This window comes from Acidovorax sp. Leaf191 (assembly GCF_001424425.1).
Classification (GTDB): Bacteria; Pseudomonadota; Gammaproteobacteria; order Burkholderiales; family Burkholderiaceae_C; genus Acidovorax.
This window is the reverse complement of record NZ_LMPT01000012.1, coordinates 56985-172327: the sequence shown is the minus strand read 5'-3', so window position 1 is coordinate 172327 and position 115343 is coordinate 56985. Positions and strand designations below refer to the sequence as shown.

The following is a 115343-nucleotide window of genomic DNA, read 5'->3' as shown; positions in this document are numbered from 1 at the left end:
CGCCATCGGCATGGAGCCGCCCATCAACTCCAGCGCCAACGCGATCCGCGACGAGAAGCTCAAGGTGCTGCAGTCGCTCAAGCCCTGGAGCATGGAAACCATCGGCCAGCACGTGATCCGCGGCCAGTACGCCGCAGGCAAGACACACGGGCACAACGTGCCGGGCTACCTGCAGGAAAAGGGCGTGGCCGGCAGCAGCACCACCGAGACCTTCGTCGCGCTGCGCACCGAGATCTCCAACTGGCGCTGGGCGGGCGTGCCGTTCTACATCCGCACCGGCAAGCGGCTGGCGGGGCGCGACGCGCACATCGTCGTCAACTTCCGCCCCGTGCCGCACCCCATCTTCAAGATGCCCACCGGCGCGGTGAACCGCCTGGTGATCAACCTGCAGCCCAAGGACGGCCTGGAGCTGCACCTGCTGGCCCAGGGTGCCCCCCAGAACCAGACCGAGCCCGCGCTGTCGCAGGTGGCGCTGAACCTGGACTTCGACCAGCGCTTCGGCACCGAGCGCGTGGGTGCCTACGAGCGCCTGCTGCTCGACGTGATCGCAGGGCGCCTGAACCTCTTCGTGCGCAGCGACGAGCAGGAAGAAGCCTGGCGCTGGGTGGAGCCCATCCTGCAGCACTGGAGGAACGACCCCGCCGGCCCGCGCCCGTACGCACCGGGCAGCTGGGGCCCCAGCGCTGCCAGCGCGATGATCGCGCGCGATGGGCATTGCTGGAGTGAGGAGATGTAGAGCCGCAGGGTCCTCCTATAGTCCACATTCGCCTTCAACATAGCTGCACGATGCCCGCGAAGCAAAAGACCTTTTTTGCCTTGATTTCAATCGCCCTGCTGGGGCTCATGGCCTTCTTCGCCCCACTAGCTCCGGCAGGGTGGAAGTCCGCTTGCGCCTGTATACCGCGAGATCTGGACTTCATGCACTTCCTGTCTCTCAACATTGACCAAGCATCGTATCCAGAGCCGCTCGATCTCGACAAGCTGGGCGGACAGGCCGTAGCTGCAGGCTTTTTGCAGAAGATTCCGATTGGCTCAAGTTTGGAAAAAGTCAAGGAGGTCAGCGGTAGCCTGCAGTCCAATTGCCAAAGGATGGATATCCGTGCGTATCAGTGCGACTACTGGTTGCAATCCAACCGAACATCTGAGCGCGGCTACACCGTGACTTTTCACCTGTCGCAGCATCAAAACTTACAGTCCGTTGATGCACGGCTTGTCACCAGAGAGCACTCCTCAAAATACTGGTTTTGACCCGCCTTCTCCGGCAACGGGCATATAGACAGCCGGCCCCACCAGTTCGATCGGCAACCCATCCGGGTCCGCAATGAAGGTGAACAGTGCCCCCGTGAAAGGATCGGTGCGCACCGGCTCCACGGCCACACCGTGCAAGGCCAGCACCTTAAGGCTGGCATCGAGGTCCGCTACCCGCAGCGCCAGATGGCGCAAACCGCAGGCTTCGGGGTACGAGGGACGTGCTGGCGGGTTTGGAAACGAGAACAGCTCGACTTGCGTTCCGTCGGGCAGCTGCAGGTCGAGCTTGTGCGACTGGCGCTCGGCGCGGAACACCTCGTTCACCACCCGCAGACCCAGCACCTCAGTGTAGAAGCGGCGCGAGCGCGCATGGTCGCTCGCGATGATCGCCACGTGGTGGATGCCGCCCAGCTGCAGTGCAGGCAGCGCAGCCTGCGAGGGTGGCGCAGGCGGATCACTGCCGCCCACCGTCACCCTTCGGAGCCCGCGATATCGAGTGCGCGCGATGCGCCGTACAGCGCGGGCGTGGCGCTGGGGTCGATGATCCAGCAGGGGATGTCTGCGAGGTAGGACTTGAAGCGCCCCTTGGCCTCGAAGCGTGCGCGGAACGAGGATTGGTCGAACCACTCGCCCAGGCGCGGCACCATGCCGCCGCCCAGGTACACGCCGCCGCGGGCGCCCAGCGTCAGGGCCAGGTTGCCGGCCACGCTGCCCAGAAAGCCGCAGAACAGATCCAGCGCCTCGAGCGCCAGGGCATCCTGGGACTGCAGCGCCAGTTCCGTCACCTGCGCGGCGGAGCTCACCTCTTTGCCGCCGCGCTGCGCGAGGCGGCGCACCGCGTGGTACAGGTCCACCAGACCCGCGCCGCACACGGCGCGCTCGGCGGACACGTGGCCGTAGCGCTCCTGCAGGATGGCCAGCACGTCGAATTCACGCTGCGTCTGCGCGGCCAGCGTGACGTGCCCGCCCTCGCCCGACAGCGGTACGCCCGCGCTGGAGCCTGGCGGGAAGACCAGGCCGGACACCCCGAGCCCCGTGCCGGGCCCGACGAGCGCAATGGCACTGCCGGGCACCGCCTGGCCGCCGCCGACCTGGCGCAGCAGGTCGGGCGTGAGCAGCGGCAGCGCCAGCGCCAACGCCGTGAAGTCGTTGATGACCACCAGCCGCTCGAAGCCGAACGCCTCGCGCACCGCGCGCTGCGAGAAGCTCCAGCTGTGGTTGGTCATGCGGATGGCGTCGCCCGTCACCGGGTTGGCAATGCCGAAGGCGGCCTCGCGCGGCGTGGGCACGCCCACTTCATTCAGGTATGCCGACAGCGCGGCATCGACGGTGGGGAACTGCGCGCAGGGCAGCACGCGGGTGTCGTTGAGCGGGCCGGTGGGCGAGTCCTGCCAGGCCAGGCGGATGTTGGTGCCGCCGATGTCGGCGAGAAGGCGCTGCGGGTGCGTGGAGTGCATGGGCTTGAAGAAAAATGTTCTGCAGCTATGAAAAATATAGCTGCTTGCGCTTGATGGACGAGCGGTACAGGCAGTTTTTACCTGAAATACAAAGCCCCGCAAAGACCTAAGTCTCCGTCCGAAACATCTTGGACGTTTTGATGCGCGCAGCGAGCGCGGTCGTGGAACCGGTGCCGGCCGGGCATCGGGTGCACCCCCTACCCTCGTCGGAAGAGGTCGCGAGAGCGAGGCTACAGCAGCGCCGCCAATCCCAGGGCGCTGTCGCTACACCTCAGCCCAGCCGCTCTTCGGTCTTCGCGTCGAACCAGTGCGCGTTGGCCGGCGCCACGGTCAGGCCCACATGGTCGCCGGGCTGCACGCGCGTTTGTGCATCGGTGCGCAGCGTGACGTTGCCAGCGGCGGTATCGACCATCACATAGGTGTCCGGCCCGGTGGGCTCGACCACGCTCACCTGGCCACGCCAGGGCGCGTCGTCCTGCATCTGCAGGTGCTCGGGGCGCACGCCCAGCAGCATCTCGGGCACGCACCGGGGCGGTGCCAGGCTCAGCGACGCGCCCTCGATGCCGAACTGCCCGGCCGGCTGCACGCCGCCGCGCAGCAGGTTCATGGTGGGCGAGCCGATGAAGGTCGCCACGTACGTGTTGGCCGGGCGGTTGTAGATCTCGTCGGGGGTGCCCAGCTGCTGCACCACGCCGCCCTTCATCACCGCGATGCGCGAGCCCAGGGTCATGGCCTCGACCTGGTCGTGCGTCACGTACACGCTGGTGATGCCGCTGGCCTGGTGCAGGCGCTTGATCTCGGCGCGCATCTCCACGCGCAGCTTGGCGTCCAGGTTGGACAGCGGCTCGTCGAACAAGAAGAGCTGCGGCTGGCGCGCCAGCGCCCGGCCCATGGCCACGCGCTGGCGCTGGCCGCCCGACAGCTGGCTGGGCCGGCGGTCGAGCAGGTGGGTGATCTGCAGCATGGCGGCGACTTCGTCGATGCGCTTTTGGCGCTCGGGCTTGGGCATCTTGCGCATCTCCAGCGCAAAGCCGATGTTGTCGGCCACCGACAGCGTGGGGTAGAGCGCGTAGCTCTGGAACACCATGGCGATGTCGCGGTCGCGCGGGGGCATGCCCACCACGTTCTTGTCGGCGATGCGGATCTCGCCCTCGGTGGGCTCGTCCAGGCCCGCAATGATGTTGAGCAGCGTGGACTTGCCGCAGCCCGAGGGGCCGACCAGGATCAAAAATTCGCCCGGTGCCACGTGGATGTCCACCTTGCGCAGCACCTCCACGCTTTTGTCGCCCTTGCCAAAGCGCTTGTTGATGCCTGCGATGTCGAGTGATGACGCCATTTTCTTGATTACCCTTAACCCTTGACTGCGCCGGCCGTCAGGCCGCGCACGAAGAACTTGCCTGCGAGAACGTAGATCACCATGGTGGGCAGGCCCGCGATGATGGCGGCCGCCATGTCCACGTTGTAGGCCTTCACGCTGCTGCTGGTGTTGGCCAGGTTGTTCAGGCCCACGGTCACCGGCTTTGAGTCGGTGCCCGAGAACACCACGCCGAACAGAAAGTCGTTCCAGATATTGGTGAACTGCCAGATCAGCGTGACCATCACGATGGGCGTGGACAGCGGCAGCACGATGCGCCAGAAGATCTGGAAGAAGCTCGCGCCATCCATGCGCGCCGCGTTCACCAGCTCTTTCGGGATGGCCGCGTAATAGTTGCGAAAGAACAGCGTGGTGCCCGCCAGGCCCGCCAAGCAGTGCACCATCACCAGGCCGGTGATGGAGCTGGACAGCCCCAGCCAGCCGAGTACCTGGCTCATGGGCAGCAGCACCACCTGGAAGGGCATGAACACGCCGAACAGCAGCAGGCCGAACAGCGTGTCGCTGCCGCGAAACTTCCACAGGCTGAGCACATAGCCATTGAGCGCACCCCACACGGTCGATATCAGCACCGCCGGCACGGCCATGGCCACCGAGTTCATGAAAAACGGGCGCAGTCCGTTGCAGTCCACGCCCGTGCAGGCGCTGGACCACGCGGTGCCCCAGGCCGACCAGTTCAGCGCGGCGGGCAGGGCCAGCAACGAGGTGCTGCGGATCTCCTCGGCGTCCTTGAACGAGGTGACGAGCATCGCGTACAGCGGCAGCAGGAAGAAGGCGGTGGCCAAGGCCAGCACCGCGTAGACCAGAAAGCGGCCCACGGACGGGAGCAGAGAGGGCTTAGCGGTCATGGGGCTTTGTCCGCAGTTCGCTGTAGAGATAGGGGATGACCAGGGCTGCCACGGTGGCGAGCATCATGGTCGCGCTGGCTGCGCCCAGGCCGATCTGGCCGCGCGAGAACGACATGGTGTACATGAAGGTCGCGGGCACGTCGGTGGCAAAGCCCGGCCCGCCGGCCGTGAGCGCCATCACCAGGTCGAAGCTCTTGATCGCCAGGTGCGACAGCACCATGAGCGTGGAGAAGAACACGGGCCGCAGGGCCGGCAGCACGATGCGCCAGTAGATGCGCGGCAGCGATGCACCGTCGACCTGCGCGGCCTTGATGATGCTGTCGTCGATGCCGCGCAGCCCGGCCAAAAAGAGCGCCATCGCAAAGCCCGCGCTCTGCCAGATGCCGGCGATCACCACGCAGTAGATGGCCATGTCGGTGTCGACCAGCCAGCCGAATTCGAAGTTGGGAAAGCCCCAGTCGCGCACCATTTTTTCGATGCCCAGGCCCGGGTTCAGCAGCCACTTCCAGGCCGTGCCCGTGACCACGAACGACAGTGCCATGGGGTACAGGTAAATGGTGCGCAGCGCGCCTTCGGCACGGATCTTCTGGTCCAGCAGCACGGCCAGCACCACGCCGATGGCGAGCGACCCGCCGACGTAACCCACGCCGAAGATGCCCAGATTTTTGAGGGCCACCCACCAACGGTCCATCTCCCACAGGCGCTCGTACTGCGCCAGGCCCGCCCAGTCGTAGTTGGGCAGCATGCGGGACACGGTCAGGCTCAATACGCCGTTCCACAGCATCAGGCCGTAGATGAACGCGAATCCCAACACAAAAGCCGGTGTCACGACCAGCTTGGGCAACCATGTCTCCAACGAATTCTTGGTCATCGCCGGGCCACCCCCGAATGAAAAGCCACGGCCTTGCGATCAGCGGCCCGCGCAGGGGCAAAGGCGAGGTGAAAGGCAAAGCGTGGGAGCCATCTTGGACGGCTGCGAAAAATGTGTGGCATGTGCCTGCAATATGAAAAAAGGGGGGCACGCACAGAGTGCCCCCCAACCGAACAAAGTAACCTCTGACTAACTCGCTAACTCACTCACTTCACCATTCCATGCCCGGGCCGCCGGGCGGCGCCGCCAAGGCGCAAACCTTGGCAGCACGCCCTGCGGCCCGGTGTGGAATTGCTTACCACCAGACCTCGTACTGCACGCCCACCAGCGTACGCGAGGTCTTGCCGTTGGCGCCGAACGTGGCGGCATTCGCCACGGCCGCTGCCTGGTTCCAGTTGGCCTTGGTCACATACAGGCGCAGTTCAGGGCGTGACCAGAAGTCTTCCGACAGCGCCAGGGCGCCGGCCAGCGTGACCTTGGACAGCCGCTGGTCAGGGCCCGTGTTGCCCTTACGGGTCGTGGTCGACAGCTCGGCCAGCATCTTGAAATTCTGCGTGAAGGCGTACGAACCCCGGCCGCCCAGCGAGAAGTCCTTGGTCTCGACACCGGTCAGGTCAGCCTTGTTGGTCTGGTAGCCGATGAGGGCCTGGCCTCCGAAGGGGCCGCTTTGCCAGTTGATGGAGTCGGCGATCCGCGTGGAGCGGCGGCCGGCGCGGGTGCCGTCGATGGACTCAAACTCACCATCAATGCGGGCATGGCCGCGGGACGTCTGCAGGTACAGCGTATTGCTGATGCTGGGCAACAGGAATTCCTTTTGCGTATGCATCAGCGACACGCCCGAGCCCGAGCCGCCGCCGACCTGGTTCTTGCCGCCCACGGCCGTGAGCAGCACGCGCAGCTTGCCGCCAGGGTTGGTGTTGATCTCGGACAGGTCGGCGTTGATGCGGTGCGCCTTCACGTCGTTGGGCAGGTTGCCGTCGAACTTGTCGCCCGAGAACACGCCCACGCCCAGCTTCATGCCGCCGATCGGCACGTCGGTCACGCCGGCGCCGACGTTGTCACCGTAGTTGAGCAGGAAGTAGTCGACGATGTGCACGTCCTGGATACGCAGGCGGCGCTGGCCGGCCCAGAACTTGGCTTCGGGGGAGAACGAGAAGCCGCTCATTTCCACGAAGGCCTGCTCGGTGCTGATGTCGCCGCTGCCCCACTTGGCGGGCATGTAGTTGATCTTCCACTTGATGCCGTTGGTCTCGAAACCCTTGGCGAAGTTGACTTCGATGCCGTTGTCGCCTTCGTTGCCCAGGCGGTATTTCTGCAGCTCGCCGCCGAGCGTCAGGTTGCCCTTGACGCCGTCGGAGTGGTTGAACACCGGGCCGCCCCGCGAGTAACCGTTGAACTCGAAGCCGGCAACATCCATTGCCATGGCACTACTCATCGCGCATGCGGCGGCCAAAGCCACCGCCGTCAGGCGGTTTCTTTTCATCATGATGGGATCCCTCTGGGGTTTGGTTTACTTCGGACTTACTTGGTCTTCGCGGCGGCCGCGATCTTCTTCACCGCATCGGCAACGCTCACCTTGTCGTCGTTCCAGAATTGGCTGACGACGTCCTTGATGGCACCTTCGGTCGCGGGCGCGATCGCCATGCCGTGCGCCACGCTGGGCAGCAGGCTGCCGCTCTTGGCGGTGTCGATGAAGTCCTTGGCCGAGGCCTTGGCGCAGTCGTCGAACTTGTCCATCTTCTGGCCGGCGCGCACCGGGATGGAACCCTTGTTCAGGTTGAACACTTCCTGGAACTCGGGGCTCATGATGGAGCTGGCCAGGTCGCTCTGCGCCTTCTGGGCGGCGGCGTCCTTGAGCTTGAACAGGATGAAGGAGTCCACGTTGAAGGTGTAGGCCGTGGTGGTGCCCGGTGCGGCGGCGCACAGGAAGTCCTTGCCCGGCACCTTGTTGGCCGCCAGGAACTCGCCCTTGGCCCAGTCACCCATCAGCTGGAAGCCCGCCTTGCCCTGGATCAGCATGGCCGTGGCCAGGTTCCAGTCGCGGCCGGGGGCGCCGGCGTCGGTGTACGACTTGATGCGGCGGAAGGTCTCGAGCGACTTCTTCATCGTGTCGCTGTTGATGGCCTTGTCGTCGAGCTTGACCAGGGCGTCCTGGTAGAACTTGGCGCCACCCACACCCAGCACCACCGATTCGAAGGTGGTGAAGTCCTGCCAGTTCTGGCCGCCGTGGGCCACGGGCACGAGGCCTGCGGCCTTGAGCTTGTCGGCGGCGGCGAAGAACTCGTCCCAGGTCTTGGGCATGGCGGCCACGCCGGCCTTCTTCAGGGCTTCGGAGCTGCCCCACATCCAGTTGACGCGGTGCACGTTGACCGGGGCGGCCACGTAGGCGCCCTTGTACTTCATGACGTCGGCGACCACCTTGGGCAGCAGCTCATCCCACTTCTCGGCCTTGGCCAGCGCGTCCATGTTGGCCAGCACGCCTTCGGATGCCCACTCCTGGATCGCCGGGCCCTTGGTCTGCGCGGCAGACGGCGGGTTGCCCGAGATCACCCGGCTCTTGAGCACGGTCATGGCGCTGTCGCCACCGCCACCGGCCACGGCAAAGTCGCGCCACGTGTGGCCCTTGGCCTGCATGATCTTCTTGAGTTCGGCGACCGACTTGGCCTCACCGCCCGAAGTCCAGTAATGCAGAACCTCGACCTCCCCCGCGCTGGCAGACATCGCTGCCGCCAGGCCCACCGCCACTGCGGCGATCTTCGTCATCTTCCACATACCCTTGTCTCCTCGATGTTTGAATCCGTTTACGCGCCACATACCGGTGACGTTCAGCGCAGTCGGTACTTTAATTACAATAATTAATGAACATATCAGGGCTTTCCCGGGTTGTTGGTTACATGCCAGTCTCCTAGCCCGGTTATCGAATTACAGCGTCGGCTGGGCTCAGCCATGGGCTGGGTGCAGGCTCTGCATCCACCGCAGGCGGGATGCTTTGCTATGCTCACAGACCATGCCCACCCTACTGATCGTTGAAGACGATGCCCTGCTGCTCGACGCCCTCACCGGGCAGCTCAAACAGCTTGAATACGATGTCTGCACGGCGTGCAGTGTGGCGCAGGCCACCGCGCTTTTGCAGACCCAGGCGGTGGACGGGATCATCCTGGACCTGGGCCTGCCCGGCGCCGACGGCATGGAGCTGCTGACCTGGGTCCGCGGCCACATCGCCGGCCTGCCGGTGCTGATTCTCACCGCCCGCGACGGCATCGACGACCGGGTGGCGGGCCTCAACGCAGGGGCCGACGACTACATCACCAAGCCCTTCAACATGCAGGAGCTGCAGGCCCGCCTGCAGGCCATGCTGCGCCGCGCGCGGCAGCCCGCGTTCACGCAGCCCAGCAGCGCCTCGGGCGGGCCCAGCACCACCATCGGCGCGCTGCTGCTGGACCATGCCAGCCAGGCGGCCACGCTCGACGGCACGCCGCTGGAACTCACGCAGCGCGAGTGGGAACTGCTGGAACTGCTGGTCAACCGCTGCGGCGAAGTCGTCACGCGCGACGACGTGCTGGCCGCCTGGCGCGCAGGCCCGCCGGAGCCCGGCCAGTCGGCACCGCCACTGGCCTCCAACGCGCTGGAGGTGTATGTGCACCGCCTGCGCAAGAAGCTCGACGACACCAGCCTGACCATCCGCAACATCCGCGGCCTGGGCTACATGCTCGAAAAGCCATGACTTCTTCCTTGGGCGGCTGCACCGCCCCCTGCCGAACGGCGGAGCGCTGACATGCGGCCCATCCACGGCGTTTCACTGCAGCGCAAGCTGCTGCTGTGGCTGCTGCTGCCGCAGCTGGTGCTGTGGCTGTCGGGCGGCTTTCTGGCGTGGCGCGTGGCGCTGCAAAACGGCGAGAAGGGCATCGACCAGACGCTGACGCAGTCGGTGCGGGCGCTGGCGCGGCAGATCAAGCCCATCGGCGACGGGCTGCTGGTGGACTTCCCGAAGGCCGCGCAGGACATCCTGGAGCAGGACCCGGCCGACCGCATCACCTACATGGTCTCGTCCCCGCCCGGGCGCTTTCTGCTGGGCAATGCGCAGCTGCCCTCGCCGCCGCCCGTGGACGTGCGCGTGGGCGAACCGTACCTGTACCAGGCCCGCGTGGACGACAAGCCCGTGCGCGTGGCCCTGCTGGACGTGGACTACGGCACGCCCCAGACCCGCCAGACCCTGCGCGTGCAGGTGGCGCAGAGCCTGACGGTGCGCGAGCGCATCGCGCAGGAGCTGCTCGAACAAATGCTGCTGCCCATGGGCCTGATGGGCCTGGCGCTGAGCGCCGTGGTCTACGCCGGCGTGCTGCGCGGGCTGCAGCCGTTAAAGCGCCTGGAGGCGCAGATCGAGAAAGCCGGCGCGCGCAAGCACAACACGGCCGACCCGCTGCCGCCCATCGAGCTCACGTCCGCGCCGCAAGAAGTGCACTCCCTGGCCAGCACCATCAACGGCCTGCTGGAGACGGTAGCGCGCGGGCAGCGCAAGGAAAAGCGCTTCTTGAACGACGCCGCGCACCAGCTGCGCACGCCCCTGGCCGGCCTGATCGGCCAGACCGAGCTGGCCCTGCACGAAAGCCACGAGCCCGCCGTGCAGGAGCGGCTGCAGAAGGTGCTGGCCGCCGCCCAGCGCAGCGCCCACCTGGTGCACCAGCTGCTGCAGCTGGCGCGCTCCGAATCGAACGTGGAGATGCAGGCGGTGGACATCGCCGCGCTGGCCCGCGAGGTGGCGCGTGAATGGGCCGCGCGCGCGCTGGCGCAGGGCATGGACCTGGGCTACGAGGGCGACGACTACCTAACCGTACAGGGCCACCCGCTGCTGCTGCGCGAGGCGCTGAACAACCTGATCGACAACGCGCTGCACTACGCCGGCGCGGGCGCCACGGTCACCGTGCGCGTGAATGCAACGCCGGACCGCTGGGCCACGCTGCTGGTGGAAGACGACGGCCCGGGCGTACCGGCGGGCAACCTGCCGGACCTGTTCGCACGCTTTTGGCGCGGCTCGGACAAGCCCGGCGGCTGCGGCCTGGGGCTGTCCATCGTGGAAGAAATTGCGCTGCGCCACGGCGGCCAGGCCGTGGCCGAGAACGTGGCGCCGCACGGGTTGCGCGTGGGATTGCGGCTGCGGGCGGGCTGAGCGTTGGCGCGTCGGCGCCTTCGCACGTCGACGGGCGCCTGCGTCGGGCCGCGGCGGATCAGCGGTGCACAGTCTTCACACGCCACCTGAATTCGCTCAAATCCACATAAAAAAAGCTGCTACCGCTTGATGGAAAAGCGCTAGCAGCTATGTTTTTTATAGCAATCTGCTTGAGCAGCCTCTCACGCAGCCTGAATGAGCTTGTCCAGCTTGACCGCGTCCGCCGCGAACGCGCGGATGCCTTCCGCCAGCTTTTCGGTGGCCATGGCGTCTTCGTTCAGCGCAAAGCGGAAGCCCGCTTCGTCGTAGCTCACCGCAGCCAGGTCCAGCGTCTTGGCGGCCTGGGCGTCCAGCGCGGGCTGCAGCGGCGCGTCGCTGGCGGCCAGTTGCGCCAGCAGCTCGGGGGCGATGGTCAGCAGGTCGCAGCCGGCCAGCGCCGTGATCTGGCCCACGTTGCGAAAGCTCGCGCCCATGACCTCGGTCGCAATGCCAAAGCGCTTGTAGTGGTTGTAGATCTGCGTGACGGACTGCACGCCCGGGTCGTTGGCACCGGCGCGTGCGGCTTCGTCCCACTGGGCGCCGGCCTGCTTCTTGTACCAGTCGTAGATGCGGCCGACAAACGGCGAGATCAGCTGCACCTTGGCCTCGCCGCAGGCCACGGCCTGCGCGAACGAGAACAGCAGCGTGAGGTTGGTGTGGATGCCCTTGCGCTCCAGCTGCTCGGCGGCCTTGATGCCTTCCCAGGTGGCGGCGATCTTGATGAGCACGCGGTCGATGTGGATGCCTTCGGCCTGGTACAGCTCGATGATGCGTTCGGCGCGGGTGACGGTGGCGCTGGTGTCGAAGCTCAGGCGGGCATCCACTTCGGTGGACACGCGCCCGGGGATGGTCGCGAGGATCTCGCGGCCAAAGCGCACCAGCAGGCGGTCGATGATCTCGTCCATGGCGCGGCCGCGGAACTGGGCCACGGTGTCCTGCAGCAGCGGCGCGTACTCGGGCTTTTGCACGGCCTTGAGGATCAGCGACGGGTTGGTGGTGGCATCCTGGGGCTGGAACTGCGCCAGTTGCTTGAAGTCGCCGGTGTCGGCAACCACGGTGGTGAACTGTTTGAGGGCGTCGAGTTGGTTCATGGCGTCATTATTGAACATCAGCGTCCGCTCAGTCGGTACTACCAACCACCGATACCCCGTGCACGCCCAGGCCGAGCCGCACGTCCTCGCCCGGCGTGAGCACGTCGCTCAGGTCCGACGACACGACGAAGATCGGCCCAAGCTCTGTGGCAAAGGTGTATTCGTGCACCGCGCCCAGGTACGCGGCCTTCTCCAGCCGCGCGGGCATCAGCCCCTCGCCCTGGCGCTCGATGCGCCATGCCTCGGGCCGCACCGCGACCTTGACCGCGCCCTGCTGCTGGCAGGCCCGCGGGCGGATCGTGAGCGGCCCCACGGTCACCGTGCCATCGGCGCGGGCCGTGGCGGGGAACAGCATGGCCTCGCCCATGAAGCCGGCGACGAACTCGCTGCCGGGGGTTTCGTACAGCGCGCGGGGCGATCCCTGCTGGGCGATCAGGCCCTGGTTCATCACGATGATCTGGTCGCTGACGGCCATGGCCTCGCTCTGGTCGTGCGTGACGTAGGCCACGGTGAGCGACAGGCGCTGCTGCAGCGCGCGGATCTCCTCGCGCATCTCGCGGCGCAGGCGGGCGTCCAGGTTGGACAGCGGCTCGTCGAACAGCAGCACCTCGGGCTCCAGCACCAGCGCGCGGGCCAGCGCCACGCGCTGCTGCTGGCCGCCAGACAGCTCGCTCGGCAGGCGGTCGTCATAGCCCACCAGGCCCACGCCGCGCAGTGCCTCGACCGCCTTGGCGCGCGCCACCTCGTCACGCTGGCCGGACATGCGCAGGCCGTACATCACGTTCTCTGCCACGTTCATGTGCGGAAACAGCGCGTAGCTCTGGAACATCATGCTCACGTTGCGCTGCGCCGGGCCGAGCGTGGTCACGTCCTTGCCGCCGATGAAGATCTCGCCCGAGGTGGGCGACTCCAGCCCCGCGATCATGCGCAAGGTGGTGGTCTTGCCGCAGCCCGACGGGCCCAGGATGGTGGCCAGCGTGCCGCGCGGCACCTCGAAGCTGATGCCCTTGACGGCCAGGCCCGACGAGGCGTCGCGGCCATAGCGCTTGGTGATGTTGCGGAACACGATGCCCGCATCTTCGATGTTGTTCATGGTTGTCTTTTCAATGGACGATGACGCGAATTAACAGGCGTGGCGCATGCGCGGGACGCCGAGCAAGGGCCGCCCCGCAGCGAGGGCGTCGTCCCCCTTGAGGGGGAAGGCGCCGAAGGCGACTCAGGGGGTGCTTCCTCGTCGGCCCAGCTTGCGCTCACCCACCAGCAGCTGGATCAGGCCGATGGAGGCGGACATCAGCACGATGAGCACCGTGCAGTACGCCAGCGCCACGCCGTAGTCGCCGTTGCCCACGCGGCCGATGATGTAGGTGGTGGCCAGCTCGTTCTCGGCGGTGACAAGGAAGATCACCGCACTCACCGTGGTGATGGCCCGCACGAAGCTGTAGACCAGCGCAGCCACCAGCGCCGGCTTGAGCAGCGGCAGCACCACGTGGCGCAGCGTCTGCACGCTGCCGGCCCGCAGCATGACCGAGGCCTCGTCCAGCGACCGGTCGAGCTGCTTGAACGCCGCCGTGCCTGCGCGCACCCCCACCGGCAGATTGCGGAACATGAAGCACAGCACGATGATGAGCGCGGTGCCCGTGAGCTCGAACGGCGGCACGTTGAACGCCAGGATGTAGCTCACGCCCAGCACCGTTCCGGGGATGGCAAAGGCCAGCAGGGCGGCGAACTCGAAGGCGCCCTGCCCCCGGAATTCGGTGCGCGCCAGCAGCCAGGCGATGCCGATGCCCAGCGTGGCCGTGAGCGGCGCCGAGATGGCCGCGAGCTTGAGCGTGGTGAACAGCGAGCTCCAGGCGGTGCCGGCCCACACGATGCCGAACTCGCCCCACTCCATGCTGAACGCGGTGCGAAAGTGCGCCAGCGTGATGGTGTAGTCGCGGCCCCAGGTCTGCACGAAGCCGCCGGCCAGCGCAAACAGGTACACGATGAGCGTGAATGCCATCCACGGCAGCGCGATGGAATGCACCACGCGGCGCACGCCGGTGGGCAGCGGCATGGCGATGCCCGCGTCGCCCTTGCCCGACACCGTGGTGAAGTTCTGCTTGCCCAGCAGCCCGCGCTGGATGGCGAACACCGTGAGGGCAAAGAACGTGAGGATCCACGCCAGCGACGCGGCGCGCCCCTGGTCGTACTGCGCACCCACGATGGCGAAGAAGATCTCGGTGGACAGCACCGAGAACTGCCCGCCCACCACGATGGGGTTGCCGAAGTCGGCCATGCTCTCGATGAAACCCACCAGGAACGCGTTGGCCAGGCCCGGCTTGAGCAGCGGCAGCGTCACGCTCATGAAGGTCTTGTGGGGGCTGGCGCGCAGCGTCTGCGCGGCTTCCTCCAGGCTGGGCGCCACGCCCTGCACCACGCCGCGCATGATCATGAAGGCGATGGGCGTGAACGCAAATGTCTGCGCCACCCACACGCCGAACCAGCCGTAGAACCAGCGCGAGGGCGTGATGCCGAACGCGTATTCCAGGAACTGGTTGAACACGCCCGCACGGCCGAACAGCAGGATCAGGCCCAGGCCCACCACGAAAGGCGGCGTGATGATGGGCAGCAGCGCCACGATGTTCAGCGGGCGTGCATAGCGGCGCGAGGCGCGCTCGGCCATCAGCGCCATGAAGGTGCCCAGCAGCGTGGTGCTGGTGGCGGTCATCAGCCCGAGGAACAGCGTGTTCCATGCCACGCCGCAACGCTGGCCGCCGCTGACACACGACAGGCCGAAGTTGCGCTCGTGCGCAATGCGCTCCCACAGAACGCCCAGCGAGAACGGGCCGTCTTCCAGGAAGAACGCCGCCGACAGCGCCTTGAGCACCGGGAACACGATGAACAGTGCCAGCAGGCTGCCGCACGCCAGCACGGCGGCTGCGACGAACAGATCGCCCTTGAAGAAACCGCGCCGCGCCACGCCGAAGGCCGTCAGCACCAGCAGCGCCGAGAGCACCACGAACCCGCCCCAGCCGATGCCCGGCTGCCGCGCGCCCAACTCGCCCAGCATCTGGTTCAACCAGTCGAAGGCCCAGCCCCGCCCGCCGATGGCAAAGCCGCTGAGCAGCAGCGCCAGCAGGCCCACCGCCCCGCCGACTGCCAGCACCGCGCCCTGCCGCCGGCCTGCAGGCAGGACGGCGCCTGCGGCAGCGATGGCCAGCCCCACCAGGCCCAGCCACAGCCAGGGGCGCCCCAGCAGCGCGGCCTGCATGAGCCCGTTGCCCGCCTGCTCGCTGCTGAAGACCTGGCCGATGGCCAGGAGGCCGTTGGAGTCCTGCTGGGCGTACCAGGGGAAGGCCAGGTAGCCCAGCACGCCGATGGCCAGCCACACCCACAGGGGGCGGTTGACCGAGGCGCGGGTTGCAGGAGATCGTGAAATTGCGCTGTTCGCCGCCGCGGTCACCGACACCACCAGTCCTTAGCGCGCAGCGTTCTGCACGTCCTTTTCCCAGCGCGCGATCAGGCGGCGGCGCTCGGTGCTGGCGCCGTACTTGGCGTAGTCGTAGTTGATGAGCTTCATCTTGGCCGGGTCCGTCATGCGCGGGTCCTTGGGCACCTGGGTGTTGCTGGGCAGCTGGAACTGCTTGGCCGCCAGGCCGAACTGCTGGCCGCCGGGCGTGAGCGCCCATTCATAGAACTTCTTGGCCGCCTCGGCGTTGGGGCTGTTCTTGACGATGCTCATGGAGCCGACCTCGGCACCGGTGCCTTCGGACGGCGTGATGGACGCCACGGGAAATCCGTTGACGGCCTCGGTGGTCACGTCGTGCACGAAGCTCACCGAGATGGTGGTCTCGCCGCGCGCCGCCGCCTTGACCGGGGCCGTGCCCGAACGCGTGTAGGTGCTGACGTTGGGGTGCAGCGCCTTCAGGTATTCGAACGCCTTTTCCTCGCCCATGATCTGCACCAGCGTGGCGATCATGGTGTAGGCCGTGCCGCTTGATGCGGGGTTGGCCATCTGCACTTCGCCCTTGAACTCGGGCTTGAGCAGGTCGGCCCACGACTGCGGCGGGTTGAGCTTGCGCTTGGCCAGCAGCTCCTTGTTGTAGCCGAAGCCCAGCGGGCCCAGGTACACGCCCACGGTGCGGTACTTGGAGTCGGCGGCCTGCTTTTGCGCCCAGGGGTAGAGCTGCGCGAGCTGTGGCGACTTGTACTCGAGCGTGAGGCCCTGCTCCGCGGCCTGCAGGTGCGGGTCGCCCGTGCCGCCGAACCAGATGTCGGTCTTGGGGTTGGCCTTCTCGGCGTTGAGCTGGGCCAGCGCTTCGCCCGAGCCCTTGGCCGTCATGTTGACCTTGGTGCCGGTGGTCTTGGCGTACACGGTGGACATCAGGTTGCACCACTCGGCCTGCACGGAACAGATGATGTTGACCTGGCCCTGGGCCCAGCTGCCGCAGGCGGCGGTCGTCAGAGCCGCACCGGCCAGTAGTTTCAGCAGAGGTTTGCGCATGGAAGGCTCCTTGGTATCGGAATTACAGAATGAAAGGATGCTATCGCCCGTCCCCCACAGGGGCCAGGGGGGAAGCCCGCAACCCCGCTGCAAGCATGATGAAAGGGAGGAATCACCCGGGTCCGGAATGTTGGGAACCAAGTTACATTAGGCGAACAACGCCCCCGCGCCGCCCGCCAGCGCGGCGCACACCGAGCCCCCATGACAGCCCTGCCCCGCCCATCGTCGATGCACCGTGAGCCGCCCGGCGCCGGCCTGGGCTGACACACACCTACCGACATGCTCGAACGCATCACCGCATCCCTCCCCTCGTTGGCGCCCGCCGAACAGCGCGTGGGCCGGCTGGTGCTGACCGACCCCCGCACGTTTGCGCGGCTGCCGGTGCGCGAGCTGGCCGAGCGGGCCCACGTGAGCAAGCCCACCGTGGTGCGGTTTTGCCGCAGCATGGGCTATGACGGGCTGGCGGATTTCAAGCTCAAGCTCGCAGGCAGCGTGAGCGAGGGCGTGCCCTTCATCCACCGCAGCGTGGATGCGGACGACAAGACCGGCGACGTGCTGGTGAAGGTGGTGGACAACGCCGTGGCCGCCTTTTTGCAGTACCGCAATGCGGCCAGCACCGTGGCCCTGGAGCGCGCTGCCGAAGCCATTGCCGCGACCTGGAAGACCGGCAAGCGCATCGAGTTCTACGGCGTGGGCAACTCCGGCATCGTGGCGCAGGACGCGCAGCACAAGTTCTTTCGCCTGGGCGTGACGTCGATTGCCACGAGCGACGGCCACATGCAGGTGATGAGTGCCACCCTGCTCGGGCCCGGCGACTGCGCGGTGATCATCTCCAACTCGGGCCGCACGCGCGACCTGATGGACGCGGCCGATATCGCGCGCCGCAACGGCGCCACCACCATCGTCATCACCGCCAGCGGCTCTCCGCTGGCCAGCACCTGCCAGATCCACCTGGCGGCCGACCACCCCGAGGGCTACGACCGCTACAGCCCCATGGTGTCGCGGCTCATGCACCTGCTCATCATCGACGTGCTGGCCACCTGCGTGGCCCTGCGCATCGGCAGCCCGCTGCAGCCCATCCTGCAGCAGATGAAAGACAACCTGCGGGCCAAGCGGTACGCCTGATCCCTGATCCGCGCGCGGCGCAGGCCGTGCCTGGACCCGGGGCCCCTGCCTCAGGCGCGCAGGAAGCCGCCCATCGGCACGCCCATCATCGCGCCGGGGGCCGGGCCTGCGCCCGCCGGCGACGCCGAGGGTCCGGCGCTGGCACCCGACAGCAGCAGCTTCTTCCAGTCCTCGGCCGCCGCCACGAAGCGCTCCACCAGCCGCACGAATGCGGGTCCGCCGGTCTCCTGGACATCGACGGTACGGCACAGCACGACCTCCCGTGTCTGGCCGTCCACGGCCAGCGTGGCGCCGGCGGTTGCGGAGCCAAACAGGTTGGCCTCCAGCAATCGCTGGTACAGCGCCTCGCGCCCCTCGGCCGGCAGCGGCCCGAGCACGCTGTAGACCTGCAGCACGCCGGCGTCATCGTCGCGCTCGAAGTCGATGGCCAGGCGGGTGTCGAACACAAGGCGGGCGCAGCCCTGCGCATCGAAACGCAGGGGTTGCGACAGACCTGCGGTCTGGCCCAGGTCGAGAAGAAGTTGGTCGGCGGTGGACATGGAGGGATCGATTCAACAAAAGGATGGGGGAAACAGCCGGGGGAGCGGCGCCGGTCACACCGCCGCGGGGGCTGCGGTGTCGTAGGTGAAACGCACCGGCTCCTGCACGCTCACGGCCAGGTCGGCGCCGACGTGCAGCGCAAACTGGAACTGCCCGCCGCTGCGCGCAGCATCGAGCTGCACGGGGATGCCCACGCCTTCGTGGGCGTTGCGCGGCGCCGGCAGGAACACGTCAGCGCCTTCGACCGCGTAGTTCACCTGCAGCACGATGCCGCCTTCGCCGTCGCTCGACAGCGCGTATTCGATGCGCTCCGGCCCCATCAGCCGGCCGGGGGTGCCGTCGGGCAGGCGCAGCGGGCTCTGCTGCGACATGAGCACCTGCTGCACGCCGGCCAGCACGTTCTGGTTGGCCAGGCGCGACACCTTGAGCGCCAGCGCCTCGTTGCCCCCCGCCAGCTCGCGCAGCTGCGCGGCCGCTGAGCGCACGCTGGCGGCCTTGTCGGGATGGTCCTTGTCGATCATGGGGCGCACAGCGCCGCTCGCATCGGCCACGGTGTAACTCGCGCGCGTCAGGTCTTTGACGAAGCCTTCGCTCACACCGCCCACCTCGTGCTCCCGGTCGTTGCCGGGCGCAGCCAGCATGGCGTCGAGGTTGTCCTGCACGGCACCCTGCACGGCCGGGCCGCCGGTGCCCGAGCGCACGACCACGGCGCTGCCGCCCACGCGCACGGCGCTGAAGACGTCGCGCACCACATCCGCCGCGGGCGGAGCGCCGTCCCAGGCGGGCGCGGGCACCGTGGCCCCCAGCTCGCCCAGCCGCTGGTCGACGCAGTGCTTGAGCATGCCCAGGTCGGTGGCCCGGTCGAACATCTGCCGGCCCAGGCCGCTGTCGTAGGCCTCCATCGCATCCGAGCCGCCCAGCAGCGGCATGGCCGCCGACGCGAGTTCGTCGGACAGCGCTTCGGCGGCCGGGCTGCCCAGCCGGGCGGACAGCGCCTGCAGGGCTGCGGTGTCCAGGTCATTGATGGCGTGGCCCACCAGCTTTTCGCGGAAGGCCATCACTTCGTCCGCGCCCTCGACCTTCATGCCCAGGCGGATGTGCACGTCGAGGGCCGCATTGGCCGCGGGCTGGGCCATGCCCAGGCCGCGCAGCAAACCTGCGGTGTCGCCCTGCGCGAGCGCCTGCAGCGCGGGCTGCATCGCGAGCGCGCCTGCGTCCATCGCTTCGGAGCGGCGGCGCGTGCCATCGGCCGCGATCTCCGCCTGGCCTGTCTGCACACCCAGGCCGCGCAGGCCATCGCCCAGGCTGTGCAGCTGCCCTGCGCTCAGCTCGGGCAACTGCGACAGGTGGGTCGGGTTCAGGTAGGCCTGCAGATGCCCTTGCAGCTGCGCGACGGGCGCCTCCAGCGCAGCCGGGAAGTGCATGCCGTGGATGTCGCAGTGCGCGCGCAGCTCTGCCAGCGCACTGCCGGTGGCGGCGATGTCGCGCGCCACGGCCTGCGGCGCATGGAGCATGCCGCTCGGGTCGTCTTCGGACGGCAGGCGGCGCGCCAGCAGCGCGGCCGTGCCGTCGGCCACGGCCTTTTCGAGCTTTTCGGCGCGCACGCCGATCGCGCCGCTCACCACGAAGCGCGCGGCCGTCGGGTCTTCGGGGCCGATCTGCGCGGTCGTGTGCATCAGCGCATGCAGCTCCTTGCTGGGCAGCAGGTTGATGACCTGGGCCATGGGCACGACCTGGGCAGGGTCGCCATCACCCACACGGGCCTCCACGGCCTGCAGCACCAGGGCGCGCTGCATTTCCTTGAATTCCTTGTCGGGCAGGTGGCCGAAGCCCTGGTCGCGCAGCACCTCGCGTGCGGTGTCGTAGACCTGCTGGAAGGCCCGGCCCGTGATGCCGGTGTCCTGCGCCTCCTTGGCGGTCATCGCGATGGCCAAGTCCAGGTCGCCCTGCAGCGCGGCCATGCCCTGGTCGATGGCATGCTGCTCCATGGCCGAGCGCACGGCGGCGAGCACGGGGTCGCCCTTCAAGGCACTGTTCTCCGCCATGACGAGGCCCTTGTGCAGGGCCTGGCGCTCATCCGGGGTCATCTGCTGGAGCTGGGCGGTGGTGCGTTCGCGCACGACGGTGTCCAGGCTGGCGCCGCGGCTGGTCACCGGGGCGGCCACGTCCCGCAGGCCGCCCAGGAGCTTCTGCGCGGCCGCACCGTCGGCCTGGTGCGTCGATGAATGCGAGATGGCGCCCAGCAGCTGGCCCATGTGCGCGCTGGTGGCCTCCAGGCCCGCGCGGAATTTGGACTCGGTGCGCACGCCATGGGGCGTGACCGCATTGAGCACCCGCGACGCGATGTTCTGTATGCCCCGCCCGATGTCGGAGAGCACGTGGCCCAGGCTGCGCGGCGCCTGGGCAGGTGCCTGCTGCACACTGCGGCCGCCCAGGCTGCCGACCGGGCCTTGCTGAAAATTGTGCTGCAGCGAGATGCCGTGCAGCTGTGCGCCGGCGTTGACGGGGGATGACATGGCGGGAGATGTCCTTTCACGCCATGAGTAACCAGACCCCGGCGGGCGTTCCATCCCGCGCCATAAATTTCACCGCCTGACAACGGCCGTGCGCCACGCAAGGACGGACATGCGCGCCGTGCAGCGCCTGGTGCGACGCCCTCCCCGCCGCTCCACGAAAAAAGGGCTCCCTGAGGAGCCCTTGCCATCATCGCAGCGCGGTAGCGCAGGCTAGATGCGCCCTTCTTCCACCGCGTGGCACGCGATGCGGATGCCGCCGATGTTCAGCAGCGCAGGGCGCTCGGCCCGGCAGCGCTCGTTCACATGCGGGCAGCGTGGGTTGAAGGCGCAACCCGGTGGGGGGTTCAGCGGGTTGGGCACTTCGCCCTGCACCGGTGTGCGCGCCTTGCCGGTGTCGTGCATCTTGGGGATGGCATCGAGCAGCATGCGCGTGTAGGGGTGTCGCGGCGTGTCGAACAGCGTGTGCTTGTCGGCCAGCTCCACCAGGCGGCCCAGGTACATCACGCCGACCTGGTCGCTCACGTGGCGCACCACGGCCAGGTTGTGGCTGATGAACAGGTACGTGAGCTGCCGCTCGCGCTGCAGGTCCTTCATGATGTTGAGCACCTGCGCTTGCACCGACACGTCGAGCGCCGAGGTGGGCTCGTCGCACACCAGGAACTCGGGTTCGGTGGCCAGGGCGCGGGCAATGGAGATGCGCTGGCGCTGGCCGCCGGAGAACTGGTGCGGGTACTTGACCATGTCCAGCGGCGACAGGCCCACGGACTTGAGCAGTTCGCCCACGCGTTGCTTGAGCTCCGCCTTGTCGGTGATGAGCCCGTGCTCCTTGAGCGGCTCGCCGATGATGTCTTCGACCAGCCAGCGAGGGTTCAGGCTCGCGTATGGGTCCTGGAAGATCATCTGGATGCGGCGGCGCATGGCGCGGGCATCGTTGCCCTTGAACGCGGCGTGCGCATCCTGCTTGTCGAACGTGAGGCCGCCGCGCGTGGGCTCGTACAGGCCCACCAGCAGGCGGGCCACGGTGCTCTTGCCGCAGCCGGACTCGCCCACCAGCGCCAGGGTCTTGCCCTTCTCGATCTCGAAGCTCACACCGTCCACCGCATGCAGCAGCGTGCGGGGCTTGCGTTCGATCACGCGGTTGAGCCAGGGTGCCGACACGTCGAAGGTCTTGGCGAGGTCGTGCGCCTGCACGAGGGCGGTGCTTTTCGCCGGTGTGGACGCCGCGGCGGCGGGGGTCGTGGTGGTGGCGGCGCTCATGCGGTCACTCCGGCGGAGGCGGCAGCGGTCGTCGCGGATGCACCGGCGTGCAGCCAGCAGGCAGCGCGGGTGGAGCCTGCCGGCATCAGGTCAGGGCGTTCGGTCATGCAGCGGTCAAAGGTCTTGGGGCAGCGGGGGTTGTAGGCACAGCCCTTGGGGATGGCGTTCAGGCGGGGCATGGCACCGTCGATCTGGTTGAGGCGTTCGCGGTCCTGCTCCATGTCGGGGATGGAGGCCATGAGCCCGCTGGTGTAGGGGTGCGACGGCTTGTTGATCACATCGTGCACCGGACCGATCTCGGCCACGCGGCCGGCATACAGCACGGCCACGCGGTCGCAGGTCTCGGCGATCACGCCCATGTCGTGGGTGATCAGCATCACGGCGGCGCCGCGCGATTTGCAGATGTTTTTCAGCAGCGTGATGATCTGCGCCTGGATGGACACATCGAGCGCGGTGGTGGGCTCGTCCGCGACGATCAGCTTGGGCTCGGCCGCCAGCGCCAGGGCGATCACCACGCGCTGGCGCATGCCGCCGGAGAACTGGTGCGGGTAGTGGTCGATGCGCTCTGCCGCAGCCGGAATGCCGGTGTCCTGCAGCAGCGCAATGGCGCGCTGGCGGGCCTCGGCGGGCGTCACAGGCAGGTGGGCCAGGATGGTTTCGGTGAGCTGGCGGCCCACGGTGTACAGCGGGTTCAGCGAGGTCAGCGGGTCCTGGAAGATCGCACCGATGCGGCGTCCGCGGATGTGGCGCATCTCTTCATTGCTGAGGTTGTCGATGCGCTGGCCTTCCAGCAGGATCTGGCCCGAGGCGACGCGGCCTGGCGGCTCCAGCAGGCCGATGATGGCCGCGCCCGTGAGCGATTTGCCGGCGCCGGACTCTCCCACCACGCCCAGGATCTCGCCGGGCGCGATGGAAAAGGAGATGTCGTCCAGGGCGCGCAGGGTACCGCGGCGGCCCGGAAATTCGACAACGAGGTTTTTGACTTCGAGAAGACTCATGGGTGTACCGTTTTTATCTTTGGAGGCACGAGGCAATGGTTTCGCCGCCGGGCCGCCCCAAGGCGAAACGCGCCTCCTTGGGGGGCAGCGACGACACGACAGTGCGGAGCGTGGGGGCCATATGCTCAGCGCAGGCGTGGGTTCAAGGCGTCGCGCAGCCAGTCGCCGAGCAGGTTCACCGACAGGGCGATCAGCACCAGCATCGCGCCGGGGAATACGGTGATCCACCATTCGCCCGAGAACAGGTAGTCGTTGCCGATGCGGATCAGCGTGCCCAGCGAGGGCGAGGTGGGCGGCGCGCCCACGCCCAGGAAGGACAGCGTGGCCTCGGTGATGATGGCCGTGGCGACCTGGATGGTGGCCAGCACCAGCACCGGGCCCATCACGTTGGGCAGCACGTGCTTGCGCATGATGCGCAGCGGCGACACGCCCGTCACGCGGGCGGCCTGCACGTATTCCTTGTTGCGCTCGACCAGCGTGGAGCCGCGCACCGTGCGCGCGTACTGCACCCAGCCGGTCAGCGAGATGGAGATGATCAGCACGCCGAAGGCGAGCGACTCGTGCGCATTGGGAAACAGGGCACGGCCCACGCCGGCGATCAGCAGCGCCACCAGGATGGCGGGGAAGGACAGCATCACGTCGCACAGGCGCATGAGCACCGCATCGATCCAGCCACCGCGAAAACCCGCCAGCAGGCCGAAGGCCACGCCCACGACCACCGACAGCACGACGGACGCCAGGCCCACGACGAGCGAGATGCGCGCGCCGTAGATCAGTGCAGACAGGATGTCGCGCCCCTGGTCATCGGTGCCCAGGGGGTATTTCATGGAGCCTTCGGCGCTCCAGGCAGGTGGCAGGCGGGCGTCGCTGAGCTCGAGCGTGGCCAGGTCGAAGGGGTTGTGCGGCGCGACCCATCCGGCAAAGACCGAACAGAACACGCAGATCAGTGCAATCGCGGCAGCCACCATCGCCACCGGCGAGGTGCGAAAGCTGTAGCCGACATCGCTGTCAAACCATCGGGCAAGGGTTGTTTTCATTGTGGGAACCAGTAAACAGGCACCACCGCTGGGCCCGGGTAGCGGCTTCGCGGTGGTGTGGATGGTCAAGAGAACCGGTTGCCGTTCTCTCGATGTTTCGTTCTACGGACGGTCTTTTTTACCAAGCGCTTACTTGTTGATGCTCATCCACTTGAAGTACATGAAGTTGTCGGCCATCTGCACGAGCTTCACGTTCTTGTTCACACCCCAGGCCAGTGCCTGCTGGTGCAGCGGCAGGTGGCCGATGTCGGCGCTGTGCAGGTCGAACGCTTCCTTGATCATGGCGTCGCGCTTGGCCTTGTCGGTCTCGACCAGCACCTTCTTGGTCAACTCGTCGAGCTTGGGGTTGCAGTAGGCGCCCAGGTTGAACTGGCCCGCACCGCCCTTTTCGTCCGGACAGATCATGAGCGCGTTGAGCGCGTTGTGCGAGTCATAGGTCGTGGGCGTCCAGCCCAGCATGTAGAAGCTGGTGTCGCGGCGCAGCACCTTGGGGAAGTAGGTGCCCTTGGTCTCGGCCTGCAGGTTGATCTTGACGTTGATGCGCGACAGGTTGGCGGCCACGGTCTGGCAGATGCGGCCGTCGTTCACATAGCGGTCGTTGGGGCAGTTCATGGACACTTCGAACCCGTTGGGGTAGCCCGCCTCGACCATCAGCTTCTTGGCGGCTTCGACGTCGTACGGCAGGCGCTTGGTGTCGGGCTGGAAGCCGTTGATGCCAGGGCCCACCATCAGTGCGGAGGGGTTGGACGCGCCGCGCATCACGGTCTTCTTGATGCCTTCGATGTCGATGGCCTGGTAGAAGGCCTGGCGCACGCGCTTGTCCTTGAAGGGGTTCTTGCCCTTGACGTTGGAGTACAGCAGCTCGTCGCGCTTTTGGTCCATGCCCAGGAAGATGGTGCGCAGCTCGGGGCCGGTCACGGCACGCGTGTTGGCGCCGCTGTTGACGCGGTCGATGTCCTGCACCGGCACGGGCTCCATCACGTCCACTTCGCCCGACAGCAGTGCCGCCACGCGGGTGGCATCGTTGGAGATGGGGGTGAACACCACTTCGCTCACGTTGCCTTCGATCTTGCCCCAGTAGGAGCCGTTGCGTACGAACACCGAACGCACATTGGGCTGGCGCTCGCGCAGGCGGAAGGGGCCGGTGCCGTTGGCGCGGAACGAGGCTGCGTTCTCGATGCCCTTGCGGCGGTCCACGGGCATCACGGCCTGGTTGGTCTCGCACCACTTCTTGCTCATGATGAACGAGGTCGTGATCACGTCGGGCAGGATGGGCTGCGGCGCGACGGTTTCGATCTCGACGGTGTGGTCGTCGATCTTGCGCACCTGCTTGATGTCGCTGTTGGTGGCCTTCATGTCGGAGCCTTCGCCCTTCATGCGGCCGAAGCTGAACACCACGTCGTCGGCGGTGAAAGGCGTGCCGTCATGGAACAGCACGCCCTTGCGCAGCTCGAAGCGCCACACGGTGGGCGCGGTCTGCTTCCAGGCCGTGGCCAGTGCGGGCGCGACGCTCAGGTCCTTGTTGCGGCCGACCAGCGGCTCGTACACGTTGCTGGTCACGCTCAGTTGCAGCGATTCGTTGAGCGAGTGCGGATCCATGGACAGCGCGTCACCCTGGTTGGCGATCCGGATGGTCTGCGCGCCGGCAACCATGCTGCCTGCAGCCATCGCAACAAACAATGCAGCCAGGGTGGCTTTCTTCTGGAATTTCATGGAAATCTCCTCGTAGTGGAAAAGGATGCGTAAGGGGTGTACATCCAGGGGGATGGGTTCTGGCGCGGCGCGAAGCGGGTGCTGTCAGGGCGTTGCCAAGGGCATCGACTGCTCGATCAGGCTCGCATGCAATGCGGAGCCCAGCGGCAGGATGTCGTCGTTGAAGTCGTAGCGGCTGTTGTGCAGGGCGCTGCCGCTCGCGCCCGTGCCCTGGCCGATGCGCAGGTAGGCGCCAGGCCGGGTCTGCAGCATGAAGGCGAAGTCCTCTGCGCCCATGCTGGGCTCCAGGTCGCGCACCACATGGTCCGCACCCAGCAGGGATTCGGCCACGTCGCCGGCGAAGACGGCCTCGCTCTCGCTGTTGATGGTGGCGGGGTAGATGCGTTCGTAGTGCACGGTGGCGGTGGCGCCAAAGCCCAGGGCAATGGCGTTGCACAGCTCCTTGAGGCGTTTTTCCACCATCTCCTGCACGACGGGGTCGAAGGTGCGCACGGTGCCCACGAGCGTGGCGGAGCCGGGCAGCACGCTGAAGGCGCCCAGGTCGCCCGCCTGCGCAGCGCAGATGCTGACCACGGCGCTTTCGATGGGGCGCACATTGCGCGAGACGATGCTTTGCGCCGCCGTGATGATGTGGGCCGCCACCAGCAGCACGTCCACCGTCTGGTAGGCATGGGCGCCGTGGCCGCCGCGCCCCGTGATCTCGATGGTGAAGCGGTCGGCCGCGGCCATCATGGGACCGGAGTTGATGCCCACCGTGCCGGGCTTCATCGCCGGCCAGTTGTGCATGGCGTAGATCGACTGCACCGGGAAGCGGTCGAACAGGCCGTCCTCCATCATCACGCGGGCGCCGGCAAAGCCCTCTTCGCCGGGCTGGAACACGAGCACGGCCGTGCCGTCGAAGTTGCGGGTCTCGGCGAGGTAGCGCGCAGCGCCGACCAGCATGGCCGTGTGGCCGTCATGGCCGCAGCCGTGCATCAGGCCCGGCTTGCACGACTTCCAGGAGAAGTCGTTGTGCTCGGCCAGCGGCAACGCATCCATGTCGGCCCGCAGGCCGACCATGCTGCCGCTGGAGATGCTGCGGCCGCGGATCAGGGCGACGATGCCGGTGCGGCCGATGCCATCGTGGATCTCGTCCACGCCGCACACCTTGAGGGCTTCCTTCACCCGCTGGCCGGTGTAGACCTCTTCAAAACCCAGCTCGGGGTGCGCGTGCAGGTCGCGGCGCAGAGCGGTCAGCTCGGGATGGAACTGCGCGATGTGCGCAAACGCCCGGCCTCCAGCCTTGTATTTCAGCGACTGCATTTCAAGCGTCCAGGACGTTCGTGCAACACCCACAGCCGGCGAAACCGGCGCGGCCCAGGCCAGCACTCCCGCGCAAGCGCCGCCCCGCCGCGCAGGCGGCGTGTCCAGCCGTTGCGGTGGGAGCATCCCCTCTCAGGGAGGATGGCGCGAAGCGACTCAGGGGGGAGTTCATCAGTGCCCCCCTGCCTTGCCCACGCGCAGGCGCGGGTCCACGGCAAAGTACAGCAGGTCGACCACGAGGTTGATCACCACGAAGATGAGTGCGATCAGGCACAGGTAGGCGGCCATCACGGGGATGTCGGCGAAGGTCACGGCCTGGATGAACAGCAGGCCCATGCCGGGCCACTGGAACACGGTCTCGGTGATGATGGCAAACGCGATCAGGCCGCCCAGTTGCAGGCCGGTGATGGTCATCACGGGCACCAGGGTGTTCTTGAGCGCGTGGCCGAAGTGGATGGCCCGGTTGGACAGGCCGCGGGCACGTGCGAACTTGATGTAGTCGGTGCGCAGCACTTCCAGCATCTCGGCGCGTACCAGCCGCATGATCAGCGTGAGCTGGAAGATCGCCAGCGTGATGGCGGGCAGCGTGATGTGGTGCCAGCCCTTGGCCTTGAGCAGGCCCGTGCTCCACCACCCCAGCTGCACCACCTCGCCGCGGCCGAAGCTCGGGAACCAGCCCAGCGTGACCGCGAACACCAGGATCAGCAGGATGCCGATGAGAAAGGTCGGCAGCGAGACGCCCAGCAGGGACAGGGTCATGAACAGCTGGCTGGTGAACGTGCCGCGCTTGAGCGCCGCATACACACCCATCGGAACGCCGAGGGCGAGCGCCAGGACCGCAGCCACCAGCGCCAGCTCCAGCGTGGCCGGGAAGCGCTCTGCAATGAGGCGGGACACCTTGGCGCCCTGGCGCAGGCTCAGGCCGAACTCGCCCTGCGCCGCGTTCACCAGGAAGTGCCAGAACTGCACGAAGAAGGGCTTGTCCAGGCCCAGGGACGCGCGCAACTCCCGGATCTGGTCAGCGGTGGCATCCTGGCCCAACAGGAACACCACGGGGTCCCCGACATACTGGAACAGCATGAAGGAGATGAAGGCCACCGTGACCATGACAATCACAGCCTGTATCAGGCGGCGCAATATAAAGGCAAGCATCGGGAAGTCGAGTGAGTGTTCGATAGGGACGCCGCAGCCACTTTTGATGGCTGGGGCGCCGGTGGGCAATACGTCGTCAAACTAAACCAAAGAGAGCAAGGGCCTTGGGGCCCTTGCTCTCAGTGTGTCGAGAATAAATCAGTTCACCTTGACCGTACGCATATCCACGCGGTTATCGGCGCGATGGACGAGCTCCACGTTCTTCTTCATGGCCCATGGGATCACCTGGTCATGCAGGGGCAGATGGGACACTGTGTCGTTGGACAGTTGCAGCGCTTCGGTCAGCATGCGGGTGCGCACGGGCGCGTCCGTCTCGGCCTTGATGCGGTCGACCAGATAGTCCATGCGCTGATTGCTGTAGCGGCCCACGTTGTAGTTGCCGTCGCCGCCCTGCCCCACCGAGCGCGTGAGCGACTGCAGGCTGTACAGCGCGTCGAATGTCGGCACGCCCCAGCCCAGCATGTAGATGCTGGCTTCGTAGCGCTGGATCATCGGGAAGTAGTTCACCAGCGGCAAGGTGCGCAGCTTGGCCTTCACGCCCACGCGCGACCACATCGCGGTCACGGCCTGGCAGATGGCTTCGTCGTTGATGTAGCGGTTGTTCGGGCAGGCGAAGTCCACTTCGAAGCCATCAGGGTAGCCGGCTTCGGCCAGCAGCTTCTTGGAAGCCTCCACGCTGTACGGGAAGCGCTTGCCCACGGCTTCGGTATAGCCTGCCACCTGGGGCGCCACGATGGTGCCCGTGGGCTTGCCCAGGCCGCGCATGATGTTGCGCGAGATGGTGTCCGCGTCGATGGCCTGGTACAGGGCCTTGCGCACGCGCACATCCTTGAGCGGGTTCTTGCCCTTGATGTTGGAGCCCGGCAGTTCTTCGCGGAACTGGTCCATGCCCAGGAAGATCGTGCGGTTCTCGACGCCGTCGATCACCTTGAGGTCGGGGCTGGCGCGCAGGCGTCCCAGATCCTGCGGCGTGGGGTCGAGCACCAGGTCGACTTCACCCGAGATCAGTGCGGCGATCCGCGTCGCATTCGACTTGATCGGCGTGTAGGTGATCTCGGTCACGTTGCCGTCCATCTTGCCCCACCAGTTGGGGTTGCGCTTGAACACCATCTTCACGTCGGGCTGCCACGATTCCAGGGTGTAGGGACCGGTGCCCATGGCATTGCGGTGGGCAAAGTTCTCGTCCGAGCCCTTGATGTCCTTGGGTTCGACCGACTTGTTCTTTTCAGCCCAGGCCTTGCTCATGATGCGCAACTCGGTCATCTGGCGCAGCAGCACGGGGTTGGGTGCCGACAGGATCACGTCGAAGGTCTGTGCGTCGACCTTGGCGACCTTGCTGATGCCCTGCACGTAGGGCGTGAAGTTGGAGGTCTTGGCCATCGCACGCTGGATGGAGTAGACCGCGTCGTCGGTGGTCAGGGCCGAGCCATCATGGAACTTGACGCCCTGGCGCAGGGTAAAACGCACCTGCGTGGGGCTCACTTCCTTCCAGGAGGTGGCCAGGATGGGCTCCACTTCAAACGTCTTGCTGTTGTAGTAAACCAGGGTCTCGTACACGTTCGCGTGAATGCCGTTTTGCAGCGCATTGTTCTGGGAATGGATATCCCACGTCGCGATTTCTCCCTGGCTTGCCCATTTGAACGGCTTGGCTTGCAAGGCTGGCGACGCCAGCACGGCTGCAGCTGCGGCCATCGACAAAAGACTGTATTTGAGTTTCATGGAACCCTCTGTATTTAAAAGTTTTACTATGCAGTAAAGGTTGCTCTATAGCCAACGGGAAATCCCTGAATCCCGGGTGTCCCGAAGGGCCTATGGAAGCCGTTTTGAACCTGTAGTGCATGCAAAGTTGGTGCCAGCGAGCGCTCAACACGCCGAGGTGACGATGTGATCGCTGCGAATCCCTCCGATCGGGACCCACCAGCGACAGAAAGCGCTGTACTGGCAACCTTCGACCGCCTCGGATGTGCACGGAGTTACCACCGATATGCCACCGAAAAACATCCGGCTACCCGGATTCTGAGTGAGGCCTCACGCGCCCGACATCGGGCGCAGTGAACCAGCACGGTAGACGCCACGCGACCTGCGCCAGCGCCCCATTCGGGGGATTCAGTGCACCCCTTCACCCCATTTCTTCAACCCACCCCTGCCAAGACGATGCACATCGAATAATGAACCGTCGTCCGAACGATTCGAACGGACAAAAAAAAGCCACCCGAAGGTGGCTTTTTCTTTGCTTTGATATCTCCACTGGCCATAAGCCAGCGTTGATATTAGAAGCTGTGACGGATACCGAAGTCGTAACCGCTGGAGTTACGACCAGCTGCGGTCACTGCGTTGTTCAGAGCGATGGCGGAGCCATTCTTGTTCTTCACAGCAGCAACGGTAGCGTACACGGCAGTGCGCTTCGACAGGTTGTGGACATAACCCAGAGCGAACTTGTTCGCACGTGGATCTGCACCGGGGACTTCGATTTCGTACGTGGAGTACGACAGGCGGATTTCGCCGGCGCCAACAGGAACCAGACCACCGATCAGGAAGCCCTTACCTTCAGGTCCGTTCTTCACGTCGTCTTGGTTGTAGTGAGCCATGATCTTGGCCATGCCCAGATCGTACTGACCACCCAGGTTCCAGCTCTTGATGTCTGCATTCAGGAACTTGGTTTGCGAGAGAGCCAGGGCCACATTGATGGGGCCGTTAGCGTAACCAACGCGAGCTGCCAGGCCGTTGCCGTCCTTCTTGTTGGCAGCGTTGCTCAGGTTTTCACCCATGTAGTACTGTGCTTGGCCGTAGAAGCCGCCCAGGTTGCCTGGCAGGAAGTAGCCGATGGCGTTCGAAGCGCGGGTGTTGGTTGGGCCACCCAGGTTAGCCGTTTGGGTCACGGTCGTGCCAACGCCGTTCGTGCCGAACGGATCGAACACGGTCAGGTTCCAGAATTGGGGAGTGTAGTCACGACCCAGACGCAGTTCACCGAAGCCGCCGTTCAGGCTGACCGTCGAACGACGGTTGAAGGTCAGGCCGCCGCCAGTGCTGGTAGCTGCTTGGTTGTTGGTGTTGGTAACGCCGCCGGTGCCGTTGTCGTTGTTCACGCCAGCTTCCAGCCAGAAGGAAGCAGACAGACCGCCACCCAGATCTTCAACGCCACGGAAACCCAGACGGCTGCTGTTGTAGCCGGAGTTCGTCAGTTGCGAACGGTTAGCGACGCTGCCGTTACCGTAAGCGTAGGTTGCATCAACCACGCCGAACAGGGTCACGGAAGATTGAGCCATTGCAGCGCCGGAAGCAGCCAGCACAGCCAGGGCAATCAGGGATTTTTTCATTGCGAGTTACTCCAAGGTTAAACATAGGGCGCCGGTACGGGGGGTCTATGGTGAATGCACACCTGCACAGTCCCGCCGGTTCCCCGGGCCAACCTCCTGGTGGGGAAGTTGCTCTTATTGCACCAGACCCGGCCGGGTTTCGCAAAGGAATTCACCCACAATCGGCCCGAAAGGGGAAATCCGTTGCAGTGTTGCAACATTTAAGTGTGGAGCGGCAAAATGGCCTCTTCGCCTTGCGCCAAGTCCAAAAACAAGGGCCTGCACATGTATCCATATGCAACTTGTGTTTCCATACCCTTGTCAATCCGAAAGCAACCATGGATTCTTTGCTAACCGCTGCGGACCACGCGCTCCGCACGCTTTTTGCCAAACCCCGCGCCAGCGCGCCCACGCCAGCGCAAGGCATGGCCGAGCCCTCGCTGGACCCTGCACAGAAACGGCTGGCAGGCGCCCTGATGCGCGTCAACCATGTGGGGGAGGTGTGCGCCCAGGCTTTGTACACGGCCCAGGCGGCGGTGACGCGCGACGCCGGTCTGCGCGCGCACCTGCTCGAAGCCGCCCGGGAAGAGACGGACCATCTGGCATGGACGCAGCAGCGCCTGGATGCGCTGGGCTCCCGGCCCAGCCTGCTCAACCCCCTGTGGTTCACGGGGGCATTCGCGCTCGGTCTGGTGGCGGCCAAGATCAGCGACCGGGCCAGCCTGGGGTTCGTTGCGGAAACAGAAAAACAGGTGTCCGCGCATCTGGCGGGCCATTTGAAGCGGCTGCCGGAGCAAGACCTGCCCTCGCGCGCCGTGGTAGCGCGGATGAAGGACGATGAGGAGCGCCATGCCGCCCAGGCCCGGGCCTCGGGCGCGATGGACCTGCCGCTGCCGGCCCGCGCAGCGATGAGGGTGGCGGCCAAGGTCATGACGACCACCGCACATTACATCTGAGCAGGTCCGGGGCCGGGGCCGCCCCCAGCGCGCATCTGCCACGTGGCCCAGTTGGCAATCGGATAGGACAGAAAGGAACGGGCCTCCAACCCTGGCTGCGTCATCCGCATCGCGGGCGACGCTTCCGTGGCTTCGGTGCCATCAGGCCTCGATCACCTCGAAACCGGTGGTGATCTCCGCCGTCTTGCCCAGCATGATGCTGGCCGAGCAATATTTGTCGTGGCTCATGGCGATGGCCCGCTCCACGGCGGGTGCCGGGATGCCCTTGCCCGTCACCGTGAAATGCATGTGGATCTTGGTGAACACCTTGGGATCGGTCTGTGCGCGCTCGGTGGTCAGCTTGACGCTGCAGCCACGCACGTCGTGGCGGCCGCGCTTCAGGATCAGCACCACGTCGTAGGCCGTGCAGCCGCCCGTGCCCGCCAGCACGGTCTCCATGGGCCGGGGCGCCAGGTTCTGGCCGCCGTTGGCAGGGTTGGCGGCATCGGGCGCGCCGTCCATGGTGAGGACGTGGCCGCTGCCGGTCTCGGCCACGAAGCCCATGCCCGAGCGCGTTCCTGCGCCACCGGTCCAGCTGACTGTGCATTCCATTGATGTTTCTCCTTGATGACGTGGTTTTTTTCGCACGGATTGACCGCGCGGCGGGAATTTGCTGCAGATTTTGCTGCATCGCAACAAGTCTCGCGGTAAACTTCTGGACATGCGCTGCTTTTTTCAGTGATTGCTGAAGATGCAGACGGCACGGCCTGAAGTGCTCCGCTTTCACGGCCTGCCACGCACCGATTGTCTCCTCCATCTCCTCAAAGGATGGATTCAGCCCCTGGCCTCACGGCCCGGGGCTTTTTTTTGCCCTGCTGCTTGTGGCCACGGGCGGCACGCAGCCCAGGTTCCGCCCCCAAAAGCCCACCCTCTATGATGTGGGCCCCGCCAACCGGCGGCGCTCCACTGCCTGCCTGCCCGCCATGACCCAGCACCTGACTCCCGCCGACTACCTCAAGAAGATCCTGACCGCCCGCGTGTACGACGTGGCCGTCGAGTCGGCGCTGGAGCCCGCCAACAACCTGAGCCGGCGCCTTCACAACAAGGTGCTTTTGAAGCGCGAAGACCAGCAGCCGGTGTTCAGCTTCAAGCTGCGCGGTGCCTACAACAAGATGGCGCACCTCACGCCCGAGCAGCTGCAGCGCGGCGTGATCTGCGCGTCGGCTGGCAACCATGCCCAGGGCGTGGCCATGAGCGCCCACAAGCTGGGCACGCGCGCGGTGATCGTCATGCCCACCACGACACCGCAGCTCAAGATCGATGCGGTCCGCACTCTGGGCGGCGATGTGGTGCTGCACGGCGAGAGCTACTCCGACGCCTACGAACACGCGGCCCGCCTGCAGCAGGAGCAGGGCCTCACGTTCGTGCACCCCTTCGACGATCCGGATGTGATCGCAGGCCAGGGCACCATTGCGATGGAAATCCTGCGCCAGCTGCAAAGCCTGGGCAGCAACCAGCTCGACGCCGTGTTCGTGGCCATCGGCGGCGGCGGGCTGGTCTCGGGCGTGGCCAACTACATCAAGGCCGTGCGGCCCGAGATCAAGGTGATCGGCGTGCAGATGAACGACTCGGACGCGATGATCCAGTCCGTCAACGCCCACCAGCGCGTCACGCTGCCCGACGTCGGCCTGTTCTCGGACGGCACGGCCGTCAAGCTCGTGGGTGAAGAGACCTTCCGGGTCGCCAGCGGCCTGGTGGACGAGTTCATCACCGTGGACACCGACGCCGTCTGCGCAGCCATCAAGGACATCTTCGTGGACACGCGCAGCATCGTCGAGCCCGCCGGCGCACTGGCCGTGGCGGCGATCAAGCAGTACGTGGCCGAGCACAAGACCACGGGCGAGACCTACGCCGCCATCCTGTGCGGCGCCAACATGAACTTCGACCGCCTGCGCTTCGTGGCCGAGCGCGCCGAAGTGGGGGAAGAGCGCGAAGCCCTGTTCGCCGTCACCATCCCCGAGGAGCGCGGCAGCTTCCGCCGCTTTTGCGAAGTGGTGGGCGGCCTGCCCGGCGGCCCGCGCAACGTGACCGAGTTCATCTACCGCATCAGCGACGAGTCCCGTGCGCATGTGTTCGTGGGCCTGACCACCAACGGCCGGGGAGAGTCGACGGAGATTGCCGGCAACTTCGGCCGCCACGGCTTCGAGGCGCTGGACCTCACCCACGACGAGCTGGCCAAGGAGCATTTGCGCCATCTGGTGGGCGGCCATTCGGCACTGGCGCAGGACGAGCGGCTGATGCGCTTCACCTTCCCCGAGCGCCCCGGCGCGCTGCTCAAGTTCCTGAGCCTGATGCAGCCCACCTGGAACATCAGCCTGTTCCACTACCGCAACCAGGGCGCCGACTATGGCCGCATCCTCGTGGGCATGCAGGTGCCCGCCGAGGACAAGGCCGCGTTCGACGCCTTCCTGGCCACGCTGGGCTACCCGTATGTGGAAGAGACGCTGAACCCGGCCTACCGCCTGTTCCTGCGCTCCAAATAATGCACAAAAATGGCCTCTACCGCTTGATAGACAAGCGCTAGAAGCTATAAAAATTGTAGCAAACCCCCACCGCACTCCAGGTCACGCACGCCATGCAAGCCCTGCGCCACTACCTGCTGGCCGTGCAGTTCTTCACCCGCATTCCGGTCACCGGCCGGCTGGCCGACTGGGTGGGCTTCAGCCCCGCCATGTTGCGCGCCAGCGCGGCGCACTTTCCGGGCATCGGCTGGCTGGCGGCGCTGCTGTCGATGGCCGTCTATGCGGCCCTGCACTGGGCGCTGGCTCCCAGCCCGTGGGCCCCCGCCGTGGCGGCGGTGCTGTGCACGGTGGCCACCGTGCTGATGACGGGCGGCTTCCATGAAGACGGGCTGGCCGATGTGGCCGACGGCCTGGGCGGCAGTGCCGACCGGGAGCGCGCGCTCGACATCATGAAAGACTCGCGCATCGGGGCCTACGGTGCCATGGCGCTGGTGCTGGCCCTGCTCGCCAAGCTCAGCCTGCTGGCGCTGCTGGGCGCCCACGGCCTGCTGGCCGCCACGTCGGCCCTGGTGGGCGCGCATGTGCTGTCGCGCCTGTGGCCGCTGTTCATCGTGCGCAGCCTGCCGCATGTGGGCCACACGGCCCGCTCCAAGAGCAAGCCGCTGGCCGACCAGATCTCGGGTGGCGCACTGGCCGCTGCCTTAGCCTGGTGCCTGGTGCCGTTGGCGCTGGTGGCGTATGCCCAGCCAGCGGTCTATCTGACGGCCTCCATCGCATTGAGTGGCGTGTCGGCGGCCTGGATGGCGCGCTGGTTTGCGCGCCGGCTGCAGGGCTTTACCGGCGACTGCCTGGGCGCCACGCAGCAGGTCAGCGAGATCGGCTTTTACCTGGGCGCAGCGCTGGCCCTGCGCTGGATGTGAAACATCCACAGACCGGCACGGCCGCCGTACGCGGCCCCCGCCTCTGGCTGGTGCGCCACGCCCAGCCGCTGGTGGCACCCGGCACCTGCTACGGGGCGCTGGATGTACCTGCCGACGCCGCAGCGACACACGCCGCGGCAGCACGCCTGGCGGCCGCCCTGCCCGGCCAGGCGCGTGTGCACCACTCCACGCTACAAAGATGTGAGCAGCTGGCGCGCAGCCTGCAAGCGCTGCGACCCGATCTCACATCAAAACCCGACGCACGGCTGGTCGAAATGGATTTTGGCGCCTGGGAAGGCCAGGCCTGGGACGCCATCGCCCGTGCGGAGATCGATGCGTGGACCGCCGACTTCGCCCGCTACCGCCCGGGCGGCGGCGACAACCTGGCCTCCGTGCTGCAGCGCGTGGCCGCGGCGCTGGGCGCCGACGGCAGCCCTGCCGCCAGCCATGTGGACCACGTCCATGTCCCATCCGCGAGCGGCACCGTGTCGGATGTGGTGTGGATCACGCACGCCGGGGTGATCCGCTGCGTGGCCTGGCTGCGCGCCCACGGCAGTGCACTACCGCGGTCAGACGAATGGCCCGTGGCAGCGCCCGGCTGGGGGGAATGGGAGACTTTGGGATTGACCTGAGCGGCTGCACCCAGGTGCTCGAGGGGAAAGCAGCACACTGGAACGCTTTTACGCGTTCTTGCACCCGCGTCAATTCTTGAGCGGCATGTCCAGCGTGAGCGTGGCCGGGCCATCCATCGAGCCGCCCAACTGCGCCTGGCGCGGGCCCAGCGCCTGCAGCACCAGCCCTTCGTCCACCGCGGCCCCCACCCGGAAGGGCTTGGCGGGCTTGCCATCCACCACGATCAGCGCCGCGCCGCCGCCGCTGGCGCGGCCCGACAGAACGCCGATCAGCGAGAACCGGCTGGCCAGTGTGGCTACCGGCGCAGCGGGCGCGGCCCCCGCCGCCGAAGGCATGGCGCCCAGCAGGCGGGCCAGCGCCTGCGCGTCGGGCGCGACGGCGGCCGGGAGCACCACGGGCGCCGCCGTACCCGCGGCCGGTGCCGACAGGCGCATGCCCCAGAACACCACGCTGGCGCCCGCCGCCGCCCAAAGCGCCAGAGTCCCCAGGCGCACGCCCCATTTGCTGTGTGAATTGGTCACCATGCGGGGATTATGATTCACGCGATCCGACCATCCGAGAGACCGCCAGCAGTGAACACTTCCTTTCCTCTCCTCTTGCGCTCCGCCCGCCGCAGTGTGGCCCGGGGCTTCACCCTCATCGAGCTGATGGTGGTGCTCGTCATCATCGGCGTGCTGGCCGCCCTCATCGTGCCCAATGTGCTCGAACGCGCCGACGATGCGCGTGTCACCGCCGCGCGCACCGACATCACCAACATCATGCAGGCGCTCAAGCTGTACCGCCTGGACAACCAGCGCTACCCTACGGCCGAACAGGGACTGCAGTCGCTGATCATCAAGCCCTCGGCCGGCCCCGTGCCCAACAACTGGAAGCTCTATCTGGAGAAGCTGCCCAACGACCCCTGGGGCCGCCCTTACCAGTACCTGAATCCCGGCATCAAGGGCGAGATCGACGTGATGTCGTTCGGCGCGGACGGCCAGTCCGGCGGCGAAGGCAAGGACGCGGACATCGGCAGCTGGCAGTGAAGATATGGCCCCCACGGTCGCGCACTTGCGTGTCGCTCCCTGCCCCCCGAGGGGGCCCAGCCCGCCTTCGGGCGGCCGGGCGGCGGGCTGATATGGCCCCCACGGTCGCGCACTGCGTGTCGCTCCCTGCCCCCAAGGGGGCCGCGTTCCGCCTTGGGGCGGCCCGGCGGCCCTCCCACCGAGCCGATGTTTCCGGCCCCGCGGCGTGATGTGCATCGCTAGGCCCTGACTCCATGTCTTCTCGCTCGCGCGGCTTCACGCTGCTGGAACTGCTGGTCGTCATCAGCATCATCGCCCTGGCCACGGCCGGGGTGGGCATCGCCATGCGCGACAGCGGCCAGACGCTGGTCGAGCGCGAGGCGGCGCGGCTGGCCGCGCTGCTGGAGTCGGCCCGCGCCCAGTCCCGCGGGGGCGGCATACCGGTGGTGTGGCGTGCCAACCCGCGCGGCTTCCAGTTCGAAGGCCTGCCGCCCAGTGCACAGGCCGCCCTGCCCACCCAGTGGCTGGACGCCGGCACCGCCGTGCGCGGCCCTGGCGTGTTGGTGCTGGGTCCGGAGCCGCTGATCGGCCGGCAGCAGGTGCTGATCACGCACCAGGCATTTCCGGACCGCACGCTGAGCGTCGCCACTGACGGCGTGCGGCCCTTCACCGTCGAGACCGTGCAGTGAGTGGCGATCCAAGGCAGGTTGCACGGCGCCCGCAGCCAAAGCAACACCAGCAGGGCTTCACGCTGGTCGAGGTGCTCGTCGCGCTGAGCATCGTGGCCATCGCCCTCATGGCCGGCCTGCAGGCCACCACGGCGCTCACGCGCAACGCGCTGCGCCAGTCGGACATCGTGCTGGCCCAGTTGTGCGCCGAGAACGAGCTGGTCAAGGCCCGGCTGTCGCGCCAGATGCCCAGCGTGGGCGACAGCACGCTCACCTGCGAGCAGGCGGGCCGGCAGCTTACCGTGGCCGTGATCGTGCGGCCCACGCCCAACCCGAGCTTTCGGCGGGTGGATGCGCAGGTGCTGGATGGGGAGAACTCCATCCTGCGGGTCTCGACCATCATCGGAAGGTATTGATGCTCCCCCTGAGCCGCTTCGCGTCATCCCCCAAGGGGGACGCACCCCGTGGCCTGGCAGAGCCAGTTCCACGGGTGCCCTCGCCTTGCGCCGCGCCGGTTGAGACGGTCGCGCGTGGATTCACAGCGGCAGGACTCCCGCCTTACACCGGTGGTGGGGACGAACCCGACGGGATGGCAGAACCATCTTCACGGGTGCACCTGCATCACGCCGCGCCTGCTCCGTGCGGCCTCGCGTGCCATCCACCCCAACCGTTCGGGCTGAGCTTGTCGAAGCCTCGCGCGGCGCTTCGGCCAGTTCGTCGGAAATGGCTCTGTATTTTTCAACGCAGCTCAGCCTCGAAGGCCGCACGCGGCTTCACGCTGGTCGAGCTGCTGCTCGCGATTGCGGTGATGAGCCTGCTGGCCATCCTCAGCTGGCGCGGGCTCGATGGCATGGTGCGGGCGCAGGAGATCACGCGGCAGCGGGCCGATGAGATGCTGGTGCTGCAGTCGTCCCTGGGCCAGTGGGGCACGGACCTCGATGCACTGATGCCGATTGCCAACACCACCCCGCTCGACTGGGACGGCCAGGTGCTGCGCCTGACGCGCCGCACCAGTGCCGTGCCCGACGAGGGCGCGCTGGTGGTGGCCTGGACGCTGCGCGGCGCGCAGGGCGCGGGCCAATGGGTGCGCTGGCAATCGCCCCCGGTGCGCACGCGCGCCCAGTGGCAGGAAGCCTGGGCGCTGGCCGCCCAGTGGGCGCGCACCCCTGCCGACGCGGAGCGGCGCTACGAGATGGCGCTGCTGCCGCTGCAGGACTGGCAGATCTTCTACTACCGCGGCGGTGCCTGGTCCAACGCGCAATCGAGCAGCGGCACGACCACCGCCGAGAGCACCACGGCCGCCATCCCTGACGGCGTGCGCCTGCAGATCACCCTGCCCCCGGGCCAGGCGCTGGTCGGGCAGCTCACGCGCGACTGGGTGAACCCCCTGCTGGGCGGAGGCCGGACATGACCGCCCGCCCGCACATCCCCACCGACCTGCCGACCGGACGCGCAAGCCCTGCCGCAGCCAGACCCCGGCCGGCGCCGCGGCGTGCGGCAGGAGCGCGCCGGCTGCACCAGGCGCGCGGCGCGGCGCTGCTGCTGGCCATGCTCACCGTCACCCTCGTGGCCACGTTCGCCGCGTCGGCCATGTGGCAGCAGTGGCGGGCGGTGGAGGTCGAGACGGCCGAGCGCGCGCGCGTGCAGTCGGCATGGATCCTCATCGGCTCGCTCGACTTCTCGCGCCTGATCCTGCGCGAGGACGGCCGCTCGGGCGGCGCGGACCACCTGGCCGAGCCCTGGGCCGTGCCGCTGCAGGAGGCCCGCCTGTCCACCTTTCTGGCGGCCGACAAGAACGTGAGCCAGGTCGACGATGCCAGCACCGACACCACAGAGGCGTTCCTCTCGGGCCAGATCACCGACGCGCAGGGGCGGCTGAACCTGTCCAACCTGGTGGTCAACGGCAAGGTGCAGGACGTGGGCCAGCGGCAATTCATGCGGCTGTTCGAGCGGCTGGGCCTGCCGCAGCAGGAACTGAGCGCACTGGTGGACGGCATGCAGCGCGCCCAGGCTGCAGGCAGCGGAGACAGCGGCAATGCCCCGCTGATGCCGCCATCCATCACGCAGTTAGGCTGGCTGGGCCTGTCGCAAAGCACCGTCCTCGCGCTCACGCCCCATGTGTCGTTGTTGCCTCCCAACACTCCCGTCAACATCAACACGGCCGGCATCGACGTGCTGCTGGCGGCCATCGCCGGCCTCGACATGGCCAGCGCCCAGAAGATCCTGCAGGTCCGCGAGTCGCGCCACTTCCGCACGCTGTCCGAGGTGCGCGAACTGCTGGGAGCCACCATCGACATCCCCGAAAGCACGCTGGCCGTGGCCTCGTCGTACTTCGAGGTGCGCGGCCGGCTGCGGCTGGGCGATGCCATGGTGGACGAGCGCTCGCTGGTCCGCAAACAGGGCATCGAGGTCACCACCCTGTGGCGCGAACGCGGGGCCTTCGACCGTGAATCCGGCCCCGGCACGGCCCAGGTGCTGCGATAGAACCGGCGCCCAGACGCAGCGGATTGGAGACACCTGGGCGGCGTTGGCCCGACAGTGTCAAGTCCGCCCTCTAAAATGGCCCGCAAAACCCCTCCATGAGCACCCTCATCCTTTTCCTGCCGCCGGCCCGTCCGGGCCCCGCCACCGAGTACAGCTACACGCTGACGGCGGACGGCCACACTGCCATCCGACACGCCACCGCCCCGGCGGCCCTGCTGCCTGAACCCACGCGCCCCGGCGGCGAGGTGGTGGCCGTGGTGCCCGCGCGCGCGCTGTCGTGGCAACGCGTGCAACTGCCGCCGGGCATCGCGCTCGGTGCCGGCCAGCAGACGCCGCGCCTGCGCTCGGTGCTCGACGGCCTGCTGGAAGACCGCCTTCTGGACGACGCCAGCCAGCTGCATTTCGCGCTGCAGCCCGGCGCGCAGGCGGGCGAGCCTTTGTGGGTGGCCGTGTGCGACCGCGCCTGGCTGCGCGAAAACCTGCAGGCCCTGGAGGCCGCGGGCCGCCGCGTGGCGCGCGTGGTGCCTGAATTCGCGCCCGGCCCCACTGCCAGCGGCCGCCCCGAACTGTGCGCACTGGGCACCCCCGAAGACGCGTGCGTGGTGCTCACCGGCCAGGGCCCCAGCCAAGGCGTGGCCGTGCTGCCCCTGTCGAACATGGCCCTGGCGCTGGCCCGCGCCGGCGCCCCCGGCACACCCCCTGCGCCCGGCGACGAGGACGACGCCCTGGTGGTGCGTGCCGAGCCCGCCGTGGCAGCGCTGGCCGAGCGCACCCTGGGGCAGCGCGTGGCACTGCACACCGCCAGCCAGCGCGCGCTGGATGCCGCGCGCAGCGACTGGGACCTGGCCCAATTCGACCTGGCCAGCACCGGCCGCACACGCGCCCTGCGCAAGGCGGGCAGCCTGGCCAGCGCGCTGCTGCATGCGCCGCAATGGCGCGCCGCACGCTGGGGCGCCGCGCTGCTGGTGGTGGCGCATCTGGTGGGCCTCAATGCCTGGGCCTGGCAGGAGCGCCAGGCCATGGTGGCCAAGCAGGCCGCCGTGCGCTCCACGCTGACGCAGACCTTCCCCAAGGTGCAGGTGGTGGTCGACGCACCGGTTCAGATGGAGCGCGAACTGGCGCAGCTGCGGCAAGCCGCCGGCAGCGTGTCGACCCGCGACCTGGAGCCCCTCTTGGCCGCCGCGGGCGCAGCACTGCCCGCCGGACGCCAGCCCACCGCCATCGAATACACCCCGGGCGAGCTGCGCCTGCGCGGCGTGACCCTGGGCCCGGACGAAGAAACCGCGCTGTCTGCCAGCCTGCAGGCCGCGGGCTACCAGGCCCGGGTGGACGACGGCAGCCTGCTGCTGCGCGCCGCCGAAGGCCGTTTGCCACCGACTGCGAAAGGCGCACCATGAGCACCCGCCCGTCGTCCAGCGCCGCGCTGCGCGCCCGCTGGCAAACCCTGGCCCCACGCGAGCAGACCCTGGTGCTGGCCGCTGGCGGTCTCGTGGCGTTCGCGCTGCTGTGGTGGGTGGCCGTGGCACCGGCCCTGGCCACGCTGCGCGCCGCCCCTGCGCGCCATGCAGAACTCGACGCCCAGCTTCAGCAGATGCAAAGCCTGCGCGCAGAAGCGCAGCAGCTGCAGTCCGCCCCCCGCAACACGCGCGGCGACTCGGTGGGTGCGCTGCGTGCCGCACTGGCGCAGCGCCTGGGCAACACGGCACAGATCAATGTCATCGGCGACCGCGCCACCGTCACGCTCAAGGGCGCCCCCGCCGACGCGCTGGGCCAGTGGCTGGCCCAGGCCCGCAGCAATGCGCGCGCAGCGCCCATCGAGGCGCGCCTGGCACGCAGCGCCGCGGCCGCACCCGCAACCCCCAACGGGGCGGCAGCACCCGTGGTGCTGGGCAGCGCCCGCGCCATGCCGCGCTGGGATGGCACGCTGGTGCTGGCCCTGCCGCCAGCCCAGCCCTGAACGCAACGAGACCCGTGGCCACTTCCTCCCGACACCGCCCACCCGTGACCCGCACGCCCCGCTCTGCCTGGGGCTGGGCGCTGGCGGGCGCCCTGGCCGGCATGCTGCCCGCCGTGGTGGTGTTTGCACCCGCGCACTGGCTGGCCGACAACGTGGCCAACGCCTCCGGCGGGCAGGTGCAGTTGCTGCAGGCGCGCGGAACGGTATGGACCGGCTCGGCACAACTGGTGCTGACCGGCGGCAGCGCCAGCCAGGACCGCGCCGCCCTGCCGGGGCGGCTGGACTGGCGCATACGCCCCAGCTGGGGCGGACTGCATGTGCAGATCCATGCCGACTGCTGCACACCCCAGCCGCTGCAGCTGCAGGCCAGCGCGGGCTTGTCCGGCGCACGGCTGACCGTGATCGACGGCGAAAGCCTGTGGCCCGCGTCCGTGTTGACCGGCCTGGGCACCCCCTGGAACACACTGCAGCCGCAGGGGCAGCTGGTGCTGCAGACCCGCGGCCTGGCGGCGCGCTGGAGCGCTGGCCGCATGACCCTGGCAGGCCAGGCGCAGCTCGATGCGCGGGCCATGTCCTCGCGACTGTCCACCCTGCGCCCCATGGGCAGCTACAGGCTGGCGGTGCAGGGCGGCGAAGTGCCCACGCTCACGCTGAGCACGCTCGACGGCCACCTGCAACTGAGCGGCTCGGGCCAATGGGTGGGCCAGCGCCTGCGCTTCACGGGCGAGGCCAGTGCCGCGCCCGAGCGCGAGGCGGCCCTGGCCAATCTTCTGAACATCATTGGACGGCGCAGCGGCGCGCGCTCCATCATCACCGTGGGTTGACCCTATGACTTCCTTGTTCTCACCCCGCCTTGATTTTGCTCTTAAAGCGATAGCTGCCAGCGTCCTGCTGGCTTGCGCCAGCGGCCAGATCAATGCACAAACCGCCATCGACACCCGCACCGGCAGCGTGCGATCGGGCGAGCCGGTCACGCTGAACTTCGCCAACGCCGAGATCGAAGCCGTGGCGCGCACCATGGCCACCATCACCGGCCGCAACGTGGTCGTGGACCCGCGCGTGAAGGGCCAGCTCAACCTCGTCACCGAGCGCGCCGTGACCCCGGCGGCGGCCTTCCAGCAGTTCCTGGCCGCGCTGCGCCTGCAGGGCTTCACCGTGGTCGAAGCGGCGGGCCTGTACAAGGTGGTGCCCGAGGCCGACGCCAAGCTGCAGGGCGGCAGCGTGAGCGTGGTGCAGGGCAGCTCCGGCAGCGCGCCGGGCGGCGGGCAGATCGTCACGCAGATCTTCAAGCTCAACTTCGAAAACGCGGCCAACCTGGTGCCCGTGCTGCGCCCGCTGATCAGCCCCAACAACACGATCAACGTGAACCCCGGCAACAACTCGCTGGTGATCACCGACTACGCCGACAACCTGCAGCGCCTGGCACGCATCGTGGCGGCCATGGATGTCTCCAACGCCAGCGACGTGGAAGTGATCCCGCTGCGCAACGCCGTGGCCACCGACCTGGCGCCGCTGGTGGCGCGCCTCATCGACGGCGGCAGTGCCGCCGTGGGCGTGCCGGCCGCTGGCCAGGGGCAGTCGGACACGTCGTTCAAGACCACGCTGATCGCCGAGCCGCGCAGCAACTCGCTGATCCTGCGCGCCGCCAACCCGGCCCGCGTGGCCCAGGTGCGCGCGCTGGTGGACCGGCTGGACCAGGCCCCCGTGCCCGGCAGCAGCGCGTCCACCGGCAACATCCACGTGGTCTACCTCAAGAATGCCGACGCCACCAAGCTTGCGACCACCCTGCGCGCTGCCATGGCGGCGATGGGCACGGGCAACAGTGCGGGGGGTGCCGCAGGCGGCGGCGGTGTCAGCAGCCCCGCCGCGCCCAGCGGCAGCCTGAGCGGCGGCAACAACAGCGGCAGCATGCTGTCCACCGGCACGGGGCTGTCCAACAGCAGTTCGGGCGGACTGGGTGCGGGCAGCAGCGCCATGGGCACCAGCAGCACCAACAACAACCAGCCATCCACCGGTGGCCAGATCCAGGCGGACCCGACGACCAACTCGCTCATCATCACGGCGCCGGAGCCGCTGTACCGCCAGCTGCGCACGGTCATCGACCAGTTGGACGGGCGGCGTGCGCAGGTGCTGGTGGAAAGCCTGATCGTGGAAATCTCGGCCAACAAGCTGGCCGAGTTCGGCATCCAGTGGCAGGGCATTCTGGGCAAGCAAGGCGACGGTACCGTGGGCGTGATCGGCACCAACTCCGGGCAGGCCGGGGCCAACATCCTGGGCATCACCGCGGCCCTGGCATCGGGCAACGCTGCGAGCATCGCCTCGGCCGCGGGCACCCTCGGTCAGGGACTGAACGTGGCGCTGGCGCCGCGCATCAACGGCCAGTACTACCTGGGGGCACTGGCCAACTTCCTGCAGAACAGCGGGGACGCGAATGTGCTCTCCACCCCCAACCTGATGACGCTGGACAACGAAGAGGCGCGCATCATCATCGGCAACAACGTGCCCTTCGTCACGGGTTCGTACGCCAACACCACGGGCAGCAGCACGGTCAACCCGTTCCAGACCGTCGAGCGCAAGGACGTGGGCCTGATGCTCAAGGTGCGCCCGCAGATCAGCGAAAACGGCACGGTGAAGATGGCGATCTACCAGGAGGTTTCCAAGATCGACACGTCGACCCTCAGCAACGCCAACGGTCCGAGCACCAGCAAACGCTCCATCGAATCGAACGTGGTGGTGGACGACGGCAGCATCATCGTGATCGGCGGCCTGCTGGAAGACAGCTATCAGCAAGGCCAGGACAAGGTGCCGGTGATGGGCGATCTGCCGGTGGTGGGCAACCTGTTCCGCAGCGAAACCCGCTCGCGCAACAAGACCAACCTCATGGTCTTCCTGCGTCCCATCGTGGTGCGCGACAACGCCACCAGCGACGCTTTGATGGTGGACCGCTATGAAGCCATCCGCGCGCTGCAGCAGGCCACGCAGCCCGCTCCAAGCCTGCCCATGAAGACGGTGTCGGGCGCACCCATACTGCCTCCGCTGCCGGAGCGATTCACCGCCCCTGCCCCTGCGCAACCGGCGACCGCTGTGCCCGTGCCCGTCCCCATGCAGCAACTCACCCCCGTGGTGCCGCTGCCTCCGCCAGCACCCACCGGCGCACCGATCAGCATTGCGCCTGCGCAACCTGCTGCAGCACCGCCAGCGACCCCCCAGGCCGCGGTGTCGCTGTACTACGTCAACATCGGCACCTTCGGCGATGACGCGCAATCCAAGGCCTCGATGGCCCGCCTGCGAAATTCGGCGCTGCCGCTGGCGCTGCAGTCCGTGGAGACCAACCGCGGCACGGCCACCCGCGTGCGGGTGGGCCCCTACGCGACCGAAGAGGCTGCCCAGGCCGCCGCAGCCACCGTGCGTGGCAAGCTGGCGCTGAACGCCACGGTGGCGGCGCAGCCGCTCTGAGCACCACCGCCGACAGGTACGGATGTGTTGCCACGGTGTGGAGGGCTAGCAACCCATCAGCGCAGCGCCGACGCCACCTGCGCCGGTCTGCATCAGCATGACCCTATTGGGCGGGACGTTGGAATCAGACGACTTTCTATCGCTCTACCCAAAAATATTCCCATTCAATCTAACCATGTTTGAACGCCATACCCCTTCACGTGCTCCAGTGCACGTCGCATCCTCTCACCTGGATAGCGTGTTACACACAGGCGTTGCTCCGAGTCCATCAAGTGTTCGCAATCGCGACTCAGACACTTTTTCAAGTCATGCGAGCTGGATACAGGCAATGAACAAGTCCGCGCCCGCTCACATCGACACCGACGTAGAGCAAAACTCCAAGCAAATCGATCCCATAGAAAATATCGTCCGCCCTAGCGATGCTGCGGTAGCCCACTGGATAGGCTTGGCCTTGGGACCGGGCAAGGGTGAATCCTTTCTCATGACCAAGAGACTGGAATGGTCGAAAAGCAACCCGATCCCGAACATCAACCTTGTCGCCGCTGAACGATTCATGGGTGGCTACGAAGGGTTGTTTAACGAGGCAAGTTTAGGGTTGCAATATTTCGGAAAGCACTTCCGAGACAGTGCGCTTGCAAGTGCCGTACGCGAAAGAGCTCCGCAAAGCGCTTGGAGCAATCAACACTTTGTCATGCTGTTTGGCAGAAATGGCTCACCAGCAAACACGGTCGATTTCACTACGCGCTGGGCCCTATCCGGCATAGGACATCGATACATGAATATCAAGCCTGGCTCTGGATTATCCCCAGTCAAATGCAAAACCAATTCAAGAATTCAGTAAAATTAGCAGCAGTGACACTGCTGCTAATAATTTTCTGCTTGGTCGACGCTCATCTCATCAGAAGCCCTGTATTCGGTTTGGTTGCAATCTTTCTTTGCGCACCTGTTTTTCTGTTCAAAGGCATTTTTCACCTCATCAAGAAAGACCTAAATTCAGCCAAAGAATATGGCATTAAAATCGTTTTTTGCGTAGCTCTTTTTGTGGCGTCCATCGTCTATGGGATCCATCACTTTGATCAAGTCGAACGTGATGTGAAACGCATAGGCGGACAGATACGAGAAGCGGCAGCGAATCAAGGATATTTTTCAGCATCACTGCATGAATTTGATGGCTTGGCGACAGACTTGAACCTGAAAAATCAAAAAACCTTCATAGTTAGAGGCGTACCGGTTACCTACAGAGTAGATTCCAAAAATAGCAATGCATTTCTGCATTATTGGTATTATGGTTCGCTTGGCCAAATGAGTTTTGATATCAAAAACAACAAGTTCAGCACCGCAGTGCCTGACTGATATTCGTAGAATTCTCAACGTCCAGTATCCATCTGCACCTAGAATTTTCTGATCGATTTTTTGGATTTCCTTCGCTGAGCCCATTCCATCCTTCGCGCCCCGGCAATCGAACTGGCCCGCGGCAGGGATGAACAGACTGTTTTCAAAAAGACACACCATGCGCCACCCCCTGCCCTACGCCTTTGCCCGCACCGCCCAGTTGCTGCTGGAGGATGACGGCCACCAACTGGTGCTGTGGCACGGCCCGGCCCCCGACGCGGGTGCGCTGTCTGAAGTGCTGCGCAAGCACGCGGTGCAGCAGCTTCTGCCGCTGGACGCGCCGGGCCTGGCGCAGCGCATCAGCGCCGCGTACTCGCACAGCGAATCGAGCGCCGCCACGGTGGTGAGCGAGGTCGAGAGCGACGCCGACCTCTCGCGCATGATGCAGGAGCTGCCCGCGGTGGAAGACCTGCTGGAATCCGCCGGCGACGCGCCCATCATCCGCATGCTCAACGCCCTGCTCACGCAGGCCGCGCGCGACGGCGCGAGCGACATCCACATCGAGCCGTACGAGCGGCATTCGAGCGTGCGTTTTCGGGTGGACGGCACGCTGCGCGAGGTGGTGCAGCCCAACCGCGCGCTGCACGCCGCGCTGATCTCGCGCCTGAAGATCATGGCGGACCTCGACATCTCCGAGAAGCGCCTGCCGCAGGACGGCCGCATCAGCCTGCGCCTGGGCACGCGGGCCATCGACGTGCGTGTGTCCACCCTGCCCAGCGCCCATGGCGAGCGCGCCGTGCTGCGCCTGTTGGACAAGAGCGAAAGCAAGCTGAGCCTGGAGGCAGTGGGCATGCAGGGCGACACGCTGCACCGCTTCGAAGGCCTGATCTCGCAGCCGCACGGCATCATCCTCGTGACCGGACCCACGGGCTCGGGCAAGACGACCACGCTGTACGCGGGCCTGGGGCGCCTGGACGCCACGCGCAACAACATCATGACGGTGGAAGACCCCATCGAGTACGAGCTGCCGGGCGTGGGCCAGACTCAGGTCAACAGCAAGATCGAGCTGACCTTTGCCAAGGCCCTGCGCGCCATCCTGCGGCAGGACCCGGACATCATCATGATCGGTGAAATCCGCGACTTCGAGACCGCGCAGATCGCCATCCAGGCCTCGCTGACGGGCCACCTGGTGCTGGCCACGCTGCACACCAACGACGCAGCCAGCGCGGTGACGCGCCTGACCGACATGGGCGTGGAGCCCTTCCTGCTGTCGTCGTCGCTGCTGGGCGTGCTGGCGCAGCGGCTGGTGCGCAAGTACTGCAGCCACTGCCACGGCAGCGGCTGCGAGCACTGCGGCCAGACGGGCTACACGGGCCGCACCGGTGTGTTCGAGCTGCTGGTGACCAACGACGCGATCCGCGCGCAGATCCACAACCAGGCGTCGGAGGCCGACATCCGCGCCGCGGCGATGGCCGACGGCATGGCGCTGATGCGCGACGATGGCGAACGCCTGATCGCCGCGGGCATCACCAGCCGGGAAGAAGTGCTGCGCGTCACGCGCGACTGAGCGTCCGGCAGACCCGCACCGCCGGGGGTACGGCCGGGCGCGGTGCGGGCGAGGGCTTGCGCGATGCAGCGCATTGCGCCCTCGCCCCGGGTTACTCCCACCACGAAACGCTATAATTTTTGTAGCTGCCAGCGCTTTCTCATAGCGCGGTAGCGGCCAAAACCTTCCGCATCTTCCCCTACGGATCGCCCGGCGCTGCTGTCAGCCCAGTCTGACAGGGCCACTGGCCCGTGACCGCTGGAAGCCGGGCAGGCAGCCGCCCAGAATGGAAAGCCTGCAACCCGGCGAGGCGCGGCCTGCGCCCGCCGCGGTATCCGCCCCGCCCCCATTCCCATTGGCCCGCCGATCGCGCCCGTACCCATTCCCATGCACCCACCACCGACCCCGCCCCACCCATGGCAATTCTTCCGCGCCGGGGGCGTGGACCAGGTGATCATCCGATCCGGCGAGGACATCGCCCGGTTGCCGGAGCTGGACCAGAAGCTCTGGGTGGCCTTGGCCTGCCCCACGCGCGGCATCGAGTTCGACGAGCGCACGCTGGATCTGATCGACACCGACCACGACGGCCGCATCCGCCCCCCGGAACTGCTGGCCGCCTGTGCCTGGGCCTGCGCGCAGCTGCGCGACCCTGCCGAGCTGACAAGGCCCGGCGATACGCTGGACATCGCAGCCATCGACGACAGCACCGACCCGGGTGCGGCGCTGGCAGGCGCAGCGCGTCGCATCCTCGCCATGGCGGGGAGCCCTGATGCCACCGCCATCTCGCTGGCCGAGGTGGTGGCGCGCAGCGAGCAACTGAGTACCCTGCGGTTCAACGGCGACGGCATCATCACCGTGGAGACGGCGCAGGGCGATGCGCTCGCCCGCACCGCGATCGAGCACATCCTGAAGACCCAGGGCAGCACCCCGCCCGTGGGCGACCCGCCGCTGCCGGGCATCGACCGCGCCCGCGCCGAAGCGTTCTTTGCCGACCTGGACAAGATCGCCGCCTGGGCTGCCAAGGCCCGTGACGCCACCACGGCACTGGCCCTGGGCGAACACACGCTCAGGGCGACCGAGGCCATGAACGCGGTGGCCCACAAGGTGGAAGACTTCTTCGCCCGCAGCCGCCTGGCGGCCTACGACCTGCGCGCGGCCACGGCGCTGAACCCGTCGCTGGAGGAATACACCGCCATGGCGCGCCAGGAGCTCGACCTGTCATCCAGCGCCATCGCCACCCTGCCGCTGGCACCCATCACGCCGCGCGGCCTGCTGCCGCTGACCGAGGGGGTCAACCCCGCCTGGGCGGCCGCGCTGCACGCCTTTCGCGACCATGCCGTGGTGCCGCTGCTCGGGCACGACGTGGACACGCTGACGCAGGAGGGCTGGCACACCATCGCGCAGGCGCTGGCGCCCTGCCAGCAATGGCTGAAAGACCGGCCCGCCACCGCGGTGGACACGCTGGGCGACGAGGTGCTGACCGCCCTGCACGCCACGGACGCGCGCCAGCGCGTGATAGACCTGATCGCCGACGACGAGGCCGAGCAGACGCACAACGCGCACACCAAAGACCTGGAAAAGCTGCTGCGCTTCAAGCGCGACCTGCTGGAGCTGCTGAACAACTTCGTGTCGTTCTCCGCGTTCTACCAGCGCCGCGGCGCGATCTTCCAGGCCGGCACGCTGTACCTGGATGCGCGCAGCTGCGACCTCACGGTGCAGGTGGCTGATGCCGCGCAGCACGCCAAGCTGGCGGGCCTGGCCAAGACCTACCTCGCCTACTGCCAATGCACGCGCAAGGGCCAGAAGATGGGCATCGTGGCAGCGTTCACCGCGGGCGATGTGGACTTCCTCTTCGTGGGCCGCAACGGCGTGTTCTACGACCGCAAGGGCCAGGACTGGGATGCCACCATCACCCGCATCGTCGAGAACCCCACCAGCATCGGCCAGGCCTTCCTGTCGCCCTACAAGAAGTTCGTGCGCCTCATCGAAGAGCAGGTGGCCAAACGGGCGGCAGCCGGCGAGGCACGGGCGCAGAAGTCCCTGGGCGCCACGGCCAGCTCGCTGGCCAACACGCCCCTGAAGGCTGCGGGCACGGCGCCTGCGGACGCCGTCACGGCCACCGTGCCCCGCCGTACCGACGTGGGCACGGTGGCCGCCATCGGCGTCGCGCTGGGCAGCATCAGCGCAGTGCTGGTCGGCGTGTTCGCCAAGTTCGTGGACCTGGGGGTGTGGATACCGCTGGCGCTGGCGGGCATCGTGCTGGCCATCTCGGGGCCCAGCATGCTGATCGCCTGGCTCAAGCTGCGCCAGCGCAGCCTGGGGCCGCTGCTGGATGCCAGCGGCTGGGCCATCAACGGGCGCATGCGCATCAACACGCGGCTGGGCAGCTCGCTGTCGCAGACGGCCAAAGTGCCTGCCACTGCGCGCCGCACGCTGCAGGACCCGTTTGCGGAGTCGAAGGCACCGCTGTGGTGGAGCGCGGCGGCGCTCGTGGTGGTGGTGGCGCTGGGGGTGGCTGCGTGGCGCCTGCAGTGGTTCGACCGGTGGACCACTGCGCCTGCGCGGGCTCCGGCAGCGACAGCGCCTGCGCCGGCTTCAGCGGCTTCGTCTGCGGCCACCGCGCCGCCAGCCACGGGCAGCGCTGCCCCCGTGAACCCCGCCACCGCCCTGCCGGCCGCCACCGGTGCGGCTGCGGCGTCCAGCGCCCGCTGATTCTCCTGAGCGACAGGGCCTGAGCAAAAAGCAAAAGGCCGGTCGCCCGGCCTTTTGCGTGTGGGCTGTGCCCTGTGCAGGGTCAGCGAATCTGCAGCGCGGGCCGGCGCGGTGCCTGGGCCACCGCCGGTGCCGAGGGCTCGCCAGACGCACCGAACGCCGGCGAAGACCCCGCGGCGCCTTCCTGCAGCCGGAACTGCCGCACGGCGCTGGTCAGGTGCACGGCCTGCTCGCGCAGGGATTCCGACGCGGCGGTGGACTGCTCCACCAGCGCGGCGTTCTGCTGCGTCATCTGGTCGAGCTGGGTGACGGACTGGCTGATCTGGCCGATGTTGTCGCTCTGCTCGGCCGACGACGCGGTGATCTCCGCAATGATGTCGGACACGCGGCGCACGCTGCTCACGATCTCGGTCATCGTCGCGCCGGCCTGGCTCACCAGGCGCGAGCCGTCTTCCACGCGCTCCACCGACGAGCCGATCAGGCCCTTGATCTCCTTGGCCGCCGCCGCACTGCGCTGGGCCAGGCTGCGCACTTCGCTGGCCACCACGGCAAAGCCGCGGCCCTGCTCGCCCGCCCGGGCGGCCTCGACCGCAGCGTTCAGCGCCAGGATGTTGGTCTGGAACGCGATGGAGTCGATCACGCCCGTGATGTCGGCGATCTTGCGCGAGCTGGTGGTGATCTGGTCCATGGTGGTGACCACCTGCGACACCACGGCGCCGCCGCGTGCGGCCACCTCGGCGGCAGACGATGCGAAGTCGCTGGCCTGGCGCGACGACTGCGCGCTTTGCTGCACGGTGCTGGTCAGCATTTCCATCGACGATGCGGTCTCTTCCAGGTTGGCCGCCGTCTGCTCGGTGCGGTGGCTCAGGTCGTGGTTGCCGCTGGCGATCTCGGAGCTGGCGGTGGAGATGTTGCCGGCCGAGTCCTGCACCTGGCGCACCAGGCCGCGCAGCGCGTCCTGCATGCGGCCCATGGACACCACCAGCTGGCCCACTTCGTCGTGGTTCATCACCACCACGTCGCGCGACAGGTCGCCGCCGGCGATGCGCTCGGCCAGCTCCTGCGCCTGGCCCAGGGACTTGGTGATGGAGCGCACGCTGAAGAACGTGAGCGGAATCAGCACCGCCAGGCCCAGCAGCAGGCCGATGCCGATCAGCGCCGACATGGCCTTGGCGCGTGACTCCACGCCCGCGCGGGCCTCGTCCATCTGGGTGCGGGCCGACGTGGCCAGGCTGGAGAACAGCTTGTCGGTGGCCTCCATGTGCACCTTGAAACGGTCGGCGTAGGCGCCACCGCCCGCACCGTCGAGTTGCGCGCGTTCGATCTGCTCGAAGATGGGGGAGATGCCGGTTTCGTACTGCTTGATCTCGGCCAGCGACTTGTCGATGGACTCGACAAACGCTGCATCGCCGGACTGCACCTGGCGCACATCGGCCAGGCTCTTGCGCAGGGCGGCGAGGGTCTTGGCCCAGGTCTCGCGCAGTGCGGAGACTTCGACCGAGTTGTTGAAATTGATGATGATGTCTTTTTCGGTGCGGCGCAGATCACCCAGTGTGGTGCGCAGCTCGGACATGTCGGTCAGCGTCTGCACCCGCTCCGAGAACAGCACCTGCAGCGTGCCGCGCGTGCGGTCCAGTGCCACATAGCCCATGGCGCCAATGACGACCAGCAATATCAGCGAAAAAACGGTTCCGAAGTACAGGCGGGTGCGGATCGAAAAACGGCCCAGAGCATTCATGGCTCTTCCTTACATTTTTTAACAGACAACCCAGCATAGCAAATTTGGTGCCACGCCACCACCCGTCCTTCTGGGCCGGGCGTGGGCGCGACTATATGCTGTGCGGGCCTGTCAAAAGCACAGGGTAAGCCCCGGCTTCCCAGGCGCAGCAGGGAAACCCTGGAGCCAGTAGCCGGGCTAATGGGAATGCGATCTACGGGAACACCCCTACTGATACGACAACCCCAAAAAAAGGACGCACGCGGCGTCCTTTCGCTTGGTGTCCAGGGGCCTGGGTCGTCAGGCCTTGCCCTGCCCTGGCGCCGCGCCTTCGGCCACGATGGGCACGTACAGCTGACCGCCCTGGCGCTGGAACTCCACCGCCTTGGTCTCCATGCCGCGGGCCAGCGCTTCCGACTCGGCCATGCCCTTCTGGGTGGCGAATTCACGCACCTCCCGCGTGATCTTCATGGAGCAGAACTTGGGGCCGCACATGGAGCAGAAATGCGCCACCTTGGCGCTGTCTTTCGGCAGCGTCTCGTCGTGGTATTCCTTGGCCGTGTCGGGGTCCAGGCCCAGGTTGAACTGGTCCTGCCAGCGGAAGTCGAACCGCGCTTGGCTCAGCGCATCGTCGCGCGCCCGGGCGCCCGGGTGGCCCTTGGCCACATCGGCCGCATGCGCCGCGATCTTGTACGCGATGATCCCTTGCTTGACGTCATCGCGGTCGGGCAGCCCCAGGTGCTCCTTGGGCGTCACGTAGCACAGCATGGCCGTGCCCATCCAGCCGATCATGGCCGCGCCGATGGCCGATGCGATGTGGTCGTAGCCCGGTGCGATGTCGATGGTCAGCGGGCCCAGGGTGTAGAACGGCGCCTCGTGGCAGGTCTTGAGCTGCTCGGTCATGTTGGCCTGGATCATGTGCATGGGCACGTGGCCGGGGCCTTCGATCATGGTCTGCACGTCGTGCTTCCAGGCCACCTGGGTCAGCTCGCCCAGCGTGTGCAGCTCGGCGAACTGGGCCTCGTCGTTGGCGTCCGATGCGCAGCCGGGGCGCAGGCCGTCGCCCAGGCTGAACGACACGTCGTACGCCTTCATGATGTCGCAGATGTCCTCGAAGTGCTCGTACAGGAAGCTCTCGCGGTGGTGTGCCATGCACCACTTGGCCATGATGGAGCCGCCGCGCGAGACGATGCCCGTGCGCCGCTGCGCGGTGAGGTGGATGTAGGCCAGCCGCACGCCCGCGTGGATGGTGAAGTAGTCCACGCCCTGCTCGGCCTGCTCGATCAGCGTGTCGCGGAAGATCGCCCAGGTCAGGTCCTCGGCCACGCCGCCCACCTTCTCCAGCGCCTGGTAGATGGGCACCGTGCCGATGGGCACGGGCGAGTTGCGCACGATCCAGTCGCGCGTGGTGTGGATGTTCTTGCCGGTGGACAGGTCCATCACGTTGTCGGCGCCCCAGCGGATCGCCCACACCAGCTTTTCAACCTCTTCCTCGATGCTGGAGGTGACGGCCGAGTTGCCGATGTTGGCGTTGATCTTGACCTTGAAGTTGCGCCCGATGGCCATGGGCTCGACCTCGGGGTGGTTGATGTTGGCGGGGATGATGGCGCGGCCCCGGGCTACTTCATCGCGCACGAATTCGGGGGTGATGATCTTGGGGATGCTCGCGCCCATGGGGTTGCCCATCAGGCGCTGCTCGCGGCCCGCGTCCTGCATGTACTGGGCCATCCACTCGCGCTTGCCGTTCTCGCGCAGGGCCACGTATTCCATCTCGGGCGTGACGATGCCTTTCCTGGCGTAGTGCATCTGGGTCACGTTGGCGCCGCTCTTGGCACGCAGCGGTGCGCGCTGCAGCGCGGCCGCTTCGGTGCGCAGCTGGGCCAGGCGCGCGGCGTCTTCGCTCTTGCTGCCGTCGTCCAGCGCCACACGCTGGCGGCCGTCGTACAGCTCGGTGTCGCCGCGCGCGGCGATCCAGCCACCGCGCACGCTGGCCAGGCCCTGGCGCACGTCGATGGTCGCCGTCGGGTCGGTGTAAGGGCCGGAGGTGTCGTACACGCTGACCTGCTCGCCATTGGTGAGCGCAATGTCGCGCACGGGCACGCGGACATCGGGGCGGCTGCCGGTCAGGTAGCTCTTGGTGGAAGCGGGGAAGGGTTCGCGGGTGAGCGCGAGCAGGTGGGCGAACTTGTCGGGGGCATTCATGGCGGGCACATTCCTATCGGTGGGATGGATCTGTGCTCCGCAATAGGCCGGCATGGACCGCACGCACCCTGGCGGGTGCCCGGGCGCACCGCCAAGGCCCGACAGGCCCCCGCTGTGCGCACGTTGCGCGCCAACGCTGCCCGGTGGGCGGGGTGTTGGTACGCAGGTGCGGAAAATTCCGACTGCAGCTCTTCTTACGCTGGTACTAACCAGATCAAGTTCGCGGTTCCGGCGGTAAGGTCCGCCGTCTCAGCACGCCCAGCAGCCTGTTCGACGTTGTCGAAGCAGGCCCCTACGTGCACCCCGGAGCAGGCGCGAGTATAGGCCACTGTGCGGGCCGGGGGAAACCGCGGCGGTACAGGGCAGGAGCTGTCAGGTCACGCGGTCGATCAGCACGACTGCGAAAAACACCACGGCGGCGATCACTGTCCACTTCAGGATGGCCAGCCCGATGCGCTTGTAGTGCGCCTGGCCTGTGCCCACGTAGAAACCGAAAGAGACAGCCGCTGCCAGAAGCAAGAAGATGGCGAGCCAGCGAACGATGATCATGGCGGGACGTGCCTTTCAGCAGTGCGCAACAGGGCCGGTCCGCCGGCCAGCGAGACCCGCGGTCACCAGGCTCGCGCCGGCTGCGCAAAGCCGCCAGGGGCCTGGCGCTCGTCCTCGAAGGTCACCACCTCCCAGGCATCGCGCTGCGCCAGCAACTCGCGCAGCAGCAGGTTGTTCATGCCGTGGCCCGAGCGGAACGCGCTGTACGCCGCCAGCAGCGGCTTGCCGATGAGGTACAAGTCGCCCATGGCATCAAGGATCTTGTGTTTGACGAACTCGTCGTCGTAGCGCAGCCCGTCGCTGTTGAGCACCTTGTAGTCGTCCATCACGATGGCGTTGTCAAGACCGCCACCGAGTGCCAGGCCGTTGGACCGCATCATCTCCACGTCGCGCGTGAAGCCGAAAGTACGCGCGCGGGCGATGTCGCGGCTGTAGTTGCCGGCGCCCATGTCGAACTCCACGCGCTGGCCGGTGGAGTCCACGGCCGGATGGTCGAAGTCGATCTCGAAGCTGAGCTTGTAGCCGTGGTAAGGCGCGAGGCGCGCCCACTTGGTGTTGGCGCCCTCGCCCTCGCGCACCTCCACCGGGCGGGTCACGCGGATGAAGCGCTTGGGGGCGTTCTGCAGTTCCACGCCCGCGCTCTGCAGCAGGAACACGAACGATGCCGACGACCCGTCGAGGATGGGCACCTCTTCGGCCGTGATGTCCACGTACAGGTTGTCGATGCCCAGCCCCGCGCAGGCCGACATCAGATGCTCCACCGTGTGCACCTTGGCACTGCCCACCGCGATGGTGGACGCCAGCCGGGTGTCGGTCACGGCCTCGGCGCGGATCGGAATGTCCACCGGCTGCGGCAGGTCCACCCGCCGGAACACGATCCCGGTGTCCGGCTGCGCAGGCCGCAAGGTCAGCTCGACCCTCTGACCACTGTGCAGGCCCACGCCCACGGCGCGGGTGATCGTCTTGAGGGTGCGTTGCTGGAGCATCCGAGGATTTTAGTGGGGCGACCCCGCGAAAACCATCCGCAGCTTCCTATGACCTTGATAGGAAACGGATTGGTTCAATTCAGTTAGTGAGAGCAAGTTGAGTCACTGCGCAATTGGACGTTTAACAGCTACGCCTCTGAACGCTGTGCTTGAGGTGCCTGACGAAAGGACCGCTCAATCGGACAACGGCGGACCAAAACTGGCGCGACCCAGGCCAGAGACACCGCGCAAGGGCCGCCCCGCCGCGCTGGTGTCGTCCCCCCCTCCCGCGCAGCGAGAGAGGGGGTGAAGCGGCGTAGCCGCTCAGGGGGGAGTACCGAATCAATCTGCTTGTTTACGCAGGAAAGCCGGGATTTCCAGATCGTCCATGCCACCCGACGACAGCGCGTCCACCCGGGCTGCCGCCTGCGTGCGGTTGGTGCGCCACACGCTGGGCACCGACATGCTGCCGTAGTCGGCCTGGGTGCTGCCGGCATGGCCGCCCTGCACGCCCACGGCCGAGCCGATCACGCCGGCGCCGGTCAGCGGCATCTGGTAGGCCACGTTGTCCGTGCCGGTGCGCAGGCCGCCCTGCACCACCGAGATCGGCTGGSGGCGCGCGTTGGGGCGCGACAGGCCGGTGGCGACCACGGTCACGCGGATCTCGTCGCCCAGGCTGTCGTCGTAGGCGGCGCCGTAGATCACGTGCGCGTCGGGCGAAGCGTAGGCATTGATGGTGCTCATGGCCAGGCGCGATTCGGACAGCTTGAGGCTGCCCTTCGCGGCCGTCACCAGCACCAGCACGCCCTTGGCGCCCGACAGGTCGATGCCTTCGAGCAGCGGGCAGGCCACGGCCTGTTCGGCAGCGATGCGGGCGCGGTCCGGGCCGCTGGCGGTGGCCGTGCCCATCATGGCCTTGCCGGGCTCGCCCATCACGGTGCGCACGTCTTCAAAGTCGACGTTCACATGGCCGTATTCGTTGATGATTTCGGCAATGCCGCCCACGGCGTTCTTGAGCACGTCGTTGGCATGGGCAAAGGCTTCGTCCTGGGTGATGTCATCGCCCAGCACTTCCAGCAGCTTCTCGTTGAGCACGACGATCAACGAGTCGACGTTGGCTTCGAGCTCGGCCAGGCCGTTGTCGGCGTTGGTCATGCGGCGGCCACCTTCCCAGTCGAACGGCTTGGTGACCACGCCCACGGTCAGGATGCCCATTTCCTTGGCCACGCGGGCAATCACGGGTGCAGCACCCGTGCCCGTGCCGCCACCCATGCCGGCGGTGATGAACAGCATGTGTGCGCCATCGATGGCCAGGCGGATGTCGTCCACCGCGGCTTCGGCGGCTTCACGGCCCTTGTCAGGCTTGCTGCCGGCGCCCAGGCCGCTGCCGCCCAGCTGGATGTGGCGGTGGGCCGAGCTGCGGGTCAATGCCTGCGCGTCGGTGTTGGCGCAGACAAACTCCACGCCCTGCACGCTGCGGGCAATCATGTGCTCGACGGCGTTGCTGCCGCCGCCGCCCACGCCGATCACCTTGATCTGGGTGCCCTGGTTGAATTCTTCGGCTTCGATCATTTCGATGGTCATGTTGGAGCTCCTGTTTCTTTCACTGAATTCGTTTGCAATCTCGTGTGCGACTGCCAATGGGTTGTTCGGTATGTCATCGTGCGCAGAGGGGGCGGCGGTCCGGTACATCGTCGCCATCGCCCACGCGGTATTCGGTGCGGGCTGCCTCGCGCCAGCCAGAGAGGAAATTTCATGGTCAGAAATTCCCCACGATGAAGTCCTTGAAGCGGCCAAAGGCCGTCTTCATGGAACCGCTTTTCTGTGCCACCTTGAAGCCGCGCAGGCGTGCCAGACGCGCCTCTTCCAGAAGGCCCATGACGGTAGCAGCTCTGGGCTGTGCCACCATGTCAGACAAAGCGCTGGAATACTTCGGAATGCCACGCCGAACGGGCTTCAAGAAGATGTCTTCACCCAGCTCGATCATCCCGGGCATGACCGAGCTGCCGCCCGTGAGCACGATGCCCGACGACAGCACTTCTTCGTACCCCGACTCGCGCACCACCTGCTGCACGAGCGAGAAGATCTCTTCCACCCGCGGCTCGATCACGCCGGCCAGCGCCTGCTTGCTCAGCATGCGGGGGCTGCGGTCGCCCAGGCCCGGCACTTCCACCTGCGCCTCGGGGTCGGCCAGCAACTGCTTGGCGTAGCCGCTTTCGACCTTGATGTCCTCGGCGTCCTTCGTGGGCGTGCGCAGCGCCATGGCGATGTCGCTGGTGATGAGGTCGCCCGCGATCGGGATCACCGCCGTGTGGCGGATCGCGCCGCCGGTGAAGATCGCCACGTCGGTCGTGCCCGCGCCGATGTCGACCACCACCACGCCCAGCTCGCGCTCGTCGTCGGTCAGCACCGCCTGGCTGCTGGCCAGCGGGTTGAGCATGAGCTGCTCGACCTCCAGGCCGCAGCGGCGCACGCACTTGATGATGTTCTCGGCCGCGCTCTGGGCGCCGGTCACGATGTGGATCTTGGCTTCGAGGCGGATGCCGCTCATGCCGATGGGCTCCTTCACATCCTGCCCGTCGATCACGAACTCCTGCGGCTCCACCAGCAGCAGGCGCTGGTCGCTGCTGATGTTGATGGCCTTGGCCGTCTCCACCACGCGCGCCACATCGGCCGAGGTGACTTCCTTGTCCTTGACGGCCACCATGCCGCTGGAGTTGAGGCCGCGGATATGGCTGCCGGTGATGCCGGTGTACACACGCTGGATCTTGCAGTCGGCCATCAGCTCGGCCTCTTTCAAGGCCTGCTGGATGCTCTGCACGGTGGCGTCGATGTTGACCACCACGCCGCGCTTGAGGCCATTGCTCGGAGCCACCCCCAGGCCTGCCAGCTTGAGCTCTCCATTGGGCAGCACCTCGGCGACCACGGCCATGACCTTGGCCGTGCCGATATCGAGCCCCACCACAACGTCTTTGTATTCTCTTGCCATATCAGTCTCTGCCCTTCTCTGTTCTGCCTGGCCGCCCCTCGGTCGGCACCACACCCTGGCCCGTACGCTTGCGCGCCTCGATCTGTTGCTGCATGCCGTCACCTCCTGCGCACCGCGGCGGGTGCACCCGTACCATCCGCCGCCACCGTGGTCACGCCGCGCATGCGCAGCGCGTACCCGCCGGTGTGCCGCAGGTCCGCGGACTCCAGCGCATCCACACGGCGGTGGTACTGCGCCGCCACCTGGGTGAGCGTGCGCGTGAACCGCTGGGTGCGCTGCACCACCTCCGCGGGCGTGCCGCCACCGAGCTCGACCACTGCGCCGCTATCGAGCGTCACGCGCCAGCCGCCGCGGCCGGTCAGCTCCAGCGTCTCGACCTCCATCCCCAGCGGCGTGAAGACCGGCGCCAGCAAGCCATGCATCTGCAGCACCTCGGCGGAGCTGCCCGCCGGGCCCAGCAGTCGCGGCAGGCCTTCCTGCTCCACGTCGCCCACGTTGGCCTCGAACACCTCGCCCTGCGTGTTGACCAGCGCCGAGCCGCTCTCGGGCCCCCAGTACGCCACCGCGTCGTGCTCCTGCAGCTGCACATGCAGGCTGCCGGGGTACACGCGCTGCACCTCGGCGCGGCGCACCCAGGGCACTTGCTCGAACGCCTCGCGGGCCGCGCGCAGGTCCACCGTGAAAAAGTTGCCGGCCAGGTGCGGCGCCACATTGGCCCGCAGCGTGACCGCGTTGTTGTGCACCAAGTCGCCCTGCACCACGATGCGCGACACCGCAAAGCCGGGGTAGCGCAGCACCCACCACGTCCCCGCCACCAGCACGCCCGCAGCCAGGCACACGAACAGGGCCGAGGCGGTCCAGTTCATGAGCTTGACGTCCAGCGGTGCCGGCAGGGTGGAGGTCATGGGTGGGCGGCTCCTTGTGCGGCGCGCGCGGGCGTATCCAGCGCCGCGTCGGCCAGGATGCGCAGGCACAGCGCTTCATAGCTGATGCCCGCAGCACGCGCAGACATCGGGACCAGCGAGTGCCCCGTCATGCCGGGCGACGTGTTCATCTCCAGCAGGAAGGGCTTGCGGTCGCTCGCGCGGATCATCAGGTCGGCGCGGCCCCAGCCCCGGCAGCCGAGCGTGCGGTAGGCCTCCAGCACGATGCGCTGGATCTCGCGCTCCTCGGCCTCGGGCAGGCCACTCGGGCACTGGTACTTCACGTCGTCGGTGAAGTATTTGTTCTGGTAGTCGTAGGCGCCATCCGGGGCCGCGATGCGGATCACGGGCAGCACCACGGCATCGGCACCCTGGCCCAGCACGGGGCAGGTCACCTCTTCGCCGTCGATGAATTCTTCGCAGAGCACATCGGGGTCGTAGCGGGCCGACAGCAGCACGGCCTCCTGCATGTCCGAGTAGCCACGCACCTTGGTCACGCCGATCGACGATCCCTCGCGCGGCGGCTTCACGATCAGCGGCAGGCCCAGCTCGTCGGGCACCGTGCGCACCACCTCGCGCTGCTGGCGGTCCGGTGCCAGCCACACGTAGCGCGGCGTGGGCAGGCCCTCGGCCGTCCACACGCGCTTGGTCATGACCTTGTCCATCGCAATGGCCGAGGCCATCACACCCGGCCCGGTGTACGGAATGCCGAGCAGCTCCAGCGCGCCCTGCACCGTGCCGTCCTCGCCGTGGCGGCCATGCAGGGCAATGAAACAGCGGGCGTAGCCGTCGCGCTTGAGATCGCTCAACTGGTTCTGCGCCGGGTCGAACGCATGCGCGTCCACGCCGCTGGAACGCAGCGCCTGCAGCACGCCGCTGCCGGACATGAGGGACACCTCGCGCTCTGCGGAGTCGCCGCCCATCAGCACGGCGACCTTGCCCAGGGGCTTCACATCGATATTGAGTTCAGAAACAGTCATACCGCGCTCCCCTCCAGCGCCTTCAGCTCATTTTTTTGTAGCAAATCGACCACCTTGCCCGGCACGGCCCCGATAGAGCCTGCGCCCATGCACATCACCACATCGCCCGCCCGGGCGTTGTCGGCAATGGCCTGCGGCAGGTCGGACACGTTGTCGACGAACACCGGCTCCACCCGGCCGGCCACCCGCAGCGCACGGGCCAGGGAGCGGCCGTCGGCCGCGACCACGGGTGCCTCGCCGGCGGCGTACACCTCGGTCAGCAGCACGGCGTCGGCGTTGCCGATCACCTTCACGAAATCTTCGAAGCAGTCGCGCGTGCGGCTGTAGCGGTGCGGCTGGAAGGCCAGCACCAGGCGCCGCCCGGGGAACGCGCCGCGCGCGGCCGCCAGCGTGGCGGCCATCTCCACCGGGTGGTGGCCGTAGTCGTCGATCACGGTGAACGTGCCGCCGCCCTTGGCGGGCATGTCGCCGTAGTGCTGAAAGCGCCGGCCCACGCCCTTGAAGCCCGCCAGCGCGCGCTGCACGGCTTCGTCGGGGATGTTGAGCTCCACCGCGATCGCGATGGCCGACAGCGCGTTGAGCACGTTGTGCTCGCCCGCGAGGTTGAGCACCACCTCCAGGTCGGGCAGCGTGACGCCGTTGCGCCGCTGCACGGTAAAGCGCATCTGCCCGGCCTCGGCGCGCACATCGATGGCGCGCACCTGGGCGTCGTCCGAAAAGCCGTAGCTGGTGATCGGGCAGGTCACGCTGGGCATGATCTCGCGCACCGCGGGGCTGTCCACGCACAGCACCGCCGTGCCGTAGAACGGCATGCGGTGCAGGAAGTCGACGAACGCGCCCTTGAGCCGGCCGAAGTCATGCCCGTAGGTCTCCATGTGGTCGGCGTCGATGTTGGTCACCACGGCCATCACCGGCAGCAGGTTCAGGAACGACGCATCGGACTCGTCGGCCTCCACCACGATGTAGTCGCCGCTGCCCAGCTTGGCATTGGCGCCCGCGCTGTTGAGCTTGCCGCCGATGACGAAGGTCGGGTCGAGCCCCGCCTCGGCCAGTACGCTGGTCACGAGGCTGGTGGTCGTCGTCTTGCCGTGCGTGCCCGCGATGGCGATGCCTTGCTTCAAACGCATCAGCTCGGCCAGCATGAGGGCGCGCGGCACGACCGGGATCTTCTTCTCGCGGGCGGCCAGCACCTCGGGGTTGTCGGGCGTCACGGCCGTGGACGTGACCACCGCATCGGCACCGTCGATGTGCGCCGCGGCATGGCCCAGGCAGGTCTTGATGCCCAGGCCCTCCAGGCGCCGCAGCGTGGCGCTGTCGGCCAGGTCGGAGCCCGAGATGCGGTAGCCCAGGTTGAACAGCACCTCGGCGATGCCGCTCATGCCGGCGCCGCCCAGGCCGACGAAGTGGATGTGGCGAATGGCGTGCTTCATGCCAACTCCTCGCAGGCGGTCACCACTTCGCGGGTGGCATTGATTTTTTGCATGTTTTTGGCTTTCACCGCTGTATCTACCAGCGTGGAGCGCTCCATATTCAATAGCATCTGCGACAGGCCTTCGGGCGTCAGGTCGCGCTGCTGGGTGAGCCACCCGCCGCCTGCATTCACGAGGAACTGGGCGTTGGTGGTCTGGTGGTCGTCCACCGCCGAGGGGAAGGGCACGAACAGTGCGGCTGCCCCCACGGCCGCGATCTCGGTCACGGTGCTCGCGCCCGCGCGGCAGACGATGATGTCGGCGTCGGCAAAGGCGCTGGCGGTGTCGTCGATGAACGGCGTGCATTCGGCCGCGACACCTGCCGCGGCATAGTTGGCGCGCAGCGCGTCGATCTGCGTCGCGCCGCTCTGGTGGATGACCACCGGGCGCTGGTCCGCAGGCATCAGCGCCACGGCCTGCGGCACGATCTCGTTGAGCGCACGGGCGCCCAGGCTGCCGCCCACCACCAGCAGGCGCAAAGGCCCGGTGCGCCCGGCAAAGCGTTCGGCGGGTGCGGGCTTGCTGGTGAAGGCGGTGCGCAGCGGGTTGCCCACCCACTGGCCCTTGGGGAACACATTGGGGAAGGCGGTGAACACACGGTCTGCCACACCCGCCAGCACCTTGTTGGCCATGCCGGCCACCGAGTTCTGCTCGTGCAGCACCAGCGGCTTGCCAGCCAGCACGCCCATCATCCCGCCCGGAAAGGTGATGTAGCCGCCCAGGCCCACCACCACGTCGGGCTTGACGCGGCGCACCACCGCCAGTGCCTGGCCGAATGCGCGCAACAGGCGCAGCGGCAGCAATGCCAGCGTGACGATGCCCTTGCCGCGCACGCCCGAAAAATCGATGAGTTCGAGTGCAAAGCCGTGCGTGGGCACGATGCGCGACTCCATGCTGCCCGGCGCGCCCAGCCAGTGCACGCGCCAGCCGCGCGCACGCAGTTCTTCCGCCACGGCCAGGCCCGGAAAGATGTGGCCGCCGGTACCGCCGGCCATGATGAGGGCGGTCTTCTGCGTCATACGCGCCCCCCTCTCATGAGGAGTTTGTTCTCGTAGTCCACCCGCATCACCACCGCCAGCGCCACGAGGTTCATCAAGATCGCCGACCCGCCAAAACTCATCAGCGGCAGCGTGAGCCCCTTGGTGGGCAGTGCGCCCAGGTTCACGCCCATGTTGATGAAGGCCTGGAAGCCGATCCAGATCGCCACGCCCTGCGCGACGAGGCCGGAGAACACGCGGTCGAGGGCGATGGCCTGGCGGCCGATGTGCATGATGCGGCGCGTCATCCACAGAAACAGCACGATGAGGATGACCACGCCCACCAGGCCGAACTCTTCGCCGATCACGGCGAGCAGGAAGTCGGTGTGGGCTTCGGGCAGCCAATGCAGCTTCTCGACGCTGCCGCCCAGGCCCACGCCGAAGATCTCGCCGCGCCCGATGGCGATCAGCGAGTGCGAGAGCTGGTAGCCCTTGCCCAATGCGTGCTCTTCGCTGAACGGGTCGAGGTAGGCGAACACGCGCTCGCGACGCCAGGGCGAGCTGGCGATCATCACGCCGAAGGCCGACACCAGCACGCCCGCGATCAGGAAGAACATGCGGGCGTTCACGCCGCCCAGGAACAGGATGCCCATGGCGATCACGGCGACCACCATGAAGGCGCCCATGTCGGGCTCGGCCAGCAGCAGCACGCCCACGATGGCCACGGCGGCGCCCATGGGCAGCACGGCGCGAAAGAACCGCTCCTTCACCTCCATCTTGCGGACCATGTAGTCGGCCGCGTAGATGAGGACGGCGAACTTGGCCACCTCCGACGGCTGAAAGCCGATGGGACCGAGCGACAGCCAGCGCCGCGCACCGTTGACCACCTTGCCCACACCCGGGATCAGCACCGCCACCAGCAGCAGCAACGCTGCCACGAAGAGCCAGGGTGCCACGCGCTCCCACAGCGCCATCGGGATCTGGAACGCCAGCAGCGCGGCGACAAAGCCCACCACCAGGTACATCACGTGGCGGGTCAGGAAATGGGTGGAGGCGTAGTTGGCAAAGCGCGGGTTGTCCGGCATGGCGATGGAGGCCGAATACACCATCACCAGCCCCCATGCGAGCAGCGCCACCACCACCCACAGCAGGGCCTGGTCGAAGCCGAGCACGCTCGCGGGCGTGCTGGTGGTGCGGGGGCGGTAGTCGGTGCCGCCCACGCGCACGGGCAGCACGTCCACGGCCTTGCCAGGCAGGCCGCCGAACCAGCCGGTCACGCGCTGCAAAAGGCTGCTGGCGGGTGCGCTCATGCCACACCTCCCATCGCGTCATCGGCCAGCGCGCGCACGGTGTCGCAGAACACCTGTGCCCGGTGCTCGTAGCCGCGGAACATGTCAAAGCTGGCGCAGGCGGGCGACATCAGCACGGCGTCGCCTGCGTGTGCGCGCTGCGCGGCCAGTTCCACGGCCTGGGGCAATGTCTCTGCATCGACCAGGGCCACGCCGCTGTCGGCCAGCGCGGCGCGGATCAGCGGCGCGTCGCGCCCGATCAGCACCACGGCGCGCGCGTAGCGCGACACGGGCGCTGCCAGCGGCGAGAAGTCCTGCCCCTTGCCGTCGCCGCCCAGGATGACGACGATGCGGCGCTCCGCACCCAGGCCGGTCAACGCAGCGACGGTGGCGCCCACGTTCGTGCCCTTGCTGTCGTCAAAGTATTCGACGTCGCGGATGATGGCCACCGGCTCCACGCGGTGCGGCTCTCCGCGGTACTCGCGCAGCCCGTACAGCAGGGGCGCGAGCGTGCAGCCCGCGGCCGATGCCAGCGCCAGCGCGGCCAGCGCGTTCACCGCGTTGTGGCGGCCCCGGATGCGCAGCGCGTCGGCGGGCATCAGGCGCTGGATGTGCAGGTCTTCGGCGGCCTCGTTGCGGCCGCGCTTGCGGGTCTCGTCGGCGTCCATGGCGCGCACCAGCCAGGGCATGCCGCTCACGACCTCGATGCCGAAGTCGCCGGGGCGCTGGGGCATGTCGGCGCCGAAGGTGATGTGCTCGCGCACCTGGGGCTTTTGCAGCTTGACCTTGATGGGTGGCGGCAGCATCTGCATCACCGCCGCGTCCTCGCGGTTCAGGATCATCAGGCCCTTCTCGCCGAAGATGCGGGCCTTGGCGGCGGCATACGCGGCCATGTCGCCATGCCAGTCCAGGTGGTCCTGCGTGACGTTGAGCACAGCCGCCGCAGTCGGCTCGAAACCGGTGACGCCATCGAGCTGGAAGCTCGACAGCTCCAGCACCCACACGTCGGGCAGCGTGACCGCGTCGATGTGGCCCGCCAGCGTGTCGAGCAGCGTGGGGCCGATGTTGCCGGCCACGGCCACGGTCTTGTCCGAGCGCTCCACGAGCTGGCCGGTGAGCGACGTGACGGTGGTCTTGCCGTTGGTGCCGGTGATGGCCAGCACGGCCGGCGCGTAGCCGTGGGACGCCCGCAGCGTGGCCAGGGCCATGGCATACAGGCTCAATTCGCCCCCCACCGGCAGTCCGATGGCGCGAGCAGCTACAAAAACAGGAGCAACCGTATCGGGGCTCAGGCCGGGCGACCGGTAGACCGCGTGCAGGCCTTGGCCCTCCACCAGGGCCGCGTCGAAGGCGCCGGCCACAAAACGCACCTGGGGCAGCTCGTGCTGCAGCGTGGCGAGTTGCGGGGGCGCTTCGCGCGTGTCGGCCACGGTGACGTCGGCGCCGCAGCGCACGCACCAGCGCGCCATGGCCAGGCCGGAGGCACCCAGGCCCAGGATGAGGATGTTCTGGCCCTGCAGCGGCGCCATGCCCTGGCCGGGCGGGCCCAAGGGTTCGGTGGGCGCATCGACCGGTTCGGCATCGTCTTGCAGCGCTGCAGGCTCCGGCTGCGCAGGCGCGTCGGCAGCGGCCACGTCGGCAAAGATCTGTGCGACGAAGTCGGCAGCGGCCTTGGCGGCGGACACGGCCGGGGGCTTTTCGGGGTCCCAGGCTGCGGCGGCGGCGGCCGCCGCGCGGGCGCCGGTAGCGGTGGCAGGGGTCTCTGCCTCGGGCTGGGGTTCGATGGACTCTGGCGATGTCCCTGGGTCGGCCACGGACTGCACAGGCGCACTGCCGGGTGTGCCGGATGTACCGGACGCGTCGGGCACCGTCGATGCGCCGTCCGACGGATCGGCAGGCACGGCCCCGCCTGCATCCGTGTCGGGAGGCAGCTTCACCGCAGAAGGGGCGGTGGTCGCGGGGATGAGGGGATCGTCCGGGTTCATCGCAGTTTCAGGGTCGACAGGCCGACAAGGCACAGCAGCATGGTGATGATCCAGAAGCGCACGACCACCTGCGTTTCCTTCCAGCCGCTCTTTTCGAAGTGGTGGTGCAGCGGCGCCATCTTCAGCAGGCGACGGCCTTCGCCGTAGCGGCGCTTGGTGTACTTGAACCAGGTCACCTGCAGCATCACCGACAGCGCCTCGACCACGAAGATGCCGCCCATGATGGCCAGCACGATTTCCTGCCGCACGATGATGGCGATGGTGCCCAGGGCGCCGCCCAGCGCCAGCGCGCCCACGTCGCCCATGAAGACCTGGGCCGGGTGTGCGTTGAACCACAGGAAGGCCAGGCCCGCACCCGCCATGGCGGCGCAGAAGATCAGCAACTCGCCCGAGCCGGGGATGTGCGGGAAGAACAGGTACTTGGAATACACCGAGCTGCCGGTGACGTACGCGAACACGCCCAGGGCCGAGCCCACCATCACCACGGGCATGATCGCCAGGCCGTCCAGGCCGTCGGTCAGGTTCACTGCGTTGCTGGAACCCACGATGACCAGGTAGGTCAGGATCACGAAGCCCAGCACGCCCAGCGGGTAGCTCACTTCCTTGAAGAACGGCAGCTGCAGGCCCGCCTTGGGCGGCAGGTCGAGCGAGAAGCCCGACTGCACCCAGCCGACGAACAGCTCCCACACCTTGGCGTTGGAGCTCTCGGAAATGCTGAACACCAGGTACAGCGCGGCCGTGAGGCCGATCACCGACTGCCAGAGGTACTTCTCGCGCGAGCGCATGCCCTCGGGGTCCTTGTTGACCACCTTGCGCCAGTCATCCACCCAGCCGATGGCGCCAAAGCCCAGCGTGACGATGAGCACGATCCAGACGAAGCGGTTGGACAGGTCGAACCACAGCAGGGTCGAGATCGCGATCGACAGCAGGATCAGCACGCCGCCCATGGTGGGCGTGCCGCTCTTGGACAGGTGCGACTGCATGGCGTAGCCGCGGATGGGCTGGCCGATCTTGAGCGAGGTCAGCACGCGGATCACCTTGGGCCCCGCCACCAGGCCGATGAGCAGCGCCGTCATGGCCGCCATCACCGCTCGGAAGGTGAGGTACTGGAACACGCGGAAGAAGCCGAATTCGGGCGACAGGCCCTGCAGCCATTGGGACAGCACTAGCAGCATGCGGCACCTCCCGCGGGTTGCTGCACCACGCGGATGCTGGGGGCGGCCTTGAAAGCCCGCACGTTCTTACTGCGTTGCACCATGGTGTCCCTCCAGTACCTGCGCGGGCGGTTGTCGCTCTTGTTGTTGTGGGTCGTCCTGCACTTGTGCGGCAGAGGCGATTGCCTCCACCACCTGTTCCATCTTCATGAATCGAGATCCCTTGACCAGCACACTGCCCACCGTGGGCAGGGCCTGGCGCACTGCATCAAGCAGCGCGCCCCTATCGTTGAAATGACGCGCCTCGCCGCCTTCGCCGTTGCCATGGCCGTACGACGCGGTGGCATGCACCGATTGATCGCCCAGCGCGAACAGGCGGGGGATGCCGGCCGTGCGCGCGTGCGCGCCGGCCTCGGCGTGGAACTGCGGCCCCTGGTCGCCCACCTCGCCCATGTCGCCCAGCACCAGCAGTTGCGGGCCGGGCAGCTCGGCCAGCACGTCGATGGCGGCACGCATGGAGTCGGGGTTGGCGTTGTAGGTGTCGTCCACCACGGTGACTTCGCGGCCCGCGATGCGCACGCTGAAGGCGCGCGAGCGACCCTTGACCGGCGTGAAGCTGGCCAGCCCCTGCGCGATGGCGGCCAGGGGCGCGCCTGCCGACAGGGTGCAGGCGGCGGCGGCCAGGGCGTTGCTCACGTTGTGGCGCCCGGCGATGTGCAGCTGCGTGGCGACTTCGCCTTGCGGCGTGGCCATCGTGACAGCCCAGGCGCCCTGCTCCCAGGCCGCGCTGCGGCAGGTCACATCGCCGCCGTCGCCAAAGGTGACGGTGCGGCGGCCCTGCGCGAGCGATTGCCACAGGCCGCTGTACGCATCGCCCGCCGGGAACACCGCCACGCCATCGGCAGGCAGGCTGGCAAACACCGAGCCGTTCTCGCGCGCCACGGCCTCCACGGTGTGCATGAACTCCAGGTGCTCGCGCTGGGCATTGTTGACCAGCGCCACCGTGGGCTGCGCCATGGCGGCCAGGAGCGCTATCTCGCCGGGGTGGTTCATCCCCATTTCGATCACGGCGGCGGCGTGGCCGGCGCGCAGGCACAGCAGCATCAGCGGCACGCCGATGTCGTTGTTGAAATTGCCCTGCGTGGCAAACGCGGCCTCGCCCTTCCAGGCGCGCAGGATGGACGCGATCATCTGCGTCACGGTGGTCTTGCCATTGCTGCCCGTCACGCCGACGAGCGGCAGGCCGAACTGCGCGCGCCAGCCGGTGGCCAGCGCACCGAGCGCAGCCAGGCTGTCGGGCACTTCGATGCCCGCAAGGCCGGCGGTTTCGAGGCCGCCGTGGGCGATGGCCGCGGCAGCGCCACCCGCACGGGCATCGGCCAGGAAGGCATTGGCGTCGTAGCGCTCGCCCTTCAAAGCCACGAACAAATCACCCGCCTGCAGCGTGCGCGTGTCGGTGTGCACGCGGGCCAGCGGCGTGGTGCCTTCGCCCACCAGGCGCGCGGCGGGAATGCGCGGCTGCACGAGGTCGAAGGCCTGCTGCAGGGTCAGCATCGTGGCGGCGCTCATGGGCGGGCCTCCCGGGCCTGCAGCGCAGTGCGTGCATGGGCCTTGTCGGAGAACGGCACGCGCACGCCCGCGGTCTCCTGGGTGTCTTCGTGGCCCTTGCCGGCGATCAGCACCACATCGGCCGGCGCAGCCTCGGCGAGGGCCAGGGCAATCGCGGCGGCGCGGTCGGGCTCGGCGCGCACGGTGCGGCCGGCGATGGTGCCTTGCAGGATCTGGTGCACGATGGTGGCGGGGTCTTCGCTGCGCGGGTTGTCGCTGGTCACGACCACATGGTCGGCCTGGTGCTGCGCCACGGCGCCCATCAGCGGGCGCTTGGCCGCGTCGCGGTCGCCGCCGCAGCCGAACACGCACCACAGCTGCCCGCCGCGCTCGGCCGCAATGGGGCGCAGCGCCTGGAGGGCTTTTTCCAGCGCATCGGGCGTGTGCGCGTAGTCCACGGCCACCAGCGGCTGGCCGGGGCTGTGGATCTGCTCCATGCGACCGGGCACCGGCGAGAGCTGGGCGCAGGCATACAGCGCATGCTCCAGCGGCACGCCCAGCGCCCGCAGGCCGGCCAGCACCCCCAGCAGGTTGGAGACGTTGTACAGCCCGATCACGCGCGTTTGCAGCACATGCGTGTGCGCGCCCTCGGCCACGGTGAAGCGCAGGCCGCCGTCGCCCATGCCGATGTCGCGTGCAGCCAGCCGTGCGGGGCCGGAGATCGACACGCTCCACAGGTCCAGCATGCGGTCTGCCAGCGATGCGTACAGCTCGGCGCCCCGCAGGTCGTCGATGTTGACCACCGCCGCCTGCAGGCCGGGCCACTCGAAGAGCATGCCCTTGGCCTGCCAGTAGGCGGCCATGCTGGGGTGGTAGTCCAGGTGGTCCTGCGTGAAGTTGGTGAACAGCGCCACGCGGATGCGGCTGCCGGCCATGCGGTGCTCGGCCAGGCCGATGGACGAGGCCTCGATGGCGCACGCCGTGCGGCCCGCGTCGGTGAACTGCTGAAACGCGTGCTGCAGCCGCACCGGGTCGGGCGTGGTCATGCCGGTGCTGGTAAGCGCAGGCGGCACGCCGATGCCCAATGTGCCCACCAACGCGCATCCGCCATGCGCAATCAGCTCATTTTTTGATAGCACATTCAAGGCCTCGGCCAGCCACCAGGTGGTGCTGGTCTTGCCGTTGGTGCCGGTCACGGCCAGCACGTCGAGGCGCTGCGTGGGGTGGCCGAACCAGTCGGCCGCGATCAGCCCGGTGGCGGCTTTGAGGCCGTGCAGGGCGGCCACCGGCCAGCCGTCGAGCGGGAAGGCCTCGACGCCTTCGTGCTCCACCAGGCAGGCCACTGCACCGCGTGCCAAAGCGTCGCCGATGTGCGCGCGGCCATCGGTGGCTGCGCCGGGCCAGGCGATGAAGCCATCGCCCGCGCGGACCAGGCGGCTGTCGGTCTGCAGCGTGCCGGTGACGCGTTCGCGCAGCCAGGCCACGGCGTCGTGCACCGAGGCCAGCAGGGGCAGCGTGCTTGCCGTCATAGCGATTCCTCCACCGTGTTGGCCACGATCTGGGGCTTGACGGCCATGTCCGGCTGCACGCCCATCATGCGCAGGGTCTGCTGCACCACTTCGCTGAACACGGGCGCAGCCACGGCACCGCCGTAGAACACGCCGTTGCTGGGCTCGTCGATCATCACGGCCACGATGATGCGCGGCTTGTCGATGGGCGCCATGCCGGTGAACCAGGCGCGGTACTTGCCCGATGCGTAGTTCTTGCCGACCTGCTTGCGCGCCGTGCCGGACTTGCCACCCACCGAGTAGCCCAGGGTCTGCGCCTTCTGGCCCGTGCCGCCGGGGCCGGCGGCCATCTGCAGCATCTTGCGCACCTGGTCGGCCGTGCGCTCGGAGAACACGGGCACGCCCAGCGCAGGCTCGGACGTCTTGAACATGGTGGCCGGGATCACGCGGCCGCCGTTGGCGAACACGGTGTACGACCGCGCCATCTGGAACAGGCTGGCCGACAGGCCGTAGCCATAGGACATGGTGGCCTGCTCGACAGGGCGCCAGGTCTTGTAGGGCCGCAGGCGCCCGGTCACGACGCCGGGGAAGTGCAGCTGCGGCTTCTGGCCGAAGCCCGCGGCCGAGAAGGTCTCCCACATCTCGCGGGCGGGCATCTGCATCGCGATCTTGGTGGTGCCCACGTTGCTCGACTTCTGGATCACGCCCTCGACCGTGAGCAGGCCGTAGTTGTGCGTGTCCGAGATGGTGGAGCCGGTGATGTTGATGCGGCCTGGGTTGGTGTCCACCGGCGTCTCGGGGCGCACGCGCCCGCTCTCCAGGGCCAGGCCGATGGTGAAGGGCTTCATGGTCGAGCCGGGCTCGAACACGTCGGTGAGCGCGCGGTTGCGCAGCTGCTCGCCGGTCAGGTTCTGGCGCTTGTCGGGCACGTAGCTCGGGTAGTTGGCCAGCGCCAGCAGCTCGCCGGTGTGCGCATCGAGCACCACCACGCTGCCCGCCTTGGCCTTGTGCAGCGCGACCTGGTCGCGCAGCTTCTGGTACGCGAAGAACTGCACCTTGCTGTCGATGGACAGCTGCATGTCCTTGCCGTCGACGGGTTGCACCGTCTCGCCCACGCCCTCGACCACGCGGCCCAGGCGGTCCTTGATCACGCGGCGCGACCCGGCCTTGCCGGCCAGGTCCTTGTCGAAGGCCAGCTCCATGCCTTCCTGCCCGTGGTCCTCCACGTTGGTGAAGCCCACCACGTGGGCGGCGGCTTCGCCTTCGGGGTACTGGCGCTTGTATTCCTTGCGCTGGTAGATGCCCTTGATGTCGAGCGCCGCGATCTCGCGGCCCACATCCCAGTCGAGCTGGCGCTTGATCCAGACGAAGGTCTTGTCTTCGTCGGCCAGCTTCTTTTGCAGCTCGGCCAGCGGCATGTCGAGCAGCTTGGCCAGCTGCTTGAGCTTGGCACGCGTCTCGGGCTTGTCCTGTTCCACGTCTTCGGGGATGGCCCAGATGCTGGCCGCCGGCACGCTGGACGCGAGGATCAGGCCGTTGCGGTCCAGGATCTTGCCGCGGTTGGCCGGCAGTTCCAGCGTACGCGCGAAACGCACTTCGCCCTGGCGCTGAAAGAACGCGTTGCCGAACACCTGCACATAGGCGGCGCGCCCGGCGAGCGCCACAAAGCCCAGGGCGATCATGGCCACGATGAACTTGCTGCGCCAGACGGGCGTCTTGCTGGCCAGCAGGGGGCTGGCGGTGTAGACCACGCTGCGGCTCATGGCTGCGCTCCTTGCACCGGTGCGGGTGCGCCACCCGGCGCAGCGGCCGCTGCTGCTGCTGCGGCAGCCGCCAGACCCTGGGGGTCGGACACGTACTGCGTGATGGCCGGCGTGGCCGTGCGCATGTTGAGCTGCGCCCGCGCGATTTTCTCGACGCGCAGCGGCGTGGCCTGGGCGCGCTTTTCGACCTGCAGGCGCTGGTGCTCGGTCTCCAGGCGGCGGGCCTCGACCGTGGCGCGGTCGAGCTCGGTGAACAGGCGGCGCGACTCGTACTGGGTATGCACCAGGTAGATCGCGCTCGCCAGCACTGCCAGCAGCAGGACGATGTTCAAGCGTGTCATGTCAGTAGCTGCACCGTACGCATGCAGCGGCCGTGGCAGCAGCAGCCGCAAGTTGGCCCGGCAGCGAGCACACCGCCTTTGGCAAGGCCGACATCACGCAAAGACACAGGGGGCGGCTCATGTCATGCCACCTCGGTGCGCTCGGCCACGCGCATGATCGCGCTGCGCGAGCGCGGGTTGCCGGCCACCTCGGCGGCGCTGGGCTTGATGCGGTCCAGCGCCACGAGCTTCATGGCCTGCGGCGCGGCAAACGGCGCGCGGCGGTCATACACCTCTTTGGAGTGCTTGGCGATGAACTGCTTGACGATGCGGTCTTCCAGCGAGTGAAAGCTGATCACCACCAGGCGCCCGCCCGGCTGCAGCACCGACAGCGTGGCTTCTAGCGCCTGTTGCAGTTCTTCAAGCTCAGCGTTGATGAAAATCCGAAGAGCCTGAAATGTGCGCGTTGCAGGGTTCTGGCCCGGCTCGCGGGTTTTGACCGTGCCAGCCACGAGATCGGCCAGTTCGGCGGTGGTTGCAAGAGGGCCCCGTTCTTCGCGCCGAGCAACAATCGCCTTTGCAATGGGGCCAGCAAACCGTTCTTCACCGTAGTCACGTATCACCTCCGCAATCTGTTGAACCTCGGCAGTGGCCAGCCACTGGGCCACGCTTTCGCCGCGCGTGGTGTCCATGCGCATGTCCAGCGGGCCGTCGAAACGGAAGCTGAACCCCCGCTCCGGGCTGTCGATCTGGGGCGAGCTCACCCCCAGGTCCATGAGCACACCCGCTGCGCTGCCGGCCGGCAGGTCGGCGATGTGGCTGAAACCTTCGTGCCGAATGGAAAAACGCGCATCGGTGATGCGCGTTGCTTCGGCGATGGCTTCAAGGTCCTTGTCAAAGGCTACAAGGCGCCCTTGGGGCCCCAGCCGCAGCAGGATGAGCCGCGAATGCCCTCCGCGCCCGAAGGTGCCGTCCACCCAGGTGCCCGCAGGCTCGGGCCCGGCGCCGCCCAGCAGCGCGTCCACGGCTTCGTCCAGCAGGACGGTGGTGTGTTGAAGAAGAGAAGGGGATGTCATGGTCAGAAGGAGAAGTCCTTGAAGACATCCGGCATGTCACCCTGCATGGCCTTGGCCTCCTGCTCGTCGTAGGTGGCCTTGTCCCAGAGTTCGAAGTGGTTGCCCATGCCCAGCAGCATGGTGTCCTTGGAGATGCCGGCCGCCTGGCGCAGCTCGGGCGAGACCAGCACGCGGCCGGTGCCGTCCATCTCCACGTCCATGGCGTTGCCCAGGAAGATGCGCTTCCACCACTGGGCGGACATGGGCAGCTCGGCGATGCGCTCGCGAAACTTCTCCCACTCGGGGCGGGGGAACACCATCAGGCAGCCGTGGGGGTGCTTGGTGATCGTGAGCTGGCCCGCTGCGGTGGCCGCGAGCACGTCACGATGCCGGGTCGGCACGGACAGCCGACCCTTCGCATCGAGACTTAGCGACGAGGCACCTTGAAACACGGAGGATTTTCCAGTTCGGAATCTTGAGATCCTTCAGGGCCCGAACGGGGCCTGGAGGGCACTTTTCACCACTTAATTGCACTTTTTTGCACTGTAGCAGGAAAAGCACGCCGAACAAGAGGGCGTCCACCAAACTTTTGTAATGAAATCAACGACTTAGACGCGACTCTGCAGCCACCGGAACGCTAAAAGTCGTTGAAAAATAAGAACTTACGGCGGGCTATGAAAGTGACCTCTCAAGCCCGGCCCGGTTCTGCCGTGTCGTCACAGGATGTAGCGCGACAGGTCCTCGTCCTGGCTCAGGGTCTGCAGGCGGGTGTCCACATAGGCCGCGTCGACGGTGATCGTCTGGCCCGACAGCTTCGTGGCGTCGAAGCTCACCTCGTCCAGCAGCCGCTCCATCACTGTGGCCAGGCGGCGGGCGCCGATGTTCTCGGTGCGCTCGTTCACTTCGAAAGCGATGTGCGCCAGGCGCGTGATGCCTTCGGGCGCGAATTCGAGCGTGACGCCTTCGGTGGCCAGCAGCGCCTGGTACTGCTTGACCAGTGATGCATGGGTCTGCGTGAGGATGGCCTCGAAGTCCTGGACCGACAGCGACTCCAGCTCGACGCGGATCGGAAAGCGGCCCTGCAACTCGGGAATCAGATCGCTGGGCTTGGACAGGTGGAATGCGCCGGAGGCGATGAACAGGATGTGGTCGGTCTTGATCATCCCGTACTTGGTGGTCACGGTGGTGCCCTCCACCAGCGGCAGCAGGTCGCGCTGCACGCCCTGGCGCGACACGTCGGCGCCGCTGGTTTCCTGGCGGGTGGCCACCTTGTCGATCTCGTCGATGAACACGATGCCGTTCTGCTCGGCATTGGCCACCGCGCGGGCCTTGATCTCTTCCTCGTTGACGAGCTTGCCGGCCTCTTCGTCGGTCAGCAGCTTGAGCGCCTCGGCGATCTTGAGCTTGCGGGTCTTGCGCTTGTCCTGGCCCATGGAGCTGAACATGCCGCGCAGTTGCTCGGTCATCTCTTCCATGCCCTGGGGGCCCATGATCTCGAGCGGCTGCCGGTTCTCGGCCACGTCGATCTCGATCTCCTTGTCGTCGAGCGCGCCTTCGCGCAGCTTCTTGCGGAACACCTGCCGCGCGGTGTTGTCGGCGGCTGGCTCGGTGCCGACAGCGGCGCGGGCGGGCGGGATCAGCACGTCGAGGATGCGCTCTTCGGCAGCGTCGACAGCGCGGTCGCGCACCTTTTTGGTCTCGGTCTCGCGCGTCTGCTTGACGGCCATCTCGGCCAGGTCGCGGATGATGGAATCGACGTCCTTGCCCACGTAGCCCACCTCGGTGAACTTGGTGGCCTCGACCTTGATGAAAGGCGCATCGGCCAGCCTGGCAAGGCGGCGCGCGATCTCGGTCTTGCCCACGCCCGTGGGGCCGATCATGAGGATGTTCTTGGGCGTGATCTCGTGGCGCAGGCTGCCTTCGACCTGCTGGCGGCGCCAGCGGTTGCGCAGCGCGATGGCCACCGCGCGCTTGGCGCTGGCCTGGCCCACGATGTGGTGGTCGAGTTCGGAGACTATTTCCTGGGGGGTCATGGAGGACATGCGGGGCCTGCCTTCAAAGTTCTGAGCAAAAATAGCCGCTACCGCTTTCTGGACAAGCGCAAGCAGCTATCGAATTAAGAGCAACCGCCATCAACGCTCACAGCGTCTCGATGGTGTGGTTCATGTTGGTGTAGATGCACAGCTCGCCCGCGATCTCCAGCGACTTCTTGACGATGTCCTGGGCCGACAGGTCGGTGTGGTTGAGCAGCGCCTTGGCGGCCGAATGCGCATACGCGCCGCCGGAGCCGATGGCCACGATGCCCTGCTCGGGCTCCAGCACGTCGCCGTTGCCGGTGATGATGAGCGAGGCACTGGCGTCGGCCACCGCCAGCATGGCCTCCAGGCGGCGCAGCACGCGGTCGGTGCGCCAGTCCTTGGTGAGCTCGATGGCCGCGCGCGTCAGGTGGCCCTGGTGCTTTTCGAGCTTGGCCTCGAAGCGCTCGAACAGGGTGAACGCATCGGCCGTGGCACCGGCAAAGCCCGCGAGCACCTTGCCGTGATAGAGCTTGCGCACCTTGCGTGCCGTGCCCTTGACCACGATGTTGCCCAGGGTGACCTGGCCGTCGCCGCCGATCGCGACCTGGATGCCGTCAGGGGTCTGGCGCCGCACGCTCAGGATGGTGGTGCCGTGGAACACCGGGGTGTTTTGAGAAGAATCCATAGCTGCCGCACATGGGGGCGCGGGCGCGGCTTTCAAGCGCCGCGAGGCACAGCCGCCGTGGCCCAGCGCCGGCCCATGCAGGACCAGCATCCAGTGCCAGCAACCCCGACAAAGCCCTGCGGCGATCTCAACGATCGCACTGCATGCATCCGCAACGCAACGTCACAACACGCTGCGCCGCGCGCCCAGCGCGACGCCGTGCGGATCAGTTCTTGCGGGGGATCACCCAGGCGTGCTCGTTCACGCCGATCACGTTGAAGAAGATCGCCACCAGGCGCTGCAGGTTGTGGAACTGCACCACATGGCCCAGGCCCTGCTGCTCGGCCGCCCAGTTGAGCACCGAGCCCGCCGCCGCGAAATCCATCCGGATGAGCTTGTCGCACGAGATGGTGAATGGCGCACCGGGCTTCATCAATGCCTGGAAGGGCTCCAGCAGCGGCGCCGCATCACCCTCGATATGGCCGGTGAGCGCGGCGACCGGTGCGCTGTCGAGCGGCGCAGGTGCCGAGAGGTCTCCCGCCAGGTCCGACGCTGCAAAGTCGCTATCCGCCGCCAGCGGCGCGGCGCCCGACGACCCGCCCTCGTTGTCCGAGTAACCGCAGCGCGGCGACACCCAGGACGGGGGCGAGACTTCGTAGGTCACGCAGTAGTCGAGCGCGACCAGCTCGAACTCGTCGGGCTTGCCCATGAGCCGCAACGCCGCCATGCGCAGGCGCCACCATTCGGGGCTGGTGGCTCGGTCGCCCGACTGGGTCTTGGCGTCCAGCAGGGCGTTGAGTTTTTCGACACCGGAAAACACCAGCTGGCCGTCGCGCTCCGCCCACAGGCTGAACTGGTCGGCCAGCAGCGGCACGGCAGCGTCGTCGATGGAGACGATGCGGGACCACGACAAGGTCCACGGCGATGCAGACCGCGCGAGCGATGCCTGCAAGGCCGCCACGGACGACACGCCCAGCGCGGCTGGCGCATTCCAGCTGAAATCCTTGCGCGCCGGCAGGCCGGGCGCCGCAGTGGCTGCCGCCGGCGACGCGGGTGCCATGCCCAACTGCTCAGGGATCGAGAACCACAGCGGCGCCGACCGGCTGTACTGCGCGGCGTAGTCGATGGCCAGGGTCTCGAAGCGGTCGTGCTGCCCTGTCGCGCGGTACAGGTCGAACAGCGTCATCCAGATTTCCTGCTGCTCGGCAGGCGCATCCCCGCGGTGCTGCGCCAGCACATCCATGAGGCCCGCCTCTGCACCGGCGTGGTCGCCATTGGCAAACCGGATGGCGGCTTCTTCCAGATCGGGTTCGTGCACAAATTCCTCCGGTTCAGGTGCCGGCGCTGGCGTGGCAGCGGCGGTCGCATCAGGGCTGAAGGATGCCTCCTGCGGGCCCGGGCTTCCACCCATCTGCGCGTCCATGCTTCCAAATCGACCCACGGCCATGCTGTCGTCTGCGAACAGCGGCTGCACGGCGGGCTTGGTCTCCAGGTGGGCGGGCAAGCTGCCCGGCGCGGTGGGTGCATAGGCCCGGGAGTGCGCGGAGTCGGCGGTCTCGCCCCCCGACTCGGGCATCACGCCGGGCTGGGTGGGAGCGTCAGCGCCTTGCTTGCTCTTCCACCACTGCTGCGACATCTGCGCTTCGATCTCGTCGATCTTCTTGAGCGTGACGGCGCGCTCGTCGGGCGAGGCCATGCTGCTCTGAAAGAACGAGGGCCGTGCGGTGGGGTCTTCCGTGCGGTGCCCCTGGAGCACCTCGCGCTGGCGCAGCTTGCGCAGCTGATCGAACTCGCGGCGCCGCACGAAGTCGTTGCGGCGCTTGCGCTCGATCATCTCCTTGAGCATCTGCTTGCTGTACTGGCTTTCCCGATCGTCCTGGATGGAGTCGAGCTCCGTCCAGTTGACCGTGGGATTCTTCACGAACCGAACCACCTTCGATAGCAGGCCGCCGGGGGTGGTTTCTTCCTTGCTCATGACTCAGGGGTACCGGTACAGAGATTGCGCAGCGATGATCAGCGTCAGGCCAGCGCCCGATCAGTCCCCGAACATCTTCTGCTTGAGTTCGCGGCGCTGCTGCGCCTCCAGCGACAGCGTGGCGGTGGGGCGTGCGATCAGGCGGCCGACGCCGATGGGCTCGCCGGTTTCGTCGCAATAGCCGTAGTCGCCAGCGTCGATGCGGGCGATGGATTGCTCGATCTTCTTGAGCAGCTTGCGCTCGCGGTCGCGGGTGCGCAGCTCGAGGGCGTGCTCTTCTTCGATGGTCGCGCGGTCGGCCGGGTCGGGCACCACCACGGTGTCTTCACGCAGGTGCTCGGTGGTCTCGCCAGCGCTGTTGTGGATGTCCTGCTTGAGCTGAACGAGCTTCAGGCGGAAGAACGCCATCTGCTTGTCGTTCATGTACTCGCTGTCCGGCATCGCCATGACTTCGGCATCCGTCAGCTCGGCGGCGGACTTGGTCTTCCAGTTGTTCGCCAGCTTGGGGTCTTTTTTGGCAGCCGTGAAAGTGGGGTGCGCTTGCGCAGTCGTGGGCATGGTATGTAGATAACTGGCTTTGGCAGCGGTGGAAGCCACTGTCTGTGCCATGGATGGTACGGTCAATTGGGCCAATCGGGAAGAAGGCCGGGTCGTGCGCGCGGGTACCCCCCCCGGCTGTGCGGGTGCGGCGGCAACGGGCGCCGGTGCTGCCACTGCGGGACTGGCTACCTTGGCCGCGGCCGCCTTGGGGACGGCAGCGGCGGTCTTGGCCGGAGCGGCTTTGGCAGCAGCCTTGGTCGCAGCAGGGGCTGCAGGGCGCTGGGCCGCGGCGGCGGGCTTCGCTGCCTTGGTGGCGGCCTTGGGTTTGCTGGTATCGGCTTTCACTTCCTGGTCTCCTCGCTGTACGGGCGGGCCCTTGCACCGCTAACGCGGCTTGGGGCGGGTGGCAAGCCTTCCGGGGTTTTACCGCGGCGCGATTGTATCGACCTGGGCTGACGCAAACGGAAACGTTGCGGATACAACACAAATCGGGCCGGGATCGGCGCCCCGTCCTACGAATGGATCAAACGAGGCTTTGCTCCAGCCCTTGCAGAAAGATGTCCTTGGGCAGGTCGATGCCGATGAAGACCATCTTGCTCAAACGCTGCTCGCCCTCGGCCCACTGGGGGCCCAGGTCGCTGCCCATGAGCTGGTGCACACCCTGGAAGATCACCTTGCGCTCGGTGCCCTTCATATTAAGCACCCCTTTGTAGCGCAGCATGCGCGGGCCGTAAATATTGACGATGGCGCCCAGGAAATCCTCGAGCTTGGCCGGATCGAACGGCCGCTCGGAGCGAAAGACGAAACTCTTCACGTCGTCGTCATGGTGATGGTGGTGGCCGTGCCCATGGTCGTGCTGGTGCGAGGGGTGGCTGCAGTGCTCGCCGTGCTCGTGGTCATGGTCGTGGTGGTCATGGCCCTGGTCATGACCATCGCCCTCTTCCTTGAGGAACTCGGGGTCGATATCGAGCTTGGCATTGAGGTTGAAGCCCCGCAGGTCCAGCACTTCCTTCAAGGGCACCTCGCCGAAATGCACGGCCTTGATGGGTGCGCGGGGGTTCATGTGCTTCAAGCGATGGATCAGCGCGTCGGTCTCCTCCTGGGAGACCAGATCGGTCTTGGACAAGAAGATCTGGTCGGCAAAGCCCACCTGGCGGCGCGCTTCCTGGCGGTCGTTGAGCTGCTGGGGCGCGTGCTTGGCGTCCACCAGCGTGATGATGGAGTCGATGAGGTAGGTCTCGGCGATCTCCTCGTCCATGAAGAAGGTCTGCGCGACGGGGCCGGGGTCGGCCACGCCGGTGGTCTCGATGACGATGCGGTCGAACTCCAGCAGGTTCTTGCGCTTCTTGGCGGCCAGCAGCTGCAGCGTCTCGCGCAGGTCTTCGCGGATGGTGCAGCAGATGCAGCCGTTGCTCATCTGAACGATCTGCTCCTTGGACTCGGTCACGAGGATGTCGTTGTCGATGTTCTCTTCGCCGAATTCGTTCTCGATCACGGCGATCTTCTGGCCGTGGGCTTCGGAGAGCAGGCGCTTGAGCAAGGTGGTCTTGCCCGAGCCCAGGAAGCCGGTGAGGATGGTGACGGGGATCAATGCCATGTTGTGTGTCCTTCAAGGGATGAACCCATGCGCTGCACCCGGCACTGCGGGCCGGGTGTGCGTGGCGCAAGGGGTTGTTTTCAGTGTACCGACGCTGTCAAGCCCTTGCCGCGTTCAGCCCTTGCGCATCACCACCAGGCCCTTGAGGTACTCGCCTTCGGGGAATTCGAGGGTCATCGGGTGGTCGGGCGCGCCGCCCAGACGCTCCAGGATGAAGCCGTCCACGCCCGCATCGGCGCCCGCTGATGCGACGATCTTGTGGAACAGGTCTGCGCTGATGCCGCCCGAGCACGAGAAGGTGAACAGCACGCCGCCGGGCGAAAGCAACTGCAGCGCCAGGCGGTTGATGTCCTTGTACGCGCGTGCAGCGCGCTCGGCATGGGCCGCAGTGGGCGCAAACTTCGGCGGGTCGAGCACGATGGCGTCGAAGCGCCGGCCTTCCTTGAGAAACTGGCGCAGCGAGGCGTTCACGTCCGCATCCATGAAGCTGGCGTGGTTCAGGTCGAACCCGTTGAGCGCCACATGGGCGCGGGCGCGCTCCAGGGCCGGGCCCGACGAGTCGATGGACGTCACATGCCCGTCCGCCGATGCGCCGCCGGCGCGCATGCCCGCGAGCGCGGCCACGCTGAAGCCGCCGGTGTAGCAAAAGCAGTTGAGCACGTCCTTGAAGCCCAGGCGCTGCGCGTAGTCGGCAAAGCGCTTGCGGCTGTCGCGCTGGTCCAGGTAGAAGCCGGTCTTGTGGCCTTCGGCGATGTTCAGCGTCAAATTCCACTGGTGTTCGTGGATGGTGAGCTCGAGCGGGGGGCCTTCGCCGTCGCCCGGCGTACCCGTGGGGCCGCCGCGCAGCCAGCCGGTGGCGGGCTCGAGGCCCTCGAGCGCGCGCACGCTGGCGTCCGAGCGTTCATACAGCTTGGCCAAGCCCGTCTCGCGCAGCAGGGCATCGGCGATCACGGCTTTCCAGCGCTCGGTCCCGGCGCTGGTGAACTGCGCGACCAGGGTGTCGCCATAGCGGTCCACGATGAGGCCCGGCAGGCCGTCGGACTCGCCGTGCACTAGGCGCACACCGTCGCTTTGCACATCAAAACGGGCTCTGGCAATGATGGAGCGCGCGCAAGCAGCTATGAAAAAAGGAGCATCGATGCGCTGCGCCTCGTCGAAGCTCCACACCCGTGCGCGGATGCGCGAGCTGGGGCTGAACGCGGCCCAGGCCAGGAACTGGCCCTCGTGCGACTCCACGCGCACGGTCTCGCCGCTGTCGGCGCCGCCTTTGGCGATGGCCGATTCAAAAATCCAGGGGTGGCGGCGCAAGAGCGAGCGCTCTTTGCCAGGGCGAAGGCGAAGGGTTTTCATGATGGGGCGATTGTCGCGTGAATGCGCCCCGCCGCCGGCCAGTGCTGCAGGGCGCTGACCGTGCCGCCCTGCACTTGCTGACGGCCCGCCCGGGTCAGAGCGGGTGGCCGATGCGCCCGATGCGGGGCGCCCAGTTCTCCAGGATGTCGGCCGACACCAGCACCCGCCGCGCCTGGCCGATGAGCAGGTGCCGCGGCACGAAGCCGATGTAGCGGGAGTCCGCGCTGTTGTCCCGGTTGTCGCCCAGCACCAGGTACTGGCCCTCGGGCACCGTCACCGGCCCGAAGCTGCTGTGGGCCGTCACGCCCTGCAGCCACTGCACGCGCCGCTCGTGGCCGTCCAGGTGCTCCGTCCAGCGCGTGGCGGGCACTTCGGCGCCCAACTCGGCCAGGTGCTCGGTCACCGCCTCGGGCGCGTCGTAGCGCGCCGCCTGGCCGTTGAGGTACAGCACCTCGTCGCGCATCTCCACCGTGTCGCCCGGCAGCGCCGCAATGCGCTTGATGAGCCGCGTGCCGTCCAGCGGCGAGGAGAACGTGACCACATCCCCCCGCGTCGGATCCCCCAACCGCGCCACCACCACATCGGTGAGCGGCACCTTCAGGTCATAGGCCAGCCGGTTGACGAACACCACATCCCCCTCCAGCAGCGTAGGCCGCATGGACCCCGAAGGAATCGGATTCCAGTCCGCCACCGCCGTGCGAAAGATGCCGAAGCACAGCAGCAACACGATGAACCCACGGTTCGATTTGACCCATTTCAGCAACATGGCACAACACTCCAAGGCACCCTACAGCAAGCACCCCCTGCTCGGATGCACAGCCTCACATCTTGGTTCCATGGCCCCAGACAACGAGAACCACCCCGACCCGCCGCATGCCCGATCAGCGCCAGACACCGGCCCCGCAACCACCAACGCCCGCAGCGCGCGCCGCCCCCACCAGTGCACCCGTGGAGCTGGCTTTGCCAGGCCAGGGGGTGCGTCCCCCTCGGGGGAAGCGGCAACGCCGCTCAGGGGGCGACCCATCCTTCCCGTGGAGCTGGCTTTGCCGGGCCAGGGGGTGCGTCCCCCTCGGGGGAAGGCGCGCAGCGCCTCAGGGGGGCTACTTTTTTCTTGCGCGAGGATGCGCCGCGTCATACACCTTGGCCAGGTGCTGAAAATCCAGCCGCGTGTACACCTGCGTGGTGGTGATGTTGGCGTGCCCCAGCAGCTCCTGCACCGCGCGCAGGTCGCCGCTGCTTTGCAGCAAATGGCTGGCGAACGAGTGGCGCAGCATGTGCGGGTGCACCGGCGTGGTCAGCCCCGCCTGCTGGCTGCGCTGGCGCAGGCGCAGCCAGATCGACTGCGCCGTGAGCCGGGCGCCACGCTGGCCGACGAACAGCGCAGCGTCGAGCCGCGCGGCACCCTCGCCGCCAAACGGCGTGGCCCGCAGCTGCAGCCAGGCCTGCAACGCCTGGGTGGCGGCGCGGCCCACGGGCACGCTGCGGCGCTTGCTGCCCTTGCCGAACACATGGGCTTCGCCCGCCTGCAGGTCCACCCAGCCGCGGCCCAGGCGCTGGGTGTCGGGGCCGGGCACCGCGTCCAGCCCCGCCAGCTCGCCCACGCGCAGGCCGCAGCCGTACAGCAGCTCGACCATGGCCGCGTCACGCGCCTCCAGCCACGGGTCGGCGCCAGTGTTGTCGAACTCGGCCAGGCGCACCGCGTCGTCCACGCCCAGCGCCTTGGGCAGGGGCTTCGGCGCCTTGGGCGCACGCACGTCCTGCACCGGGTTGTGATCGATCAGGCCCTGGCGCCCGGCCCAGATGAAGAACCCGCGCCAGCCCGACAAAATGAGCGCAATCCCCCGCCCGCTGCGCCCCGCACTGTGCATCTGCGCCACGAAGCGGCGGATGTGCGCACTCGTCAGCTGCAGCAGCGGCAGATTCACCCCGTGCGCGAACTGCGCCAGCCGTGCGAGGTCCAGCGTGTACAGCGTGAGCGTGCGGTCCGCCAGCCGCTTCTCCACCCGCACATGCTCCAGATAGCGCAGCACCTGCGGGTCGGTGGGCAATGGCAAGGCAGCCGGAGCGTCGGACATGGTGGTAACGCCAAACAGAACGGCAGCAGCCTTGAAGCTCTAAACCACCCGCGCGAAGGCCGCAACCGGCGCGCCCCCACGCCAGCGCCACCGTGGAACCGGCTTCGCCGGGCCACGGGTGGCGTCCCCCCTTTGTGGGGAAGACGCGGAGCGGCTCAGGGGGGAGCTCATTTCAGGCGGATCAGCGCCGCACTGGCCAGCTCGGCCATGCGCGCCAGGAAGTCCGTGCCCATGGTCGCGTCAAAGCGGTGCGCATCGGGCGAGCCCAGCACCAGCAGGCCGAACGCCGGCGTGGCGCTGTCGATGGCCCCCGCGCGCAGCGGCAGCAGCGCGAGCGACTGGGCGGGTTCGCCCGGCTCCTGCGCCAGCCAGCCGGCCGGCTCGAAGCCCAGGTTGGGACCGCAGAACGGCATGGTCAGCGACGAGGCGAACGCGCGCGCGTCCTCGCTCGCGCCCTGGGTGAAGTCGGCATCGATGTACGGGCCGGCCACGTCCCACACGCGCACCGCCGCCTGGGGCACGTCGAACAGCGTGCGCAAGCCGTCCACCACGGCCTGCGGCAGGTCGAACGGGTCCTTGACCTCCAGCAGCGCGCTGGTCCACTGGTGCACCTTGTGCGCGATGGTGGCGTTTTCGGTGCTGTTGCGCACCATCTCCATGATGCGCTGCTCCAGGCCCTTGATCTTCTCGCGCAGCATCTCGGCCTGGCGCTCCTGCAGGCTCACGGCGCGGGCACCGTGGGGGCTGGTGATCTGCACGCTGGCCAGTACCTCCGCGTGGCGCTCGAAGAAGCCCGGCGTGTTGGTGAGGAACTGGGCGATGTCGTCTTCGGTGATCGGTGGGATGTGGGACGTCGTCATAGGAGGGTGTCGGGAATGTCGATCTGGCCTTCGAACACCGTGGTGGCCGGGCCGGTCATGAAAACGGAATCGGCCGCCTGGCCGCTCCAGGCGATGGTGAGCACTCCGCCGCGGGTCTCGACCTGCACTTCGGCGTCCAGCAGGCCCAGGCGGATGCCCGAGGCCACGGCCGCGCAGGCGCCGGTGCCGCAGGCCAGGGTCTCGCCCACGCCGCGCTCGAACACGCGCAGCCGCACATGGCTGCGGTCCACGACCTGCAGGTAGCCGGCGTTCACGCGCTGCGGAAAGCGCGCGTGGTGTTCGATGAGCGGGCCGGTCTGCGCGACGGGCGCCGTGTCCACGTTGTCCACCAGCTGCACGGCATGCGGGTTGCCCATGGAGGCCACCGCTACAAAAACAGGAGCTGCTTGCGCTTGCCCATCGAGCGACAGCGGCCATTTTTGCCCCGACCCCTGGTCCACGGGCGTGAGGCCGGCGGGGTCGAACGGCACCTTGGCCGGGTCGAACTCGGGGCGGCCCATGTCCACCGTCACGCGGCCGTCGGCCGTGAGGCGCGGGGCGATCACGCCGCTTTTGGTTTGCACGCGGATGGTGTCGCGGCCCGTCAGGCCCTTGTCGTGCACGAAGCGCGCAAAGCACCGGGCGCCGTTGCCGCACTGCTCGACCTCGCCGCCGTCGGCGTTGTGGATCACGTATTCGAAGTCGATGCCGTCGCCGGGCGACGGCCGCACGGTCAGGATCTGGTCGGCGCCCACGCCGAAGTGGCGGTCCGCCAGAAAGCGGTACTGGGCGGTGGACAGGCCCAGGCGGCCCTGGGTCTCGTCGAGCACGACGAAATCGTTGCCCGCGCCCTGCATCTTGGTGAAGCGAATCTGCATCCCCGGGATTATCGTCGCAGGACCGGGCTGCCCGCCATGGCGCACCCCATCGCACGCACCGCAGCGCCGGGCTGCCGTGCGGCGCACCCACGGCGCAAGCCCCTGGCGTGCACCGATTCGTACTCCGGTTTAGGCTTGCGTTCTTTCCGGCCTGCACGGCCGCTACCACCACCACTTCGAAGGATCTTTCAGCATGGCCCAGCCCGATCTCTCCGCCTTCACCATCACCCGCAAATGGCCCGCGCAGCACCCGGAGCGGATTCAGCTGTACTCGCTGCCCACGCCCAACGGCGTGAAGGTGTCGATCGCGCTCGAAGAGCTGGGCCTGCCCTACGAGCCGCACCTGGTGAGCTTCGAGACCAACGACCAGACCTCGCCCGAGTTCCTGTCGCTCAACCCCAACAACAAGATCCCGGCCATCCTGGACCCGAACGGGCCGGACGGCCAGCCCCTGGCGCTGTTCGAGTCCGGCGCCATCCTGGTGTACCTGGCCAGCAAGACCGGCCATTTGATGCCAGAGGACACCGCGGGCCGCTACGAGACCCTGCAGTGGGTGATGTGGCAGATGGGCGGCCTCGGCCCCATGTTCGGCCAGCTCGGCTTCTTCCACAAATTCGCCGGCAAGGACTATGAAGACAAGCGCCCGCGCGACCGCTACGTGGCGGAATCGAAGCGCCTCTTGAAGGTGCTGGACGAGCGCCTGAAGGGCCGCCAGTGGGTGATGGGCGACACCTACACCATCGCCGACATCGCCATCCTGCCGTGGGTGCGCAACCTGGTGGGCTTCTACGGCGCGGGCGACCTGGTGGAGTTCGGCCAGTTCAAGGAGATCGAGCGCGTGCTGGCAGCGTTCGTGAAGCGCCCGGCCGTGGCCAAGGGCCTGAACATTCCGGCGCGCGGCTGAGCCCGGCCGGCGCAGTGCATGGGCTGCCGCGTCAGCCCATGCGCTCTTGCAGAAAGTCCAGAAAACACGCGATGCGCGCGGCCAGTTGCGTGTTGCGGTAGTACACCGCGTTGATGGGCTGGCGCACCTCCACCGTGTCGCGCGCCAGCACCTGCACTAGGCGGCCGCTGTCGCGGTCGCCTGCGGTCATGAAGTCCGACAGGCACACCAGCCCCTCATGCGCGAGCGCCAGCTGGCGCAGGGTTTCGCCGCTCGACGCGGTGAGGCGGGGCACGATGGGCCACTGGTCCCCATGCGCGCCCCGCAGCGGCCAGCGGTTGAGCGACTCGGGCTGGTTGAAGCCCAGCAGCGTGTGCCCCGCCAGGTCCCCCACGCTCTTGGGCCTGCCCGCGCGCGCCAGGTACTCGGGGCTGGCCAGCACCCGCAGGCGCGTGGTGCACAGCGGGCGCGCGTGCAGGGTCGAGTCCTGCAGCTGGCCGATGCGGATCGCCACGTCGGTGCGCCGCTCCAGCAGGTCGATATAACCCTCGTCCGTGTCGAGCTCCAGGGTGATCTGCGGGTAAGCGCTGCGAAACGCCGGCACCAGCGGCACGACGGCGTGCAGCATGAACGGCGTGGCCGCATTCACGCGCAGCCGCCCCGCAGGCTGATGGCGGCGCGCGGCCATGTGCTCTTCGGCGTCTTCGATGGACGCGAGGATGGCGCGCGTGCGCTGCAGGAAGGCCTGGCCCTCCTCCGTGAGTTCGGTGCGGCGGGTGGTGCGGCGCAGCAGCGTGGTGTCGAGCTTTTTCTCCAGCCGTGCCAGCGCCCGGCTGATGCCCGAGACCGTCTGGTGCAGGCGGTCGGCGGCCGCGGTGATGGAGCCGCCGTCCACGACGGCGACAAAGGCCTGCAGCTCTTCGAGCGTGGTTTTCATGGAATGCACCTCGGTTCAGACGACCCGCCATTATTGATTTGGCAGCAAGTATCTTCTGCTGATCACCGTCTTTTTCTGCAAAGGACAAGCACCCACACTCCAGGCATTCAACCATTGCCTACCAGGAGTGTTCCTTTATGCCCATTGCCTTGCTCGCGCTGACGCTCAGCGCATTCGCCATCGGCACGACCGAGTTCGTGATCGTCGGCCTGCTGCCCACCGTGGCAGCCGACCTGGCCATCAGCATCCCGTCTGCAGGCCTGCTGGTCAGCCTGTACGCCCTGGGTGTGGCGGTCGGCGCGCCGGTGCTCACCGCCCTCACCGGCCGCGTGCCGCGCAAGGCACTGCTGCTGTCGCTGATGGCGCTGTTCACCGCCGGCAACCTGCTGGCCTGGCAGGCCCCGAGCTACGAGACGCTGGTGGCCGCGCGCATCCTCACCGGCCTGGCGCACGGCGTGTTCTTCTCGATCGGCTCGACCATCGCCACCGGCCTCGTGCCGCGCGAGAAGGCCGCGAGCGCCATCGCCATCATGTTCACCGGCCTCACCGTGGCGCTGGTCACCGGCGTGCCGCTGGGCACCTTCATCGGCCAGCATTTTGGTTGGCGCGAAACCTTCCTCGCCGTGGCGGCGCTGGGCGTGGTGGCCTTCGTCGGCAGCGCGTGGTTCGTGCCGCGCGGCATTGCGCACACTCCGCCTGCGTCACTGCTGCAACAGGCCCGCGTGCTGGCCGAGCCGCGCCTGCTGCTGGTGTACGCCAAGACGGCGGTCGGCTATGGCGGCACCTTCATCCCCTTCACTTTTCTCGCGCCCATCCTCACGGACATCTCGGGCTTCAGCGCGGGCGCCGTGGGCTGGGTGATGCTGGTGTACGGCGTGTCGGTGGCGGTTGGCAACATCTGGGGCGGCCGCCTGGCCGACCGGCTGGGGCCCATCCCCGCGCTGCGCATCATCTTTGCGCTGCTGGCTGCGGTGTTGTTGTTGCTGCAGTTCACCGCGCCCTACCCCTGGCTGGCTTTGGTCACCGTGCTGTTGTGGGGTGCTGTGGCATTCGGCAATGTGCCGGGGTTGCAGGTCTATGTGGTCAAGCAGGCCGAGCGGTTCACACCCCAGGCGGTGGATGTGGCGTCGGGGCTGAACATTGCGGCGTTCAATCTGGGGATTGCGGGAGCGGCGTGGGGCGGGGGGTTGATCGTGACGCATCTGGGGTTGATGCATACGCCGTGGATTGGGGCGGTGGTGGTGTTGGTGTCGCTGGGGTTGACGCATTACAGCGGGGTGCTGGACAGGCGCAGTGGGATACCGGTGCGGGGTGGTGGGGCGGTGGCTGTGGGGCATTGAGTGAGGCTGGCTTCGAGTGCTTCCATCCCTTTTTTTCTGGGCGGGGGCACTTCACTCACAGCCGTTCGGGTTGAGCCTGTCGAAACCGGGGCACATCGATCCACGTCCGTTCGGGTTGAGCTTGTCGAAACCTGGGCACATCGATCCACGTCCGTTCGGGTTGAGCCTGTCGAAACCAGGGCGCAGCGACCCACATCCGTTCGGGTTGAGCTTGTCGAAACCAGGGCACATCGGTCCACGTCCGTTCGGGTTGAGCTTGTCGAAACCTGGGCGCTGCTCGCAGGCTCGCTGATGGGCAGCATGCCTTTGTTRAGGGCGGAGGCCGGGAGTCGCCCGGCGTGCGAGTAACTTTCTTTCGCGTCGCCGAAAGAAAGTCACCAAAGAAAGGGCGACCCTACAGCCTGCGTCCCCACTCGCGTGGGGTGCGCTGCGGAACTCGCTGCGCGCTGCCGCGCTACGCTCAAACATCCGCAGCGAGTCAGTTCACGATGCGTGTGTCCTTCGGCACACGCTCACCCCWCGCCCTGCGCTCCTCGGCGCATCCTGAAGGGATAGGGGAGAGAACATCCACACGGGCCATCGCGTTGCTCGGCCCCGAACGCGCAGGCGCTGCGCGCCGCGACCGCGCGGCCGAGCGAAGCAATGGCCCGTGTGGCTGTTCGGATGTTCGGCTGTCCACCCCCTGTGGCTGCGCCTGCGGCGGGGCGGTTGCGGGGTGAGCATGCGCGTCGGAGCGCGCATGCTTCGTCATCTAGCTCGCCGTGGTTGTCTGAACGGAGCGCCAACGGCGCGCAGTGAGTTCCACGGCGCACCCCGCAACCGCCCCGACGCAGGTTTGCCCCGTAGCGCAGCGAAGGGGTCGCAGACTGGGGGTCGCCTTCTCTTTGGTGACTTTCTCTTGGCGAACAAAGTTACCGCGCCGCCGGGCGCGCACCCCGGCTCCCGCCCTCAACACAGGCATGCTGCCGAATCAGCGAGCCCGCGAGCAGCACCCAGGTTTCGACACGCTCAACCCGAACGGATGGGGTTACGGAAGGGCAAGGTTTCGACAAGCTCAACCCGAACGGACAGCGATGACGGACAAACGCTTCGACAACCTCAGCCCGAACGGGCGAGGGTGCAACACCTTAGGTTTCAACAGGCCCAACCCTAACGCCAAGGGAACAAGACCCCACCCCCCACAACCCAGGTCCCAAACAGACACGAACACCCAACCCACTCCCCCTCGATAATCCCCCGATGCCCCGCACCACCCAACAACTGCACCCCCACCGCGAGCCCGTAGCCACCCGCCCCGCCGCCACCGTGCTGCTGCTGCGTGACGCCACAGGCAACAACAGCGGGCTCGAAGTCCTCATGACCCGCCGATCCGCCAGCGCCAGCTTCGCCCCCGGCGCATACGTCTTCCCCGGCGGCGGCATCGATGCACTGGACGCCGCCCCCACCACCCACGCCGCCGCAGACCGCCGCCCCACACAAAGCGACCTGCACCTCACCCAGGCCATCGCCGCCATCCGCGAGAGCTTTGAAGAACTGGGCGTCCTGCTGGCGCGCCACGCCGCCGACGGCCGCTGGGCCGATGCCGCCGACATCGCTGCCATCGACCGCCACCAGCCCTTCGCCCAGCAATGCAGCGCACGCGGCCTGCGGCTCGCGGCCGACAGCGTGTTCGTGCTGGCGCACTGGACGACCGACCGCGACCTGCCGCGCCGCTTCGACGTGCCGTTTCTCGTGGCACGCATGCCTGAAGAAGGCCAGGAGCCGGTGGCCGACGAGGCCGAGCAGTTCGAGCCCGTGTGGGTGCGCCCGGCCGATGCGCTCGCGCGGCACGAGGCGGGGCAGTTCTTCATGATCTTTCCGACCGTGCGCACGCTGCAGCGGCTGGCGCAGTTCGGCACCACGCAGGCCGTGTTCGATGCGCTGGCCGATGAGCAGCCGCTGTGGACCAGCTGCCCGCGCGCCGGCACCCTGGCCGGCAAGGAAGCGCGCTACATGGAGAGCGACACGCCCTACGGCGAGCTGGCGCTGGTGTGCCCCGACGGGCAGATCGTCCACGCGCTCGACTGGCAGACCGCGCAGCCCGTGCCGCTGCTGCGCAACGTGCAACGCCTGACCGCGCCCAACCCCGGCGTGATGACCGGGCCCGGCACCAACAGCTACCTGGTGGGCGACCCGGCCACCGGGTTCATCGCCATCGACCCCGGCCCGGCAGACCCGGAGCACCTGGACACGCTCTGGCGCGCAGCGGGTGGCGACATCCGCATGATCGTGTGCACGCATTCGCACGCGGACCACTCGCCGGGCGCGGCGCCGCTGCAGGCGCTGTGCGTGCAGGCGGGCAAGGCGCCGCCGCCCATCCTGGGCCTGCCGTCCGCGCCCACGGCGCGCGCAGCCAGCGCCTTCACGCCCGACCGGGTGCTACAAAACAATGAGCTGCTGACGCTTGCAGGACAAGCGGCAGAGGGCCCCGTCACCCACACCCTGCAGGTGATCCACACGCCCGGCCATGCCGCCAACCACCTGTGCCTGCTGCTGGTGGAAGACGCCTTGCTGTTCAGCGGCGACCACATCCTGAACGGCAGCACCACGGTGGTGGACCCGCCGGACGGCAACATGGCCGACTACCTCGACTCGCTCGACCGGCTGGATGCGGTCTGCGCGCAGCACGGCGTGGAGTTCATCCTGCCCGCGCACGGCTATGTGCTGGGCCAGGCCCGCAGCGCCATCGCCAAGCTCAAGGCCCACCGCCTCGCACGCGAAGCCAAGGTGATGGCCGCCATGCAGGCGCTGCCAGAGGGCACCATGGAAGACTGGGTGCGCCACGCCTACGACGACGTGCCGCCGCGCATGTGGCCGGTGGCGCAGCGGTCGCTGCTGGCGCATGTGGAACGCATCCAGTCCCTGCAACTTGAAGGTTGAGAAGCCCCCCTGAGCGGCTGCGCCGCTTCCCCCCAGGGGGACGCCACCCGTGCCCTGGCAGAGCCAGTTCCACGGTGGCACTGGCGACAGGCCGCGCTCGTGGGGAGTGCACCGCCGACAATCACCCACCTACACCCTCGACACGCGCACGGCGAATGTTCACCTTTGATGTATGACCGACAAGAACCCTGACCCTTCCCACATCCGCCTGGCCAAGCGCGTGGCCGACCAACTCAACTGCTCGCGCAGCACGGCGGAGCAGTTCATCGAGGGCGGCTTCGTGAGCGTGGACGGCCAGGTGGTGGAAGCGCCCGGCGCCCGCGTGCGCCCCGACCAGGCCGTGACGGTGGACCCCGATGCCAGCCTGCTGGAACTCACGCCCGTCACGCTGCTGCTGCACAAGCCCGCCGGATTTGAAGCGGGCCTGGGCCAGAGCGCGCCCGGCGGCGGCGGAGGCGGAGGCGGCGCCCACGGCACGCCATCCGGCAGTCATGGCAGCCACGGCAGTCACGGCAGCCGCAGCCAGGGCGCCACGCCCGCCACCACGCTGCTGGGCGCCGCGTCGCACCTGGCGGAAGACGCCTCGGGCATCCGCGTGCTGCAGCGGCACTTCCGGCACCTCGAATGCTTCACGCCCCTGCCGACTGAGGCCAGCGGGCTCGTGGTTTACACGCAGGACAAGCGCATCGGGCGCAAGCTGGCCGAAGACATCGAGTCGCTGGAGCAGGAGTGCATCGTCGAGGTGAAAGGCGAGATCGCCCCGAACGGCCTGCAGCGCCTGTGCCACGGCCTCACCTTCAACGGCCGCCCGCTGCCGCCCATCAAAGTGAGCTGGCAGAACGAGACGAAGCTGCGGTTTGCGCTCAAGGGCATCCGGCCCGGGCAGATCCCGGCGATGTGCGAGGCCGTGGGCCTGTCGGTGGTGGCGATCAAGCGCATCCGCATCGGCCGGGTGCCGCTGGCCAAGGTGCCCGAGGGGCAGTGGCGGTATCTTCAACCCTGGGAAAAATTCTGACTCCCCCTGAGTCGCCTTCGGCGCCATCCCCCTGAGGGGGACGCACCCGGTGGACTGGCTAAGCCAGATCCACGGGAAGAACTGATGCCCCCCCTGAGCGGCTGCGCCGCTTCCCGCCAAGGGGGACGCACCCCGTGGCCTGGCGAAGCCAGATCCACGGGTGCGCTGGCGGGGGCGCGCCCTATGCGGACGGCGTGTGGTGGGCGACCAATGCTATTAAAAATATAGCTACTGGCGTTTGCCTATCAAGCGGTAGAGGCCATTTTTGCTTTAATTTCGCACCCGTGCCTCGCTGCTACACTGCCTGCCACTCAGGAGGGAGTGAGTTCATGAACGAAAACAAGACCGGCGGCTCGGCGGGACCGATGTCGACCTTCATGCCGCAGAACATCGATGCGTACCCGCTCGAATTCACCGGGAGCGGTGGCGAGTATTTCAGGGTGTGGATCGTCAACGTGCTGCTGTCCATTGTCACACTGGGCATCTACACGCCCTGGGCGCGGCGGCGCACTGCGCAGTACTTCTACAGCCACACGCTGGTGGCGGGCAGCCCGCTCGAATTCACCGCGCAGCAGCGCAAGATGGTGATGGGCTTTGTGCTGCTGACGCTGATCACCATCGCCTACAACATCGCCGCCAACACCGGCCAGGATACCGCCGTGGGCGTGTTCTTGCTGACGGGCGCGCTGCTCTCGCCGCTGATCTGGGGCAGCGCCATGCGCTTTCGCCTGGGTGCCACGCGCTGGCGCGGTCTGCGCCTGCAGTTCACCGCCAGCTGGAAAGAGGTCTACATCGCCAGCTGGCCGATGTTTGCGCTGGCCCTGGTGTGGTTCGCCGTGTTCTTCGGCATGCAGATGCTGTCGCCCGAACTGGCCCAGGCCATGGAGGCGGTGGAAGAAGCCGAAGAAGGCGTCAAGCGGGCGCTGCCCAGCTTCACCCCCGCCATGGGCGGCCTGCTGGCGCTGGGCCTGGTGCTGACGGTGCTGTGCTTCATCCGGCTGGAATACAACTACAAGAGCCTGCTGGTGCTGCGCGCCCAGGTGGGCGCCGAACGCGGCCGCTGGAAGCCGGTGTACATGGACTTCGTGAAGGTGTGGCTGGCCACGGTGGCCGTGTTCATCCTGTGCGTGGTGGTCATCGCCACGCTGATCGCGGTGCTGGCGGGCAGCTCCATCGCGCTGCTGGTGGCCACCTCGGACAAGCTGGGCTTCTGGCTGTTCGTGATCATCTTCGCCTCCATCATCGGCGGCATGCTGCTGCTGTTCCTCGCGTCGGCCCCGGCCCGCGCGTACCGCGAGGCCCGCATGTTCCAGCTGCTGTGGAACAACACGGGCGTGAGCCATGTGGCCCGCTTCAAGTGCCACCTCAAGAGCGGCGGCTACGTGGGCCTGCGCATCAAGAACATGTTCCTGACATTGTTCACGCTGGGCCTGTACCGCCCGTTTGCCCGCGTGAGCGAATACCGCATGAAGCTCGAATCGGTGACCCTGCACGTCAAGGGCGGCGTGGAGCAGGTGGCCGGCACCATGGTCCGCCAGCAGCAGGGCGGCCTGGGCGATGCGCTGGCCGACGCGGCCGGCCTGGACCTCATCGGATGAGTGACCCCACCACGCCCCCGGCCCGCCTGCTGCAGGGACGCTGGTTCGACGGGCTGAGCAGCAAGGCCCGGCCCGTGATGGTGAGCCTGCAGCCCACGCCCCGTGGGCCGTCGCTGGTGCTGCACCCGCTTTCGCAGCCCGGTGCCGAGCCCGTGGTCTTTGCCTGGAAGGACGTGGGCTGGCCCGAGGCCTGGAACGAGCACAAGCCCCAGCCCCGCGTGGTGGTGGACCTGCGCGACCAGGGCAGCCTCGAGATCGACGCCGTGGCCGACTGGCGCGCCGCGCTGGCCGCCGCGGGCGAGCGCCCCGGCATCGCCCAGCGCATGCAGACGCGCTGGCCCGTGCTGCTGGGCGTGACGGTGGCGGCGGCCATCGGCCTCACGCTGTTCTACCGCTACGGCACGCCCTGGGCCGCCACGCAGCTCACCCGCTTCGTGCCGGTGGGCTGGGAAACCAGCGTGGCCGAGAACGTGCTCAGGCAGATGGACGACGGCACCCTCAAGCCCAGCAAACTGCCCCGCGAGCGGCAAGACCAGCTCAAGGCGCGCTTCGACGCACTGGTGCAGCAGACTCCGAAGACGTTGCACCGGTACCCCGACTACCGCCCGCCCCTGTCGCTGGAGTTCCGCGCGGGCATGGGCGCCAATGCGTTCGCGCTGCCCGGCGGCAAGATCGTGATGACCGACGGCATCGTCAAGGCCGCGGCCGAGAAGGGCCTGCCCGACGACGCCCTGGTGGGCGTGCTGGCGCACGAGATCGGCCACGTCGTGCACCGCCACACCACCCGCATGGTGGTCGAGCAAGGCGTGCTCAACATGGGCCTGGGCCTGGCGCTGGGCGACGTGTCGGGCGTCGTGTCCACCGGCGCATCGGTGCTCACCGGCCTGGCCTACAGCCGCAGCCACGAGCGCGAAGCCGACTGCTACGCCATTGCCCTCATGCGCCACACCGCCCTGCCCACTGCGCCCATGGGCAAGCTGCTGCTGGCCATTGCGCGGGACGAAGAGGAAGAAGAAGAAAAAAAGAGCAAGAAGCCAAAAGCCCAGGAAAAAGGCAGCGCCGCGACCACCCCAGGCCAGGGTGCGGATACCGCGGCATCGGCTCCTGCACCATCGGGCAGCGCCCCCGCACCCAGCTCCAAGGGCCAGGCCCGCGCAGAGCTGGAGGCCCACCCCGTGTGGTCGCTGCTCAGCAGCCACCCGGACACCGTGCGCCGGGCCACCGAGCTGGAACAAGGCCACGCACCGCACTGCGGCAAGGACTGACACGGCGTTGCTGGACGCAACAGCTGGATGAACTGACGATGCGGTTTGGATGGCATTCCGATGCCGCAACCCGCCATGGAGGCAGCACAAACCACTGAATTTGTTACCCAAACAAACACAAGGTAACAGCCATTGGCGTCTGCATACAGAGAATGGCCGGGTTCGCAGCCGCCTGCCTTGCATGGACGAGGTCGATTCCTCGCAGACGCAGGGATTGGAACCCAGGCGGTGTATTGCCCTGCTGACCGGCAGGGCTCACCCATCCCCTCTCCACCACCCATGAGCACGACACTCACCGCACTCAATGCCTTCGTCGGCAAGCCGATCTCCGACATCTGCTCCAACAAATTCGACTCCTCCACGCAAAATCATTGCGCACATTTTGTAAGCCACGCACTGGGCATCAAACTGGGCATGCTGTGCGGCGACATGAAGTTCGCCACCAAAAAGACCGGTGGGTCCATCCGCTGCGACGAGCTCTACAACCGGCTGGCCCTCAAGGGCAAATGGGAAGACAAGCCCGCGATCACCGACGGGCTCCTGATCTTTGTCCTGTCCGCATCCAACGTGGTGAACAACGTGATGGGGCCCGTGCCGCAAAAACACGTCGGCATCCACTACGGCGGCAAGGTGTTCAACTTCTCCAACAGCCAGCACAAGGTCGTGGTCGACAACTCCGTGGAAGCGTTCCACAGCAAGTTCAAGAACAGTTACGCCGGCGCCGATATTTCCCTGTACTACGGGGTGGCACCGTGAAACGCGGTGTGCGCCTGCTGTGCGCAGCAGCCATCGGGCTCGGCTGCACCTTGGCAGCGCCCGCGTTCGCGGCCGGTGCATCAGCCGCTGCCGCTGCGGACCCGGTCGCCACGCAAAAGGCCTTGAGCGCCTTGCTTGCCGCCGCCAACGACACCATTCCCCGCGCATCCTCATGCCATGGCGATTTTGGTCAGGCTGGAAAAGCCAAGGTCAAGGATCTGCTGGCCATGCGCATGGCGTACCTGTATGCAGGCACGAATGTGATCGAGGGGAGTTGCAGCAAGGCGGCGCAATGTACGGTGACCATTCGCCACGCGGCGGGTGAGGATGTGGCCTCTGCGGCCATCTCGTTCGCCGTCGGTGCAGGCAAGGCCCGGGCGTCGTCGCTGCAGTGCGTGATCACCCCGTGATGATGCTGCGGCTGTCGCTGCTGCCGGTGTGCCGGGTCGTCGGAATAAAGTGTGAAGCACGCCGATAAGCCGGATTCTGTGCACCACGGTTGCCCGCAGTGTGACCGCCATTAATCTGGGCCGGGTGTCGCCACCACGGCTCGGTGCTACCTACCCGCCAGCTCTGCGGAACCACATCAACGCTGGCCTACTTGGTATTGCTGCGCGTAGAGATTGCCCGTTTCACCCCGAGCGGGCTTGCCCGCTCGGGGTGGCTGTTCGGACCCCGCTTTCGCCGGGTTCGGACAGCTCTCGCTGTCCTCTCGCCAGCTTGCGCTGGCGCCTCACAGAACACTCCGCGGCAGGTAGTTTCCACCCGGACTCGTCTCTGTTGCTCTGATCCTCACCTCACGGTGGGCAGCCGTTAGCTGCTACGCTGTCCTGTGCAGTCCGGACGTTCCTCCAGTGCCTGGTTTCCCAGATTGCACCAGCGGCGGTCTGGCGTGCTTCACGGGCTGGATTATCCCACCTCCCGTGTGGCGCAACGCGCAGCCTTTACCCAATGCGGCTGACACGCTCCCAATCCAGCCCGAACCGCGCCAGAAACTTGCGCAGCCGGTCCGCATCGTTGACCACGGTGCGCTGCGTGCGCGACGCGTTGAAGAGTTGCCGGCCCGCATCCGACAGGGTGCGCGACTGCCGGCACACCTGCAGCACCGCGGCCAGTTGCAACTGGTCGAACAGGTCCAGCGCAGCCACCGCCTCCTCGCCCAGCAGTTCCACCAGGTCGTCGCGGCCGACGGTGCCAGCGCCTGCCTGGGCCATGCCGTCGCGCGCATCCCGGGCGGCCTGCCACAGCCAGCGCAGGCGGGCGATCTCGGCATCGACCAGGGGCAGGCCGATGCGGCCGCTGTCGGCCAGCGTGGCCAGGCGCGTGGCGCTGGCCGACAGGTCGCGGAAGTTGCCGCTCCACAGCGCGTCGGGTGACTGGGCGTAGCGCAGGTAGGCCGCGCGCGCCTCGGCCGACAGGCGCACCATGCGGCCCAGCTCGGCCCCGGTGCGCGCGAGCAGGTGGTCCAGGTTGGGCTCGATGTCCTCGGGCCGCTGGGCCAGGCCGGGCAGCTGGTAGCTCCAGAGGTTGATGCGTGCGTACAGGTCTTCGCGAAAGCGCCCGGCCGCCACTTCGGTGCGCAGGTCGCGGTTGGTGCCCGCGATCAGCTCGAAGTCGCTGCTCACCTCGCGGTCGCTGCCCATGGGGTAGAAGCGCTTTTCCTCCACGGCCTTGAGCAGCATGGCCTGCTCGTCCAGCCCCAGCTCGCCGATCTCGTCGAGGAACAGCACGCCCTTGTGCGCAGTGCGCAGCAGGCCCGCGCGGTCGGCTGCGGCGCCGGTGAAGGCGCCCTTCTTGTGGCCGAACAGCGTGGAGGCAGCGCCGTCGCCGTGCAGCGTGGCGCAGTTGACCTCGACGAAGTCGCCCTCGACCTGGTGGCGCGCCTTCTTGAGCTCGAACATGCGCCGCGCCAGGTGCGACTTGCCCGCGCCCGTGGGGCCAGTGAACAGGATGGGCGCACGCGACCGCACCGCCACGCGCTCGACCTCTTCGATCAATGCGTTGAAGCGCGCATTGCGCGTGGCGATGCCGCTCTTGAGGAAATCGAGCGCATCGCGCTGCTCGGCGCCGAAGCGCTGCGCGATCACGTCGTAGCGCGACAGGTCCAGGTCGATCAGCGCGTAGCTGCCCGGGTCGCCCATCTGCTGGCGCTTTGGCGGTGATGTCTGCGCCAGCACACCGGGGATGCGGCGCGACTCCACCAGCAGGAACAGGCAGATCTGCGCCACGTGCGTGCCGGTGGTGATGTGCGTCCAGTACGCCTCGCGCTCGGTGTCGAAGCAGTAGCCCTGCGTCCAGTCAAAGAGCGTGGCGTAGACCTCGCCGAAGTCCCACGGGTCGGCGATGTCCAGCTTGACGAGGTGGACGGTGGTCTCAGGCGACGCAGTGTGGATGTCCGTGCGCACCTGGTGGGCCAGTTCGTGGTGAGGAGGGGTGTAGAGCAGCTCCATCCGCTTGACCACCACATCCTCGTGCTGGGCCAGCGACACCGTGGGGCGCCACTTCTCCCAGCGGCCTGCCCCCTTGCCTGCGTCCAGCTGGGTGCCCAGGAAGCCGATGACCACTTTTTCTTTGCGCATCATGTTTAGCTAATTGACTAGCTTTAATTCTATCTTTTGACCGAATTGATGGCGACAAAGAATTTTCCTCATGTCAGAAAGTTCATATAAATCAATGATTTGCGATTTTTCACCCGTAAATTTCTCAAGCTGGCACGCATCTGGCAATAGATAAGTACCAGACGCCAGCGTCGACCGCTCACAGGCCAGGGTTAGGACACAAGTTCGCCCTGCCGGTGCCGAGGTTCCAGGGGCCCTCAAGGCCCTCGTCGACCCCCTGCATGCCGCACTTCGCCAGCGTCTGGTCACGGCACGGTCGTGGAGACCACTCCGAAAGGACGTGTCTGGTTCGACTCCAGGCGTGCCACCACTGGTAGCTCAGAGGTAGAGCAACCCGCAAGGGTCTGTCACAGGTTCGACTCCTGTCCATTCTTCCGGCCGCAAGGCCGGAGCTTTGAAGAAACGGTCGAAAGACCACCCGCCGGACGCGGGGCGCAGGCAAAGGCTGCTGCACGGCAGCCCCCGCCGGCACCCCGTCAGCCGGCGGCGGTTTGCACCAGACCCCGGTGCAGCCCGCGCCCGCAGCCAGCCACGCTGCCGCCCTGTTTGCAGGGCAGCAACCACGGCGCACTGCAAGGCCCGCGGCTGCACTGCCTGGAGCCCCGCCGCCGCTGTAACGGCGCCCTATCGGGATTGGGGTCGTGTTGCCAGCGCTGTGCGGCAGCCGACATGACAACGACGACGAAGAAGAGAAGAAGAGAAGAAGAGAAGACGAACGAACGAGGAATCCGCGACGCGGACCGCCACAAGGAGAAAAAGAAATGCTGAACAACAAGATCCAACGCATCACCGTCAAGAAGAACGAACGCGCCCTGCTGCTGCGCAATGGCGATTTCGACCGCGTGCTGCAGAGCGGCACGCACTGGCTGTTTGCCGGCCTGGACACGCTGCGCGTGGAAACCTTCGCCCTGGAGCAACCCGCGTTCACGCACGGCCTGGCCGACTACCTGATGGCGCAGGAGCCCGCCGTGGTCGCCGCCCACTTCGTGCAGGTGAACCTGTCGGAGCGCGAAGCGGGCCTGCGCAGCGAGAACGGCGTGCTGGTCGAAATCCTGCCGCCCGGCACGCGCCGCCTGTACTGGAAGGGCCTGGTGGACGTGGCCGTGCAGGTGGTGAACCTGCACAACGGTGCCGAGCTGCCCGCCGACCTGGTCGCCCGCCTGACGCAGACCCCACTGCGCCAGCGCGCAGTGACCGGCCTGAACGGCGTGCTGCAGGTGCAGGTGCCCGAGGGCCAGTGCGCGCTGCTGACGCTGGACGGCAAGGTCGAGCGCCTGCTGACCGCCGGTGCCTACGCGTTCTGGAAGTATGGCCGCACCATCGCCGTGGAACTGGTGGATTTGCGCCTGCAGGCCGTGGAGGTCTCGGGCCAGGACATCATGACCCGCGACAAGGTGGGCCTGCGCCTGAACCTGTCGGCCACCTACCGCATCACGGATGTGCTGCAAGCCTTTGCCCAGCTGCAAAAGCCTGCCGACTACCTGTACCGCGAGCTGCAGTTTGCGCTGCGCGCCGCCGTGGGCACCCGCACGCTCGACGAGCTGCTGGAGAACAAGACGGTGATCGACGAGGTGGTGACGGCGCACCTGGCCACCAAGCTGCAGCCCTACGGCATGCAACTGGAGAGCGTGGGCGTGAAGGACATCGTGCTGCCCGGCGAGATGAAAGCCATCCTGACCCAGGTGGTGCAGGCGGAAAAGCAGGCCCAGGCCAACGTGATCCGCCGCCGCGAGGAAACCGCCGCCACGCGGTCGCTGCTCAACACCGCCAAGGTGATGGAGGACAACCCCGTCGCACTGCGCATGAAGGAGCTGGAGACGCTGGAACGCGTGGCTGAGCGGATCGACAAGATCTCGGTGTTTGGCGGCCTGGACCAGGTGCTGAATGGCCTCGTGAAGATGCGTTGATTCTCATGAAGCAAGAGAAATCGAGATGAAAGCAAAGAAACTGACCGCACGTGAAAGGCGCGCGAACCGTAAGGAGACGCCCGTGAGTTGCGAGTCGATCAACCTGGATCCAGCGGTCTACAGCGCGGCATTGCGCTACCTTTTCGACCGCCCCGTGCCCGACAAGAGCGGGCAGGAGTGGTACTGGCTGATCGACGAGCCGGAGTTCGACGCCACGCCGCTGCAATGGACACACATCCAGACCGTGCTGTTCGCCAATGCGGGCACCGACCTGGCGCCCTACAGCGACGAGCACGTGGGTATGGGCCTGAACCATGTGATGAGCAACAACGCGGGCGACATCCCGCACATGGTGAACGACCCGTCCGTGCCCCTGGCCGACGCTATGCGCATGATGCGGGCCCTGCCCACCTTGTGGCGCGACTGCCTCGGCCCGCGCCTGGACACCGGGCCGAGCCCCATCGGGAGCCGAAGCGACCGCCTGTACTTCGTGAGCTACATGTGGTTTGACGTGTGGCCCACGTTCTGGAACGCCAAGGACATCCCTGAATGGCGCGACGCGATGTGGCAGGTGTTCTGCGAGATGCTGGCGATGCCTTACCGGGCTGCCCAGGAATCGGCATTGCACGGGATCGGTCACGAGGGTGTGCGCCTGAAGCGCCCCCAGGAATTGCAGGCGCACATGGACGCATTCATACGGCAAGTGAAGAACGACGACGAACTGAAGAACTACGCCCAGGCCGCAGCGCGCGGAATGGTTCAATGAACGACAAGGACGAAAGAACGAAATGAGCAACTACGAACAACTCGAAGTACCCAACGGCGTGCCCGTGAAGATGTGGACGAACGGCGTGCCCGTGGAAGAAGACGCCAAGAACCAGCTGCGCAACATTGCCCGCCTGCCCATCGTGTTCAAGCACGTGGCGGTGATGCCCGACGTGCACCTGGGGATCGGTGCAACCATCGGCTCGGTCGTGCCGACGCTCAAGGCCATCATCCCCGCCGCGGTGGGTGTGGACCTGGGTTGCGGAATGATGGCGTGCAAGACCACGCTGACCGCCAGCGACCTGCCCGACAACCTGTCCGGCGTACGTGCCGCCATCGAGCGCGCCGTGCCGGTAGGGATGACGCCCAAGCACTTCGGCCGCGACAAGGGAAGCTGGGATACCCCGCCTGCCGAAACCGACCGCGCCTGGGCCGGCCTGGTGGACGAGTTCGACGAGATCTGCGAAGCGCACCCACGCATCAAGAACACGAACAACTACAAGCACCTGGGAACGCTCGGAACGGGGAACCACTTCATCGAGATCTGCCTGGACGAACACCAGTCCGTGTGGGTGATGCTGCATTCCGGTTCGCGCGGTGTGGGGAACGCCATCGGCACCCACTTCATCGAGCTGGCCAAGAAGGACGCCGAGATGAACCAGCGCAATCTGCCCGACAAGGACCTGGCGTACTTCGAGGAAGGCGCGCAGTACTTCGGTGACTACGTGAAGGCCGTGGGGTGGGCGCAGAAGTTCGCCGCCGCCAACCGCGAGGTGATGATGGGCCGCGTGATCGCCGCGCTGCGAAAAGTGATCACCAAGCCGTTCGAGACGCACGTGGAAGCGGTGAACTGCCACCACAACTACGTGCAGCGCGAAACGCACTTCGGGCAGGACGTGTTCGTGACCCGCAAGGGCGCGGTGAGTGCCGAGCAAGGCAAGCTGGGGATCATCCCGGGGAGCATGGGGGCCAAGAGCTTCATCGTGCGCGGAAAAGGCAACCCCGAGAGCTTCAACAGCTGCAGCCACGGCGCGGGCCGCACCATGAGCCGTACCAAGGCCAAGAAGATGTACACGGTCGAAGACCAGATCAAAGCGACCGAAGGCGTGGAATGCCGCAAGGACGCCGACGTGATCGACGAGATCCCGATGGCGTACAAGAACATCGACGCGGTGATGGCAGCGCAGGAAGACCTGGTGGAGGTGGTGTATACGCTCAAGCAGGTGGTGTGCGTGAAGGGGTAGCCCCCTGAGCCGCTTCGCGGCTTCCCTCCAGGGGGACGACGCCCTCGCTGCGGGGCGGCCCTTGCTTGGCATCTCTCGCCCGGGCCGCGCCAGTTGCGCAGGATTGCAGAAATTACTACATTTTTTATAGCTGCTAACGCTTATCCATCCAGCGCTCCAGCCATTTTTTATGCATACGCAAGAAGAACAACAAACAGAAATGCTCCGTTCCGCCCACCCGGTGGAGCCGCACATGCGCGCGCAAGTCATGCAGGAGCTGCAGCGCATCGAAGCCACGCACGACGTGACCATCCTCTTCGCCTGCGAGTCCGGCAGCCGCGGCTGGGGCTTTGCATCGCCCGACAGCGACTACGACGTGCGCTTCATCTACGTGCACCGGCTGCCCTGGTACCTCACAGTGGCACCCGGCCGCGATGTGATCGAGGTGCCGATCAGTGGCGACCTGGACATCAACGGCTGGGACCTGCGCAAGGCGCTGGGGCTGCTGCGCGAGTCCAACCCCACGCTGCTGGAGTGGCTGCGCTCGCCCATCGTCTACCGCGAAGAGGCGGCCACCATGGCGCCGTTCCGCGCGCTGGCAGAGAACGTCTTCTCCAACGCCAAGGGATGGCACCACTACAGCTCCATGGCCAAGAAGAACTTTCGCGAGCATCTGCAGGCCGACGAGGTGCGCTACAAAAAGTACCTGTACGTGCTGCGCCCGCTGCTGGCTGCGCGCTGGATCCGCACACGCCCCGGCGTGCCGCCCATGCGCTTTGCCGAGCTGGCCCAGCACACGCTGGACCCGGTGGCCGACGCCGCGCTGGTCGCGGAGATCAACGCCCTGCTGGAGGTGAAAATGCGCGCCGGCGAGGCCGCCACCAGCCCGCGCTGGCCCGGCATCCACGCGTTCATCGAGGCCGAGCTGGCACGCAACGCGGCCGAGCCTGTGCAGCCGCTGCCCGTGCCGGGGCATGCTGCGCTGGATGTGCTGCTGCATGACACCGTGCTGAAGTACGACAAAGCCTATTCACCGCACGCGTCGCACAAGCGTGCCTGAGCTCTTTCAAACCTTCATCTCCAATACACCGCGCATCCATGCAAGCCGTCCATTCACTCGCCCCTTCTCAACTCACCGAGTTTCTGCTGAACGTAGCCATCACCCGCCCCGTTTTTATCTGGGGGCCTCCCGGGGTCGGCAAATCGGCGCTGGTGGAGAGGTTTGCACACAGTGTGGGGCTGGAGTGCGTCTCCCTGCTGGGCAGTCAGCTCGCACCCGAGGACCTGATGGGCGTACCGCAAATCGTCGACGGTGTGAGCCGCTTCTGCCCCCCTTCCCTGATTGCGCGCAAAGAGCCCTATTGCATTTTCCTGGACGAGCTCAATGCTTGCTCGCAGGATGTACAAAAGGCGTTCTACAGCTTGATCCACGATCGTCGCGTTGGCGAATACACGCTACCCCGGGGCTCGATCGTCATTGGTGCAGGCAACCGCTCGCAGGACTCTGCCATCGTCAAGCCCATGTCGTCTGCACTGATGAACCGCATGGTGCACGTACACCTCAAGGTATCGGCATCGGAGTGGCTGGAGTGGGCCTCCGCCCATGGCATACACCCGATGGTGATCGAGTACCTGCAGCAGCGGCCTGATCATCTGTGGAGCTCCCCACCCAAGCATGAGGAGCCTTTCTCAACGCCGCGCTCTTGGCACATGCTCAGCGATGCGCTGCATGCGTTTGGCGAAGCGCCGTCGTCTTCGATGGCGGAGGCACTGGCCTACGGCTGCCTCACGCCACAACATGCAGCCCAGTTCAAGGCCTTCGGAAAGCTGGCTGCAGACCGGCACCGCCTGGAAGCGATTTTCAAAGGAGACGCCCGCTGGCCGCACGCGCCCGAAGACCGGGACGTGCTGTACTTTCTGGCACAGGCATTCCGCGCACGGCTGCTCAAGGCCCTGCCCCAGGAGAAAAGCGCGAGCGGCGGTGAGGTGCAGGCGCTGGTGCATCGCTCCAAAGCCATGCTGAAGGACCTTGCACAGATCAGCCTGGAGATGGCGCAGATCGCGGTGGCAGAGGAGGCGGGCCAGACGCTACCCGCTTGGTACATGATCGAAGTAGTGCGCGACCTGCCGCGGCTGGTGGAGCGGCAAGCCAAGTCGGCATGACTGCACAATCATGGCCAAAACCTCACACAAAACCAATCCTGCCACCCAGGCCTATGACGCCGGCATGGCAATGGTGCTGGCGCATCCGATCTTCGGCCCCCTGGCACGCCGGGCAAGCTGGGTACGCACTGCCACGTCGCAGTGTCCCGCGGACGGATGGATTGTTGTGCTGCGAAGCGGCATGGTGCATGTGCACCCCAAACGCCACGCAGCGGCGCCCGAATGGGCCTTCATGCTGGCGCGGGGTGTGCTCAGCTACGCCATGGAACTGTTCCAGACCGACCGCGGAGACTGGGCCAGCTGGTGCGCGGCATGCGATGTCGTGACAACGCGCTTTCTGACATCCGTCAAGTTTGGAGCGCCACCTTCTGATATCCAGATTGCGGCGGATGCGCCCGCATGGGACGAAGACCGCTGGTACCACCAGTTCTGCGAATCCGGCATTCCAGCCTGGGCCAAGGCCCTCGGACTGGCGGGCCAACACACCACCAGCCTGCAGCACCCTGATGCAACGCCAGAGCAGACCGCAGCGCCTAAACGGTATGGAACCTGGCAACCCAGTCAAAGCTGGAGCGAGGTGTTTGCTGCTGGCATCGCGAACTCGGTCACTCAGGCTGTTGAGATTGCTGCGGGAACCCGCGCCGCATTGGGGGCGGACACACGCAGTGCACTACGCAGCGCGACGGAACGCGCCCGCAGTTGGTTCATCAGCAGCTTTCCACTGCTGGGGGCCATGGTGGCGGCATTCACTGTCATAGAAGACGCGGATCTGTGTCGGCGCGAGGAGATCATGGTCGGTGCAGTGGATGAAACGCTGCGAACCATTTATATCAACCCCGCTGCAGGACTGACCGAGCATGAAATCCGCTTTGTGCTGGCACATGAAATCCTCCACGTGGCGCTGCGGCACATGGGACGCCGCCAGGGCCGTGACCCCTATCTGTGGAACGTTGCGTGCGACTACGTCATCAACGACTGGTTGATTCAGATGCAGGTGGGCAGCGCTCCCGCGCTGGGTCTGCTGCACGACCTGGAGCTGCGCGGTTTGTCGGCAGAGGAGGTGTACGACCGGATCGTGGTGGATCTGCGCCGCATGCGCAAGCTGATGACCCTGGCCGGACGGCAAGGCGACATGCTCGACCGCCGTATTTCTGCGCAACAGCAGCCCTTCACGGACCTGGATGCGTTCTACAAGGAGCAGTTGAGCAAGGGCCTGATGCTGCATGAATCCCAAGGCCGAGGCCTGTTGCCGAGCGGTTTGCTTGAGGAAATCCGTGCCTTGCTTCAGCCGCCCATTCCTTGGGAGGTGGAGCTGGCCCGGTGGTTCGACCACCACTTCCCTCCCATCGAGACTCGACGCACCTATGCACGACCAAGCCGCCGCCAGTCTGCCACGCCCGACATTCCCCGTCCGCACGTCGGACCCGATCAGCGCTGGCTGGAAGGGCGCACCTTTGGCGTTGTGCTGGACACCTCGGGATCAATGGACAGACACACGCTGGCCAAGGCGCTGGGGAGCATTGCCAGCTATGCGCAGGCCAAAGAAGTTCCTGCCGTGCGCGTAGTCTGCTGCGACGCAGCCCCATACGACATGGGGTACATGGCGGCGCACGACATTGCAGGCAGGGTGGAGGTCAAAGGCAGAGGCGGCACGATCCTTCAGCCAGCGATCACGCTGCTGGAGAACAGCGAGGACTTTCCGAAAGAGGGTCCTCTTCTCATCATTACCGACGCAGATTGCGACCACCTGAGCGTGCGTCGCACGCACGCCTACCTTCTTACTGCGGGCCGGCGCTTGCCTTTTACACCGCGTGGCGAAGTTTTTTCCATGAACCGATGAACCTGACTCTTTCTTCAACCGAGACTGCATCCCCCCTCACCCTCGACGGCTCCACCGGCGAGGGCGGCGGCCAGATCCTGCGCACCGGCTTGGCGCTTTCCATGGTCACCGGCCGGCCGCTGCACATCACGCGCATCCGTGCGGGGCGGCCCAAGCCGGGTCTGATGCGCCAGCACCTGGCCTGCGTGCAGGCTGCGGTGGCCGTGAGCGGCGGGCAGGCGGACGGCGCCGAGCTGGGCTCGCAGACGCTGCTGTTCACGCCCGGCGCGGTGCGTGCGGGCGACTACCGTTTTCAGATCGCGACGGCGGGCAGTTGCCTGCTGGTGCTGCAGACCGTATTGCCCGCGCTGATGCTGGGCCATGGCGAAAGCCGTGTGCAGCTATCAGGCGGCACGCACAACCCGATGGCACCGCCGTTCGACTTTCTGAAGCGGTCGTTTGCACCCCTGGTGCGGCGCCTGGGAGTGGGGCTGGACCTGCAATTGCAGCGGCGCGGCTTCTACCCCGCCGGGGGCGGCGAGCTGGTGGCGCACATCACGCCGTCGGCACAGCCGCTGACACCGGCGGACGTGGTGGAGCGCGGGGCGCTGCTCAACGCTTATGGCGAAGCGCTGGTGCCGGGCCTGGCGCGCAACATTGCGCACCGCGAACTGGAGGCCCTGGGCCAACGCATGGGCTGGACGTTCGAAGCGGGGCAGCTGCGCAACCCGCCCACGCGGCAAAACGAAGGGCCGGGCAATGCGCTCATCGCCACGCTGGAATACGAGCACGTGACCGAGGTGTTCTGCCAGCTGGGCGAGCGCAGCCTGTCGGCCGAGCAGGTGGCCAAGCGGCTGGCGGACGAGGTGCGTACATACCAGCGTAGCCAGGGCGCGCTGGGGCCGCACCTGGCGGACCAGTGGATGCTGCCGCTGGCGCTGGCCGTGTGGCGCAGCGGGCGGGCCGCGCGCTACACCTGCACCGAGGTCACGCAGCACACGGCCACCAATGCGCAGACGATTGCGCTGGGCCTGCCGGTGCGTGTGGAGATCACGCCGGTGGATCGGGCGATGCGGGTGGAGATCAGCCCGCTGCGGTGAGCGCAGCTGGAATGACGGAAAGGCGGGAAGGCGGGAAGTGGCACCTCGGATATATCCATATCACCGGGGCTGTCGAACAACTGGTTCAGAATGCGCGGGACACCGCAATGCCGGTCGGTGACCCGTCCATCCGGATCTGTCGAAAGGCCAGCCACGCCATCGTGCCCTGACTCCGACAGGCTCAGTCTCAACGGATGGTTGTTTATCTGGCCCCTCACCGGCTGGCATTGGGGCACCCCGTCACCCCTACCCACTGAATCGACCTTCACAGGAGACGCCATGAAAGCTGACAACATTCTGCAAACCATCGGCAACACGCCGCACGTGCGCATCAACCGCATTTTTGGCCCGGCGGCCAATGTGTGGGTGAAGTCCGAGCGCAGCAACCCCGGTGGCTCCATCAAGGACCGCATTGCGCTGTCGATGGTGGAAGACGCCGAGAAGTCGGGCGCGCTCCAGCCCGGTGGCACCATCATCGAGCCGACCTCGGGCAACACCGGCATCGGCCTGGCTCTGGTGGCGGCCGTCAAGGGCTACAAGCTCATCCTCGTGATGCCCGACAGCATGAGCATCGAGCGGCGCCGCCTGATGCTGGCCTACGGCGCGCAGTTCGACCTGACGCCGCGCGAAAAGGGCATGAAGGGCGCGATCGCCCGCGCGCAGGAGCTGCAGGCCCAGACGCCCGGGTCGTGGATTCCGCAGCAGTTCGAGAACCCCGCCAACATCGATGTGCATGTGCGCACCACCGCGCAGGAGATCCTGGCGGACTTCCCGGACGGCGTGGACGTGCTGATCACGGGCGTGGGCACGGGCGGGCACATCACGGGCGTGGCGCGGGTGCTGAAAGCCAAATTCCCGAACCTCAAGGTGTTCGCGGTCGAGCCCACGGCGTCGCCCGTGATCTCGGGCGGCGCGCCGGCCCCCCACCCCATCCAGGGTATCGGCGCGGGCTTTGTGCCCAAGAACCTGGACACCAGCGTGCTCGATGGCGTGATCCAGGTCGATGCCGAACCGGCGCGTGAATACGCCCGCCGCAGCGCGCGCGAAGAGGGGCTGCTGGTCGGAATCTCCTCGGGCGCCACGCTCGCCGCCATTGCGCAGAAACTCCCTGAGCTGCCTGCGGGCGCCAAGGTGCTGGGCTTCAACTACGACACGGGCGAGCGCTACCTGTCCGTGGAAGGCTTCCTGCCCGCGTAAAGCCCCCTGAGGCGCTGCGCGCCATCCCCCCCGGGGGGACGCGACCCGTGGACTGCAAGAACCAGATCCACGGTGGCGCCGGCCCAGGGCGCGCGAGTTTGAGGCCGAGGTCGGGTTGGTTCTTGACCCTTGCTGCTCATTGCGCCGCCGTACTGCACGCCTTTTTCGGCCACGGCAGCACATGCCAACGGCCAGACGTCCTACAGAGGCCGCGCACCACGGCCACAACAATCGTTTCACCCTTCGCACCGCCCTGCATGGCGCTTTCGCTGCAGGGATTCCACAACGATTGTTTGCCCATGGCCACCACCCCATCCCAGCCCATTGCGTTCAAGGTTCTGACCGTGAACGTGCACAAGGGCTTCACCACATTCAACCGGCGTTTCATGCTGCATGAGCTGCGCGAAGCAGTGCGGGAGGTGGAGGCAGACCTGGTGTTTCTGCAAGAGGTGCAGGGCACGCACCACAAGCATGCCAGCCGGCTCGCCAACTTTCCGCAGGTGCCGCACTACGAGTTTCTGGCGGACACCATCTGGTCGCAATACGCCTACGGACGCAACGCGGTGTATGACAACGGCGACCACGGCAACGCGCTGTTGTCCAAGTTCCCCATCACCCGCTATGACAACCACGATATCTCGATTGCCGGGCCCGAGCGCCGCGGCATGCTGCACTGTGTGCTGCAGCCCCCGGGCCACCACCTGCCGGTGCACGCGGTCTGCGTGCACCTGGGCCTGCAGGAGTCGCACCGCCAGCGGCAGTTGAAGCTGGTGTGCGACCTGGTGAACACGTTTCCGAAGGACGAACCCGTGGTGCTGGCGGGCGACTTCAACGATTGGCGCCACCGCGCCCATTCCATTCTGCACCGCGGCGCGGGGCTGGAGGAGGTCTTCGTACAGGCCTTCGGCCGCGCGGTGCGCACCTTCCCTGCGTCGATGCCGTTGCTGGCGCTGGACCGCATCTACGTGCGCAACGCGTCGGTGCACTCGCCGCTGACCCTGCCCAAGAAGCCGTGGGACAAGCTGTCGGACCACGCCCCACTGGCCGCGGAGATCTACCTATGAACCTGCGACGCCCCAACTTCAGGCCACCGCGCTCTTCGCGCTGGGTGCCCGGCAACCATTTCGAGCTGCTGGAAAACGGCGAGGAGTTCTTCCCCCGCGTTTTCGAGGCTATCCGTGCAGCGCAGCGCGAGGTAGTGCTGGAGACCTTCATCCTGTTCGAGGACAAGATCGGCAAGCAGCTGCACGAAGCCCTGCTCGCCGCGGCCGACCGCGGGGTGGAAGTGCATGTGCTGGTGGACGGCTTCGGCTCACCCGACCTGTCCGACGAGTTCGTGGGCAGCCTGGTCGGGGCGGGTGTGCGTTTTCGCATCTTCGACCCGGGCCGCCGCTTCATGGGGCAGCGGCTCAACGTGCTGCGCCGCATGCACCGCAAGATCGTGGTGGTGGATGGCGAGCTGGGATTCATCGGCGGCATCAACTACTCGGCCGACCATGTGGCGGACTTCGGGCCCGAGGCCAAGCAGGACTACTCGGTGGCGATGCGCGGCCCCATCGTGGCGCAGATGCACCGCTTTGCACGCGAGGCGGTGCTGGGTCGCGGCGGCCGCAGGCCGCAACAGCCGGATCGCAAGGCACAGCAAAAGGAGCCGGCCACGGCAGGCAGCGCCGACGCGATCTTCGTCACGCGCGACAACCACCATCACACCAACGACATCGAGCGCCACTACCGGGTGGCGCTGCGCTCGGCGCGTGACCGCGTGGTGATCGCCAATGCGTATTTCTTTCCGGGCTACCGCTTCATCCGCGAGATGCGGCGCGCCGCCAAGCGCGGTGTGGACGTGCGGCTGATCCTGCAGGGCCAGCCTGACATGGCCATCGTGCGCACCGCCGCCAGCATGCTGTACGACCACCTGCTGCGCGCCGGCGTGCGCATCTACGAGTATTGCGACCGCCCGCTGCACGGCAAGGTGGCGCTGGTGGACGACGAGTGGTCCACCGTGGGTTCGAGCAACCTCGACCCGCTGAGCCTGTCGCTGAACCTCGAAGCCAACGTCATCATCCGCGACCGCGCCTTCAACGACCACCTGTATGGCCGCCTGTCTCACCTGATGGAGAACAGCTGCAAGCAGATCAAGCCCCAGCCGTCCGGGCGCTTCGATGGCCTGCGGCTGATGCGCAGCTACCTGGTGTTCCACCTGATGCGCTGGTTCCCCACCTGGGCGGGCTGGCTGCCCCGGCACCAGCCCACCATCACCATGGTGCGCGCCGAGGCGGAAGCAGCAGCAGCAGCGACGGCTGCCGCCGCATCCACCCAGGCGGACGGCGCCACCCACGGCGCTGCGGCCCAGGCGACTGCGCCGAACGCCGGTGTCGCCGCTTGATGCAGCCCTGCACCGTGCGCCGCTCATAACCACACCGCCCGCCATGGCTGCCAGCACTCCCCACCCCCTTGCATTGGAGCCCGGCAGCGACAGCGATGACCTGCATGCCGCCCCCACCCCGGGCTGGCGCGGCATCACGCAGCGCCCCTGGTGGCCCTGGCTCACCCGCGGCCTGGCGCTGGCGTTCTTCGCGGTGGTGGCCTGGCTCATCGTGCGGCAGGCGCGCACCGTGGACTGGCCCGCCGTGGGGCAGGCACTGCAGGCCTTGCCGGTCAGCGTGCTGGCCATCGCGGGCGCGCTGGCGCTGGCCAGCCACTGCACCTACGGCACCTTCGACCTGATCGGCCGCCACTGCACCGGCCACCGCCTCTCCCGCCCCGCCACGCTGGGCATTGCGATGACCAGCTACCCCTTCACCTTGAACCTGGGTTCGCTGATCGGTGGCGTGGGGGTGCGCTACCGGCTGTACGAGCGGCGCGGCGTGGACAACGGCACCATCGGCCAGGTCGTGGGCACCAGCATCGTCACGAACTGGGTGGGCTACCTGCTGCTGGCCGCCGTGCTGCCCTGGCTGTGGCAACCGCCGGCCCTCGCGGGCTGGGCCGCCGAACCCTGGCAATGGCGGGCCGGCGGCGCCCTGATCGGCTGCCTGCCCGTGGCCTACGTGGCGCTGTGCGCGCTGCGCGCGGGCCGGGCGCTCAGGTTGCGCGGCCTGGAGTTTCCGTTGCCGCACTGGCCCGTGGCGCTGTGGCAGGTGGCCGTATCCGCCGCCAACTGGATGCTGATGGGCGCGGCGCTGTGGACGGTGCTGCAGGGCCAGGTGAGCTACCCCGCCGCCCTGGCCACCGTGCAACTGGGCGCTGTGGCCGGGCTCATCCTGCGTGTGCCCGCAGGGCTGGGCGTGCTCGAAGCGGTGGGCGTGGCTTTGCTGGCCAGCGGCATGGCGGGCGCGCTGGGGCAGGACAAGGTGTTGGCCGCGCTGCTGGCCTACCGCGCGCTGTATTACTTCCTGCCGCTGGTGCTGGCGGCCATCGCGTTCGGCGTGGCGGAACTGCGCTGGCGCCGGGGTGGCGACGCCGCCACCGCGCAAAGTACGAAGTAAAAAAGGCCTCTGCCGCGCATCCAGAAAGCGGTAGAAGCTATTCTTTTGATAGCAATCTCAGACAGCGGCCCCGGGTGGCGCCTGCGATGGCGACACCCGCCAGCACGCTGGCGCACGCTCCCCGGTAAAATCACGGCCCCACGACTTTGCACCCCGCCCGATCGACACGGGCCCGCAAGACCATGATCCGCCTCTCTGAAATCCGGCTGCCGTTCACGGTCGCCGAAGACCCCGACGCGCTGCTGCGCTCCGCCGCGGCCAAGCTCTTGGGCCTGGCCCCGGCCGACATCACCCACCTGCACGTCTTCAAGCGCAGCTTCGACGCGCGCAAGGTGGACCTGCTGGCGGTGTACATCATCGACATCACCCTGGCCCGGCCGGAGCATGAAGCCGCGCTGCTGGCGCAGTTCGACAGCCACCCGCACATCCAGCCCACGCCCGACATGGCCTGGCACCCCGTGGGCCAAGCTCCTGCCGACCTGCCCCTGCGCCCCGTGGTGGTGGGCTTTGGCCCCTGCGGCATCTTTGCGGCGCTGGTACTGGCGCAGATGGGGTTCAAGCCCATCGTGCTGGAGCGTGGCAAGCCCGTGCGCGAGCGCACCAAGGACACCTGGGGCCTGTGGCGCAAGCGCGAGCTGCATGCCGAGAGCAACGTGCAGTTCGGTGAGGGCGGCGCGGGCACCTTCAGCGACGGCAAGCTCTACAGCCAGATCAAGGACCCGCGCCACCTGGGCCGCAAGGTCATGAACGAGTTCGTCAAGGCCGGCGCCCCGGAAGAAATCTTGTACGTGGCCCACCCGCACATCGGCACCTTCAAGCTGGTGAAGGTGGTGGAGAACCTGCGCGAGCAGATCATCGCGCTGGGCGGCGAGATCCGCTTCGAGCAGCGCGTGACGGACGTGGTCGTCGAAGGCACGGGCGACACCCGCCACCTGCGCGGCCTGAAGGTGCTGAACCAGGCCACGGGCGAGACCACCCACCTGCGCGCCGACCATGTGGTGATGGCCCTGGGCCACAGCTCGCGCGACACCTTTGCCATGCTGTACGACCGCGGCGTCGCCATGGAGGCCAAGCCGTTTTCCATCGGCTTTCGCATCGAGCACCCGCAGGGCATCATCGACCGCGCCCGCTGGGGCCGCCACGCCGGCCACCCGCTCTTGGGCGCGGCCGACTACAAGCTGGTGCACCATGCGCAGAACGGCCGCGCGGTGTACAGCTTCTGCATGTGCCCCGGCGGCACCGTGGTGGCAGCCACCAGCGAGCCCAACCGCGTGGTCACCAACGGCATGAGCCAGTACTCCCGCAACGAGCGCAACGCC

96 protein-coding genes and 1 other RNA gene (2 of these 97 cut by a window edge) are annotated in these 115343 nt (G+C 67.2%); 42 read left to right on the top strand and 55 right to left on the bottom strand.

Translation table 11 applies throughout. The features are described 5' to 3' along the window. Positions 1 to 736 carry the 3' portion of a glucose-6-phosphate dehydrogenase gene (gene zwf, locus ASG27_RS09330; protein WP_056173250.1) on the top strand. 719 nt of this gene lie to the left of the window's left edge, so the window shows 736 of its 1455 coding nt (coding positions 720-1455); its start codon lies off the left edge, out of view; its stop codon occupies positions 734 to 736. A gap of 50 nt (positions 737 to 786) precedes the next feature. Beyond that, entirely contained in the window at positions 787 to 1248 is a 462-nt protein-coding gene (locus ASG27_RS09325) for a hypothetical protein (RefSeq protein ID WP_056415184.1), read from the top strand. On the opposite strand, the gene gloA2 is transcribed toward ASG27_RS09325, so the two are convergent. The 7 genes from gloA2 to ASG27_RS09290 all read right to left on the bottom strand — a co-directional run bounded on the left by gloA2 (position 1231) and on the right by ASG27_RS09290 (position 8568). Further along, positions 1231 to 1650 (bottom strand): SMU1112c/YaeR family gloxylase I-like metalloprotein, encoded by a 420-nt coding sequence (gloA2, locus tag ASG27_RS09320; RefSeq protein WP_442854087.1) that lies wholly within the window; start codon positions 1648 to 1650, stop codon positions 1231 to 1233. The two genes, ASG27_RS09325 and gloA2, sit on opposite strands and share 18 nt — an antisense overlap. A gap of 68 nt (positions 1651 to 1718) precedes the next feature. Beyond that, positions 1719 to 2705 carry a glucokinase gene (gene glk, locus ASG27_RS09315; protein ID WP_056415182.1) on the bottom strand — a complete coding sequence of 329 codons (987 nt, stop codon included), beginning with the start codon at positions 2703 to 2705 and terminating at the stop codon, positions 1719 to 1721. Positions 2706 to 2976: 271 nt separating this feature from the next. After that, positions 2977 to 4041, bottom strand: a complete 1065-nt coding sequence (locus ASG27_RS09310; protein ID WP_056415178.1) for an ABC transporter ATP-binding protein — start codon at positions 4039 to 4041, stop codon at positions 2977 to 2979. A gap of 14 nt (positions 4042 to 4055) precedes the next feature. Beyond that, positions 4056 to 4925 (bottom strand): carbohydrate ABC transporter permease, encoded by an 870-nt coding sequence (locus tag ASG27_RS09305; protein WP_056173240.1) that lies wholly within the window; start codon positions 4923 to 4925, stop codon positions 4056 to 4058. Continuing rightward, positions 4915 to 5796, bottom strand: a complete 882-nt coding sequence (locus ASG27_RS09300; RefSeq protein WP_056415175.1) for a carbohydrate ABC transporter permease — start codon at positions 5794 to 5796, stop codon at positions 4915 to 4917. The genes ASG27_RS09305 and ASG27_RS09300 overlap by 11 nt, the downstream gene beginning before the upstream one ends. Before the next feature lie 295 nt (positions 5797 to 6091). Beyond that, the gene (locus tag ASG27_RS09295) at positions 6092 to 7213 is read right to left on the bottom strand and encodes a carbohydrate porin (protein ID WP_056173234.1); all 1122 of its coding nucleotides are present in this window, start codon (positions 7211 to 7213) and stop codon (positions 6092 to 6094) included. A 104-nt stretch (positions 7214 to 7317) separates the two neighbouring features. Next, the gene (locus ASG27_RS09290; protein WP_056415173.1) at positions 7318 to 8568 is read right to left on the bottom strand and encodes an ABC transporter substrate-binding protein; all 1251 of its coding nucleotides are present in this window, start codon (positions 8566 to 8568) and stop codon (positions 7318 to 7320) included. A 235-nt stretch (positions 8569 to 8803) separates the two neighbouring features. Here ASG27_RS09290 and ASG27_RS09285 point away from each other — a divergent pair, with 235 nt between their 5' ends. Both ASG27_RS09285 and ASG27_RS09280 read left to right on the top strand, forming a co-directional pair. After that, positions 8804 to 9520, top strand: a complete 717-nt coding sequence (locus tag ASG27_RS09285) for a response regulator transcription factor (protein ID WP_056415168.1) — start codon at positions 8804 to 8806, stop codon at positions 9518 to 9520. Positions 9521 to 9571: 51 nt separating this feature from the next. Next, positions 9572 to 10963 carry a sensor histidine kinase gene (locus tag ASG27_RS09280; RefSeq protein ID WP_056415165.1) on the top strand — a complete coding sequence of 464 codons (1392 nt, stop codon included), beginning with the start codon at positions 9572 to 9574 and terminating at the stop codon, positions 10961 to 10963. A gap of 182 nt (positions 10964 to 11145) precedes the next feature. Here the strand turns inward: ASG27_RS09280 and tal are convergent, their stop codons facing one another. The 4 genes from tal to ASG27_RS09260 form a co-directional block, all read right to left on the bottom strand. After that, complete coding sequence (gene tal, locus ASG27_RS09275) at positions 11146 to 12093, bottom strand: transaldolase (protein WP_056416261.1); 948 nt, start codon at positions 12091 to 12093, stop codon at positions 11146 to 11148. A gap of 28 nt (positions 12094 to 12121) precedes the next feature. Further along, positions 12122 to 13186, bottom strand: a complete 1065-nt coding sequence (locus ASG27_RS09270) for an ABC transporter ATP-binding protein (RefSeq protein ID WP_056415162.1) — start codon at positions 13184 to 13186, stop codon at positions 12122 to 12124. A gap of 123 nt (positions 13187 to 13309) precedes the next feature. Next, entirely contained in the window at positions 13310 to 15535 is a 2226-nt protein-coding gene (locus ASG27_RS09265) for an ABC transporter permease (protein ID WP_056416258.1), read from the bottom strand. Between the two features lie 15 nt (positions 15536 to 15550). After that, the gene (locus ASG27_RS09260; RefSeq protein ID WP_200912414.1) at positions 15551 to 16576 is read right to left on the bottom strand and encodes an ABC transporter substrate-binding protein; all 1026 of its coding nucleotides are present in this window, start codon (positions 16574 to 16576) and stop codon (positions 15551 to 15553) included. A 279-nt stretch (positions 16577 to 16855) separates the two neighbouring features. Between ASG27_RS09260 and ASG27_RS09255 the strand changes: the two genes are divergently transcribed. Continuing rightward, a complete protein-coding gene (locus ASG27_RS09255; protein ID WP_056415159.1) occupies positions 16856 to 17701 on the top strand; it encodes a MurR/RpiR family transcriptional regulator in 846 nt (281 codons plus the stop codon). Positions 17702 to 17751: 50 nt separating this feature from the next. Here the strand turns inward: ASG27_RS09255 and ASG27_RS09250 are convergent, their stop codons facing one another. The 10 genes from ASG27_RS09250 to ASG27_RS09205 all read right to left on the bottom strand — a co-directional run bounded on the left by ASG27_RS09250 (position 17752) and on the right by ASG27_RS09205 (position 31533). Continuing rightward, positions 17752 to 18240, bottom strand: a complete 489-nt coding sequence (locus ASG27_RS09250) for a type III secretion system chaperone (protein ID WP_056415156.1) — start codon at positions 18238 to 18240, stop codon at positions 17752 to 17754. A gap of 54 nt (positions 18241 to 18294) precedes the next feature. Then, a complete protein-coding gene (locus ASG27_RS09245) occupies positions 18295 to 20757 on the bottom strand; it encodes a hypothetical protein (RefSeq protein WP_056415152.1) in 2463 nt (820 codons plus the stop codon). A gap of 210 nt (positions 20758 to 20967) precedes the next feature. Next, positions 20968 to 22014: an ABC transporter ATP-binding protein gene (locus tag ASG27_RS09240; RefSeq protein WP_056415149.1), complete on the bottom strand. Its 1047-nt coding sequence runs from the start codon at positions 22012 to 22014 to the stop codon at positions 20968 to 20970. Next, positions 22011 to 23012, bottom strand: coding sequence for an ABC transporter ATP-binding protein (locus ASG27_RS09235; RefSeq protein ID WP_056415147.1), 1002 nt, complete (start codon positions 23010 to 23012; stop codon positions 22011 to 22013). The genes ASG27_RS09240 and ASG27_RS09235 overlap by 4 nt, the downstream gene beginning before the upstream one ends. A 125-nt stretch (positions 23013 to 23137) precedes the next feature. After that, entirely contained in the window at positions 23138 to 24049 is a 912-nt protein-coding gene (locus tag ASG27_RS09230) for an ABC transporter permease (protein WP_056415145.1), read from the bottom strand. A 129-nt stretch (positions 24050 to 24178) separates the two neighbouring features. Then, positions 24179 to 25762: an ABC transporter substrate-binding protein gene (locus ASG27_RS09225; RefSeq protein ID WP_056415141.1), complete on the bottom strand. Its 1584-nt coding sequence runs from the start codon at positions 25760 to 25762 to the stop codon at positions 24179 to 24181. A gap of 84 nt (positions 25763 to 25846) precedes the next feature. Continuing rightward, positions 25847 to 27064 (bottom strand): M20 aminoacylase family protein, encoded by a 1218-nt coding sequence (locus ASG27_RS09220; RefSeq protein ID WP_056415138.1) that lies wholly within the window; start codon positions 27062 to 27064, stop codon positions 25847 to 25849. 171 nt (positions 27065 to 27235) lie between these two features. Then, complete coding sequence (locus ASG27_RS09215) at positions 27236 to 28216, bottom strand: ABC transporter permease (protein ID WP_056415135.1); 981 nt, start codon at positions 28214 to 28216, stop codon at positions 27236 to 27238. A gap of 138 nt (positions 28217 to 28354) precedes the next feature. Then, positions 28355 to 29935: an ABC transporter substrate-binding protein gene (locus ASG27_RS09210; RefSeq protein ID WP_056415132.1), complete on the bottom strand. Its 1581-nt coding sequence runs from the start codon at positions 29933 to 29935 to the stop codon at positions 28355 to 28357. Between the two features lie 551 nt (positions 29936 to 30486). Continuing rightward, on the bottom strand, positions 30487 to 31533 hold the full coding sequence (locus ASG27_RS09205) for a porin (RefSeq protein ID WP_056415129.1): 1047 nt from the start codon (positions 31531 to 31533) through the stop codon (positions 30487 to 30489). 317 nt (positions 31534 to 31850) lie between these two features. Between ASG27_RS09205 and coq7 the strand changes: the two genes are divergently transcribed. Next, positions 31851 to 32468 (top strand): 2-polyprenyl-3-methyl-6-methoxy-1,4-benzoquinone monooxygenase, encoded by a 618-nt coding sequence (coq7, locus tag ASG27_RS09200; protein ID WP_056415127.1) that lies wholly within the window; start codon positions 31851 to 31853, stop codon positions 32466 to 32468. Between the two features lie 141 nt (positions 32469 to 32609). Here the strand turns inward: coq7 and ASG27_RS09195 are convergent, their stop codons facing one another. Then, entirely contained in the window at positions 32610 to 33059 is a 450-nt protein-coding gene (locus tag ASG27_RS09195; RefSeq protein ID WP_056415123.1) for an OsmC family protein, read from the bottom strand. A gap of 371 nt (positions 33060 to 33430) precedes the next feature. On the opposite strand from ASG27_RS09195, the gene ilvA reads away from it, so the two are divergent. The 3 genes from ilvA (at position 33431) to ASG27_RS09180 (ending at position 36521) form a co-directional block, all read left to right on the top strand. Further along, the gene (ilvA, locus tag ASG27_RS09190; protein WP_056416255.1) at positions 33431 to 34990 is read left to right on the top strand and encodes a threonine ammonia-lyase, biosynthetic; all 1560 of its coding nucleotides are present in this window, start codon (positions 33431 to 33433) and stop codon (positions 34988 to 34990) included. A gap of 92 nt (positions 34991 to 35082) precedes the next feature. Then, positions 35083 to 35889, top strand: coding sequence for an adenosylcobinamide-GDP ribazoletransferase (cobS, locus tag ASG27_RS09185; RefSeq protein WP_056415118.1), 807 nt, complete (start codon positions 35083 to 35085; stop codon positions 35887 to 35889). Next, a complete protein-coding gene (locus ASG27_RS09180; protein ID WP_056415116.1) occupies positions 35886 to 36521 on the top strand; it encodes a histidine phosphatase family protein in 636 nt (211 codons plus the stop codon). Before cobS ends, ASG27_RS09180 begins: the two co-directional genes overlap by 4 nt. A gap of 69 nt (positions 36522 to 36590) precedes the next feature. On the opposite strand, the gene ASG27_RS09175 is transcribed toward ASG27_RS09180, so the two are convergent. Then, positions 36591 to 37046, bottom strand: a complete 456-nt coding sequence (locus ASG27_RS09175) for a hypothetical protein (protein ID WP_056415112.1) — start codon at positions 37044 to 37046, stop codon at positions 36591 to 36593. A gap of 48 nt (positions 37047 to 37094) precedes the next feature. On the opposite strand from ASG27_RS09175, the gene gspG reads away from it, so the two are divergent. From gspG to ASG27_RS09120, 13 genes are all read left to right on the top strand, one after another. Next, positions 37095 to 37547, top strand: coding sequence for a type II secretion system major pseudopilin GspG (gene gspG / locus ASG27_RS09170; RefSeq protein ID WP_326938775.1), 453 nt, complete (start codon positions 37095 to 37097; stop codon positions 37545 to 37547). A 233-nt stretch (positions 37548 to 37780) separates the two neighbouring features. Then, positions 37781 to 38215, top strand: coding sequence for a prepilin-type N-terminal cleavage/methylation domain-containing protein (locus ASG27_RS09165; RefSeq protein ID WP_056415108.1), 435 nt, complete (start codon positions 37781 to 37783; stop codon positions 38213 to 38215). Next, the gene (gspI, locus tag ASG27_RS09160; RefSeq protein WP_056415105.1) at positions 38212 to 38610 is read left to right on the top strand and encodes a type II secretion system minor pseudopilin GspI; all 399 of its coding nucleotides are present in this window, start codon (positions 38212 to 38214) and stop codon (positions 38608 to 38610) included. Before ASG27_RS09165 ends, gspI begins: the two co-directional genes overlap by 4 nt. A 317-nt stretch (positions 38611 to 38927) precedes the next feature. Further along, positions 38928 to 39605 carry a PulJ/GspJ family protein gene (locus ASG27_RS09155; RefSeq protein ID WP_056416253.1) on the top strand — a complete coding sequence of 226 codons (678 nt, stop codon included), beginning with the start codon at positions 38928 to 38930 and terminating at the stop codon, positions 39603 to 39605. After that, positions 39602 to 40678: a type II secretion system minor pseudopilin GspK gene (gspK, locus tag ASG27_RS09150; RefSeq protein ID WP_156370592.1), complete on the top strand. Its 1077-nt coding sequence runs from the start codon at positions 39602 to 39604 to the stop codon at positions 40676 to 40678. The genes ASG27_RS09155 and gspK overlap by 4 nt, the downstream gene beginning before the upstream one ends. Positions 40679 to 40773: 95 nt before the next feature. Further along, positions 40774 to 42075: a type II secretion system protein GspL gene (gene gspL / locus ASG27_RS09145; protein ID WP_056415102.1), complete on the top strand. Its 1302-nt coding sequence runs from the start codon at positions 40774 to 40776 to the stop codon at positions 42073 to 42075. After that, a complete protein-coding gene (gspM, locus tag ASG27_RS09140) occupies positions 42072 to 42635 on the top strand; it encodes a type II secretion system protein GspM (RefSeq protein ID WP_056415100.1) in 564 nt (187 codons plus the stop codon). The genes gspL and gspM overlap by 4 nt, the downstream gene beginning before the upstream one ends. Before the next feature lie 14 nt (positions 42636 to 42649). Further along, on the top strand, positions 42650 to 43459 hold the full coding sequence (gspN, locus tag ASG27_RS09135; RefSeq protein WP_056415097.1) for a type II secretion system protein N: 810 nt from the start codon (positions 42650 to 42652) through the stop codon (positions 43457 to 43459). Positions 43460 to 43463: 4 nt separating this feature from the next. After that, positions 43464 to 46091 carry a type II secretion system secretin GspD gene (gspD, locus tag ASG27_RS09130; protein WP_156370590.1) on the top strand — a complete coding sequence of 876 codons (2628 nt, stop codon included), beginning with the start codon at positions 43464 to 43466 and terminating at the stop codon, positions 46089 to 46091. A 328-nt stretch (positions 46092 to 46419) separates the two neighbouring features. Further along, positions 46420 to 46932 (top strand): hypothetical protein, encoded by a 513-nt coding sequence (locus ASG27_RS26640; RefSeq protein WP_156370588.1) that lies wholly within the window; start codon positions 46420 to 46422, stop codon positions 46930 to 46932. Continuing rightward, positions 46905 to 47444, top strand: coding sequence for a hypothetical protein (locus ASG27_RS26635; protein ID WP_156370586.1), 540 nt, complete (start codon positions 46905 to 46907; stop codon positions 47442 to 47444). The genes ASG27_RS26640 and ASG27_RS26635 overlap by 28 nt, the downstream gene beginning before the upstream one ends. Before the next feature lie 157 nt (positions 47445 to 47601). Next, positions 47602 to 48990, top strand: a complete 1389-nt coding sequence (locus ASG27_RS09125) for a GspE/PulE family protein (RefSeq protein ID WP_056415093.1) — start codon at positions 47602 to 47604, stop codon at positions 48988 to 48990. A gap of 366 nt (positions 48991 to 49356) precedes the next feature. Next, positions 49357 to 51681: a hypothetical protein gene (locus tag ASG27_RS09120; RefSeq protein ID WP_056415091.1), complete on the top strand. Its 2325-nt coding sequence runs from the start codon at positions 49357 to 49359 to the stop codon at positions 51679 to 51681. Between the two features lie 82 nt (positions 51682 to 51763). On the opposite strand, the gene ASG27_RS09115 is transcribed toward ASG27_RS09120, so the two are convergent. From ASG27_RS09115 to dapF, 29 genes are all read right to left on the bottom strand, one after another. Further along, a complete protein-coding gene (locus tag ASG27_RS09115; protein ID WP_056415088.1) occupies positions 51764 to 53419 on the bottom strand; it encodes a methyl-accepting chemotaxis protein in 1656 nt (551 codons plus the stop codon). 279 nt (positions 53420 to 53698) lie between these two features. Continuing rightward, positions 53699 to 55600, bottom strand: coding sequence for a phosphomethylpyrimidine synthase ThiC (gene thiC, locus ASG27_RS09110; protein WP_056415085.1), 1902 nt, complete (start codon positions 55598 to 55600; stop codon positions 53699 to 53701). Between the two features lie 372 nt (positions 55601 to 55972). Next, positions 55973 to 56149, bottom strand: a complete 177-nt coding sequence (locus tag ASG27_RS27270; RefSeq protein WP_200912413.1) for a hypothetical protein — start codon at positions 56147 to 56149, stop codon at positions 55973 to 55975. A 62-nt stretch (positions 56150 to 56211) separates the two neighbouring features. After that, positions 56212 to 57135, bottom strand: a complete 924-nt coding sequence (lpxC, locus tag ASG27_RS09105) for a UDP-3-O-acyl-N-acetylglucosamine deacetylase (RefSeq protein WP_056415081.1) — start codon at positions 57133 to 57135, stop codon at positions 56212 to 56214. Between the two features lie 321 nt (positions 57136 to 57456). Beyond that, complete coding sequence (gene ftsZ, locus ASG27_RS09100; protein WP_056434598.1) at positions 57457 to 58698, bottom strand: cell division protein FtsZ; 1242 nt, start codon at positions 58696 to 58698, stop codon at positions 57457 to 57459. A gap of 175 nt (positions 58699 to 58873) precedes the next feature. Further along, positions 58874 to 60103 carry a cell division protein FtsA gene (ftsA, locus tag ASG27_RS09095; protein WP_008903721.1) on the bottom strand — a complete coding sequence of 410 codons (1230 nt, stop codon included), beginning with the start codon at positions 60101 to 60103 and terminating at the stop codon, positions 58874 to 58876. Between the two features lie 98 nt (positions 60104 to 60201). Then, entirely contained in the window at positions 60202 to 61008 is an 807-nt protein-coding gene (locus ASG27_RS09090; RefSeq protein ID WP_056415075.1) for a cell division protein FtsQ/DivIB, read from the bottom strand. Continuing rightward, on the bottom strand, positions 61005 to 62006 hold the full coding sequence (locus ASG27_RS09085) for a D-alanine--D-alanine ligase (protein WP_056415073.1): 1002 nt from the start codon (positions 62004 to 62006) through the stop codon (positions 61005 to 61007). The genes ASG27_RS09090 and ASG27_RS09085 overlap by 4 nt, the downstream gene beginning before the upstream one ends. Next, a complete protein-coding gene (murC, locus tag ASG27_RS09080; RefSeq protein ID WP_056415070.1) occupies positions 62003 to 63436 on the bottom strand; it encodes a UDP-N-acetylmuramate--L-alanine ligase in 1434 nt (477 codons plus the stop codon). Before murC ends, ASG27_RS09085 begins: the two co-directional genes overlap by 4 nt. After that, the gene (murG, locus tag ASG27_RS09075) at positions 63433 to 64494 is read right to left on the bottom strand and encodes an undecaprenyldiphospho-muramoylpentapeptide beta-N-acetylglucosaminyltransferase (RefSeq protein ID WP_056415068.1); all 1062 of its coding nucleotides are present in this window, start codon (positions 64492 to 64494) and stop codon (positions 63433 to 63435) included. Before murG ends, murC begins: the two co-directional genes overlap by 4 nt. After that, complete coding sequence (gene ftsW / locus ASG27_RS09070) at positions 64491 to 65762, bottom strand: putative lipid II flippase FtsW (RefSeq protein WP_056173133.1); 1272 nt, start codon at positions 65760 to 65762, stop codon at positions 64491 to 64493. Before ftsW ends, murG begins: the two co-directional genes overlap by 4 nt. Next, positions 65759 to 67726, bottom strand: coding sequence for a UDP-N-acetylmuramoyl-L-alanine--D-glutamate ligase (murD, locus tag ASG27_RS09065; RefSeq protein ID WP_082485890.1), 1968 nt, complete (start codon positions 67724 to 67726; stop codon positions 65759 to 65761). The genes ftsW and murD overlap by 4 nt, the downstream gene beginning before the upstream one ends. Then, positions 67723 to 68901 (bottom strand): phospho-N-acetylmuramoyl-pentapeptide-transferase, encoded by a 1179-nt coding sequence (gene mraY, locus ASG27_RS09060; protein ID WP_056173130.1) that lies wholly within the window; start codon positions 68899 to 68901, stop codon positions 67723 to 67725. The genes murD and mraY overlap by 4 nt, the downstream gene beginning before the upstream one ends. A 66-nt stretch (positions 68902 to 68967) precedes the next feature. After that, a complete protein-coding gene (locus ASG27_RS09055) occupies positions 68968 to 70449 on the bottom strand; it encodes a UDP-N-acetylmuramoyl-tripeptide--D-alanyl-D-alanine ligase (RefSeq protein ID WP_056415065.1) in 1482 nt (493 codons plus the stop codon). After that, on the bottom strand, positions 70446 to 71957 hold the full coding sequence (locus tag ASG27_RS09050; protein WP_056415061.1) for a UDP-N-acetylmuramoyl-L-alanyl-D-glutamate--2,6-diaminopimelate ligase: 1512 nt from the start codon (positions 71955 to 71957) through the stop codon (positions 70446 to 70448). The genes ASG27_RS09055 and ASG27_RS09050 overlap by 4 nt, the downstream gene beginning before the upstream one ends. After that, positions 71954 to 73699, bottom strand: coding sequence for a peptidoglycan D,D-transpeptidase FtsI family protein (locus ASG27_RS09045; RefSeq protein ID WP_056415057.1), 1746 nt, complete (start codon positions 73697 to 73699; stop codon positions 71954 to 71956). The genes ASG27_RS09050 and ASG27_RS09045 overlap by 4 nt, the downstream gene beginning before the upstream one ends. Then, positions 73696 to 74040 carry a cell division protein FtsL gene (gene ftsL, locus ASG27_RS09040; protein WP_056415053.1) on the bottom strand — a complete coding sequence of 115 codons (345 nt, stop codon included), beginning with the start codon at positions 74038 to 74040 and terminating at the stop codon, positions 73696 to 73698. Before ftsL ends, ASG27_RS09045 begins: the two co-directional genes overlap by 4 nt. A gap of 122 nt (positions 74041 to 74162) precedes the next feature. Continuing rightward, the gene (rsmH, locus tag ASG27_RS09035) at positions 74163 to 75095 is read right to left on the bottom strand and encodes a 16S rRNA (cytosine(1402)-N(4))-methyltransferase RsmH (RefSeq protein ID WP_056173117.1); all 933 of its coding nucleotides are present in this window, start codon (positions 75093 to 75095) and stop codon (positions 74163 to 74165) included. A gap of 2 nt (positions 75096 to 75097) precedes the next feature. Next, the gene (mraZ, locus tag ASG27_RS09030) at positions 75098 to 75526 is read right to left on the bottom strand and encodes a division/cell wall cluster transcriptional repressor MraZ (protein WP_056415049.1); all 429 of its coding nucleotides are present in this window, start codon (positions 75524 to 75526) and stop codon (positions 75098 to 75100) included. A 264-nt stretch (positions 75527 to 75790) separates the two neighbouring features. After that, positions 75791 to 77116 carry an ATP-dependent protease ATPase subunit HslU gene (hslU, locus tag ASG27_RS09025; protein WP_056415046.1) on the bottom strand — a complete coding sequence of 442 codons (1326 nt, stop codon included), beginning with the start codon at positions 77114 to 77116 and terminating at the stop codon, positions 75791 to 75793. Between the two features lie 97 nt (positions 77117 to 77213). Beyond that, the gene (gene hslV / locus ASG27_RS09020) at positions 77214 to 77777 is read right to left on the bottom strand and encodes an ATP-dependent protease subunit HslV (RefSeq protein WP_056173105.1); all 564 of its coding nucleotides are present in this window, start codon (positions 77775 to 77777) and stop codon (positions 77214 to 77216) included. Between the two features lie 205 nt (positions 77778 to 77982). Next, positions 77983 to 79731 (bottom strand): STAS domain-containing protein, encoded by a 1749-nt coding sequence (locus ASG27_RS09015; protein ID WP_056415043.1) that lies wholly within the window; start codon positions 79729 to 79731, stop codon positions 77983 to 77985. 60 nt (positions 79732 to 79791) lie between these two features. Next, positions 79792 to 80616, bottom strand: coding sequence for an RNA polymerase-binding protein DksA (gene dksA / locus ASG27_RS25870; RefSeq protein WP_082485889.1), 825 nt, complete (start codon positions 80614 to 80616; stop codon positions 79792 to 79794). A 178-nt stretch (positions 80617 to 80794) separates the two neighbouring features. Then, a complete protein-coding gene (locus tag ASG27_RS09005) occupies positions 80795 to 81868 on the bottom strand; it encodes a CobW family GTP-binding protein (RefSeq protein ID WP_056415037.1) in 1074 nt (357 codons plus the stop codon). A gap of 114 nt (positions 81869 to 81982) precedes the next feature. Beyond that, positions 81983 to 83218 (bottom strand): class I SAM-dependent rRNA methyltransferase, encoded by a 1236-nt coding sequence (locus tag ASG27_RS09000; protein WP_056415034.1) that lies wholly within the window; start codon positions 83216 to 83218, stop codon positions 81983 to 81985. A 94-nt stretch (positions 83219 to 83312) separates the two neighbouring features. Next, on the bottom strand, positions 83313 to 83984 hold the full coding sequence (gene lepB, locus ASG27_RS08995) for a signal peptidase I (protein ID WP_082485888.1): 672 nt from the start codon (positions 83982 to 83984) through the stop codon (positions 83313 to 83315). 334 nt (positions 83985 to 84318) lie between these two features. Continuing rightward, the gene (locus ASG27_RS08990; RefSeq protein WP_056415031.1) at positions 84319 to 85293 is read right to left on the bottom strand and encodes a tyrosine recombinase XerC; all 975 of its coding nucleotides are present in this window, start codon (positions 85291 to 85293) and stop codon (positions 84319 to 84321) included. A 167-nt stretch (positions 85294 to 85460) separates the two neighbouring features. Further along, entirely contained in the window at positions 85461 to 86153 is a 693-nt protein-coding gene (locus ASG27_RS08985; RefSeq protein ID WP_056173087.1) for a DUF484 family protein, read from the bottom strand. Then, on the bottom strand, positions 86150 to 87031 hold the full coding sequence (gene dapF / locus ASG27_RS08980) for a diaminopimelate epimerase (protein WP_056415029.1): 882 nt from the start codon (positions 87029 to 87031) through the stop codon (positions 86150 to 86152). The genes ASG27_RS08985 and dapF overlap by 4 nt, the downstream gene beginning before the upstream one ends. A 193-nt stretch (positions 87032 to 87224) precedes the next feature. Between dapF and ASG27_RS08975 the strand changes: the two genes are divergently transcribed. Further along, positions 87225 to 87935: a glutathione S-transferase N-terminal domain-containing protein gene (locus ASG27_RS08975; protein WP_056415026.1), complete on the top strand. Its 711-nt coding sequence runs from the start codon at positions 87225 to 87227 to the stop codon at positions 87933 to 87935. A gap of 31 nt (positions 87936 to 87966) precedes the next feature. On the opposite strand, the gene ASG27_RS08970 is transcribed toward ASG27_RS08975, so the two are convergent. Continuing rightward, on the bottom strand, positions 87967 to 88851 hold the full coding sequence (locus ASG27_RS08970; protein ID WP_056415022.1) for a LysR family transcriptional regulator: 885 nt from the start codon (positions 88849 to 88851) through the stop codon (positions 87967 to 87969). A 137-nt stretch (positions 88852 to 88988) separates the two neighbouring features. Here ASG27_RS08970 and ASG27_RS08965 point away from each other — a divergent pair, with 137 nt between their 5' ends. The 7 genes from ASG27_RS08965 (at position 88989) to ASG27_RS08935 (ending at position 98154) form a co-directional block, all read left to right on the top strand. Further along, positions 88989 to 90191, top strand: coding sequence for an MFS transporter (locus ASG27_RS08965; protein WP_056415019.1), 1203 nt, complete (start codon positions 88989 to 88991; stop codon positions 90189 to 90191). A 1239-nt stretch (positions 90192 to 91430) separates the two neighbouring features. Continuing rightward, positions 91431 to 93110: an MBL fold metallo-hydrolase gene (locus ASG27_RS08960; RefSeq protein ID WP_056417077.1), complete on the top strand. Its 1680-nt coding sequence runs from the start codon at positions 91431 to 91433 to the stop codon at positions 93108 to 93110. A 172-nt stretch (positions 93111 to 93282) separates the two neighbouring features. After that, positions 93283 to 94125: an rRNA pseudouridine synthase gene (locus ASG27_RS08955; RefSeq protein ID WP_056417074.1), complete on the top strand. Its 843-nt coding sequence runs from the start codon at positions 93283 to 93285 to the stop codon at positions 94123 to 94125. A 329-nt stretch (positions 94126 to 94454) separates the two neighbouring features. Then, positions 94455 to 95723 carry a YjgN family protein gene (locus ASG27_RS08950; protein ID WP_056417071.1) on the top strand — a complete coding sequence of 423 codons (1269 nt, stop codon included), beginning with the start codon at positions 94455 to 94457 and terminating at the stop codon, positions 95721 to 95723. Further along, positions 95720 to 96988, top strand: coding sequence for a M48 family metallopeptidase (locus ASG27_RS08945; RefSeq protein ID WP_056417068.1), 1269 nt, complete (start codon positions 95720 to 95722; stop codon positions 96986 to 96988). Before ASG27_RS08950 ends, ASG27_RS08945 begins: the two co-directional genes overlap by 4 nt. A 279-nt stretch (positions 96989 to 97267) precedes the next feature. Next, positions 97268 to 97744, top strand: a complete 477-nt coding sequence (locus tag ASG27_RS08940; RefSeq protein ID WP_056417065.1) for a hypothetical protein — start codon at positions 97268 to 97270, stop codon at positions 97742 to 97744. Then, positions 97741 to 98154 (top strand): hypothetical protein, encoded by a 414-nt coding sequence (locus ASG27_RS08935; RefSeq protein WP_056417063.1) that lies wholly within the window; start codon positions 97741 to 97743, stop codon positions 98152 to 98154. Before ASG27_RS08940 ends, ASG27_RS08935 begins: the two co-directional genes overlap by 4 nt. Before the next feature lie 49 nt (positions 98155 to 98203). Here the strand turns inward: ASG27_RS08935 and rnpB are convergent. Next, positions 98204 to 98643: RNase P RNA component class A (gene rnpB / locus ASG27_RS11625), an RNA gene on the bottom strand. A 45-nt stretch (positions 98644 to 98688) separates the two neighbouring features. Further along, complete coding sequence (gene rtcR / locus ASG27_RS08930) at positions 98689 to 100323, bottom strand: RNA repair transcriptional activator RtcR (protein WP_056417080.1); 1635 nt, start codon at positions 100321 to 100323, stop codon at positions 98689 to 98691. Between the two features lie 800 nt (positions 100324 to 101123). On the opposite strand from rtcR, the gene ASG27_RS08920 reads away from it, so the two are divergent. The 12 genes from ASG27_RS08920 to ASG27_RS08865 all read left to right on the top strand — a co-directional run. Continuing rightward, a complete protein-coding gene (locus tag ASG27_RS08920; protein ID WP_056417060.1) occupies positions 101124 to 102269 on the top strand; it encodes a slipin family protein in 1146 nt (381 codons plus the stop codon). 82 nt (positions 102270 to 102351) lie between these two features. Further along, entirely contained in the window at positions 102352 to 103035 is a 684-nt protein-coding gene (locus tag ASG27_RS08915) for a hypothetical protein (protein WP_235504017.1), read from the top strand. Between the two features lie 22 nt (positions 103036 to 103057). Further along, a complete protein-coding gene (locus tag ASG27_RS08910) occupies positions 103058 to 104278 on the top strand; it encodes an RtcB family protein (RefSeq protein WP_056417055.1) in 1221 nt (406 codons plus the stop codon). 169 nt (positions 104279 to 104447) lie between these two features. Further along, positions 104448 to 105317 (top strand): nucleotidyltransferase domain-containing protein, encoded by an 870-nt coding sequence (locus ASG27_RS08905; RefSeq protein WP_056417052.1) that lies wholly within the window; start codon positions 104448 to 104450, stop codon positions 105315 to 105317. Between the two features lie 38 nt (positions 105318 to 105355). Then, positions 105356 to 106420, top strand: a complete 1065-nt coding sequence (locus ASG27_RS08900; protein ID WP_056417050.1) for an AAA family ATPase — start codon at positions 105356 to 105358, stop codon at positions 106418 to 106420. 10 nt (positions 106421 to 106430) lie between these two features. Beyond that, a complete protein-coding gene (locus tag ASG27_RS08895) occupies positions 106431 to 108260 on the top strand; it encodes a vWA domain-containing protein (protein ID WP_056417046.1) in 1830 nt (609 codons plus the stop codon). Next, positions 108257 to 109339: an RNA 3'-terminal phosphate cyclase gene (gene rtcA / locus ASG27_RS08890; RefSeq protein WP_056417043.1), complete on the top strand. Its 1083-nt coding sequence runs from the start codon at positions 108257 to 108259 to the stop codon at positions 109337 to 109339. The genes ASG27_RS08895 and rtcA overlap by 4 nt, the downstream gene beginning before the upstream one ends. A gap of 279 nt (positions 109340 to 109618) precedes the next feature. Next, positions 109619 to 110536 carry a cysteine synthase A gene (cysK, locus tag ASG27_RS08885; protein WP_056417040.1) on the top strand — a complete coding sequence of 306 codons (918 nt, stop codon included), beginning with the start codon at positions 109619 to 109621 and terminating at the stop codon, positions 110534 to 110536. A 299-nt stretch (positions 110537 to 110835) separates the two neighbouring features. Then, positions 110836 to 111600, top strand: a complete 765-nt coding sequence (locus ASG27_RS08880) for an endonuclease/exonuclease/phosphatase family protein (protein WP_056163840.1) — start codon at positions 110836 to 110838, stop codon at positions 111598 to 111600. Continuing rightward, positions 111597 to 112922, top strand: coding sequence for a cardiolipin synthase ClsB (gene clsB, locus ASG27_RS08875; protein ID WP_056417037.1), 1326 nt, complete (start codon positions 111597 to 111599; stop codon positions 112920 to 112922). The genes ASG27_RS08880 and clsB overlap by 4 nt, the downstream gene beginning before the upstream one ends. 43 nt (positions 112923 to 112965) lie before the next feature. Continuing rightward, a complete protein-coding gene (locus ASG27_RS08870) occupies positions 112966 to 114024 on the top strand; it encodes a lysylphosphatidylglycerol synthase domain-containing protein (RefSeq protein ID WP_082485948.1) in 1059 nt (352 codons plus the stop codon). 182 nt (positions 114025 to 114206) lie between these two features. Continuing rightward, positions 114207 to 115343, top strand: partial view of an NAD(P)/FAD-dependent oxidoreductase gene (locus ASG27_RS08865; protein WP_056417031.1) — the 5' portion only. 582 nt of this gene lie beyond the right edge of the window; only the first 1137 of its 1719 coding nucleotides appear in the window; the start codon lies at positions 114207 to 114209; its stop codon lies beyond the right edge, outside the window.

Bases quoted from the DNA above. Each gene is read 5' to 3' on its own strand.
- ASG27_RS09325 (WP_056415184.1), top strand. From the start codon at position 787: ATGCCCGCGAAGCAAAAGACCTTTTTTGCCTTGATTTCAATCGCCCTG.
- glk (WP_056415182.1), bottom strand. From the start codon at position 2,705: ATGCACTCCACGCACCCGCAGCGCCTTCTCGCCGACATCGGCGGCACC.
- ASG27_RS09310 (WP_056415178.1), bottom strand. From the start codon at position 4,041: ATGGCGTCATCACTCGACATCGCAGGCATCAACAAGCGCTTTGGCAAG.
- ASG27_RS09305 (WP_056173240.1), bottom strand. From the start codon at position 4,925: ATGACCGCTAAGCCCTCTCTGCTCCCGTCCGTGGGCCGCTTTCTGGTC.
- ASG27_RS09300 (WP_056415175.1), bottom strand. From the start codon at position 5,796: ATGACCAAGAATTCGTTGGAGACATGGTTGCCCAAGCTGGTCGTGACA.
- ASG27_RS09295 (WP_056173234.1), bottom strand. From the start codon at position 7,213: ATGGATGTTGCCGGCTTCGAGTTCAACGGTTACTCGCGGGGCGGCCCG.
- ASG27_RS09290 (WP_056415173.1), bottom strand. From the start codon at position 8,568: ATGTGGAAGATGACGAAGATCGCCGCAGTGGCGGTGGGCCTGGCGGCA.
- ASG27_RS09285 (WP_056415168.1), top strand. From the start codon at position 8,804: ATGCCCACCCTACTGATCGTTGAAGACGATGCCCTGCTGCTCGACGCC.
- ASG27_RS09280 (WP_056415165.1), top strand. From the start codon at position 9,572: ATGCGGCCCATCCACGGCGTTTCACTGCAGCGCAAGCTGCTGCTGTGG.
- tal (WP_056416261.1), bottom strand. From the start codon at position 12,093: ATGAACCAACTCGACGCCCTCAAACAGTTCACCACCGTGGTTGCCGAC.
- ASG27_RS09270 (WP_056415162.1), bottom strand. From the start codon at position 13,186: ATGAACAACATCGAAGATGCGGGCATCGTGTTCCGCAACATCACCAAG.
- ASG27_RS09260 (WP_200912414.1), bottom strand. From the start codon at position 16,576: ATGCGCAAACCTCTGCTGAAACTACTGGCCGGTGCGGCTCTGACGACC.
- ASG27_RS09255 (WP_056415159.1), top strand. From the start codon at position 16,856: ATGCTCGAACGCATCACCGCATCCCTCCCCTCGTTGGCGCCCGCCGAA.
- ASG27_RS09250 (WP_056415156.1), bottom strand. From the start codon at position 18,240: ATGTCCACCGCCGACCAACTTCTTCTCGACCTGGGCCAGACCGCAGGT.
- ASG27_RS09245 (WP_056415152.1), bottom strand. From the start codon at position 20,757: ATGTCATCCCCCGTCAACGCCGGCGCACAGCTGCACGGCATCTCGCTG.
- ASG27_RS09240 (WP_056415149.1), bottom strand. From the start codon at position 22,014: ATGAGCGCCGCCACCACCACGACCCCCGCCGCCGCGGCGTCCACACCG.
- ASG27_RS09235 (WP_056415147.1), bottom strand. From the start codon at position 23,012: ATGAGTCTTCTCGAAGTCAAAAACCTCGTTGTCGAATTTCCGGGCCGC.
- ASG27_RS09230 (WP_056415145.1), bottom strand. From the start codon at position 24,049: ATGAAAACAACCCTTGCCCGATGGTTTGACAGCGATGTCGGCTACAGC.
- ASG27_RS09225 (WP_056415141.1), bottom strand. From the start codon at position 25,762: ATGAAATTCCAGAAGAAAGCCACCCTGGCTGCATTGTTTGTTGCGATG.
- ASG27_RS09220 (WP_056415138.1), bottom strand. From the start codon at position 27,064: ATGCAGTCGCTGAAATACAAGGCTGGAGGCCGGGCGTTTGCGCACATC.
- ASG27_RS09215 (WP_056415135.1), bottom strand. From the start codon at position 28,216: ATGCTTGCCTTTATATTGCGCCGCCTGATACAGGCTGTGATTGTCATG.
- ASG27_RS09210 (WP_056415132.1), bottom strand. From the start codon at position 29,935: ATGAAACTCAAATACAGTCTTTTGTCGATGGCCGCAGCTGCAGCCGTG.
- ASG27_RS09205 (WP_056415129.1), bottom strand. From the start codon at position 31,533: ATGAAAAAATCCCTGATTGCCCTGGCTGTGCTGGCTGCTTCCGGCGCT.
- coq7 (WP_056415127.1), top strand. From the start codon at position 31,851: ATGGATTCTTTGCTAACCGCTGCGGACCACGCGCTCCGCACGCTTTTT.
- ASG27_RS09195 (WP_056415123.1), bottom strand. From the start codon at position 33,059: ATGGAATGCACAGTCAGCTGGACCGGTGGCGCAGGAACGCGCTCGGGC.
- ilvA (WP_056416255.1), top strand. From the start codon at position 33,431: ATGACCCAGCACCTGACTCCCGCCGACTACCTCAAGAAGATCCTGACC.
- cobS (WP_056415118.1), top strand. From the start codon at position 35,083: ATGCAAGCCCTGCGCCACTACCTGCTGGCCGTGCAGTTCTTCACCCGC.
- ASG27_RS09175 (WP_056415112.1), bottom strand. From the start codon at position 37,046: ATGGTGACCAATTCACACAGCAAATGGGGCGTGCGCCTGGGGACTCTG.
- ASG27_RS09165 (WP_056415108.1), top strand. From the start codon at position 37,781: ATGTCTTCTCGCTCGCGCGGCTTCACGCTGCTGGAACTGCTGGTCGTC.
- gspK (WP_156370592.1), top strand. From the start codon at position 39,602: ATGACCGCCCGCCCGCACATCCCCACCGACCTGCCGACCGGACGCGCA.
- gspL (WP_056415102.1), top strand. From the start codon at position 40,774: ATGAGCACCCTCATCCTTTTCCTGCCGCCGGCCCGTCCGGGCCCCGCC.
- gspM (WP_056415100.1), top strand. From the start codon at position 42,072: ATGAGCACCCGCCCGTCGTCCAGCGCCGCGCTGCGCGCCCGCTGGCAA.
- gspD (WP_156370590.1), top strand. From the start codon at position 43,464: ATGACTTCCTTGTTCTCACCCCGCCTTGATTTTGCTCTTAAAGCGATA.
- ASG27_RS26640 (WP_156370588.1), top strand. From the start codon at position 46,420: ATGAACAAGTCCGCGCCCGCTCACATCGACACCGACGTAGAGCAAAAC.
- ASG27_RS26635 (WP_156370586.1), top strand. From the start codon at position 46,905: ATGCAAAACCAATTCAAGAATTCAGTAAAATTAGCAGCAGTGACACTG.
- ASG27_RS09125 (WP_056415093.1), top strand. From the start codon at position 47,602: ATGCGCCACCCCCTGCCCTACGCCTTTGCCCGCACCGCCCAGTTGCTG.
- ASG27_RS09120 (WP_056415091.1), top strand. From the start codon at position 49,357: ATGCACCCACCACCGACCCCGCCCCACCCATGGCAATTCTTCCGCGCC.
- ASG27_RS09115 (WP_056415088.1), bottom strand. From the start codon at position 53,419: ATGAATGCTCTGGGCCGTTTTTCGATCCGCACCCGCCTGTACTTCGGA.
- thiC (WP_056415085.1), bottom strand. From the start codon at position 55,600: ATGAATGCCCCCGACAAGTTCGCCCACCTGCTCGCGCTCACCCGCGAA.
- ASG27_RS27270 (WP_200912413.1), bottom strand. From the start codon at position 56,149: ATGATCATCGTTCGCTGGCTCGCCATCTTCTTGCTTCTGGCAGCGGCT.
- lpxC (WP_056415081.1), bottom strand. From the start codon at position 57,135: ATGCTCCAGCAACGCACCCTCAAGACGATCACCCGCGCCGTGGGCGTG.
- ftsA (WP_008903721.1), bottom strand. From the start codon at position 60,103: ATGGCAAGAGAATACAAAGACGTTGTGGTGGGGCTCGATATCGGCACG.
- ASG27_RS09090 (WP_056415075.1), bottom strand. From the start codon at position 61,008: ATGACCTCCACCCTGCCGGCACCGCTGGACGTCAAGCTCATGAACTGG.
- ASG27_RS09085 (WP_056415073.1), bottom strand. From the start codon at position 62,006: ATGACTGTTTCTGAACTCAATATCGATGTGAAGCCCCTGGGCAAGGTC.
- murC (WP_056415070.1), bottom strand. From the start codon at position 63,436: ATGAAGCACGCCATTCGCCACATCCACTTCGTCGGCCTGGGCGGCGCC.
- murG (WP_056415068.1), bottom strand. From the start codon at position 64,494: ATGACGCAGAAGACCGCCCTCATCATGGCCGGCGGTACCGGCGGCCAC.
- ftsW (WP_056173133.1), bottom strand. From the start codon at position 65,762: ATGAGCGCACCCGCCAGCAGCCTTTTGCAGCGCGTGACCGGCTGGTTC.
- murD (WP_082485890.1), bottom strand. From the start codon at position 67,726: ATGAACCCGGACGATCCCCTCATCCCCGCGACCACCGCCCCTTCTGCG.
- mraY (WP_056173130.1), bottom strand. From the start codon at position 68,901: ATGCTGCTAGTGCTGTCCCAATGGCTGCAGGGCCTGTCGCCCGAATTC.
- ASG27_RS09055 (WP_056415065.1), bottom strand. From the start codon at position 70,449: ATGAGCGCCGCCACGATGCTGACCCTGCAGCAGGCCTTCGACCTCGTG.
- ASG27_RS09050 (WP_056415061.1), bottom strand. From the start codon at position 71,957: ATGACGGCAAGCACGCTGCCCCTGCTGGCCTCGGTGCACGACGCCGTG.
- ASG27_RS09045 (WP_056415057.1), bottom strand. From the start codon at position 73,699: ATGAGCCGCAGCGTGGTCTACACCGCCAGCCCCCTGCTGGCCAGCAAG.
- ftsL (WP_056415053.1), bottom strand. From the start codon at position 74,040: ATGACACGCTTGAACATCGTCCTGCTGCTGGCAGTGCTGGCGAGCGCG.
- rsmH (WP_056173117.1), bottom strand. From the start codon at position 75,095: ATGACATCCCCTTCTCTTCTTCAACACACCACCGTCCTGCTGGACGAA.
- hslU (WP_056415046.1), bottom strand. From the start codon at position 77,116: ATGTCCTCCATGACCCCCCAGGAAATAGTCTCCGAACTCGACCACCAC.
- hslV (WP_056173105.1), bottom strand. From the start codon at position 77,777: ATGGATTCTTCTCAAAACACCCCGGTGTTCCACGGCACCACCATCCTG.
- ASG27_RS09015 (WP_056415043.1), bottom strand. From the start codon at position 79,731: ATGAGCAAGGAAGAAACCACCCCCGGCGGCCTGCTATCGAAGGTGGTT.
- ASG27_RS09005 (WP_056415037.1), bottom strand. From the start codon at position 81,868: ATGGCATTGATCCCCGTCACCATCCTCACCGGCTTCCTGGGCTCGGGC.
- ASG27_RS09000 (WP_056415034.1), bottom strand. From the start codon at position 83,218: ATGAAAACCCTTCGCCTTCGCCCTGGCAAAGAGCGCTCGCTCTTGCGC.
- lepB (WP_082485888.1), bottom strand. From the start codon at position 83,984: ATGTTGCTGAAATGGGTCAAATCGAACCGTGGGTTCATCGTGTTGCTG.
- ASG27_RS08990 (WP_056415031.1), bottom strand. From the start codon at position 85,293: ATGTCCGACGCTCCGGCTGCCTTGCCATTGCCCACCGACCCGCAGGTG.
- ASG27_RS08985 (WP_056173087.1), bottom strand. From the start codon at position 86,153: ATGACGACGTCCCACATCCCACCGATCACCGAAGACGACATCGCCCAG.
- dapF (WP_056415029.1), bottom strand. From the start codon at position 87,031: ATGCAGATTCGCTTCACCAAGATGCAGGGCGCGGGCAACGATTTCGTC.
- ASG27_RS08975 (WP_056415026.1), top strand. From the start codon at position 87,225: ATGGCCCAGCCCGATCTCTCCGCCTTCACCATCACCCGCAAATGGCCC.
- ASG27_RS08970 (WP_056415022.1), bottom strand. From the start codon at position 88,851: ATGAAAACCACGCTCGAAGAGCTGCAGGCCTTTGTCGCCGTCGTGGAC.
- ASG27_RS08965 (WP_056415019.1), top strand. From the start codon at position 88,989: ATGCCCATTGCCTTGCTCGCGCTGACGCTCAGCGCATTCGCCATCGGC.
- ASG27_RS08960 (WP_056417077.1), top strand. From the start codon at position 91,431: ATGCCCCGCACCACCCAACAACTGCACCCCCACCGCGAGCCCGTAGCC.
- ASG27_RS08955 (WP_056417074.1), top strand. From the start codon at position 93,283: ATGACCGACAAGAACCCTGACCCTTCCCACATCCGCCTGGCCAAGCGC.
- ASG27_RS08950 (WP_056417071.1), top strand. From the start codon at position 94,455: ATGAACGAAAACAAGACCGGCGGCTCGGCGGGACCGATGTCGACCTTC.
- ASG27_RS08945 (WP_056417068.1), top strand. From the start codon at position 95,720: ATGAGTGACCCCACCACGCCCCCGGCCCGCCTGCTGCAGGGACGCTGG.
- ASG27_RS08940 (WP_056417065.1), top strand. From the start codon at position 97,268: ATGAGCACGACACTCACCGCACTCAATGCCTTCGTCGGCAAGCCGATC.
- rtcR (WP_056417080.1), bottom strand. From the start codon at position 100,323: ATGCGCAAAGAAAAAGTGGTCATCGGCTTCCTGGGCACCCAGCTGGAC.
- ASG27_RS08920 (WP_056417060.1), top strand. From the start codon at position 101,124: ATGCTGAACAACAAGATCCAACGCATCACCGTCAAGAAGAACGAACGC.
- ASG27_RS08910 (WP_056417055.1), top strand. From the start codon at position 103,058: ATGAGCAACTACGAACAACTCGAAGTACCCAACGGCGTGCCCGTGAAG.
- ASG27_RS08905 (WP_056417052.1), top strand. From the start codon at position 104,448: ATGCATACGCAAGAAGAACAACAAACAGAAATGCTCCGTTCCGCCCAC.
- ASG27_RS08900 (WP_056417050.1), top strand. From the start codon at position 105,356: ATGCAAGCCGTCCATTCACTCGCCCCTTCTCAACTCACCGAGTTTCTG.
- ASG27_RS08895 (WP_056417046.1), top strand. From the start codon at position 106,431: ATGGCCAAAACCTCACACAAAACCAATCCTGCCACCCAGGCCTATGAC.
- rtcA (WP_056417043.1), top strand. From the start codon at position 108,257: ATGAACCTGACTCTTTCTTCAACCGAGACTGCATCCCCCCTCACCCTC.
- cysK (WP_056417040.1), top strand. From the start codon at position 109,619: ATGAAAGCTGACAACATTCTGCAAACCATCGGCAACACGCCGCACGTG.
- ASG27_RS08880 (WP_056163840.1), top strand. From the start codon at position 110,836: ATGGCCACCACCCCATCCCAGCCCATTGCGTTCAAGGTTCTGACCGTG.
- clsB (WP_056417037.1), top strand. From the start codon at position 111,597: ATGAACCTGCGACGCCCCAACTTCAGGCCACCGCGCTCTTCGCGCTGG.
- ASG27_RS08870 (WP_082485948.1), top strand. From the start codon at position 112,966: ATGGCTGCCAGCACTCCCCACCCCCTTGCATTGGAGCCCGGCAGCGAC.